The 111,304-nt window shown below is 71.6% G+C and carries 105 protein-coding genes and 3 pseudogenes (1 of these 108 cut by a window edge); 59 read left to right on the top strand and 49 right to left on the bottom strand.

From position 1 onward, the window contains the following. Positions 1–236: 236 nt before the first annotated feature. The 3 genes from ACFYX0_RS17895 to ACFYX0_RS17905 form a co-directional block, all read right to left on the bottom strand. Positions 237–1,166 (bottom strand): LysR family transcriptional regulator, encoded by a 930-nt coding sequence (locus tag ACFYX0_RS17895; RefSeq protein ID WP_388971230.1) that lies wholly within the window; start codon positions 1,164–1,166, stop codon positions 237–239. 35 nt (positions 1,167–1,201) lie between these two features. Further along, the gene (locus tag ACFYX0_RS17900) at positions 1,202–2,929 is read right to left on the bottom strand and encodes an FUSC family protein (protein ID WP_388971232.1); all 1,728 of its coding nucleotides are present in this window, start codon (positions 2,927–2,929) and stop codon (positions 1,202–1,204) included. A 73-nt stretch (positions 2,930–3,002) separates the two neighbouring features. Further along, the gene (locus ACFYX0_RS17905) at positions 3,003–4,706 is read right to left on the bottom strand and encodes an NAD-dependent malic enzyme (RefSeq protein ID WP_388971235.1); all 1,704 of its coding nucleotides are present in this window, start codon (positions 4,704–4,706) and stop codon (positions 3,003–3,005) included. Positions 4,707–5,007: 301 nt separating this feature from the next. Here ACFYX0_RS17905 and ACFYX0_RS17910 point away from each other — a divergent pair, with 301 nt between their 5' ends. After that, on the top strand, positions 5,008–6,405 hold the full coding sequence (locus ACFYX0_RS17910) for a class II fumarate hydratase (protein ID WP_388971237.1): 1,398 nt from the start codon (positions 5,008–5,010) through the stop codon (positions 6,403–6,405). A gap of 72 nt (positions 6,406–6,477) precedes the next feature. On the opposite strand, the gene ACFYX0_RS17915 is transcribed toward ACFYX0_RS17910, so the two are convergent. Together ACFYX0_RS17915 and ACFYX0_RS17920 are read right to left on the bottom strand one after the other, a co-directional pair. Then, positions 6,478–7,266, bottom strand: a complete 789-nt coding sequence (locus tag ACFYX0_RS17915; RefSeq protein ID WP_388971239.1) for a YoaK family protein — start codon at positions 7,264–7,266, stop codon at positions 6,478–6,480. Positions 7,267–7,572: 306 nt separating this feature from the next. Beyond that, positions 7,573–8,550 carry a zinc-binding alcohol dehydrogenase family protein gene (locus ACFYX0_RS17920; RefSeq protein ID WP_388971241.1) on the bottom strand — a complete coding sequence of 326 codons (978 nt, stop codon included), beginning with the start codon at positions 8,548–8,550 and terminating at the stop codon, positions 7,573–7,575. 146 nt (positions 8,551–8,696) lie between these two features. Between ACFYX0_RS17920 and ACFYX0_RS17925 the strand changes: the two genes are divergently transcribed. The 3 genes from ACFYX0_RS17925 to ACFYX0_RS17935 all read left to right on the top strand — a co-directional run bounded on the left by ACFYX0_RS17925 (position 8,697) and on the right by ACFYX0_RS17935 (position 11,127). After that, positions 8,697–9,041, top strand: coding sequence for an ArsR/SmtB family transcription factor (locus ACFYX0_RS17925; protein WP_388971243.1), 345 nt, complete (start codon positions 8,697–8,699; stop codon positions 9,039–9,041). A 127-nt stretch (positions 9,042–9,168) separates the two neighbouring features. Then, positions 9,169–10,635 carry an AlkA N-terminal domain-containing protein gene (locus ACFYX0_RS17930; protein ID WP_388971439.1) on the top strand — a complete coding sequence of 489 codons (1,467 nt, stop codon included), beginning with the start codon at positions 9,169–9,171 and terminating at the stop codon, positions 10,633–10,635. Positions 10,636–10,644: 9 nt separating this feature from the next. After that, entirely contained in the window at positions 10,645–11,127 is a 483-nt protein-coding gene (locus tag ACFYX0_RS17935; protein WP_355923889.1) for a methylated-DNA--[protein]-cysteine S-methyltransferase, read from the top strand. 43 nt (positions 11,128–11,170) lie between these two features. Here the strand turns inward: ACFYX0_RS17935 and ACFYX0_RS17940 are convergent, their stop codons facing one another. From ACFYX0_RS17940 to ACFYX0_RS17960, 5 genes are all read right to left on the bottom strand, one after another. Continuing rightward, a complete protein-coding gene (locus ACFYX0_RS17940) occupies positions 11,171–12,244 on the bottom strand; it encodes a hypothetical protein (RefSeq protein ID WP_388971245.1) in 1,074 nt (357 codons plus the stop codon). A 60-nt stretch (positions 12,245–12,304) separates the two neighbouring features. Next, positions 12,305–12,985: a hypothetical protein gene (locus tag ACFYX0_RS17945; protein WP_388971246.1), complete on the bottom strand. Its 681-nt coding sequence runs from the start codon at positions 12,983–12,985 to the stop codon at positions 12,305–12,307. A 95-nt stretch (positions 12,986–13,080) separates the two neighbouring features. Continuing rightward, on the bottom strand, positions 13,081–17,736 hold the full coding sequence (locus ACFYX0_RS17950) for a ricin-type beta-trefoil lectin domain protein (RefSeq protein WP_388971248.1): 4,656 nt from the start codon (positions 17,734–17,736) through the stop codon (positions 13,081–13,083). 416 nt (positions 17,737–18,152) lie between these two features. Then, positions 18,153–18,302 (bottom strand): hypothetical protein, encoded by a 150-nt coding sequence (locus ACFYX0_RS17955; RefSeq protein WP_388971250.1) that lies wholly within the window; start codon positions 18,300–18,302, stop codon positions 18,153–18,155. An 84-nt stretch (positions 18,303–18,386) separates the two neighbouring features. Next, on the bottom strand, positions 18,387–18,641 hold the full coding sequence (locus tag ACFYX0_RS17960) for a hypothetical protein (protein WP_388971252.1): 255 nt from the start codon (positions 18,639–18,641) through the stop codon (positions 18,387–18,389). A gap of 329 nt (positions 18,642–18,970) precedes the next feature. Here ACFYX0_RS17960 and ACFYX0_RS17965 point away from each other — a divergent pair, with 329 nt between their 5' ends. Further along, entirely contained in the window at positions 18,971–19,249 is a 279-nt protein-coding gene (locus ACFYX0_RS17965) for a hypothetical protein (RefSeq protein ID WP_388971254.1), read from the top strand. A 30-nt stretch (positions 19,250–19,279) separates the two neighbouring features. Here the strand turns inward: ACFYX0_RS17965 and ACFYX0_RS17970 are convergent, their stop codons facing one another. The 3 genes from ACFYX0_RS17970 to ACFYX0_RS17980 form a co-directional block, all read right to left on the bottom strand. Then, positions 19,280–20,014: an NAD-dependent deacetylase gene (locus tag ACFYX0_RS17970; RefSeq protein WP_388971256.1), complete on the bottom strand. Its 735-nt coding sequence runs from the start codon at positions 20,012–20,014 to the stop codon at positions 19,280–19,282. Positions 20,015–20,075: 61 nt separating this feature from the next. Beyond that, entirely contained in the window at positions 20,076–20,567 is a 492-nt protein-coding gene (locus ACFYX0_RS17975) for an NUDIX domain-containing protein (RefSeq protein WP_388971258.1), read from the bottom strand. A 39-nt stretch (positions 20,568–20,606) separates the two neighbouring features. Then, positions 20,607–21,677: an ADP-ribosylglycohydrolase family protein gene (locus ACFYX0_RS17980; protein WP_388971260.1), complete on the bottom strand. Its 1,071-nt coding sequence runs from the start codon at positions 21,675–21,677 to the stop codon at positions 20,607–20,609. A gap of 193 nt (positions 21,678–21,870) precedes the next feature. On the opposite strand from ACFYX0_RS17980, the gene ACFYX0_RS17985 reads away from it, so the two are divergent. Continuing rightward, positions 21,871–22,989, top strand: a complete 1,119-nt coding sequence (locus ACFYX0_RS17985) for a glycerate kinase (protein WP_388971441.1) — start codon at positions 21,871–21,873, stop codon at positions 22,987–22,989. Positions 22,990–23,082: 93 nt separating this feature from the next. Here ACFYX0_RS17985 and pssA read toward each other — a convergent pair whose 3' ends face one another. From pssA to ACFYX0_RS18030, 9 genes are all read right to left on the bottom strand, one after another. Further along, positions 23,083–23,904 (bottom strand): CDP-diacylglycerol--serine O-phosphatidyltransferase, encoded by an 822-nt coding sequence (gene pssA / locus ACFYX0_RS17990; RefSeq protein WP_388971443.1) that lies wholly within the window; start codon positions 23,902–23,904, stop codon positions 23,083–23,085. A 22-nt stretch (positions 23,905–23,926) separates the two neighbouring features. Next, the gene (locus ACFYX0_RS17995) at positions 23,927–24,583 is read right to left on the bottom strand and encodes a phosphatidylserine decarboxylase (protein WP_311693587.1); all 657 of its coding nucleotides are present in this window, start codon (positions 24,581–24,583) and stop codon (positions 23,927–23,929) included. 170 nt (positions 24,584–24,753) lie between these two features. Beyond that, positions 24,754–25,959, bottom strand: coding sequence for an acyl-CoA dehydrogenase family protein (locus ACFYX0_RS18000; RefSeq protein ID WP_388971262.1), 1,206 nt, complete (start codon positions 25,957–25,959; stop codon positions 24,754–24,756). 2 nt (positions 25,960–25,961) lie between these two features. Beyond that, the gene (locus tag ACFYX0_RS18005) at positions 25,962–26,474 is read right to left on the bottom strand and encodes a MaoC family dehydratase (protein WP_311693438.1); all 513 of its coding nucleotides are present in this window, start codon (positions 26,472–26,474) and stop codon (positions 25,962–25,964) included. A gap of 5 nt (positions 26,475–26,479) precedes the next feature. Beyond that, positions 26,480–27,445, bottom strand: a complete 966-nt coding sequence (locus ACFYX0_RS18010) for a CoA ester lyase (RefSeq protein ID WP_355922323.1) — start codon at positions 27,443–27,445, stop codon at positions 26,480–26,482. Then, positions 27,442–29,490: a protein meaA gene (locus ACFYX0_RS18015; RefSeq protein WP_388971264.1), complete on the bottom strand. Its 2,049-nt coding sequence runs from the start codon at positions 29,488–29,490 to the stop codon at positions 27,442–27,444. The genes ACFYX0_RS18010 and ACFYX0_RS18015 overlap by 4 nt, the downstream gene beginning before the upstream one ends. Before the next feature lie 18 nt (positions 29,491–29,508). Next, positions 29,509–30,846 carry a crotonyl-CoA carboxylase/reductase gene (gene ccrA / locus ACFYX0_RS18020; protein WP_388971266.1) on the bottom strand — a complete coding sequence of 446 codons (1,338 nt, stop codon included), beginning with the start codon at positions 30,844–30,846 and terminating at the stop codon, positions 29,509–29,511. A 440-nt stretch (positions 30,847–31,286) separates the two neighbouring features. After that, complete coding sequence (locus tag ACFYX0_RS18025; protein ID WP_311693446.1) at positions 31,287–32,099, bottom strand: TetR family transcriptional regulator; 813 nt, start codon at positions 32,097–32,099, stop codon at positions 31,287–31,289. A gap of 136 nt (positions 32,100–32,235) precedes the next feature. Continuing rightward, positions 32,236–34,041 (bottom strand): 3-hydroxyacyl-CoA dehydrogenase family protein, encoded by a 1,806-nt coding sequence (locus ACFYX0_RS18030; RefSeq protein WP_388971269.1) that lies wholly within the window; start codon positions 34,039–34,041, stop codon positions 32,236–32,238. A 388-nt stretch (positions 34,042–34,429) separates the two neighbouring features. Between ACFYX0_RS18030 and ACFYX0_RS18035 the strand changes: the two genes are divergently transcribed. After that, a complete protein-coding gene (locus tag ACFYX0_RS18035) occupies positions 34,430–35,005 on the top strand; it encodes an adenylosuccinate lyase (protein WP_355922308.1) in 576 nt (191 codons plus the stop codon). A gap of 3 nt (positions 35,006–35,008) precedes the next feature. Here the strand turns inward: ACFYX0_RS18035 and ACFYX0_RS18040 are convergent, their stop codons facing one another. The 4 genes from ACFYX0_RS18040 to ACFYX0_RS18055 all read right to left on the bottom strand — a co-directional run bounded on the left by ACFYX0_RS18040 (position 35,009) and on the right by ACFYX0_RS18055 (position 38,872). Further along, entirely contained in the window at positions 35,009–35,515 is a 507-nt protein-coding gene (locus ACFYX0_RS18040) for a GNAT family N-acetyltransferase (RefSeq protein WP_388971445.1), read from the bottom strand. A 108-nt stretch (positions 35,516–35,623) separates the two neighbouring features. Beyond that, positions 35,624–36,022 (bottom strand): RidA family protein, encoded by a 399-nt coding sequence (locus ACFYX0_RS18045; RefSeq protein ID WP_355922302.1) that lies wholly within the window; start codon positions 36,020–36,022, stop codon positions 35,624–35,626. 53 nt (positions 36,023–36,075) lie between these two features. Next, positions 36,076–37,656: an alpha/beta hydrolase gene (locus ACFYX0_RS18050; protein ID WP_388971271.1), complete on the bottom strand. Its 1,581-nt coding sequence runs from the start codon at positions 37,654–37,656 to the stop codon at positions 36,076–36,078. 145 nt (positions 37,657–37,801) lie between these two features. Then, the gene (locus ACFYX0_RS18055; protein WP_388971273.1) at positions 37,802–38,872 is read right to left on the bottom strand and encodes an Rv2578c family radical SAM protein; all 1,071 of its coding nucleotides are present in this window, start codon (positions 38,870–38,872) and stop codon (positions 37,802–37,804) included. A 472-nt stretch (positions 38,873–39,344) separates the two neighbouring features. Between ACFYX0_RS18055 and ACFYX0_RS18060 the strand changes: the two genes are divergently transcribed. Continuing rightward, positions 39,345–39,467, top strand: coding sequence for a tectonin domain-containing protein (locus ACFYX0_RS18060; RefSeq protein WP_388971275.1), 123 nt, complete (start codon positions 39,345–39,347; stop codon positions 39,465–39,467). A 95-nt stretch (positions 39,468–39,562) separates the two neighbouring features. On the opposite strand, the gene ACFYX0_RS18065 is transcribed toward ACFYX0_RS18060, so the two are convergent. Next, positions 39,563–39,949 carry a VOC family protein gene (locus ACFYX0_RS18065; RefSeq protein WP_311693463.1) on the bottom strand — a complete coding sequence of 129 codons (387 nt, stop codon included), beginning with the start codon at positions 39,947–39,949 and terminating at the stop codon, positions 39,563–39,565. 252 nt (positions 39,950–40,201) lie between these two features. Between ACFYX0_RS18065 and ACFYX0_RS18070 the strand changes: the two genes are divergently transcribed. Together ACFYX0_RS18070 and ACFYX0_RS18075 are read left to right on the top strand one after the other, a co-directional pair. Beyond that, positions 40,202–41,212, top strand: coding sequence for an NAD(P)H-dependent glycerol-3-phosphate dehydrogenase (locus tag ACFYX0_RS18070; RefSeq protein WP_388971277.1), 1,011 nt, complete (start codon positions 40,202–40,204; stop codon positions 41,210–41,212). A 128-nt stretch (positions 41,213–41,340) separates the two neighbouring features. Further along, positions 41,341–42,195, top strand: coding sequence for a hypothetical protein (locus ACFYX0_RS18075; RefSeq protein WP_388971449.1), 855 nt, complete (start codon positions 41,341–41,343; stop codon positions 42,193–42,195). On the opposite strand, the gene ACFYX0_RS18080 is transcribed toward ACFYX0_RS18075, so the two are convergent. Beyond that, positions 42,174–42,668 (bottom strand): hypothetical protein, encoded by a 495-nt coding sequence (locus ACFYX0_RS18080; protein ID WP_388971279.1) that lies wholly within the window; start codon positions 42,666–42,668, stop codon positions 42,174–42,176. The two genes, ACFYX0_RS18075 and ACFYX0_RS18080, sit on opposite strands and share 22 nt — an antisense overlap. Before the next feature lie 173 nt (positions 42,669–42,841). On the opposite strand from ACFYX0_RS18080, the gene ACFYX0_RS18085 reads away from it, so the two are divergent. The 6 genes from ACFYX0_RS18085 (at position 42,842) to ACFYX0_RS18110 (ending at position 50,975) form a co-directional block, all read left to right on the top strand. Further along, complete coding sequence (locus ACFYX0_RS18085; RefSeq protein WP_388971281.1) at positions 42,842–43,060, top strand: IclR family transcriptional regulator C-terminal domain-containing protein; 219 nt, start codon at positions 42,842–42,844, stop codon at positions 43,058–43,060. 195 nt (positions 43,061–43,255) lie between these two features. Then, the gene (locus tag ACFYX0_RS18090) at positions 43,256–44,200 is read left to right on the top strand and encodes an alpha/beta hydrolase (RefSeq protein ID WP_388971284.1); all 945 of its coding nucleotides are present in this window, start codon (positions 43,256–43,258) and stop codon (positions 44,198–44,200) included. A 44-nt stretch (positions 44,201–44,244) separates the two neighbouring features. Continuing rightward, entirely contained in the window at positions 44,245–44,688 is a 444-nt protein-coding gene (locus tag ACFYX0_RS18095; protein WP_355911699.1) for an SRPBCC family protein, read from the top strand. A 379-nt stretch (positions 44,689–45,067) separates the two neighbouring features. Continuing rightward, positions 45,068–47,467: an MFS transporter gene (locus tag ACFYX0_RS18100; protein WP_388971286.1), complete on the top strand. Its 2,400-nt coding sequence runs from the start codon at positions 45,068–45,070 to the stop codon at positions 47,465–47,467. 169 nt (positions 47,468–47,636) lie between these two features. Further along, on the top strand, positions 47,637–50,123 hold the full coding sequence (locus ACFYX0_RS18105) for a SpoIIE family protein phosphatase (RefSeq protein WP_388971288.1): 2,487 nt from the start codon (positions 47,637–47,639) through the stop codon (positions 50,121–50,123). A 126-nt stretch (positions 50,124–50,249) separates the two neighbouring features. Further along, complete coding sequence (locus ACFYX0_RS18110) at positions 50,250–50,975, top strand: class I SAM-dependent methyltransferase (protein ID WP_388971290.1); 726 nt, start codon at positions 50,250–50,252, stop codon at positions 50,973–50,975. Positions 50,976–51,003: 28 nt separating this feature from the next. Here ACFYX0_RS18110 and ACFYX0_RS18115 read toward each other — a convergent pair whose 3' ends face one another. After that, positions 51,004–52,017 carry a LacI family DNA-binding transcriptional regulator gene (locus ACFYX0_RS18115; RefSeq protein ID WP_388971292.1) on the bottom strand — a complete coding sequence of 338 codons (1,014 nt, stop codon included), beginning with the start codon at positions 52,015–52,017 and terminating at the stop codon, positions 51,004–51,006. A 109-nt stretch (positions 52,018–52,126) separates the two neighbouring features. Here ACFYX0_RS18115 and ACFYX0_RS18120 point away from each other — a divergent pair, with 109 nt between their 5' ends. Continuing rightward, positions 52,127–53,281 (top strand): Gfo/Idh/MocA family protein, encoded by a 1,155-nt coding sequence (locus ACFYX0_RS18120; RefSeq protein WP_388971294.1) that lies wholly within the window; start codon positions 52,127–52,129, stop codon positions 53,279–53,281. 31 nt (positions 53,282–53,312) lie between these two features. On the opposite strand, the pseudogene ACFYX0_RS18125 reads toward ACFYX0_RS18120, so the two are convergent. The 4 genes and pseudogenes from ACFYX0_RS18125 to iolC all read right to left on the bottom strand — a co-directional run bounded on the left by ACFYX0_RS18125 (position 53,313) and on the right by iolC (position 58,054). Continuing rightward, a pseudogene (locus tag ACFYX0_RS18125) lies at positions 53,313–53,997 on the bottom strand (GntR family transcriptional regulator). Positions 53,998–54,142: 145 nt separating this feature from the next. Further along, positions 54,143–56,032: a 3D-(3,5/4)-trihydroxycyclohexane-1,2-dione acylhydrolase (decyclizing) gene (iolD, locus tag ACFYX0_RS18130; protein WP_388971296.1), complete on the bottom strand. Its 1,890-nt coding sequence runs from the start codon at positions 56,030–56,032 to the stop codon at positions 54,143–54,145. An 85-nt stretch (positions 56,033–56,117) separates the two neighbouring features. Then, positions 56,118–57,005 (bottom strand): deoxyribose-phosphate aldolase, encoded by an 888-nt coding sequence (locus tag ACFYX0_RS18135; RefSeq protein ID WP_388971298.1) that lies wholly within the window; start codon positions 57,003–57,005, stop codon positions 56,118–56,120. 92 nt (positions 57,006–57,097) lie between these two features. Next, positions 57,098–58,054, bottom strand: coding sequence for a 5-dehydro-2-deoxygluconokinase (iolC, locus tag ACFYX0_RS18140; protein WP_388971300.1), 957 nt, complete (start codon positions 58,052–58,054; stop codon positions 57,098–57,100). A gap of 323 nt (positions 58,055–58,377) precedes the next feature. Between iolC and ACFYX0_RS18145 the strand changes: the two genes are divergently transcribed. The 11 genes from ACFYX0_RS18145 to ACFYX0_RS18195 all read left to right on the top strand — a co-directional run bounded on the left by ACFYX0_RS18145 (position 58,378) and on the right by ACFYX0_RS18195 (position 71,385). Further along, positions 58,378–59,400 carry a sugar ABC transporter substrate-binding protein gene (locus ACFYX0_RS18145; RefSeq protein ID WP_388971302.1) on the top strand — a complete coding sequence of 341 codons (1,023 nt, stop codon included), beginning with the start codon at positions 58,378–58,380 and terminating at the stop codon, positions 59,398–59,400. After that, the gene (locus tag ACFYX0_RS18150; RefSeq protein ID WP_388971304.1) at positions 59,400–60,476 is read left to right on the top strand and encodes an ABC transporter permease; all 1,077 of its coding nucleotides are present in this window, start codon (positions 59,400–59,402) and stop codon (positions 60,474–60,476) included. Before ACFYX0_RS18145 ends, ACFYX0_RS18150 begins: the two co-directional genes overlap by 1 nt. 5 nt (positions 60,477–60,481) lie before the next feature. Beyond that, on the top strand, positions 60,482–61,375 hold the full coding sequence (locus ACFYX0_RS18155) for an ATP-binding cassette domain-containing protein (RefSeq protein WP_388971306.1): 894 nt from the start codon (positions 60,482–60,484) through the stop codon (positions 61,373–61,375). A 1-nt stretch (position 61,376) separates the two neighbouring features. Then, on the top strand, positions 61,377–62,279 hold the full coding sequence (locus ACFYX0_RS18160; protein WP_388971309.1) for a sugar phosphate isomerase/epimerase family protein: 903 nt from the start codon (positions 61,377–61,379) through the stop codon (positions 62,277–62,279). A gap of 24 nt (positions 62,280–62,303) precedes the next feature. Next, positions 62,304–63,323, top strand: coding sequence for a Gfo/Idh/MocA family protein (locus ACFYX0_RS18165; RefSeq protein ID WP_388971311.1), 1,020 nt, complete (start codon positions 62,304–62,306; stop codon positions 63,321–63,323). A 117-nt stretch (positions 63,324–63,440) separates the two neighbouring features. Continuing rightward, on the top strand, positions 63,441–64,274 hold the full coding sequence (locus ACFYX0_RS18170) for a M55 family metallopeptidase (protein ID WP_388971313.1): 834 nt from the start codon (positions 63,441–63,443) through the stop codon (positions 64,272–64,274). Beyond that, on the top strand, positions 64,267–65,589 hold the full coding sequence (locus ACFYX0_RS18175; RefSeq protein ID WP_388971315.1) for a M20/M25/M40 family metallo-hydrolase: 1,323 nt from the start codon (positions 64,267–64,269) through the stop codon (positions 65,587–65,589). Before ACFYX0_RS18170 ends, ACFYX0_RS18175 begins: the two co-directional genes overlap by 8 nt. 33 nt (positions 65,590–65,622) lie before the next feature. Next, positions 65,623–67,605: an LpqB family beta-propeller domain-containing protein gene (locus ACFYX0_RS18180; protein WP_388971317.1), complete on the top strand. Its 1,983-nt coding sequence runs from the start codon at positions 65,623–65,625 to the stop codon at positions 67,603–67,605. Beyond that, the gene (locus tag ACFYX0_RS18185) at positions 67,602–68,528 is read left to right on the top strand and encodes an LD-carboxypeptidase (protein WP_388971319.1); all 927 of its coding nucleotides are present in this window, start codon (positions 67,602–67,604) and stop codon (positions 68,526–68,528) included. The genes ACFYX0_RS18180 and ACFYX0_RS18185 overlap by 4 nt, the downstream gene beginning before the upstream one ends. Before the next feature lie 62 nt (positions 68,529–68,590). Beyond that, positions 68,591–69,136: a GNAT family N-acetyltransferase gene (locus ACFYX0_RS18190; protein WP_388971321.1), complete on the top strand. Its 546-nt coding sequence runs from the start codon at positions 68,591–68,593 to the stop codon at positions 69,134–69,136. Between the two features lie 290 nt (positions 69,137–69,426). Further along, positions 69,427–71,385 (top strand): DUF5107 domain-containing protein, encoded by a 1,959-nt coding sequence (locus tag ACFYX0_RS18195; RefSeq protein ID WP_388971323.1) that lies wholly within the window; start codon positions 69,427–69,429, stop codon positions 71,383–71,385. Positions 71,386–71,389: 4 nt separating this feature from the next. On the opposite strand, the gene ACFYX0_RS18200 is transcribed toward ACFYX0_RS18195, so the two are convergent. After that, entirely contained in the window at positions 71,390–71,743 is a 354-nt protein-coding gene (locus ACFYX0_RS18200; protein ID WP_311693522.1) for a VOC family protein, read from the bottom strand. 135 nt (positions 71,744–71,878) lie between these two features. Here ACFYX0_RS18200 and ACFYX0_RS18205 point away from each other — a divergent pair, with 135 nt between their 5' ends. From ACFYX0_RS18205 to ACFYX0_RS18270, 14 genes and pseudogenes are all read left to right on the top strand, one after another. Next, positions 71,879–72,382, top strand: a complete 504-nt coding sequence (locus tag ACFYX0_RS18205) for a phage holin family protein (protein WP_388971325.1) — start codon at positions 71,879–71,881, stop codon at positions 72,380–72,382. A gap of 3 nt (positions 72,383–72,385) precedes the next feature. Next, the gene (locus tag ACFYX0_RS18210; RefSeq protein ID WP_388971327.1) at positions 72,386–73,471 is read left to right on the top strand and encodes an SDR family oxidoreductase; all 1,086 of its coding nucleotides are present in this window, start codon (positions 72,386–72,388) and stop codon (positions 73,469–73,471) included. Positions 73,472–73,819: 348 nt separating this feature from the next. Next, positions 73,820–75,157: an NAD(P)/FAD-dependent oxidoreductase gene (locus ACFYX0_RS18215; protein ID WP_388971329.1), complete on the top strand. Its 1,338-nt coding sequence runs from the start codon at positions 73,820–73,822 to the stop codon at positions 75,155–75,157. Further along, positions 75,154–77,025, top strand: coding sequence for a transketolase (locus ACFYX0_RS18220; protein ID WP_388971331.1), 1,872 nt, complete (start codon positions 75,154–75,156; stop codon positions 77,023–77,025). The genes ACFYX0_RS18215 and ACFYX0_RS18220 overlap by 4 nt, the downstream gene beginning before the upstream one ends. Positions 77,026–77,038: 13 nt before the next feature. Then, positions 77,039–77,959: pseudogene (gene ligD, locus ACFYX0_RS18225) on the top strand (non-homologous end-joining DNA ligase). 58 nt (positions 77,960–78,017) lie between these two features. Then, positions 78,018–78,356: a gas vesicle protein gene (locus ACFYX0_RS18230; RefSeq protein ID WP_311693530.1), complete on the top strand. Its 339-nt coding sequence runs from the start codon at positions 78,018–78,020 to the stop codon at positions 78,354–78,356. A 120-nt stretch (positions 78,357–78,476) separates the two neighbouring features. Then, positions 78,477–78,896 carry a gas vesicle structural protein GvpA gene (locus ACFYX0_RS18235; protein ID WP_355911774.1) on the top strand — a complete coding sequence of 140 codons (420 nt, stop codon included), beginning with the start codon at positions 78,477–78,479 and terminating at the stop codon, positions 78,894–78,896. Continuing rightward, positions 78,893–79,648: a GvpL/GvpF family gas vesicle protein gene (locus ACFYX0_RS18240; RefSeq protein ID WP_388971333.1), complete on the top strand. Its 756-nt coding sequence runs from the start codon at positions 78,893–78,895 to the stop codon at positions 79,646–79,648. The genes ACFYX0_RS18235 and ACFYX0_RS18240 overlap by 4 nt, the downstream gene beginning before the upstream one ends. Before the next feature lie 3 nt (positions 79,649–79,651). Continuing rightward, on the top strand, positions 79,652–79,918 hold the full coding sequence (locus ACFYX0_RS18245) for a gas vesicle protein GvpG (protein ID WP_355911780.1): 267 nt from the start codon (positions 79,652–79,654) through the stop codon (positions 79,916–79,918). Next, positions 79,915–80,547, top strand: coding sequence for a hypothetical protein (locus ACFYX0_RS18250; protein ID WP_388971335.1), 633 nt, complete (start codon positions 79,915–79,917; stop codon positions 80,545–80,547). The genes ACFYX0_RS18245 and ACFYX0_RS18250 overlap by 4 nt, the downstream gene beginning before the upstream one ends. Then, positions 80,544–80,873 carry a gas vesicle protein gene (locus tag ACFYX0_RS18255; protein WP_355911786.1) on the top strand — a complete coding sequence of 110 codons (330 nt, stop codon included), beginning with the start codon at positions 80,544–80,546 and terminating at the stop codon, positions 80,871–80,873. Before ACFYX0_RS18250 ends, ACFYX0_RS18255 begins: the two co-directional genes overlap by 4 nt. After that, positions 80,870–81,655: a GvpL/GvpF family gas vesicle protein gene (locus ACFYX0_RS18260; protein ID WP_388971337.1), complete on the top strand. Its 786-nt coding sequence runs from the start codon at positions 80,870–80,872 to the stop codon at positions 81,653–81,655. The genes ACFYX0_RS18255 and ACFYX0_RS18260 overlap by 4 nt, the downstream gene beginning before the upstream one ends. Beyond that, a complete protein-coding gene (locus ACFYX0_RS18265) occupies positions 81,652–81,840 on the top strand; it encodes a gas vesicle protein (RefSeq protein WP_355911791.1) in 189 nt (62 codons plus the stop codon). The genes ACFYX0_RS18260 and ACFYX0_RS18265 overlap by 4 nt, the downstream gene beginning before the upstream one ends. Continuing rightward, complete coding sequence (locus tag ACFYX0_RS18270; RefSeq protein ID WP_311693546.1) at positions 81,837–82,121, top strand: gas vesicle protein K; 285 nt, start codon at positions 81,837–81,839, stop codon at positions 82,119–82,121. Before ACFYX0_RS18265 ends, ACFYX0_RS18270 begins: the two co-directional genes overlap by 4 nt. A 55-nt stretch (positions 82,122–82,176) precedes the next feature. Here the strand turns inward: ACFYX0_RS18270 and ACFYX0_RS18275 are convergent, their stop codons facing one another. From ACFYX0_RS18275 to ACFYX0_RS18285, 3 genes are all read right to left on the bottom strand, one after another. Further along, positions 82,177–82,347, bottom strand: a complete 171-nt coding sequence (locus ACFYX0_RS18275) for a hydrophobic protein (RefSeq protein ID WP_355911797.1) — start codon at positions 82,345–82,347, stop codon at positions 82,177–82,179. Positions 82,348–82,388: 41 nt separating this feature from the next. Then, complete coding sequence (locus ACFYX0_RS18280; RefSeq protein ID WP_355911800.1) at positions 82,389–83,204, bottom strand: class I SAM-dependent methyltransferase; 816 nt, start codon at positions 83,202–83,204, stop codon at positions 82,389–82,391. A gap of 158 nt (positions 83,205–83,362) precedes the next feature. Next, positions 83,363–84,853: a bifunctional phosphatase PAP2/diacylglycerol kinase family protein gene (locus ACFYX0_RS18285; RefSeq protein WP_388971339.1), complete on the bottom strand. Its 1,491-nt coding sequence runs from the start codon at positions 84,851–84,853 to the stop codon at positions 83,363–83,365. Positions 84,854–84,999: 146 nt separating this feature from the next. On the opposite strand from ACFYX0_RS18285, the gene ACFYX0_RS18290 reads away from it, so the two are divergent. Beyond that, positions 85,000–86,619 carry an ABC-F family ATP-binding cassette domain-containing protein gene (locus tag ACFYX0_RS18290; protein WP_388971341.1) on the top strand — a complete coding sequence of 540 codons (1,620 nt, stop codon included), beginning with the start codon at positions 85,000–85,002 and terminating at the stop codon, positions 86,617–86,619. Between the two features lie 64 nt (positions 86,620–86,683). Here the strand turns inward: ACFYX0_RS18290 and ACFYX0_RS18295 are convergent, their stop codons facing one another. Next, complete coding sequence (locus tag ACFYX0_RS18295; protein WP_388971343.1) at positions 86,684–87,790, bottom strand: Vms1/Ankzf1 family peptidyl-tRNA hydrolase; 1,107 nt, start codon at positions 87,788–87,790, stop codon at positions 86,684–86,686. 86 nt (positions 87,791–87,876) lie between these two features. Between ACFYX0_RS18295 and ACFYX0_RS18300 the strand changes: the two genes are divergently transcribed. Continuing rightward, on the top strand, positions 87,877–88,140 hold the full coding sequence (locus ACFYX0_RS18300; RefSeq protein WP_311693557.1) for a DUF6158 family protein: 264 nt from the start codon (positions 87,877–87,879) through the stop codon (positions 88,138–88,140). Between the two features lie 98 nt (positions 88,141–88,238). Here ACFYX0_RS18300 and ACFYX0_RS18305 read toward each other — a convergent pair whose 3' ends face one another. Next, entirely contained in the window at positions 88,239–88,769 is a 531-nt protein-coding gene (locus ACFYX0_RS18305) for a type 1 glutamine amidotransferase domain-containing protein (RefSeq protein WP_355911812.1), read from the bottom strand. Positions 88,770–88,926: 157 nt separating this feature from the next. Continuing rightward, positions 88,927–89,298 carry a DUF2795 domain-containing protein gene (locus ACFYX0_RS18310; RefSeq protein ID WP_311696553.1) on the bottom strand — a complete coding sequence of 124 codons (372 nt, stop codon included), beginning with the start codon at positions 89,296–89,298 and terminating at the stop codon, positions 88,927–88,929. A 284-nt stretch (positions 89,299–89,582) separates the two neighbouring features. Here ACFYX0_RS18310 and ACFYX0_RS18315 point away from each other — a divergent pair, with 284 nt between their 5' ends. From ACFYX0_RS18315 to ACFYX0_RS18330, 4 genes are all read left to right on the top strand, one after another. Further along, positions 89,583–90,377: an RNA polymerase sigma factor SigF gene (locus ACFYX0_RS18315; RefSeq protein WP_355911818.1), complete on the top strand. Its 795-nt coding sequence runs from the start codon at positions 89,583–89,585 to the stop codon at positions 90,375–90,377. 261 nt (positions 90,378–90,638) lie between these two features. Then, positions 90,639–92,237: a hypothetical protein gene (locus ACFYX0_RS18320; RefSeq protein WP_388971345.1), complete on the top strand. Its 1,599-nt coding sequence runs from the start codon at positions 90,639–90,641 to the stop codon at positions 92,235–92,237. A 192-nt stretch (positions 92,238–92,429) separates the two neighbouring features. Next, positions 92,430–93,677 (top strand): aminotransferase class I/II-fold pyridoxal phosphate-dependent enzyme, encoded by a 1,248-nt coding sequence (locus tag ACFYX0_RS18325; RefSeq protein ID WP_388971347.1) that lies wholly within the window; start codon positions 92,430–92,432, stop codon positions 93,675–93,677. After that, positions 93,674–94,753 carry an MBL fold metallo-hydrolase gene (locus tag ACFYX0_RS18330; protein WP_355911827.1) on the top strand — a complete coding sequence of 360 codons (1,080 nt, stop codon included), beginning with the start codon at positions 93,674–93,676 and terminating at the stop codon, positions 94,751–94,753. Before ACFYX0_RS18325 ends, ACFYX0_RS18330 begins: the two co-directional genes overlap by 4 nt. A 10-nt stretch (positions 94,754–94,763) precedes the next feature. On the opposite strand, the gene ACFYX0_RS18335 is transcribed toward ACFYX0_RS18330, so the two are convergent. Together ACFYX0_RS18335 and ACFYX0_RS18340 are read right to left on the bottom strand one after the other, a co-directional pair. Further along, positions 94,764–95,390 carry a DedA family protein gene (locus ACFYX0_RS18335; RefSeq protein ID WP_388971349.1) on the bottom strand — a complete coding sequence of 209 codons (627 nt, stop codon included), beginning with the start codon at positions 95,388–95,390 and terminating at the stop codon, positions 94,764–94,766. Further along, positions 95,387–96,160 (bottom strand): MBL fold metallo-hydrolase, encoded by a 774-nt coding sequence (locus ACFYX0_RS18340; RefSeq protein ID WP_388971351.1) that lies wholly within the window; start codon positions 96,158–96,160, stop codon positions 95,387–95,389. The genes ACFYX0_RS18335 and ACFYX0_RS18340 overlap by 4 nt, the downstream gene beginning before the upstream one ends. Before the next feature lie 85 nt (positions 96,161–96,245). Here ACFYX0_RS18340 and ACFYX0_RS18345 point away from each other — a divergent pair, with 85 nt between their 5' ends. From ACFYX0_RS18345 to dnaK, 4 genes and pseudogenes are all read left to right on the top strand, one after another. Further along, positions 96,246–96,698 carry a hypothetical protein gene (locus ACFYX0_RS18345; RefSeq protein ID WP_311696560.1) on the top strand — a complete coding sequence of 151 codons (453 nt, stop codon included), beginning with the start codon at positions 96,246–96,248 and terminating at the stop codon, positions 96,696–96,698. A 46-nt stretch (positions 96,699–96,744) separates the two neighbouring features. After that, positions 96,745–98,097: pseudogene (locus ACFYX0_RS18350) on the top strand (alkaline phosphatase family protein); the annotation flags it as partial. A gap of 145 nt (positions 98,098–98,242) precedes the next feature. Then, entirely contained in the window at positions 98,243–98,668 is a 426-nt protein-coding gene (locus tag ACFYX0_RS18355) for an OsmC family protein (RefSeq protein WP_355911841.1), read from the top strand. A 172-nt stretch (positions 98,669–98,840) separates the two neighbouring features. Continuing rightward, positions 98,841–100,712 carry a molecular chaperone DnaK gene (dnaK, locus tag ACFYX0_RS18360; protein ID WP_388971353.1) on the top strand — a complete coding sequence of 624 codons (1,872 nt, stop codon included), beginning with the start codon at positions 98,841–98,843 and terminating at the stop codon, positions 100,710–100,712. A 15-nt stretch (positions 100,713–100,727) separates the two neighbouring features. Here the strand turns inward: dnaK and ACFYX0_RS18365 are convergent, their stop codons facing one another. Then, positions 100,728–101,531, bottom strand: a complete 804-nt coding sequence (locus tag ACFYX0_RS18365; RefSeq protein WP_388971355.1) for an SAM-dependent methyltransferase — start codon at positions 101,529–101,531, stop codon at positions 100,728–100,730. Positions 101,532–101,592: 61 nt separating this feature from the next. Continuing rightward, positions 101,593–102,456, bottom strand: coding sequence for a helix-turn-helix transcriptional regulator (locus ACFYX0_RS18370; protein WP_355911849.1), 864 nt, complete (start codon positions 102,454–102,456; stop codon positions 101,593–101,595). 229 nt (positions 102,457–102,685) lie between these two features. Here ACFYX0_RS18370 and ACFYX0_RS18375 point away from each other — a divergent pair, with 229 nt between their 5' ends. Beyond that, positions 102,686–103,441: a hypothetical protein gene (locus ACFYX0_RS18375; RefSeq protein ID WP_388971357.1), complete on the top strand. Its 756-nt coding sequence runs from the start codon at positions 102,686–102,688 to the stop codon at positions 103,439–103,441. Here the strand turns inward: ACFYX0_RS18375 and ACFYX0_RS18380 are convergent. Continuing rightward, positions 103,427–104,266 (bottom strand): helix-turn-helix domain-containing protein, encoded by an 840-nt coding sequence (locus ACFYX0_RS18380; RefSeq protein WP_388971359.1) that lies wholly within the window; start codon positions 104,264–104,266, stop codon positions 103,427–103,429. The two genes, ACFYX0_RS18375 and ACFYX0_RS18380, sit on opposite strands and share 15 nt — an antisense overlap. 28 nt (positions 104,267–104,294) lie before the next feature. Between ACFYX0_RS18380 and ACFYX0_RS18385 the strand changes: the two genes are divergently transcribed. From ACFYX0_RS18385 to ACFYX0_RS18395, 3 genes are all read left to right on the top strand, one after another. Beyond that, complete coding sequence (locus ACFYX0_RS18385) at positions 104,295–105,359, top strand: ADP-ribosylglycohydrolase family protein (protein WP_388971362.1); 1,065 nt, start codon at positions 104,295–104,297, stop codon at positions 105,357–105,359. 91 nt (positions 105,360–105,450) lie between these two features. Beyond that, a complete protein-coding gene (locus ACFYX0_RS18390) occupies positions 105,451–105,756 on the top strand; it encodes a 4a-hydroxytetrahydrobiopterin dehydratase (protein WP_388971364.1) in 306 nt (101 codons plus the stop codon). A gap of 13 nt (positions 105,757–105,769) precedes the next feature. Next, on the top strand, positions 105,770–106,516 hold the full coding sequence (locus tag ACFYX0_RS18395; protein WP_388971366.1) for a class I SAM-dependent methyltransferase: 747 nt from the start codon (positions 105,770–105,772) through the stop codon (positions 106,514–106,516). 3 nt (positions 106,517–106,519) lie between these two features. Here ACFYX0_RS18395 and ACFYX0_RS18400 read toward each other — a convergent pair whose 3' ends face one another. Next, positions 106,520–106,867 carry a hypothetical protein gene (locus ACFYX0_RS18400; protein WP_388971368.1) on the bottom strand — a complete coding sequence of 116 codons (348 nt, stop codon included), beginning with the start codon at positions 106,865–106,867 and terminating at the stop codon, positions 106,520–106,522. A 96-nt stretch (positions 106,868–106,963) separates the two neighbouring features. Then, positions 106,964–107,734, bottom strand: coding sequence for a phytanoyl-CoA dioxygenase family protein (locus ACFYX0_RS18405; protein WP_388971370.1), 771 nt, complete (start codon positions 107,732–107,734; stop codon positions 106,964–106,966). Positions 107,735–107,903: 169 nt separating this feature from the next. Here ACFYX0_RS18405 and ACFYX0_RS18410 point away from each other — a divergent pair, with 169 nt between their 5' ends. Then, a complete protein-coding gene (locus tag ACFYX0_RS18410; RefSeq protein ID WP_388971372.1) occupies positions 107,904–108,842 on the top strand; it encodes a class I SAM-dependent methyltransferase in 939 nt (312 codons plus the stop codon). A 111-nt stretch (positions 108,843–108,953) separates the two neighbouring features. Here the strand turns inward: ACFYX0_RS18410 and ACFYX0_RS18415 are convergent, their stop codons facing one another. Together ACFYX0_RS18415 and ACFYX0_RS18420 are read right to left on the bottom strand one after the other, a co-directional pair. Further along, positions 108,954–109,649: a glycoside hydrolase family 75 protein gene (locus ACFYX0_RS18415; RefSeq protein ID WP_388971374.1), complete on the bottom strand. Its 696-nt coding sequence runs from the start codon at positions 109,647–109,649 to the stop codon at positions 108,954–108,956. 276 nt (positions 109,650–109,925) lie between these two features. Next, positions 109,926–110,762: an aldo/keto reductase gene (locus tag ACFYX0_RS18420; RefSeq protein WP_388971377.1), complete on the bottom strand. Its 837-nt coding sequence runs from the start codon at positions 110,760–110,762 to the stop codon at positions 109,926–109,928. 292 nt (positions 110,763–111,054) lie between these two features. Here ACFYX0_RS18420 and pqqA point away from each other — a divergent pair, with 292 nt between their 5' ends. After that, positions 111,055–111,195 (top strand): pyrroloquinoline quinone precursor peptide PqqA, encoded by a 141-nt coding sequence (pqqA, locus tag ACFYX0_RS18425; protein ID WP_355911880.1) that lies wholly within the window; start codon positions 111,055–111,057, stop codon positions 111,193–111,195. 18 nt (positions 111,196–111,213) lie between these two features. Beyond that, a protein-coding gene (pqqC, locus tag ACFYX0_RS18430) for a pyrroloquinoline-quinone synthase PqqC (protein WP_388971379.1) crosses the window boundary here: on the top strand, positions 111,214–111,304 show its 5' portion. The gene runs 662 nt beyond the window's last position; the window shows 91 of its 753 coding nt (coding positions 1–91); it begins with the start codon at positions 111,214–111,216; its stop codon lies off the right edge, out of view.

The raw sequence follows: 111,304 nt of genomic DNA on the forward strand, positions 1-111,304 counted from the left end.
GCCCGCTCCACAGGCAGGGAGCGCAACCCGCGTGAGCACACGTCCCGGCGCACGCCCTCACAGTGATCGGCTGCACCAACCAGCGGGACACCATCAAACCTTGATGCGGCCGCCGACGTGGGCCGCGCGGACGGCGGCCGAGGAGGTGCGGTTCTTCCGCTTCGACGGCCGGGCGTACGAGGCGTAGGCGGCTGCGTCCGTCAGCCCTCCCCTTCAGCCGGTTGCCGTCGCGTACGTCAGGTCCGTCCCGCGGATGTCTCGTACATCCGGGCCGTCACGCTCATCGCATGGTCGATGAACCGCTGCGGGGCCGGCGGCAGGGTGCGGGAGCCCAGCCAGGCGACGCCGATGTCGCGAACGGCCTGCACATCGGTGACTTTCAGATAGCGGATCGGGAGGTCCGCGCTGGGCTGTGGGAGGGCGGTGGCGGTGTCGGGCGACGCCGGGACGAGGGAGACCCCGAGCCCCGCCGTCACGAGGCCGCGCAGGGTCTCCACCTCCTCGCCCTCGAAGCCGACGAGCGGGGTGAAGCCCGCCTGGCGGCACAGCGTCTCGGTGACGCCGCGCAGCCCGTGACCGGGCTTGAGGACGATGAACGGCTCGTCCGCCACCTCGGCGAGGCGCACCCGGCGGCGCTCCGCGAGGCGGTGGCCGGCGGGGACGGCGAGCCACAGGGGCTCGACCATCAGCCGCCGCCAGGCGATCAAGGGGTGGCCGGGGTCCTTGCTGGTGATGATGAGGTCCGCGGTGGCGTCGAGAAGGTGCTGGGCCAGTCCGATCTCGACGTCCTGGCTCAGCTCGAACCGGACGCCCGGGAACGTCTGACGGAAACCGGTGACCAGCCTGGGCACGAGCCATGTTCCCAGGGTGTGCAGGAAGGCCATCGACACCAGGCCCGCGTCCGGGTCGACGACCTCGGCCACGGCCCGCCGGCCCCGGTCGTAACTGTCCAGCACGGCGTCGACGTACTCCTTGAACACCCTGCCCGCCGGGGTGAGTTGCAGGACGCGTCCGACACGCTGGAGGAGTTCCGCACCGACCTCGTCCTCGAGCCGGTTGAGCGCCCGCGACAGGGCGGGCTGGGTGATGTGGGCCTCCGCCGCCGCGTCGGTCACCGTGGTGCCCTCGGCCACGGCCCGGAAGGATCGCAGTACCTGGAGGTCCATGCTCTCATTCTCTCACTGCATCGGTTGTTGTTCATTCAGGTGCCCTGGGCATGACTGCCCGCGAGAGACCGCGCGGTGACGGCGTCGCAGAGCTGCTCGGCCGTGGTGACGGCCTGCTCCCAGTCGGGCAGCGGGTGCCCGGGGCGGGACGGCTCGCGGCGGGCGTGGGCGGCGGCCCGGCGGGCCTCGGCCAGCTCCCGGTAGGCGGCCCGGCGCAGGCCCTGCCGCTCCGCCGGGCCGACGTACGGCGCGAGGTCCCGGTAGCGGCGGGCGGCGGCCAGGGCGGCTTCGGTCTGCTCGTCGGCGCGGTCGGCCGCGGGCTCGGGCCATGCGGCGAAGTGCGCGACGAGTACGACGGCGGCGGCCAGCGCGGTGTCGACGATCCGGGGCCCGTACAGCGCGCGGTGGTCGCCGAGCAGATCGAGAAGGACGAAGACGACCGCGGTCAGGGCCGTGGTGGCGACGGCGTAGTGGTGGCGCACGCCGACAGCCATGAGTGCCCCGAACGCCGCCACCACGCCGATGAACGCGTATGTGCTGTCCGTCAGCAAGGACACCGCACCGATCGCGGCCACACCGGTCACCGTGCCGACGCAGCGGTGCAGCGCCCGGCCGAGCACCGGGCCGAAGTCCGGCTTGTAGATGAACGCCACCGTCATCGGCAGCCAGTAACCGCGGGGGCTGTCCAGTGCCAGGGCGCAGAGCTGCGTGACGAGCACGCAGAGCGCCAGCAGCAGGGCGTACCGCAGATGCGCCGGCCGGCCTGTCCGCGCACGGGCCGGCAACCGCGGGGCCGGCTCGTCGACCCGGTCGTGCCCGGCCGCCGCGTACACGGTGGCCAGCGCGCGCAGCCCCGGCGAGTCGGGCTCGAAGTCCGGCGCTGCCGCTCCGGCGGCCGTGTCCCCGCGTTCCGGCAGCAGACGTCGTGCCATCAGCAGCGGCACGTTCGTCACGGTCGGCGCGAGCGGGCGTGCCTGCCACAACAGGGTCGTCACCGCCTCGCCCAGCCGGACCGCGAGGTGCGACGCCCGAACGAGCTGAACGAGCTCTGCCTGACCAGGTCGCCGGGGGCCGGGCCCGAGATGACGGGCCATCACGTCATGGGCGTGGTCGAGCGCGTCGGTCAGCCGCCGACGGGCACCCTCGGCGGCAGGCGTACCGGCCGCCGCCAGCGCCTCGGCGGCCGCCCCGTACACGGCCAGCACGGCGGCCCGTTCGATACGGTACCGCCGCCACAGCCACGGAGCCGTGGACAGGACGAGGACCAGGGCGACGCCGGTCAGCAGCGCGAGGGGTGCGTGCCACCAGGGCCCCGGCACCGGAATGCCGCTGCCGATCACGGCGCCGAGCAGCAGGTGCATACCGGCGACGGACGCGACCCGTCCGCGCAGGCCGATCAGACCGGCGGCGAAGGCGGCCACGACGAGACAGACGGTGACCACCGTCGACTGCCCGCTGCGCAGCGCGAGCTCCCCGGCGATCAGACCCAGTGCGGCGGCCAGGCCCATCCATGCCAGCCGCCGCACGCGCGACCAGTAGGGGTCGGCGCCGTCCTGGCCCACGCCCCACAGGGCGCCGACGGCAGCGATCACGGAGAGGACGGTCCATCCTGTCCCCACGCCGACGAAGAGCGGCAGGGCGAGCGCGACGGCGCCTCGCGCCGCTGCCGCGCGGGGCAGCGCCGTCAGCGGGACGAGGCCCGCGCGGCGCAGCCAGGACAGCGGGAGCGGGCGGTGCGGGCGGGCGCGTACGGCACGAGTCATGAAGCTTGCGTTCTTTCGGGGGACGGTGACCCAGAGTCCGGCATACGGCACTGCCACGGGGGAGGAGGCCCCGTCAGACGGCCTTGATGTGCGGGTAGACCGGCTGCCACATGGCGGTGCGGACGCGCTGCTCGATCGTGTCGTCGACGGTTTCGCGGGCGACGCCGTCGTCGGCGGCGGCCCGGGCCACGGCGACCGCCACCGCGGCGGAGGTCTCGCGCAGCCGGTTGATGGGCGGGAGGATCGGCGCGCCCGGGGCGGTCGTGTCGGTCTGCCGGGCGACGGCATGGGCGGACGCGACCAGCATACGGTCGGTGACGCGGTCCGCGCCGACGACGAGGGCGCCCAGGCCCAGCCCGGGGAAGACGAGCGCGTTGTTGGCCTGTCCGATCCGGTAGGTCACGCCCTCGTACTCGACCGGGGCGAAGGGGCTGCCGGTGGCGATCAGCGCGCGGCCGTCCGTCCAGGCGAGGAGGTCGGCGGGGACGGCCTCGGCCAGCCGGGTCGGGTTGGACATGGGCAGGATGATCGGCCGGCGGGCGTGCGCGGCCATCGTACGGACGATCTCCTCGGTGAAGGCCCCGCCCTGGCCGGAGGTGCCGATGAGGACGGTCGGGCGCACGCGCTCGACGACCTCGGCCAGCGGAATGCCGTCGATCTGGTCGTCGCGCCGCCAGCCCGCCACCTCGCCTGCGCGGCGGGCGTAGCGCAACTGGAAGTCGCGCATGCCTCGCTGGCCCTGGGTGAGCAGACCGTGGCGGTCGACGGCCCAGATCCGGGCGGTCGCCTGCTGCGGTGAGAGACCCCCGGCGATGAGGGCGTCGCGGAGCTGGTCGGCGACACCGACGCCCGCCGTGCCGGCTCCGAAGACGACGATGCGGTGGTCCCGCAGCGGTACGCGGCTGGCCTCGACACCGGAGAGGACGGCGGCCAGGTTGACGGCACCGGTGCCCTGGATGTCGTCGTTGAAGGTGAACGTCTTCTCGCGGTAACGGTCCAGGATGCGGCGGGCGTTGGCCGGACCGAAGTCCTCCCAGTGCAGCATCGCCTTCGGGAACAGCGTGCCGGCCGAGGTCACGTACGCGTCGATGAAGGAGTCGTACGTCGCCCGGTCGACGCGCTCGTGCCGGGTGCCGAGGTAGAGCGGGTCGTCCAGCAGCTCCGTGCGGTTGGTCCCGACGTCCAGCATCACCGCGAGCGTGCGGCGCGGGTCGATGCCCGCGGCGGCCGTATAGACGGAGAGCTTGCCGACCGCGATGTCGATGCCGCCCACGCCCCAGTCACCGATGCCGAGGATCGCCTCGCCGTCGGTGGCCACGATCAGGTCCACGTCGTCCGGGCCCAGACCGGTGGCCCGCAGGGAGCGCCCGATGTCCTCGGGGGCGTCCACCGACAGGTACACGCCGCCGGGGCGGCGGTACTCGTAGCTGTAGCGTTCGATCGCGGTGCCGACGGTCGGGGTGTAGACGATCGGCAGCATCTCGGCGAGGTGATCGCGGATCAGCCGGTGGAAGAGGACCTCGTTGCGGTCGTGCAGCGCCGTCAGGTAGACGTTCTTGGCCAGGTCGGTCGGCTGCGCCGCGTATTGCTGATACGCCCGCGCCGCCTGCTGGTCGAGGGTGAGGACCTGCGACGGCACCAGGCCCACCAGGTCCAGCTCACGGCGTTCCTCCTGGGTGAAGGCGGTGCCGCGGTTCAGCCGCGGATTGGTCAGCACCGCACGTCCACGGGCGGTCGTCTCGATGACGTCGTCCGGTGCCTTCGGCTGCTTGGTCATGATCGGCTTCCTGTCGGTGTCCGTGGAATCGGGATGACCGCAAGTCTCGTTCGCGCAGATATATGCGTCCAATGCCTGAAGTTCAAACAACCCATGAATGGAGAGCATAGAACCGGCCTGATCTGCGGGCATGGAGACACGCAGGGAAACCGGTCGGACGGTGAATGTGACGCGCGCCGCACACGGCCCGCCCTCTCATTACCTACGTGCATATATCACTGGCGAATCGGCCATTGGACACATGCTTTTTCCGTCTGTAAGGCTCCGGACATCACCAGGACAAAGATGTGAGGTGTGGACAATGGCAGCTGATATCAGTGAATTCCGGGTCGAGCACGACTCGATGGGAGAGGTGCGCGTTCCGGCGCACGCGAAGTGGCGGGCCCAGACCCAGCGGGCGGTGGAGAACTTCCCCATATCCGGCCAGCGGCTGGAGCGGGCGCACATCGAGGCACTCGCCCGGATCAAGGCGGCAGCCGCGAAGGTGAACGCCGAACTCGGCGTCCTGGACAGGGACATGGCCGAGGCGATCGCCGGGGCCGCCGAGGAGGTCGCGGCGGGCCGCTTCGACGAGCACTTCCCGGTCGACGTCTTCCAGACGGGCTCCGGCACGTCGTCGAACATGAACACCAACGAGGTCATCGCGACCCTCGCCACCGAGCGCCTGGGCCGGCCGGTGCATCCCAACGACCACGTCAACGCCAGCCAGTCGTCCAACGACGTCTTCCCGTCCTCCATCCACATCGCCGCGACCTCGGCGGTGGTGCGCGAGCTGATCCCTGCGCTGGACCGGCTCGCAGCGGCGCTCCAGGGCAAGGCGGAGGAGTTCGCGCTGACGGTCAAGTCCGGCCGTACGCATCTGATGGACGCCACACCGGTCACCCTGGGGCAGGAGTTCGGCGGCTACGCGGCACAGGTCCGCTACGGCGTCGAGCGCCTGGAGGCGGTCCTGCCGCGGGTGGCGGAACTGCCGCTGGGCGGCACGGCCGTGGGCACCGGCATCAACACGCCGGCCGGCTTCTCCGCCGCCGTGATCGAGGAGGTGGCACGGGCCACCGGGCTGCCCCTGACGGAGGCGCGCGACCACTTCGAGGCCCAGGGCGCCCGCGACGGACTGGTCGAGCTCAGCGGGCAGTTGCGCACGATCGCCGTGAGCTTCACCAAGATCTCCAACGATCTGCGCTGGATGGGTTCCGGCCCGCGCACGGGTCTGGCCGAGATCAATCTGCCGGATCTGCAACCCGGTTCGTCCATCATGCCGGGCAAGGTCAACCCGGTCCTGCCGGAAGCCACGCTGATGGTCGCCGCGCAGGTCGTCGGCAACGACGCGACCGTGGCGTGGGCCGGAGCGGCCGGCAACTTCGAGCTCAACGTGATGCTGCCGGTCATCGCCCGCAACGTACTGGAGTCCGTCCGGCTCCTGTCCAACGTCGCCGTGGTCCTCGCCGACCGCACCGTCGACGGCATCACCGCCAACATCGAACGGCTGCGCGAGTACGCCGAGTCCTCACCCTCCGTCGTCACCCCGCTCAACCGCCACATCGGCTATGAGGAGGCTGCCAAGGTGGCCAAGCAGGCGCTGGCCGAGCGCAGGACCATCCGCCAGGTGGTCGTCGAGCGCGGCTACCTGGAGCGCGGTGAACTGACCGAGGAGCAGCTCGACCAGGCTCTGGACGTGCTGCGGATGACCCGACCGTGAGGAACGCGGCCCCGGAGCCCGCAGTTCACGGTGACCGGGGCCGCCGAAGCGGGCAGCACGGCCGGGGGCGCCTCAGGCGGTTGAACCGGCCCGCCCCTGCCGTTCGTCCCGGAGGTTCCGCAGCAGGCACACGGCGACCAGTGCGGCGGCGATCCAGATGGCACGGGTGCCGAGGAGTGCCGTCAGCCAGGCGCCCGCGAGTGCACCGGTCAGAAAGACCCCGATGACGACGAGGAAGTGGCGGGCGCGGCGGGCGGCCTCGCGGTCGTGATCGACGAGCGCCAGGTAGACGTTCTGCGCGGCGGTGCGCACGTTCGCCGTGGTCATGGTCGTGCTCGCCGCGGTGTCCACGAGGGTGCGGAACGCGCTGAACTGCACCGAACTGGTGAACACGATCAGGGCGGTGACCAGCAGATCCGGCGTGCCGCCGGGCAGCAGCCCGACGCCGGCGAGCATCACGACCTCAAGCAGCAGAGCGGCACGCTGGGGGTGCCTGAACAGTGCGGCGAGGCGGGGGCGCTTCAGTGCCTCCACCGTCAGCACGCCCCCGACGAAGGCCAGGATGGGCGGAGCGTAGCGCAGCGCGTGCTGCCACCGGCCTCGGGCGGCGGAGATGGTCAGCAGAACGAAGTTGCCGGTCTGCGCGTTGGTGAAGACCCCGTATCTGATGAAGCCGTAGGCATCCAGCGCGCCACCCGTCAGCGCGAGCAGAGCGCCCAGGTGCAGGGTGTGCGCCATGGCGCCCTGATGCTCGCGCGGCCTCTCCCGCACCAGGGTACCCACGTGGCCATCGGTGAGCCGCTGCTCGGGCTCACCCGCGTCTGTCTTGCGTGCCGATGCCCCGGCGTCGTGGGGCTGCATGACCCGATCTCCCTCTCCATGAGAAGCGACTGTGTTGTCCGGCGTCGCGGCGACACATCAGTCGTAGCGACACATCCACGGTGCGGACCTGCACATCCATGTGTCCAATGCCTGCTGATGAGAAAACCCATGACACCTCTGCATGGGCTCGGCCGACCTGCGCCGACGGGGCGCTGCGCGGGCGAGCCGGAGCCCGGGATGTGACCGACGCCGCAGGCCGGTTTCTGCCGCTTCACGGTCGAGCGGGTCTACGGGGTGGGCCGCTGCCTGAACAATGTCCGCTCAGGATGGGCGAACGGTGTCCGCTCAGTCGGCCGTCCGCAGCAGCAGCTTGCCCGTCGACGTACGCCCGCCCATCAGCCGGTGGGCCTCGGCCGCGTCCGACAGCGCGAACTCGGCCGTCACCGGCAGGTTCACGGTGCCGTCGGTGACCTTGCGGAAGCTGCGCTCGGCGAGCGACCGCAGCGCCTCGGGCGCCGACTGCGCCAGCGCCAGGATGGAGAAGCCCGCGACGGAACGGCCCTGTGGGTAGAGCTCCGGTTGCCCGACGCGCCAGGGCTCCGCCGTGCTCGCGTTGCCGAAGGACACCAGGCGCCCGAAGACGGCCAGCGCGTCGAGACCGCGGCGCAGGGTGTCGCCGCCCACCGGGTCGAGCACCAGGTCGACGCCCCTGCCCCCGGTGGCACGACGGACGTCCTCGGAGAAGGAGTCGGCGGTGAACACCTCGTCGTAACCGTGCTTGAGGGCGTGCTCGGCCTTGCCCAGCGAGGAGACCACCCCGTACACCGCACCGGCACCCGCCGCCCGTGCCAGCTGTCCGGCCACGGTGCCGACGCCTCCGGCCGCGCCGTGCACCAGCACGCTCTCCCCGGTGCGCAGTCGTCCGACCTCGTGGAGCAGGGCGTGCGCCGTCGGCAGCACGGTGGGCAGCACGGCCGCGGTCCGCAGATCCAGGCCCTCGGGGAGCGGGAAGACGGTGGCGGCCTCGGTGACCACGACCTCCGCGTACGCGCCGCCGTTGACGAGCGCGACGACCTCCTGCCCCGGTCGCAGGCCCTCGACCCCGTGGCCGACGGCCCGGATCCGTCCGGAGACCTCCAGACCGGGGCGGAAGGGCAGCGACCCCACCCGGTACCCCTCGGAGCGTGCCTTGAGGTCCGCGAAGTTCACGCCGACATAGGCGGTGTCGATGGTCACCTGGTCCGCCCCCGGCTCGGGGGTGTCGGCCTGTACGACCTTCAGCACCTCGGGACCGCCGTACTCCTGGAACTCGACTGCGCGCATGAGCGCAACCCGCCCTTCTGCGAAGTGTTCAATAGGAAGCGAACACTGGAACGGTAAGATATTCATCGAACACTCGACAAGAAGGCAGGACGCTCGGACGCGCCCCGGGTGTCACGCCGAGAATGCGCAGGACGAAGGAGAGGGGCATGGCGAAGCAGGCTGCGGGCGTCAGTCACCGTGCGGCGCCGGTGCACACGGACCCCGAGGACGTCGCCGTCCTCACCGCGCTGTCCGCGGTCGCCGACCCTGTGCGGCTCCAGCTGATCCGCGAGCTGGCGGGCTCGGCCGACTGGACGCGCAGCTGCGGCAGCTTCGACGTGCCCGTCGGCAAGGCCGCGCTCAGCCACCACTTCTCGGTCCTGCGCGGCGCCGGCCTGGTCGAACAGCGCGACGAGGGTCCCAGAAGGGTCAACCGGCTGCGCCGCGAGGAGTTCGACGCACGCTTCCCGGGACTGCTTCATCTTCTGCTGCGGGCCGACGGCGTGGACTGATCCACCGTCCGGCTTGGTGCGTCGCATGCCGGGCGAACGGGGGAGTGGCAGGTCGGCCCACCCTCATGTCGGAATCTCGCCAGCCCTGTGCCCGTCGATGGCGGATGCTGGAGACATGCGGAACGGAATGCACACCGACAAGGAGCGCTGCGTGCGCGCCGTCCAGTCCAAGGACGCGCGCTTCGACGGCTGGTTCTTCACCGCTGTCCTGACCACTCGGATCTACTGCCGTCCCAGCTGCCCGGTCGTGCCGCCGAAGCCGGAGAACATGACGTTCTACCCGAGCGCGGCCGCCTGCCAGCAGGCCGGATTCCGGGCGTGCAAGCGCTGCCGCCCCGACACCAGCCCCGGCTCGCCCGCCTGGAACGAGCGCGCCGACCTGGTCGCCCGCGCCATGCGGCTGATCGGCGACGGTGTCGTCGACCGCGAGGGCGTCCCCGGACTCGCCCGCCGCCTCGGCTACAGCACCCGCCAGATCGAGCGCCAGCTCCTCGCCGAGCTGGGCGCGGGCCCCCTGGCGCTCGCCCGGGCGCAGCGTGCCCAGACCGCCCGGCTGCTCATCGAGACGACCCCCCTGCCGATGGCGGAGATCGCGTTCGCGGCCGGCTTCTCCTCGATCCGCACCTTCAACGACACCGTCCGCGAGGTGTTCGCGGTCTCCCCGAGCGACCTGCGCGGCCGTCTCCCCAGGAACACGGTGATCGCTCCCGGTGTCCTGAGTCTGCGCCTGCCGTTCCGGGCCCCGCTCAACCCCGACAACCTCTTCGGCCACCTCGCCGCGACCGCCGTGCCCGGCGTGGAGGAGTGGCGCGACGGTGCCTACCGCCGCACGCTCCGGCTGCCGTACGGGCACGGAATCGCGGCGCTGACCCCGCGCCCCGACCACATCGCGTGCCGCCTCACCCTCAGTGACATGCGCGACCTGCCCGTCGCCATCAGCCGCTGCCGCCGGATGCTCGACCTGGACGCCGACCCGGTCGCGATCGACGACCTGCTGCGTACGGATCCACTGCTAGCGCCGCTGGTCGACAAGGCGCCCGGCCGCCGGGTGCCGCGCACCGTCGACGAGGCCGAGTTCGCCGTACGGGCCGTACTGGGCCAGCAGGTCTCCACGGCCGCCGCCCGCACCCACGCCGGCCGCCTGGTCACCGCGCACGGCGAGCCGGTCGAGGACCCCGAGGGCGGCCTCACTCATCTCTTCCCGGCGCCCGAGGCGCTGGCCGCGCTGGATCCCGAGTCGCTCGCGATGCCGCGCACCCGCCGCACCACGTTCACCACGCTCGTCCGCCAACTCGCCGACGGCACCCTTCACCTGGGAATCGAGAGCGACTGGGAGGAGAGCCGGGCCCGGCTGCTCTCGCTGCCCGGCTTCGGTCCCTGGACGGTCGATGTGATCGCGATGCGGGCCCTCGGCGACCCCGACGCCTTCCTGCCCACCGATCTCGGCATCCGGCGTGCCGCACAGGAGCTGGGCCTGCCGTCCACTCCGGCGGCGCTCACGGCCCGCGCGGCGGCCTGGCGGCCGTGGCGCGCGTACGCGGTCCAGTACCTGTGGGCGACCGACAGCCATCCGATCAACTTCCTCCCGGTGTAAGGAACTTCCATGAAGCAGCACACCCTCATCGACAGCCCCTACGGCCCGCTCACCCTCGTCGCCGACGACGGTGTCCTGTGCGGCCTGTACATGGTCGGCCAACGCCACCGCCCACCCGAGGAGACCTTCGGAGACCGGGACGCGGCGCCCTTCGGCGCGGCAGCCGAGCAGCTGGCGGCCTACTTCGCGGGCGAGTTGAAGGAGTTCACACTCGAACTGCGCATGGCCGGCACCTCGTTCCAGCGCAGCGTCTGGCAGCAACTGAAGGAGATCCCCTACGGCGAGACCCGCTCGTACGGTGAACTGGCCGACGCCCTCGGCAGTCCGGGCGCCTCACGCGCGGTGGGGCTCGCCAACGGCAAGAACCCCATCGGCATCATCGTGCCTTGCCATCGCGTCGTCGGCGCCAACGGCAGCCTGACCGGCTACGGCGGCGGCCTGGACCGCAAGAAGCGCCTGCTGGACTTCGAGAGCGGTACGTCTCTCTTCTAGTGCCACATCAGGCATCTGAGGTCAGGGTGCGGCCGCGAGTGGGTCACCGCACCCAGGCCTCCTTGTAGGCGGTCCAGTCGCCCTCCGTCGCCGCGAAGTCCACGTACAGCGCCACGCCGAAGCCCGCGCGGCCGGCGTCCGTGCGGGACAGGCCGAGGCGTACGCCCCGGACGGCGGCGGGGACCGTCTCGGCACGCGCCCAGTGGCCGAACCGGTTCTCGTGGTAGAAGGGCAGGCCCATCAGGAGGTCGGTGGAGGGCGGGGTGACCTCCAGTGCGAGGCTGGTCTGCTGGGCGACATAGCCGCCGTACAGGCTCTCCGACGGCTGCATGGTGTCGTACGACATGACGGCGATCTGGTCGACGCGGCGGGCCACCTGCCCGAAGTACGCCTGGGACCACCACTTGGGGTGTCCGGTGGTCGTTCCCCAGAAGGAGTGGAAGGCGGGCAGCGGGTCGATCTGCGCCGCGGCGACCGAGAGCAGAGCGTGCCGGGCGCGGGTTTCGCGACGCAGGTCGTCCAAGAGGCTCAGGTAGTCGCGGTCGCCGGAGTGGAGGGGCTCCAGGTCGAAGTGGGCGCCCTCGAAGCCGACGGCGAGGATCTCACGGGTGGAGCGGACGACGGCGGCCCGGGTGCCGGCGCGGTCGAGGCGGAGGCCGTCCGGGGACTCGGTGGCCAGCCGGTCGCCGAGCCACGCCTGGACGCGCACGCCGGGCATCCGCCGGTGCACGGCGTCGATCAGCCACCGCGCCTTCGGGTAGTCCGAGGCGGGGAGCGTGCCGTCGTGCTCCAGGGGGCCCGAATGGACGTACAGGTCACGGATGCCGGTGCCACCCAGCCGCCGTGCGAGGGCGTCGACGTCGGCGTCGCTCTTGCGGCCGTCGATCCAGGCGTGGCCCAGCCAGATCGCGTCCCGGTTCCTGGTGTGCGTGCCGTCCGCCAGGTCGCCCAGGTAGTTCACGCGCAGCGCGGTCTCGGCGGCAAGGAGCGGCAGCAACACGGCGAGGACCAGGGCGAGGGCCGTGCGTCTCGTCCGGACGAGCCATGTGCGTCGCCGGGGTGCCGGGGCGGTCTCCCGCGTCTCCTCGTCCTCGGCGGCCATGTCTGCCGTATCCATTCCGTCCCTCGTATCCCTGGGTCCCTTGCCGGCGCCCGGCGCCCGGCACCCGGCGTCGGCTCAGTGCCAGCCGTCGCCGCCCTCCAGGACCACCGAGACGTGCTGCCCGCTCACCACCAGGTCGACGCCGGCCGTACGGCGGTCGAGCAGCCAGCCGACCCGCTGGATGCCGGACCCGGCGGCGTCCAGGTGCCAGCCGTGGTGGCTGGTCAGCCAGTCCCGCAGCGCGGTCCTGGTCGCCGCGACCGGCTGCCCGGGCGGCCCGGTGACGGTCAGCTGACGGGAGCAGACCTCGCTGCCGCAGGGGTCGGCGCCGTTGCCGGGGACGGTGGCCGTGTAACCGGGCGGCAGGGGAAGCACCAGGTCGGTGGACGGCATCAGGGATTCGCGCAGCCCGAAGAACACGTAGTAGGGGGTGAACAGCAGCATCACCACCCCCGCATACCAACTGAGCGCCACGGTGGCGGAACGGGCCCGCTCGCTGCGCTGCCGGCGCCCGCGCAGCCGGCGTTCGACGAGCACGCCGACCGATATCACCGCAACGGTCACCGGCGCGTAGCCGACCACCGCCTCGGCCCGCGGGCGCTGCGGAAGCAGGCCGGCGAGCTCCGCGCCGAACAGCGCGGCCACGGCCAGCAGCACCACGCCCACCACGATCCCGACGGCGCGAGTCCGGTGGAGGGCGGCCCAGCACAGCAGCGGGATGCCGATCAGGGCGAGCTCGGCAACGGTCTGGACCACCTGACAGCCTTTCAAGCTTGATGGGCGGAGCACCTCGGGCAGGCCGCGGCTGCGGCCTGCCCGAGGGCGGCGACGGCTGTGCGGCCGTCAGCCGGTCAGTGCCACGAGCAGGCGAGGACCCCGCTGCCGCAGATCATGTCATTCGACTGGTTCCAGTACTGCTCCCAGGTGTCGATGTTGGCGGTCACCTGGTTACCGAAATGCCCGGTCGACGAGTAGACCTGGTACGACGCGCTGCCGCTGCCGATACCGCCGTTGTACAAGCCGTAGATGATCTCCTGCGGGGTGTACTTGCCATGGGCGGCCTGGCTCACCTTGGGGATCTCGGTGCTTTCCAGGTACTTCACGTAGTACGCCGTGGCGTCCATGTCCAGATCGGTGTGATCGGCCAGGTTCTGCCACTGATATCCGGAGAACACCTGTGAGTAGGTGCTCTGCAGCAGGGAGTAGGTGTCCGGGCGGATGTTGGTGACGCCCAGGGAGGCCACCCCGCCGTCGCTCGGCCAGCTGTGGTCGAGCGACAGACCCGCCGCCTCGCCCTCATAGGCCAGGTAGGCCGCCACACCGGTGCTGTCCCAGGTGCCGTTGAGGCTGGCGAGATTGATGATGCGTTGCTCCTTGCGGCTCTCCATCAGCGCGATCGACAGCACCAGCCGCGGGTCCACCCCGGCCTTGGCCGCGGCGATCACCGCCGACTGCATGAACATCGCGGCCTGGCAGTCCAGGTCGCCGAATTGCGCGTGCAGGCAGTCCCCGAACTTGGCCGTGAAGGCGGCCTGCCAGTTGCCGTTCAGCGAGGCCGCCATGTCGCAGCCGTACTGCGCCCAGCCGGCCGTGCAGTCGCTCGAGCCGGGCGTGCCGGTGTGGGTGGAGGCGGCGCAGACGTTGCTGGACCCGGGCGCGCACCAGCCGTTGTCGGACGAGGACTCGAAACCCGCCCGGTTGGCCGCGGCCAGCGCGTCCGCCGCGTCCTGCTGGGCCTTGGCCGCCGCCTGATCGGCCTGGTCGGCCGAGGCGTCGGCGGCGTTCGAGGCCTGCTGGGCCGAGTCGGCCGCCGACTGGGCGGTGTTCGCGGCCTGGTGGGCACCGGCGGCGTCGGTCTCGGCGGAGGTGGCCGCGGCGTTGGCCGCGCTCGCGTCCGAGGCCGCCGCGGTGGCCGAGTCGTTGGCCGCCGCGTCGTCCACCTGGGCCTGCTGGTCGAGCTGGTCGCTGTGCGCGGCCGCCTTGACCGCCGTGGCCGAGTCGGCCGCCGCAGAGGCCGCCGACTTCATCGCGGCGGCCGCGGACTGGGCCGCCGCCGCAGCGGACTTGGCCGCGTCGGCCGCCGCCTGCGCGGCCAGCTTGGCGTCACCGGTGGCCTTGTCGGCCGCCGCCTGGGCATCGGTCGCGGCCTTCGCGGCCTGCGCCGCCTGGGCCTGTGCCACGTCCGCCTGCTGCTGCGCGACCGTCTTGGCGGCCTCCGAGGCCAGGGTGGACAGCCCGGCGGCCGAGTCGCTGGCCGCGTACGGTGCCGCCAGGTCGATCGACTGGTTCGCCGGACCCGCCACGGTGCCGGCCGCTGCCGCTGCCTGCTCGGCAGCCGCCGCGGTCGCCGACGCCTGACCGGCCGCGACCGCGGCATCGGCGATCGCAGCGGTGGCCTGGGTCTGCGCCGCGTCCGCCTTGCTGCGGGCGTCCTTGGCGGTGGCCTTGGCCTGGTCGGCCGACTGCTGCGCGCCGGCCGCGGCGGAGGCCGACTTGTTGGCGTCGGAGATGGCGTCGGCCGCGGCCGCGTGCGCCTGCAGCGCCGCCGCGTGCGTGGCCGCCGCGTCGGAGTCGGCCTTGGCGGCCGCCTTCTTCGCCCGGGCCGCCGCCTCGTCGGCCGCGTTCGCGGCCGCGCGGGCATTGTGGGCCGCCACCGTGGCCGAGTCCGCGTCCGCGCTCGCCTTGTCCGCGGCCGACCGGGCGCCCTGCGCCGCGGCGTCCGCCTGATCCGCGGCTGCCCGGGCGGCCCCGGCGTCCGCGGTGCCGACCGCGGCCGCTGCCGCGGCGTCGGCCGCGTCGGCCTTGGCGGCCAGGGCGTCGCGGTTCTGCTCCGCGGTCCATGCGTTGTCCCGCGCGGTGCTTGCGGTGGACTCGGCCGCCTGGGCGGCGGCGTCCCGGTCGGCCGCGGTGGACGCGGCGGCCTGGGCGGTGGCGTCCATGGACTGGGCGGTGGCCGACTGCTGCTGGGCGTCCGCCTCGTCCTGCTGGGCCTTGGCCCGCTGGGCATCGGCGGTGGCCCGGTCGGCGGCGGCCTGCTGGCGGGCCTGCGCGGCGTCGACGGCGTCCTGGTGGGCCGCAGCCGCGGAGGTCTCGGCCTGGCTCTGGGCCGCCAGGGCGTTGTCCTTGGCGGTGGCCGCGGCCTGCGCGTAGTTGGCCGCGGAGGTCGCCTGGGTCTGGGCCGAGGCGGCCAGCGTGGCGGCCAGTTTGGCGTCGCCCTGTGCCGACTCGCGCAGGAACTGGGCCTGGGCCGCGTGCGCCTCAGCGCTCGCGGTGGCGAACAGCGTGTTGCTGTCGGACAGCGTGGCGTTGGTCGCCGCCACCGCGGTGTGCAGCGCGTTGGCGTCGGCCTGGGCTGCGGCCGCAGCGGCCTTGGTGACCTGTGCCGACTGCAGGGCGTAGGTCAGACCTCGGCCCTCGGGGTAGCCGTTGGCCTCGGCCGTCTGGATCGCGGAGTCCTCGGCGGCCTGCGCCTGGTTCGCCGCGTCCTGCGCCTGTCCGGCGGCCATGTCGGCGGCCGAGGCGAGCCCGGCCACCTTGGCCTTGATCATGCCGAGGTAGTGCGGGATCTGCGCGGTCGGGGCGCCCGGCCAGTTCGTCGGGTCGCGGTACTGCTGAGCCCACAGCAGCTGCCCGGCGTACCAGGCGTAGCTGAGGCCGTCGTTCATCGTCTCCACGCTGGTGCGCAGCGACTCCAGACCGCGCCGCTCCGCGGTGGTGATGTCGGCGCGCTGCTGCGCCTGCGAGTTGAGCTCCTGCTGGTATTCGGTCCAGGCGGTCTCTTCGACGTCGAGCATCACGTAGTCGGGGTCGAGCGGGTTGGTGTAGTCGCCGCTGGCCCAGCGGGTCTTGAGCGCCTCCACCTCGATCCGGAACTCCGGGGTGTCCTTGGCCGGCTCGACGGTGGGGATGCCGTTGAACTCGATGAAGCGGCGCGCGTCGTCCGCCGAGCCGTCGAGCGTGTCCTGGGCGTAGATGGGCCACAGCCAGGCGGTGTCCGGGTCACCGGAGGCCGCGTTGGCCTGGGCGATCGCGTTCACCCTGTCCCTGGCGGCCTGGTCGGCCTTCGGCAGCGGCAGCGCGAAGGCCGTCGAGTTCACCTCCTGCCAGAAGGTGGAGTCCGAGGACATGTAGTTGACCGCGTCGCCGATCGGGTCCGGCTCGGTCGGGTACATCGAGAACCCGTCGAGCAGGTGGTGGCGGCCCTCGTCGCGCTGGGCCCGGTTCTGATCGGCGATCTTGGTGGCCGCCCGGTCCTTGGAGATGGCGCTGCTGGGGTCGTCGGTGAACGCGTCGGAGCGCCAGGTCTGCCAGGTCCGCAGCAGATTGTCGGTCGATCCGGCCAGAGCCGCGTCCGCGTCGGTCTTCATCTGCAGGCCGCCGGCGTGCATGGCCTCGGCCATCCGGGTCTGCGCCTCGCGGATGTTCTGCGCCTGCTGCATCGCGTCCAGCCGGGCGCCGCGGTCGTCACCGGTTGCCGGCGGCGTCACCGACGGCGGTGCGACGGTCGGCCCGACGATGGACGCGTGCGGGTACTGCGGCGCGTTCCAGACCTGGGCGCCGGTGTTGTTGCAGTCCCAGATCTGCAGCACGGTGCCGTCCTTGGTGGAGGACGACGGGATGTCCAGACAGCGGCCGGAGTTGGGGTTGACCAGGGTGGTGCGGTCGCTGGTGTCCAGGCCGACGATCCACTGCTGGTCCAGCCCGCCGTTGCACGCGGCCAGGTCCACCTGGGTACCCCTGGCGGTGGCGGTCTCGCCGCCGACGACGTCCAGGCACTGCAACCCGTGACTGAGCGAACCGTCCTGGTTCAGCGTCCACAGCTGGCTTGCGTCACCGCCCACGCAGGCCGAGCTCTGCAGGAGGGTGCCGGCCGTGAGGTTGTTCGCCGGATCGGTGAGGCACTTCCCCAGGGTCGGGTTGCTGACCGTCCCGGTCGGCGGCAGCGACGCGTTCGGCGGGGTGAACCACTGCGCCGCGGTGCCGTTGCAGGTGTAGAGCTGGAGTTGGACGCCGTCCTTGGTGGAGCCACCGGGGGTGTCCAGACAGACGGAGCCGGTCGGCTCCTCGACCCGGGTGCTGCCGTTCGACGCGAACTGGATCAGCCACTGCTGGTTCTTGGCGTCGGCCTTGCACGGGTCGAGCTCGACCAAGGAGCCCTTGACCACCCCGGAGCCGTCGCCCTTGGGGTCGGGAACGGACAGGCACATGCTCGGCGCGTTGTTGAGCTTGAGGGTGCCGGTCTGCCCGAGGTCGCTGTAGCCGTACTCCTCGTTCGGGGTGTACGTCCAGTTCTGGTTGGTGGCGCCGTTGCACGTGTAGGAGGCCACGGGGGATCCGGCGGCGGTCTTGTACGCGTAGTCGTCCACGCACTTGCCGGTGCCGAGGTTGTGCATCACACCGCTGGCGGCCGCGTTGAGGTTGTAGATGTTCGCCGGGCCGGTGTTGCCCAGGTTCCACGCCGGTACGGCGGCCATCGCGGACCCGGCGAAGGCGAACGTGATCACCATGGCGAGGAGGGCGGCGATTCTGCTGCGTCTACGAAGCGTTGAACGCGAACGCTGCCGCGCGAATATGGACATGACTTCTCTGACCTGCCCCCGTGTTGTGGGGTCTCAGCCCCAGCCGTGTTGACGTGCTGTCCAAAACCCGGGGGATCGTAGATCGACGCGGTTCTGAGCAACAAGACCACTTCAGCGGTCAACTTCACAAAAAATCCGTCAACTCACCTGAGTTAGCACACCCATTGACGCCCTCTGATACGTTTCGGTCTCTCGGTGAACCGGTCGGGGCGGCGGTGTTTCACGCCGGACCGGTTGCCGAGAGGGGCGAGCGGTGCCCCGAACTCAGCGAGCGACATGCCGAGTTGATGGCGCTGTCGACAAGAGAGTGAAGGGCGGCGGATCGGGCCCATCGTGCTTGCCGGTCAAGCCCGGCGCAGCGCCTTCACCATCACACGTTCCCTGGTGATCCCATCGGTCAACAGGTCTCCGAGCTCTTCTGTGGCGATGAACCCGTTGCGCCGGTAGCGAGCGATGGCGGGCTCATTGCCCGGAAGTACCGTGAGCTTCAGCACCGCTCCGCCGGATTCCAGAGTTCAGGTCTCAACCGCCGAGATCAACCGGTTCCCGACTCCGCGGCCCCGCGCCTCAGAACTGACCTATACGGACCTGAGCTCCCTGATAGCGCCGTCGCCGGGACGACCACTGCCCATGCCGACGGCGCAGCCGTCCAGCAACGCGGCGACGTGATGGGCACCAGGTGCCTCCAGGCGGGCCTGCCAGCGTTGTTCCTCGCCTCTGCACCAGTCGGCGAGCCGGGACTTGAACGCGTGGGGTGCGTCGGCCAACGCCGTAAGGCGGAGCGTCCGCCACAGCGGCCAGTCGTCTGTAGCGAGGACCCGCAGAGTCACCATGCCGACGAGTCTGCGCTGTGCGACTGCGGCATTCCACGCTCATCGTGCATGGGGCTGGAACCAACAAAGTCGGGCAGGAACAACCGGCGGCCGACTCGGGGTTGGCCGCGGGGTGCCGACCGGTCGATGCGACACGCGCCACCTGCCCGGTGTACTCGATCTGCGGGGGTACGGGGAAAATGAACCATGAGGTTCCTGAAGCGGTCGAGCTCCCGAGCGAGGGACGCCGAGTACATTCCCGTCGACGACGATGAGGACGACGCGGCGGCTATCTGATCAGGGCCAAGGCGGACGCCCCCGTCCTGATCCTTGCGGAGCCGATCCGGACCATGCGAGCGGAGGAGTTGTCGGTCTCCGTCTCTCCGCAAGCGCTGAAGCCGGGCACGTACTGCCTCCTCGGCGGCCCTGGGCAGTCGACCTGCGAGGTGATTCAGGTCTCGGTGGGCGAACCGCTGCCGGGCGATCCCAGGCACATCCGGCGAGGCATGTTCAGGACCATCGCCTCTCCTCACCCAGCGGGCACCGTGGTCACCTTCGTGACCGCTGAACGGATCGACGACTGGGCGCTGTGGAGCCGAGAGGATGCCGCACAGCAGGCCGACTCATGAGACCGGGGGGAGGTGAAGTCCCCGCTGTGATCAGCCGCTCTCCGCGCTGAGCGAGCGCAGCAGTTGGGGCAGTGCGGTGCCGATCGGTTCGCGTACGACTTCGTCGGCGAGGTCGTCGTACGGTGTCGGTTCGGCGTTGACGATGACGAGGCGGGCGCCGTGGTCGGCGGCGAGGCCCGCGAGTCCGGCGGCGGGCTGGACCTGGAGGCTGGTGCCGACGGCGATGAAGATCTGGCAGGCCCTGGTGATGGCGACGGCCTCGCCGAGGACGACCGGGTCGAGGCGCTCGCCGAACATCACGGTCGCCGACTTCAGGATGCCGCCGCACTCCAGGCACGGCGGGTCGTCCTCGCCGGCCTCGACCCGGGCGAGGGCGTCCTCCATCGGGCCGCGTGCGTGGCACTTCGTGCAGACGACACTGCGTGCGGTCCCGTGCAGCTCCAGAACCTTGCGGTCGGGCATTCCGGCGAGCTGGTGCAGGCCGTCCACGTTCTGTGTGATCACCCGGACCGGCACGCCGGACTTCTCCAGTTCGGCCACGGCCTGGTGCGCGGCGTTGGGCTCGGCGTTCAGTGTCCGGTTGCCGCGTCGCATCTGCCAGGAGCGCCGCCGGATCTCCGGATCGCCCATGTAGTACTCGTACGTCACGAGCTTCTCGGCCTCGGGATCCCGCCGCCACAGCCCGTTGGGCCCTCGGTAGTCGGGAATCCCCGAGTCGGTGGAGATACCGGCGCCGCTGAGAAGCGCGACGAGGGGCTTGGTCATGGCACCGAGGGTAGGGCGGGCCGTTGCGTCGCGGCCAACGGATATCGGTGCCGTGCCCAGGTCAGCCGACGCGGTGGCCGTTCTCCAGTTCCGCCGTGCTCGTGCCCTCGGCGAGGACGTCGAGGGCGGTCAGGACGCGGTGGCCCAGGGCGCCCGGCAGATGGGCGATGATCTCCTCGCGCGCGACGAGGCGCCAGGACAGCAGCTCCTCCTCCTGGAGCCGGATCGCCTTGAGGTCGTCCTCGCCGAGGACCCCGCCGTCGTAGAGGTACGCCACGAGCGGCGGCCGTGGCGTCCCGTGCACCCAGTCCACCGCGAGCAGCCGGCCTGGCTCCACGTCGAGGCCGATCTCCTCCAGCGTCTCGCGTCGCGCACCCTGGCGCGGGGTCTCGCCGTCGTCCGACTCGATCGTGCCGCCCGGCAGCGCCCAGCCGTCGCGGTAGTTGGGCTCGACGAGCAGGATCCGCCCGGCGGTGTCGCGGAACAGGACGGCGGCCCCGGCGATGACGCGGGGCAGGCCCGCGATGTACGTGGCGAAGTCTGGAGTGGTCATTCTGGAAGGGTAGCCAGCCGCCACCGGTGCTTCCGCGGCTCACCGGGCTTCGGTCTCCGCCAGCCGTAGCGTCCGGTCCGCCAGTTCGCTGATGCGGATGCCGTCGAAACCGAAGACGGCGCTGCGGACCGTGTCCTCCAGCGGGTCCTTCCACTGTGCCGGGATGGCCTGCGCACCGCTGAGGACGCCCGCGACCGAGCCCGCGGTGGCGCCGTTGGAGTCGGTGTCCAGCCCGCCGCGGACGGTCAGTGCGATGGTCCGGGTGAAGTCGCCGTCGCCGTAGAGGAGTCCGGCGGTGAGGACCGCCGCGTTCGGGACGGTGTGGATCCAGCCGAGCCCGGCCGTCTCCGCGACCACCGTGTCGAGCGTCTCCTCCCAGCTCAGCCGGGTCTCGTGCAGGGAGATCACCCGGCGTACGGTCCGGGCCAGGCGGCTGCTCGCGGGGATCAGCGCCAGCGCTGTGTCCAGGGCCTGCCGGACCGTGGGCGCGGTGAACGCCGCCGCGATCAGCGCGGCCGCGAACATCGCACCGTAGACCCCGTTGCCGCTGTGCGACAGGACCGCGTCCCGGCGGGCCAGCGCGGCGGCCCGCCGGGGGGCACCCGGGCTGGTCCAGCCATGGATGTCGGCGCGGATCAGCGCGCCGATCCACTCCTGGTAGGGGTTGTCGTACGTGGCCGTGAGCGGTGGCCTGAGACCGTTCGCGAGATTGCGGTACGCGGCCCGCTCGGCGGTGAACGTCTGCAGATACGGCAGTCGCAGCAGCCACAGGTCGCCCACCTGCTCGGTGCTGAAGCCGAAGCCGTGCGTCTCCAGCAGGTCGAGGCCGAGGATCGCGTAGTCGACGTCGTCGTCGCGGCAACTGCCGTGGATGCGGCCGCGTACGCACTGACGCCACTCGGGGCGCAGCTCGCGGCGGTCGGTCTCGGTGGCGGGCTCGGGGAGGTAGTCGGTGAGCGGCAGGGCGGCGGCCTGCCGCAGATAGCGGCCGATGCGCTCGCGTGTCCACAAGTCGCCGCGCTCGACCGGCTTGCCGAGCATGTTGCCCGAGATCCGGCCCAGCCAGCCCCCGAGGATCCGGTCGGGGAGTTCGGTGCCCGCATGGCTCATGGCTCCGGTCTACCCGATTACGCGGCGTTTGTGCCGTGTTCGGGAGCCGGACGGGCGTGGCGGTGGCGGTGGGCCCCGGCTAGGGTCGCAGCGGCGCGGCTGCCTTGACATGCGCAAGGCCTGGAGAGCAAGGGGAGTGCAGGTGGCGGATGCTGCAGTGAACGACACCCGGCGGACACGGCAGGCCCGGCGGGTGCTCATCGCCGCGGACAAGTTCAAGGGGTCGCTGACGGCCGTGCAGGTCGCGGCACGGGTCACCGCGGGGCTGCGCAGAGTCGTGCCGGATCTCGACGTCGAGGCGCTGCCCGTGGCCGACGGCGGCGACGGGACCGTGGACGCGGCCGTGGCGGCCGGGTTCCAGCGGCGCGAGGTGCGGGTCGCGGGGCCGCTCGGCCAGGAGGTGACGGCGGCCTTCGCGCTGCGCGGCGACACCGCCGTCGTGGAGATGGCGGAGGCGAGCGGACTGCAGCGGCTGCCCGCCGGGGTCTTCGCACCGCTGACCGCGTCCACGTACGGCTCCGGGGAGCTGTTGCGGGCCGCGCTGGACGCCGGGGCGCGGACGATCGTGTTCGGGGTCGGCGGGAGCGCGACCACGGACGGGGGCGCGGGGATGCTGTCCGCGCTCGGGGCGCGGTTCCTGGACGAGGAGGGTGAGCCGCCGGCGCCGGGCGGCGGGGGACTGGCCCGGCTGGCCCGCGCCGACCTCTCGGGCCTCGATCCCCGGCTGTCCTCCGTGTACCTGGTGCTCGCCAGCGACGTCGACAACCCGCTGACCGGCCCGAAGGGGGCACCCGTGGTCTACGGCCCGCAGAAGGGGGCCTCACCGGACGACGTGGAGACCCTGGACGCGGCGCTGGCGCACTACGCCCAGGTGCTTCAGGGGGCGATCGGTCCCCGGGCGGTGGAGTACGCGGTGGCGCCGGGCGCGGGCGCCGCGGGCGGCCTCGGGTACGGTGCGCTGGTCCTCGGGGCGCGTTTCCGGCCCGGCATCGAGGTCATGCTGGACGTCCTGGGCTTCGCGCCGGCGCTGGCGCGGGCCTCGCTGGTGATCACGGGCGAGGGCTCGCTGGACGAGCAGACGCTGCACGGGAAGGCCCCGGCGGGGGTCGCCGCGGCGGCGCGCGCGGCCGGCAAGGAGGTCGTCGCGGTGTGCGGGCGGCTGGCCCTGCCGCCGGAGGCACTGGGGCGCGCCGGGATCCGCCGGGCGTATCCGCTGACGGAGACGGAGCCGGACCTCGCGACGTGCCTGTCGGACGCGGGGCCGATCCTGGAGCGGGTGGCGGAACGGATCGCCCGGGACTTCCTGGTCTGAACGTGCGCACCGGGGCGCCGCCCCGTACGCCGTCGCTGATACGTGAAGGGCCCCGAACCGGATGGTTCGGGGCCCTTCGAGGTCGTGCGGCCGTTACGGCAGCTGCGCGGTACGCGCCTCGCGGCGGTTGTCGCGGAAGTTGTTCACCCGGCGGGCCGTGGCGAACAGCGGGATCACCGCGCCCATGACCAGTTGCAGCGCGCAGCCCGTCTGGAGGAGCAGCTGGCCGCCCGGGGCGTCGAACGCCCAGGCCGCCAGGAGACCCATCGACAGGACGATCCAGGACAGCATCGCCCCCGCGAGACGGCCCCGCGGCTTCGGGTACTCCACCCGGCTCACCATCAGCCACGCGGTGCCGAGGATCGCCAGCAGGGTGGCGAAGAACGGCAGCTCCAGGAGGACGATCGAGACCACCGTCAGCGCGCCGAAGGGGGAGGGCATGCCCTGGAACATGCCGTCCTTCATCGTCACGCAGGAGAACCTCGCGAGTCTGAGCACCACCGCGAGCAGCACCACGATCGCTCCGACCGCGGCCACCCGCTGGTGCGCGTCGTCCGCCACCATGCCGTAGACCAGGACGAAGTACGCCGGGGCCAGACCGAAGCTGATCAGGTCCGAGAGGTTGTCCAGCTCGGCGCCCATGGGCGACGAGCGCAGCTTACGGGCGACCAGGCCGTCGAACAGGTCGAAGACCGCGGCGCAGAGCATCAGGATGACCGCCGTGGCGGCACTGTGCCGGGCCATGCCCGTCGACTCGTCGTTGCCCGTCAGGTGCGGGATCAGGATCCCGGTGGTGGTGAAGTACACCGCCATGAAGCCGCACGTCGCGTTGCCGAGCGTGAGGGTGTCCGCTATCGAGAGGCGGAGCGAGAGGGGCATCTCCTCCTCGTCGTCCACCTCGTCGGCCTCCGGCACCCAGCCGGCCTTGGTATCGGGATCAATCACGGTCAAGACGAGTCACCCCAGCCACGGTCTTCTGGCCGACCTCGACCGCGACCTCCACGCCCTCGGGCAGATAGAGGTCGACACGCGAGCCGAAGCGGATCAGACCGATACGGTCGCCCTGCTCCACCTTCGTGCCCTGCGGGATGTAGGGCACGATGCGACGGGCCACCGCGCCGGCGATCTGGATCATCTCGATGTCGCCGAGTTCGGTGTCGAAATGCCAGACTACGCGCTCGTTGTTCTCGCTCTCTTTGTTGAAAGCAGGAACAAAGCCACCGGGGATGTGTTCGACCGACGTGACCGTGCCGGAGAGCGGCGCACGGTTCACGTGGACGTTGAGCGGGCTCATGAAGATCGCGACGCGGGTGCGTCCGTCCTTCCACGGCATGATGCTCTGCACCACACCGTCGGCGGGCGAGATGACGCGGCCCTGGGCGATCTCGCGCTCCGGGTCGCGGAAGAACCACAGCATGCCGGCCGCGAGGGCCGTGGCGGGTACGGCCACGGCCTTGGCGGCGCCGGAGCGGCGCGCCCGGGCCAGGCTGAGGGCTGCGGTGGCAACGGTCGGGAGAAGCCACGGCGATGCTCCGCGCGCGAGGCGTACGCCGGCCAGGCTGTCGCGTGGTGCAGAGGTTTGGCTGTGGGGCATGGATGACCTTCGTAGCGGATGATGCCGCGCTTCGACGGGGGACGGCGGCTTTCCGGCGATCGTACCGGGCGCGGACCGCAACTCGGCAAGCCAGGAAGCTGAGTCGGCGGCCGAACTGTGTTGACGGGGTGTGATCTTCTTCGCGAAGAAAACACCCCGTAAACGGACAACTAGCCCTGGAGTCGATACTCTTCGAGCAAGCGGCGGCCGATGATCATTTTCTGGATTTCGGCGGTACCTTCACCGATCAGCAGCATCGGAGCCTCACGATACAGGCGCTCGATCTCGTACTCCTTGGAGAAGCCGTAGCCGCCGTGGATCCGGAATGCATCTTCTACGACTTCCTTGCAGTATTCGGACGCGAGGTACTTCGCCATGCCCGCTTCGAGGTCGTTTCGCTGGCCGGAGTCCTTTTTGCGTGCCGCGTTCACCATCATGGCGTGTGCGGCCTCGACCTTGGTGGCCATTTCCGCCAGCTTGAACTGAATCGCCTGGTGCTGGGCGATCGGCTTGCCGAAGGTGTGCCGCTGCTGCGCGTACGACACGCCCAGCTCGAAGGCACGCTGAGCGACACCGCAGCCACGGGCCGCGACATTCACCCGGCCGACCTCGACTCCGTCCATCATTTGGTAAAACCCTCGGCCGGTGACCCCGCCGAGCACCCGATCGGCCGGAATGCGCAGACCGTCCATGATGAGTTCCGTGGTGTCGACACCCTTGTAACCCATCTTGTCGATCTTCCCGGGGATGGTGAGGCCCGGGCGGACCTCGCCGAAGCCGGGCTCCTTCTCCACCAGGAAGGTCGTCATCGACTTGTGCGGCGCGGTGCCCTCGGGGTGGCCTTCGTCACTCCGGACGAGCACCGCGACGAGCGAGGACGTGCCGCCGTTCGTCAGCCACATCTTCTGGCCGGTCAGCACGTACTCGTCGCCGTCCTTGACCGCCTTGGACGTGATCGCCGACACGTCCGAGCCGAGCGCGGGCTCGGACATCGAGAAGGCGCCACGGATCTCGCCGAGGGCCATCTTCGGCAGGAAGTGGTCCTTCTGCTCCTGCGTGCCGTGCTGCTTGAGCATGTACGCCACGATGAAGTGCGTGTTGATGATGCCGGAGACCGACATCCAGCCGCGGGCGATCTCCTCCACGCACAGCGCGTACGTCAGGAGCGACTCGCCCAGGCCCCCGTACTCCTCCGGGATCATCAGACCGAACAGGCCGAGTTCCTTCAGGCCGTCGACGATCTGCTGCGGGTACTCGTCGCGGTGCTCCAGCTCGGTCGCGACCGGGATGATCTCCTTGTCCACGAAGTCGCGGACGGTGGAGAGAATCTCCTGCTGGACGTCGGTCAGACCGGCGGTCTGGGCGAGACGGGCCATGGCTACTTCTCCTGCTGCTTCAGCTCGGGGCGGCCCGGCTGCTCGCCGCCGCGCTCCTTGATGTACGTCTCGGTGGGGACCATCACCTTGCGGCGGAACACGCACACTAGCGTGCCGTCCTGCTTGTAGCCCTTGGTCTCGACATGCACGATGCCGCGGTCGTTCTTCGACTTCGACGGCCACTTGTCGAGCACGGTCGTCTCGCCGTAGATCGTGTCGCCGTGGAAGGTCGGCGCCACGTGCTTGAGCGACTCGATCTCGAGGTTGGCGATCGCCTTGCCGGACACATCCGGCACGGACATGCCGAGCAGCAGCGAGTAGATGTAGTTGCCCACGACGACGTTCTTCCCGAAGTCCGTCGTCTTCTCCGCATAGTTCGTGTCCATGTGGAGCGGGTGGTGGTTCATGGTGAGGAGGCAGAACAGGTGGTCGTCGTACTCCGTGACCGTCTTGCCGGGCCAGTGCTTGTACGTGGCCCCGACCTCGAACTCCTCGTAGGTGCGTCCGAACTGCATCGCGCTCAGGCCTCCGGGATCTCGAACGTGCTGGTGCGCTGCATGCCGGCGGCGCGGCCCTTGCCGGAGATGACGAGGGCCATCTTGCGGCTGGCCTCGTCGATCATCTCGTCGCCGAGCATCGCGGAGCCCTTCTTGCCGCCCGCCTCGGACGTGTAGTAGTCGTACGCGTCCAGGATCAGCTCGGCGTGGTCGTAGTCCTCCTGGGACGGCGAGAAGATCTCGTTGGACGCCTCGACCTGGCCCGGGTGCAGCACCCACTTGCCGTCGAAGCCGAGCGCGGCGGCGCGCTGCGCGACCTCGCGGTAGCCGTCGACGTTGCGGATCTGGAGGTAGGGGCCGTCGATCGCCTGGAGGTTGTTGGCGCGGGCCGCCATCAGGATCTTCATCAGGATGTAGTGGTAGGCGTCCGCCGGGTAGCCGGGCGGCTGCTCGCCCACGACCAGCGACTTCATGTTGATGGACGCCATGAAGTCGGCAGGGCCGAAGATGATCGTCTCGACGCGCGGGGAGGCCTGCGCGATCGCGTTGACGTTGTTGAGGCCCTGCGCGTTCTCGATCTGCGCCTCGATGCCGATCTTGCCGACCTCGAAGCCCATCGTCTTCTCGATCTGGGTCAGCAGGAGGTCCAGGGCGACGACCTGCTCGGCGTTCTGCACCTTCGGCAGCATGATGCAGTCGAGGTTCGGGCCCGCGCCCTCGACCACCGTCACGACGTCGCGGTACGTCCACTCGGTCGTCCAGTCGTTGACGCGCACCACTCGCGTCTTGCCCGTCCAGTCGCCCTCATTGAGGAACTTGACGATGGTGTGCCGCGCCTCGGGCTTGGCCAGTGGCGCGCACGCGTCCTCCAGGTCCAGGAAGACCTGGTCGGCGGGGAGGCCCTGCGCCTTCTCCAGGAAGCGGGGGTTGCTTCCGGGGACCGCGAGGCAGGAGCGCCGCGGACGCAGACGGTTGACGGGCGTGGTCATGCGGGGACCTCCAGGGGGTCGAGCTTGTTCGCTTTCCGGATCTCGTCGACGATACGGCCGATGATCCCGGTGATGTCGAAGTCCTTCGGGGTGAACACCGCTGCCACTCCAGCGGCTCTGAGCTGCTCGGCGTCGGCGTTGGGGATGATCCCGCCGGCGATGACGGGTATGTCGGCCGCACCGGCATCCCGGAGCCGGTCGAGCACGTCGGGCACCAGCTGCGCGTGCGAGCCGGAGAGGATCGACAGGCCCACCGCGTGCACGTCCTCCGCGAGGGCCGCGTCCACGATCTGTTCCGGCGTCAGCCGGATGCCCTGGTAGACCACCTCGAACCCGGCGTCACGGGCCCGCACGGCGATCTGCTCGGCGCCGTTGGAGTGCCCGTCCAGGCCCGGCTTGCCGACCAGGAAGCGGAGCTTGCCGACTCCGAGGTCCTGGGCCGTCAGGTCCACCTTGCGGCGCACCTTGGCCATCGCCGTGCCCTCCTCGGCGGTCACCGCGACCGGCGCGGAGGACACGCCCGTGGGGGCGCGGAACTCGCCGAACACCTCGCGCAGGGCCCCGGCCCACTCGCCGGTCGTGACGCCGGCGCGGGCGCACTCCAGGGTGGCGTCCATGAGGTTCTCGGTGCCCTTGGCCGCCTCCTTCAGCCGCTCCAGCGCCTTGCAGGGGCGCGGGTGGTTGAACGGCGGCTGGTAGCGGGTGTCCCGCCACGCCTGCAGCGAGGCGATGACGCGGGCCTCGACCGCCGGGTCGACCGTCTGGATCGCGGTGTCCAGATCGGCCGTGAGCGGGTTCGGCTCGGTCGTCTCGAAGATGTTGACGCCGATGATCTTCTCATCGCCGGACTCGATCCGGGCCCGGCGCTCGGCGTGCGACGCCACGAGCTGCGACTTGAGGTAGCCCGACTCGACTGCGGCCATGGCGCCGCCCATCTCCTGGATCCGGTCGATCTCGGCGAGCGACTCCTCGACCAGCCCGCTCACCTTGGTCTCGATGACCGTGGAGCCCTCGAAGATGTCGTCGTACTCCAGCAGATCGCTCTCGTGCGCGAGCACCTGCTGGATGCGCAGCGACCACTGCTGGTCCCAGGGCCGGGGCAGGCCCAGCGCCTCGTTCCAGGCGGGGAGCTGCACGGCGCGGGCGCGGGCGTCCTTGGAGAGGGTCACGGCCAGCATCTCCAGCACGATCCGCTGGACGTTGTTCTCCGGCTGCGCCTCGGTCAGCCCCAGGGAGTTGACCTGGACGCCGTAGCGGAAGCGACGGTGCTTGGGGTTCTCGATGCCGTACCGCTCACGCGTGATCTTGTCCCAGATCCGGCCGAACGCCCGCATCTTGCACATCTCCTCGACGAAGCGGACGCCCGCGTTCACGAAGAAGGAGATACGGCCGACGACATCGCCCATGCGCTCCTGCGGCACCTGGCCGCCGTCGCGCACCGCGTCGAGTACGGCGATCGCCGTGGACATCGCGTACGCGATCTCCTGAACCGGCGTGGCGCCCGCCTCCTGCAGGTGGTAGCTGCAGATGTTGATCGGGTTCCACTTGGGGATGTGGGAGACCGTGTACGCGATCATGTCCGTCGTCAGCCGGAGCGAGGGCCCCGGCGGGAAGACGTGCGTACCGCGCGAGAGGTACTCCTTGACGATGTCGTTCTGGGTCGTGCCCTGGAGCTGGGTGATGTCCGCGCCCTGCTCCTCCGCGACGACCTGGTAGAGCGCCAGCAGCCACATGGCCGTGGCGTTGATGGTCATCGAGGTGTTCATCTGCTCCAGGGGTATGTCCTGGAACAGCCGTCGCATGTCACCGAGGTGCGCGACCGGGACCCCGACCCGGCCGACCTCGCCGCGGGCGAGGACGTGGTCGGAGTCGTAGCCGGTCTGCGTCGGCAGGTCGAACGCGACCGACAGGCCGGTCTGGCCCTTGGCGAGGTTGCGCCGGTACAGCTCGTTGGACGCCTCGGCCGTGGAGTGACCGGCGTACGTGCGCATGAGCCACGGCCGGTCCTTCTGCCTCCGGGACTCGGAGGACTGACGCTCTGTCATCTGTTGCCTCCGCTGCCCTCAGATGTTCCGGAAGCGGTTGATCGCGTCGACGTGCTGCGCGCGCATCTCCGGGTTGCGCACGCCGAGCCCCTCCTCCGGGGCGAGGCACAGGACGCCGACCTTGCCCTGGTGGAGGTTGCGGTGCACGTCGTAGGCGGCCTGGCCGGTCTCCTCCAGGGAGTACACCTTCGACAGCGTCGGGTGGATCCTGCCCTTGGCGATGAGGCGGTTGGCCTCCCAGGCCTCGCGGTAGTTGGCGAAGTGGGAGCCGATGATGCGCTTCAGGGACATCCACAGGTAGCGGTTGTCGTACTCGTGGTTGTAGCCCGAGGTGGAGGCGCAGGTGACGATGGTGCCGCCCTTGCGGGTCACGTAGACCGAGGCGCCGAAGGTCTCGCGGCCGGGGTGCTCGAAGACGATGTCGACGTCCTCACCGCCGGTCAGCTCGCGGATGCGCTTGCCGAAGCGCTTCCACTCCTTGGGGTCCTGGTTGTGCTCGTCCTTCCAGAACTTGTAGTCCTCGGCGGTGCGGTCGATGATCGCCTCGGCGCCCATCGAGCGGCAGATCTCCGCCTTGGCCGGCGAGGAGACGACACAGATGGGGTTGGCGCCGCCCGCGAGCGCGAACTGGGTCGCGTACGAGCCGAGGCCGCCGCTCGCGCCCCAGATCAGCACGTTGTCGCCCTGCTTCATCTGGGCGCCGTTGCGGGAGACCAGCTGGCGGTAGGCGGTGGAGTTGACCAGACCGGGCGCCGCGGCCTCCTCCCAGCTGAGGTGGCCGGGCTTCGGCATCAGCTGGTTGGACTTGACGAGCGCGATCTCGGCGAGGCCGCCGAAGTTGGTCTCGAAGCCCCAGATCCGCTGCTCGGGGTCGAGCATCGTGTCGTTGTGGCCGTCGGAGGACTCCAGTTCGACCGAGAGGCAGTGCGCGACGACCTCGTCGCCCGGCTTCCAGGAGTTGACGCCCGGGCCGGTGCGCAGGACCACGCCCGCGAGGTCGGAGCCGATGATGTGGTACGGCAGGTCGTGGCGCTTGGTGAGCTCGCTCAGGCGGCCGTAGCGCTCCAGGAAGCCGAACGTCGACAGCGGCTCGAAGATCGAGGTCCACACCGAGTTGTAGTTGACCGAGGAGGCCATCACGGCCACGAGGGCCTCGCCCGGGCCCAGCTCGGGCAGCGGGACCTCGTCGACGTGCAGAGACTTACGGGGGTCCTTGTCACGGGTGGTGAGCCCGGCGAACATCTCCGTCTCGTCCTTGTGCACGGTGACCGCGCGGTACGACTCGGGGAGGGGAAGAGCGGCGTAGTCGGCGGACGTGGCCGTCCCCGACTGGATCGCGTCCAGGATGTCCTTCACGGTGTTGCCTCCGGCGAAAGAGCGTCTTGAGGGGAGACGCTGAGGGTTACGTCGGTGTGCTGCTGCTGCTGAAGAGAGAGGTGCCGTCGGTTCGGCCTGGTGGTGCTGTGGCAGCGCTTTGTGGCGCGAGAGGGTGCCTGTGACGCAGGCGTCCGGGCGCGCTCGCCTGGGAGGCTTGCGGGGACAGCCGGCGTACGAAAGGTCTCTGCACGCCGGCCGCCCGGACAACACCAACGTATGGCACGGCGTGTCACCCCGCAAGGCACTGCGTGCCAGATATCTGTCTCAGATGAAATCTTTACGTAACAAATGAGCGATGATCGATCAAAGTTACTGACGAGTATGGGCAGGGTGGGCAAAAGGAACGGACCGGTGGCGGCATCAGGTGCCGCCACCGGTCCGTGGTGGGTCCGGAAGGCCTGTCGGGGGCTGGGATACGGCTAGGAACGCTCCTTGAGGGCCTGCTCGATGGTCCGCATGACCTCGTCGAGCGGCGCGTCGGTCCTGGCCACCGCCACCAGTACCTCGCCCTGCGCGGTCACGGCGGCCGGAGCGGTCCGGGGGGCGGACCCGCGGCCGGCCCCGATCCCGGTGCCGAACGTCCTGCGCACGATCGCGAAGGCATGGTCGAGCTGGGTCTCGACGTCCCCCTGGCCGCCGGCCCGCAGCCAGCGCCGCAGGACATGGTTGTGGGCGGTGACGACCGCCGACGCGGCGACCTCCGCCAGCAGTGGATCGTCGTTCGCGTCGTCGTCGTGCGCGTGCTCGTCGAAGTGGCCCAGCAGATAGCGGGTGAACAGTCGCTCGTAGCGGGCCACCGAGGCGATCTCCGCCTCCCGCAGGGTCGGCACCTCGCGGGTCAGCTTGTAGCGCTGCACGGAGATCTCCGGCCGTGCCGCGTACATCTTCATGACTTCCTTGATGCCGCGGCACACGGTGTCCAGCGGGTGCTCGTGCGCGGGCGCAGCGTTGAGCACCGCCTCGGCACGGACCAGGGTGTCGTCGTGGTCGGGGAAGATGGCCTCTTCCTTGGAGCGGAAGTGGCGGAAGAACGTGCGCCGGGCGACCCCGGCTGCCGCCGCGATCTCGTCGACGGTGGTCGCTTCGTACCCTTTGGTGGCGAACAGCTCCATAGCCGCGGCCGCCAGTTCTCGGCGCATCTTGAGCCGCTGGGCGGCGGCGCGGCTGCCTGCGGCACTCTCCGGCGCGTCGGGCGTAGCTGGTGTACGTGAGGACTTGGCGGGCTGGGACATGACCCGAACGTACTGCATGTGCGCAGGATGGCGCGCATGTCCCGGGTTCCCCCCGCCCTGCGCGGGCGGGGGGTCACCTTGGGGATCGAGCAGTCCGCCCCAGTCAGCACCGCCTCGGAACCGGTCGCCGGGCCGGTCAGCGCTTGGCATATTCGCGGAAGCCGCGGCCGGTCTTGCGGCCGAGGCAGCCCGCGGCCACCAGGTGTTCCAGCAGCGGCGCGGGCGCGAGGCCCGGGTCGCGGAACTCGCGGTGCAGGACCTTCTCGATGGCGAGCGAGACGTCCAGACCGACCACGTCGAGCAGTTCGAACGGTCCCATCGGGTAGCCGCCGCCCAGCTTCATCGCCGCGTCGATGTCGTCGAGGGACGCGTAGTGCTCCTGCACCATCTTCACCGCGTTGTTGAGGTACGGGAACAGCAGCGCGTTCACGATGAATCCGGCGCGGTCGCCGCACTCCACCGGGTGCTTCCTGATCGACGCGCACAGCTCGCGGACCGTCGCGTGCACATCGTCCGCGGTCAGCACCGTACGGACCACCTCGACCAGCTTCATGGCCGGCGCGGGGTTGAAGAAGTGCATGCCGATCACGTCCTGCGGACGCGAGGTGGCGCGGGCGCAGGCGACGACGGGCAGCGAGGACGTGGTGGTCGCGAGGATCGCGCCGGGCTTGCAGACCTTGTCGAACGTGGCGAACAACTGCTGCTTGATCTCCAGGTCCTCGGCGACGGCCTCCAGGGCCAGGTCGACGTCGGCGAAGTCGTCGTAGCTGCCCGTCGGCCGGATCCGGTCGAGCGTCTGCGCGGCCGCCTCGGCCGTCATCCGGCCCTTGTCGACCGAGCGCGCCAGCGACTTGCCGATCCGGGCCTTCGCGGCCTGCGCCTTCTCCTCGGTGCGGGCGGCGATGACCACCTCGTGACCGGCCTTGGCGAAGACCTCGGCGATCCCGGACGCCATGGTGCCGGAGCCGGCGACACCGACCGAGCGGACCTGGCGGCCCGGGGTCTGGGCGGCGTCCGTGAGGGGCGTCAGCGCGTCCCGCACGACGGTCGGGCTGCCGGGCGCCTCGTAGGTGTAGAAGCCGCGTCCCGACTTGCGGCCGGTCAGACCCGCCTCGCTGAGCTGCTTGAGGATCGGCGCGGGCGCGTGCAGCCGGTCGTGGGAGGCCGCGTACATGGCCTCCAGCACGGTGCGCGCGGTGTCGACGCCGATCAGGTCGAGCAGGGCGAGCGGGCCCATGGGCAGGCCGCAGCCCAGTCGCATCGCGGCGTCGATGTCCTCGCGGGAGGCGTACCTCGCCTCGTACATCGCGGCGGCCTGGTTGAGGTAGCCGAACAGCAGTCCGTCGGCGACGAATCCGGGCCGGTCGCCGACCGCGACGGGCTCCTTGCCCAGGTCGAGGGCGAGGTTGGTGACCGCGGTGACGGCGCCGGGCGCGGTCAGCACGGAGGAGACGACCTCGACCAGCTTCATGGCCGGCGCCGGGTTGAAGAAGTGCAGTCCGAGGACCCGCTCGGGGTGGGCCGAGTCGGCCGCGAGCCGGGTGACGGAGAGGGCGTTGGTGCCGGTGGCGAGGATGGCGTCCGGGCGCACGATGCCGTCGAGGGCGCTGAGGACCTGCTGCTTGATCTCGTACGACTCCGGGACCACCTCGATGACCAGGTCGGCCTCCGCGGCCGCCCGCAGGTCGGTGAAGGTGCGGAAGCGGGCGAGGGCGTCCTCGCGCTCCTGCTCGGTCAGGCGGCCCCGGCTCACGGCGCGGGCGGTGGCGGCGTCCAGCGCGGTGACGGCCTTGGTGGCCGCGGCCTCGCTGATGTCGATGCCGACGACCTCGCGGCCGGCCCGGGCCAGCACCTCGGCGATGCCGGTGCCCATCGTGCCGAGACCGATCACGGCAATGGTCTTGAGCGGGGACAGAGGGGTGTCGGACAGGGGAGTGGCCATCGCGGGACTCCAGGAATGAGGTGACGACTGAGGGACGCGGCTGGATACGCCGAGAGGCGCACACAGTGCGGAGAACGCGGGTGTCTGCCGGGCTGACGAGCGCACACGCCCGGTGAGTCCACGGACGTGCACACGTCCGGGAGCGGTGATCCGACCGGCCCTGTCCCGGAGCCGGGTCGTGCTGAGGTACGCGATGTACCGAACCGACCGCCCTCCCCTGCCTGACGGCGTGGGAGGTGCTTCCTGCGACGGCTGCGTCACCAAACCACCACAGGCCGCGAGTGGGTAACTCGCTCGATTGAGCTTAACCCGTGGGTAACGAGCGCGCCACCCCTCGACTTTGTGATGTAGGTCCCGAGGTTCGGTCGGCGCCCCTACTCTCGGGTCCATGGACGAAGCGTTGCGATCGCTCACGGAGCGTTTACAGGCGGAGGCCGGCTCCTCGCCCGGGTACGGACGGCTCGTCGCCACGGACGGGCTCGACGAGCTGGCCGCGGTGCTGACCGAGCCCGGACAGCCGCTGTGGGCCCGGGAGCTGGCGGCCTTCCGGCTGGGTGTCGCGGGGGACCGCAGGGCTTTCGAGACGCTGGTTCTTCTGCTCAACCACCGTGATCCCCAGCGCTGTGCGTCGGCCGCCCACGCTCTCGCCCGGCTCGGCGATCCGCGCACCGCCCGCGCGGCGGCCGCCCTCGCCACCAACGAACTCCGCGTCGCCTACGCCCTCCACCCCGTACGCCTGCTCGTCGCACTGCGCGCCCCCGAGTCCGTGCCCGCGCTGATCACCACCCTCCAGCGCAGACTGCGACCGCACGATCCGTACCGGAAGGTGGCGCTGGCGTGTGTGGAGGGGCTCGGCGAACTGGGCGACGCCCGCGCCAGACCCGTGCTGAACGAGGCGCTCGCCCATCCGGCGCTCGCCCAGGCCGCAGTGCACGCGCTCGCCCGCATCCCCGCGCAGCGCTGAGCCTCAACTCCGGAGCGGCAGCGCGGCCGTGTACCGGACCTCGTGCACGGCCACCCCGTGCACCTCGAACGACTCCTCGGCAGCGTCGGCCCGGAATCCGGCCCGCTCGTAGAAGTGCCGTGCGGGGGCGTTGTCCTTGAGCACCCACAGATGCATCCGGGGGTGCCCGGCCGCCGTGCATCTGTCGGCCGCCTTCGTGAGCAGGGCCCGTCCGATGCCGCGGCCGAGCAGGCCGGGGGCCACATAGAGCGCGTACAACTCGGCGTCTCCGGTGCGGACCTCGCCCTCCCGGTACGGTCCGTGTGCGGCCCATCCGACCGTCTCGCCGCCCCGCTCGGCCACCAGGTCCACCGCCCGGCCGTCCCCCCGCGCGAGACGGGCGCGGCGCTCTTCGGCGTCGGCGTCCACGTCGAGTGCGTCCAGATACGACTGGGGGACCAGCCCCCGGTAGGCGCTCCGCCAGCCGTCGACACGGATCTCGCTCACGTGTCGGCAGTCGGCGAACGTCATGTCGCGGATGCGTAGCCTGCTGCCCACGACGGCACCGTAGACGGGCACGGCCGTGCCGGGCCACGGGATATCCCGGCAGGGGCACGGCTGCCCCGGCAGAGCCACGGGCTATTCGGGCAGCACCGCGAACGCCTCGATCTCCATCAGGAACTCGGGGCCCACCAGCGCCGCCACCTGCACCGCGGAGGAGGCGGGCAGACGGTCCCCGGGTATGTGCGCGGCGCGGGCCGCGCGGATCGCCGGCAGATACGCCATGTCCGTGACGAAGTAGGTCAGTTTGGCCACGTCGTCGAACGTGGCCCCGGCGGCGGCCAGACAGCGGCGCAGATTCTCGAAGACCTGCCGGGCCTGTGCCGCCGGATCCCCCTCGCCGACGAGCTTTCCGTCCTCGTCCAGCGCGAGCTGGCCGGAGATCGCGACAAAGCGTCCGGTGCCCATGACGACATGCGTGTACGCGGCGGCGGGGGCGACCCCGTCGGGGGCGGGGATTCGGGTCAGCTCACTCATGGGTCCATGGTGGACCACGGGTCTGACAACGCCCCCGACGGGCGGCGGTCCGGTCAGCCGCGGTAGCCCAGCAGGCCGTGCAGCGTCGAACCGCGCTCGGAGGCACCGGTCGCCTTGGTGGTCTTCGGCTCGGGGTCGGGCAACTTCGGGCACACCGCGTCGATCCCGCCGTCGGCCGCGCGCGGCACGGTGCCGGCGGTGAGATACGTCGCGAGGTACTTGTCGAGGCAGGCGTTCCCGCTCAGCGAGATGCCGTGGTTGCCGCCGCCCTCCTCCACCACCAGGCTGGAGCCGCGCAACAGGTGATGCATCGTCACACCGCCGTGGTACGGGGTGGCGGCGTCGTTGGTCGCCTGGAACAGCAGCGTCGGCGGCAGCGCGTCGTTGGCCACGTTCACCGGCCGTAGCGCGGTCGTCGGCCAGAAGGCGCACGGTGCGTTGTACCAGGTGTTGTTCCAGGTCATGAACGGTGCCTTCTCGTACACCGCCCAGCTGTCCTTGCGCCACTGCGCCCAGTCGCGCGGCCAGTAGGTGTCACGGCACTGCACCGCGGCGTAGATGCTGTAGCCGTTGTCGCCCGAGGCGGTGACCGCGCCCAGGCTGTGGTAGGCGCCGACCAGCGGCCCGGAGTTCCCGTCGTTCACATAGGCCGCGAACGCGGTGGCCAGGCGCGGCCAGTAGCCGTTGTAGTAGCCGCCCGGCATATAGGTGTCCTCCAGCTCGGAGGCGCCCACCGTGTTCTGTGCGGGGCTCTTGGCCAGCGCCGCCCGCATCGCGTACCACTTGGCCTCGACCACGGCCGGGTCGGTGCCGAGCCGGTAGGTGGTGTCGTGCCGGGCGACCCAGGCCAGGAAGGCCAGATGACGGTCGTTGAACGCGTAGTCCTGCTGGATGTTGTCGTCGTACCACACGCCCGTGGGGTCGACGATGGAGTCGAGCACCAGGCGGCGCACCCGGTGCGGGAACAGCCTCGCGTAGACCGCGCCCAGGTAGGTGCCGTAGGAGTAGCCGAAGTAGCTCACCTTTTCGGCCCCGAGCGCCTGCCGGATCGTGTCCAGGTCCCGGGCGGCGCTGATCGTGTTGATGTAGGGCAGCACGCCCGTGTACTTCAGGGCGCAGTCCCGGGCGAAGCCCGTGGCCCGGTCGAGATTGGCCTGCTCCAGCGCGGGCGTGCCGGGCACCGAGTCGGGGCGCACCGGGTTGAAGTGGCCGGGACGGCAGTTCAGGGCCGGCTCGCTCTTGCCCACGCCCCGCGGGTCGAAGCCGATGACGTCGTACTGCGCCGCCACCGCCTTGGGCAGCGCGGACGCGACGAATCCGGCGAGCTTCAGACCGCTGCCGCCGGGCCCGCCCGGATTGACCAGCAGCGGCCCCAGAGATGTCTTCGCGGTGTGCGGGACGCGCGACAGCGCCACCGTGATCTGCCGTCCGCGCGGATTGGCGTAGTCGAGCGGCACCGTCACGGACCCGCACTGGAGCGTCGGATGCGAGGCGGTGGCGCAGTTCTTCCAGGAGAGTTCGGCCGCTTGCACGGTGTCCGCGGGGCGCGGCGGGGTCGCGTCGGCCGGGACCGCTGTGAGCATCCCGGCGACCATGACGGCGGCACCGCACAGCACGGCTGCGCCTTTTCTCATTTCAGTCCTCCCAGGACGGAGGGGGTGGACCACGGCTGTCAGGTCCTCGCCGCATGGTCCCGGAAAGGGCTGCCCGAAAGGGCGTGTTCTGATGGCACTTGACCCAATCGGGTAGCCGGAAGCCCTCGGATGCCCTGCGTCGCGGTCACAGGAGGGAAAGCTGGGTGGGCCCGGTGACGGCCGGCTCGGTCGGTGTGGGGCCGGTGACGGCAGGGGCGGAGGCGGCGGGCTCGGGCCGCCGGATCCGGCGCGGCATCCCCGGGGGCGTGGGTCCGATGCCGTACTCCCGTGCCAGTTCGTGCACCTGACGGGTGATCCGGCGCTGATACCACTTCGGGGCGTAGGCGCCCTCCGCGTACAGCCGCTCGTAACGGCGTACGAGCCAGGGGTGCCGCTGCTGGAGCCAGGCCATGAACCACTCGCGGGCACCCGGGCGCAGATGCAGCACCAGCGGGGTCACCGAGGTGGCTCCGGCAGCGGCGATCGCCCTTACGGTGGCGCGCAGTTGGGCCGGGTGGTCGCCGAGGAACGGGATCACCGGGGCCATCAGCACACCGCAGCCGATGCCGTGGTCGCTGAGGGTGCGCACCACGTCCAGACGGCGCTCCGGGGCCGGGGTGCCCGGTTCGACGGTGCGCCACAGCTCCTGGTCCACGAAGCCGACGGAGACGGAGATGCCGACGTCGGTGACCTCCGACGCCTGCTTGAGCAGGTCGAGGTCGCGCAGGATCAGGGTGCCCTTGGTGAGTATGGAGAACGGGTTCGCATGGTCGCGCAGGGCCGAGATGATGCCCGGCATCAGCCGGTAGCGGCCCTCGGCGCGCTGGTAGCAGTCGACGTTGGTGCCCATCGCGATGTGCTCGCCGCGCCAGCGGCGCGAGCCGAGATGAGTGCGCAGCAACTCCGGGGCGTTGACCTTCACCACGATCTGGGAGTCGAAGCCGAGTCCCGTGTCTAGGTCCAGATAGCTGTGCGTCTTGCGTGCGAAGCAGTACACGCACGCGTGCGTGCACCCTCGATAGGGGTTGACCGTCCACTCGAACGGCATACGTGAGGCGCCCGGCACCCGGTTCACGATCGAGCGGGCCCGGACCTCGTGGAAGGTGATACCGCGGAACTCCGGGGTGTCGAAGGTGCGAGTCGTCACCGTGTCCGCGTCGAACAGCGCGGCGTCACGGGGCGTGGCGGGGTTCTCGGCCAGATGGTCCCAGCGCATGGGCACCTCCTAGGTAGCACTGGCCACAGAATAGAACACGCGTTCCTATGATCGCGAGGCGGATTCGATTATAGGTTCGATTCTCTGGTCCGTCGGCTCTGACCTGCTGTTTTTGTCCGGGCACCCCGGACCGGGTGACCGTGCGATGGCTGGGTCGGCGCGTCCATCGTCCCCCGTGGCGCGATCTGCGGCATGGCGGAGGGATGGAGGGGGCGGGCGGAGTGGCCGAATCCGTGCACAGCGTGGCAGCGTCAACAGGTTCGCCGCACATGACCCACAGGGGTGACTTCAGTTCGCGTCACCTTGAAGGGGGCGGCGGGTGGTGCCGGTCCTGTCGTAGCTGACTATGCATCTCGCAAACGCGGCTTATCAGACAAAAATTATGATCATGCTGTAAATACGCTTACAAGGCGAATCGTTCCGCTGGGAGGGCATCTCCGTGCAGCGTTCCCAAGCGGAAGGAGTCGGCGGAATGGCCGACTGGAAGCAGATCAGCGGGGCGTTGGTGCGGATCTCGGCGGGATCCAGGACCAATGTGTGGGGTGTGAATTCGGCAGGCAACATCTACCGCTACACCGGCGACCTGCCGGGCTGACCCGCCCCCGCCTCACGGATCGGTGCGCCGCCCGAACGCTTCACGCGGCACGGCGGCGCACTGTCTCAGGAAGATCCCGGCGCCGCTCCGTCGTGTCAGTCCTCTCCGCTGCCGTACGGCCTGGTCAGGATTTCCAGGTTGTGTCCGTTCGGGTCGTCGAAGTACGCACCGCGGCCGCCGTCGTTGTGGTTGATCTCGCCGGGGTGGTGGTGGTGCGGGTCGGCCCAGTAGGTCAGGCCCGCCTGGCGGACACGGGTGAATATCGTGTCGAAGTCGTCCTCGGAGACGAGGAACGCATAGTGCTGCGGGGTGATCGACTCGTCCGTGTCCATGTAGTCCAGAGTCACCCCGTTCGGCATCTGCACCGGGACGAACGGACCGTACTCCGGTGCCACCTCCAGACCCAGCAGATCCGCGAGGAACCGTGCGGACGCCTGCTTGTCGTGCGCGGCGACGATCGTGTGGTTGAGTTCGACTGCCATCGGTCGGCCTCCATCCCCCTGTGTGGCAGAACCACTGTCCACGCTAGCAACCGCCCGGCCCGACGCCATCGGTCTCTGGTCCCGTTCCGCTCCGGCAGCGACCGAGGGCGTGGCCGATACCGGGGCCGACATACCCGGACGGAGGACCAAGGGCGCCTCTCGGCCTACCCGCCCCGCCCGGTCGCGGCCCATAGGATGGCCGTCCCCTGCCCGCCCCGGCGCGCGGCCCGCGTTCGTGGAGAGGTTCCTGACGTGCCCCACCGTTCCGCCCGCGCGGCGGTCCTCTCCGCCGGGTCCTGGGGCACCGCCGTCGCCAAGATCCTCGCCGACGCCGGCACCGACGTCGTCGTGCACGCCCGCCGGGCCGAGATCGCCGACGGCATCAACACCGAGCACCGCAACCCCGGTTACTTCCCGGAGGTCGAGCTGCCCTCCACTGTCACCGCGACGACCGACCCGGCCGCCGCCATGGCGGGCGCGGACATCCTCGTGCTGTCCATCCCCGCGCAGTCCCTGCGAGTCGGCCTCGGTGTGTGGACCCCGTACATCGAGCCTCACACCGTGATCGTGACGCTGATGAAAGGCATCGAGCGGGGTACGTGGCTGCGGGCGAGCCAGATCATCACCGAGGTCACCGGTGTAGGTGCGGAGCGGGTCGCGGTGCTCTCGGGCCCGAACCTGGCGCGCGAGATCATGGCCGGGCAGCCCGCTGCCGCCACCGTCGCATGCCCCGACGAGGACGCCGCCCGCCGTGTCCAGCAGGCCTGCCACACGTCGTACTTCCGGCCCTGCACCAGCACCGACGTCACCGGCTGCGAGCTGGGCGGCGCGGTGAAGAACGTCATCGCGCTCGCGGTCGGCGTCGCCTCGGGCATGGGACTGGGCGACAACGCGATCGCGATGCTGATCACCCGCGGGCTGGCGGAGACCACCCGGCTGGCTGTCGCCATGGGCGCCCGCCCGGGCACCCTCGCCGGACTGTCCGGCCTGGGAGACCTGGTCACCACCTGCTCCTCACCGCTCTCCCGCAACCGCACCTTCGGGGCCCACCTCGGCCGGGGGCTGAGCGTCGAGGAGGCCACGGCCGCCATCCTGCAGACCACCGAGGGCGTCACCTCCGCCGAGGGTCTCCTTGCCCTGGCCGACGCCCACGAAGTCGAGACGCCGATCACCGCAGTCGTCTGGGCCCTGCTGCACGAGAAGATCACCCTTGCCCAGGCCGCGGCCGCCCTGATGCAGCGGCCCCCCAGGCCGGAGCGCTGACCCCGCCGCCCGTCCGGGACCCCGTTGCAGCGGGACGGTATGGCTGTCCGGGCCACCGCTGGTTACTGTTGCCGCGGGCTCGGACACGGGAACGGAACGCTGGAATTTCGGGGCTGCCGGGGGGAGCCATGGATCCGTTGACGGCGGTGACCGCGGGCAAGGCTGCCGCGGGCAGACGGTTCGCCTTCTACGTCGCCGTGCAGCTGACCTCGGTCGTGGTGCCCGGCCTCGTCGCCGTGACCTGTCTGACGGTGCTCATACTGCACGCCCAGAATCCGGGAAGCATCGGCCGAACCCTCAAGGGCGCCGCGCAGACTCTTCACGGGCCGGCCGTGATCATGGTTGATGTCTCCTGGTTGGCCTCCGCGTATGTGGTGGGGTACGTCGGCCGGGAGCTGGCGTTCCGCCTGCTCGGCCTGGCGGAGCGACTGAGCCCGCGGCACCGGGCGACGCTCGGCGCCCTGCACGGTGAACTGGAAGTCGCCTACGGGCGTGCGGCCCTGCGCCGCTGCCTTCGGACCCACCCCCTGCTGAAGTACCTCCTGAGCCCGGCCGACGGCACCTCACCCCACTCCCGGATCCTGCGGCAGCCGGGCGGTGCGCTGCGCACCGGGAACGCCTACGAGGCCTTCAACTACGCCAAGTTATGGCTGCGTGAACACAACCCCGAGCTCGCGCCCGACGCGACCGAGGCGGAGATCAACATCCTCGTCTCGACACTGCTGCCGCTCGCCCTCGGCACCTGGTCCCTGATCGCCCTCACGCCACTGAGCATCGCGGCATCCGCGGTGGCCGTGGTCATCGCGGCAGCCGTGTCAGCCCTCACCTTCGTCCAGGTGCTGCGCCTGCGCCGGGTCGAGTGCTGGGAGGCGCTCCGCAACCTTCTGGAAGACCACGAGATGCGCCTCGCCGCCGCACGGCTGCCGGGATCGCCCTTCCCGGCCGAGCCCGGCGAGGACACTCAGGACAGCGGAGCGGCGTAGTGCCGCAAGTCGGGCAGGATGCTCTCGCAGGCCGGCCCGGACAGCGAACACAACGTCAGATGCATGTCCACGGACGCCTGATGGGCCGCCACGGCACGGTGGTTTCCGTCGAGCAGGACATAGCGTTCCTCGTCCACCCGGTATGCCGGGAGCGTGAGCCGCAGGGGACCGGGGCCTTCGGTGAAGGCTCGTGCCAAGGCGGTGACCGTGTCTCTTCGCCTCTCAGACCAGCTGAGGAGCGTCCGCTCCGCCGCCGCGACCCGCAGCGGTCGGCTGCCCGGAGCGTTCCAAGTGCTGTCGGTTCCCGCGGGGGCGACGTACCAGACCGTGAACAGGTCCGCCAGGCGCCGCTGGGCCTCGCCCTGGGTGAGGGACTCCACGCGGACAGGCGCAGAGAACGTGGCCAGACGTTCCCAGTCGAGCTTCGCTCTGATGTCCGGGCGGAATCGAGCGGCGAAGTCATTTAGTTCCATGTGCAGGCGTACCTCCCCTTGGTTCAGCTGGTTTTGCAACGAGCTTTCCCCAAGGAGGCGGTGAACAACGACCGTCCAGGTCTGGGCGACCTGGACGGTTCTCGAACGGTCTGGTCATCGGTCGGCTACGCCGCCGGGGTGTACGGAGTGACACCGTCGCCGCCGTACGCCGGGTGATCGCCCAGGTGCATGAGCGTGGCTACTTCTTCGACAAGGACACCGTGATGCGGGGCGTGTCGGGAATGGCCGCGCCGATCCCTTCGAGGACCGCGGACCCGTACATGGCCATCACCATCTCGGCGATCAACGACCGGCTTCCCCCTTCGCGTGTCGACGAGCTGGCCCCCTTGCTGCTGGAGGCGGCCCGGGAGATCACCGCGTTCATCGGGTGAGTGAGTGAGTGGGCGGGCGGGTGGCGGGTGGGTGGTGGATTCGATCAGGTGGGATTCGGTCGCGTGTTTGATTTCTGGGTGCATCGTCTCTGACCTGCGGTTCTTCCTCGGCGGCCGCCTAGAGGGGTGAGTGCGCTGGGGCGAGGTCGGCGCGTCCACCGTCGTCCCTGCCGGGATCTGCGTCATAACGGACGGGTGGAGACGTCGAAACCGTCGCAGCCCCGGTCCGCGGGCGTGCGCCCCCTCACCCTGGACGCCGCGGGCGTCACCCTGTCCTGTCTGCTCGCCGAGCCGCCGGACGGACAGCCGCGGGCCACCGTGGTCGCCGTGCACGGCGGCGGCATGACGGCCGGCTACTACGACGGACAGGCACACCCCGACCTGTCCCTGCTGACACTCGGCGCCCGGCTCGGCTTCACCGTGCTCGCCCTCGACCGGCCCGGCTACGGGCGGTCCGCCGAACAACTCCCCGCCGGGCAGACGCTGGCCGAGCAGGTCGAGGTGCTGGACGCGGTCATGGACGGGTTCGCGCAGCGGCACGCCACGGGCGCGGGGTACTTTCTGCTGGCCCACTCCTACGGCGGAAAACTCGCCCTCCTTACCGCCGCGCAGACCCACCGGCCGCTCGCCCTGGACGTGTCGGGCTGCGGCTACCGCTACGACATCGAACCGGCCGAGCTGCCCCGGGTCCTCAGCCGATCCTCCTGGGGGCGCAACTGGGGGCCGCTGCGGCTGTATCCGCCGGACACCTTCCGCTCGCTCGGCGCGCTGGTGGCACCCATGCCGGTGCGTGAGGCGGACGAAGTCGCCCGCTGGCCGGGCATCTTCGACGACATCGCGGCCCGCGTCCGGGCCCCGGTGCGCATGACCTTCGCCGAGCACGAGGCATGGTGGCTGCACGGGGAGCGGGACGTCGCGGAGATCACCGCCCGGCTGACCGAGGCCCCCGTGCTCCGGATCGAGCACCAGCCGGACGCTGGCCACAACATCAGCCTGGGCTGGGCGGCACGCTCGTACCATCTGCGTGCCCTGGGTTTCTTCGAGGAGCGTCTCGCGGCGCTCCGGGGCCAGCGACGCCGTCCGGGCTCGACCGACCGTCCGGTACCGACGGTCCCGTCCGCCACCGTGCCCGGGGTGTGATGGGATGGCGGACACCCCATCAGACGTACAGGAAGAGGATGGTCATGGCGCAGGTCGAGGCCACGACGGAGCGGATCATCGCGGCGGACGCGGAGACGGTGTTCGACACCCTCGCCGACTACAGCGGCGCCCGCGCGCGACTGCTGCCCGAGCAGTTCAGCGAGTACGAGGTGCGCGAGGGCGGCGACGGTGAGGGCACCCTGGTGCACTGGAAGCTCCAGGCCACCAGCAAGCGAGTCCGTGACTGCCTGCTCGAGGTCAGCGAGCCGACCGACGGGGAACTGGTCGAGAAGGACCGCAACTCCTCCATGGTGACCACCTGGAGGGTCACCCCGGCCGGCGAGGGCAGGTCCCGGGTCGTCGTGACCACCACCTGGAAGGGCGCCGGCGGCATCGGCGGCTTCTTCGAGAAGACCTTCGCACCCAAGGGCCTCGCCCGGATCTACGACGCGGAACTCGCGAAGCTCGCCGCCGAGGTGGAGAAGTGACCCAGGCGGCAGCCTGACGCGGGGCGGCCCCGTGATGCCGGTGGCGCGTGACGCCCGTGACGCCGGTGGCCCCGCGACCCCGGCGTGAAGCAGCGTCGTACGCGACCGGCGTAAGCCGTCTGCTTCGTCGTGACCCCTTGTGCGCTCCGGGGCGCCAAACCCCGATTCCAAGCCCCCGGAGCGCACTCCGTCAGTCGTCCGGCTGAATCTCACGCTCACCGTTTCGAGTGGTTTCCCGCATGGGGTCGTTGTACGCCGTAGGGCTCCGACCGGCGGATACCCCCGGACCGCTCCGTTCCGCGGCAACTCGCCGCGCTTGAACCAGTTGTCGCGCAATGCGAGAAATGGGCGGCGCAGCGGCGACGAGGGGAGCGGATACGTGGGCGGGACGACGGTGATGGACGTGGACAGCGAGCGGGCCCTGCCGCCCGAGCTCCTGGACGCGCTTCAGGAACCCGCCGCTGCGGAACGCCCCATGGGGCTCGGACCCCGCCGGGTGCGCCTCGTCTTCGTCGGGCTCATGCTCGCGCTGCTGCTCGCGGCCCTCGACCAGATGATCGTGGCCACCGCGCTCCCGAAGATCGTCGGCGAACTGCACGGCCTGGACCGGATGTCCTGGGCCATCACGGCCTATCTGCTGACCTCCACCGTGGGACTGCCGGTCTACGGCAAGGGCGGGGACCTGTTCGGCCGCAAGGGCGTGTTCCAGTTCGCGATCGCCGTGTTCGTCCTCGGATCCGCGCTCGCGGGCCGGGCCGGGACCATGGACCAGCTGATCGCCTTCCGCGCCGTGCAGGGTGTCGGGGCCGGCGGGCTGATGATCGGTGTGCAGGCGATCATCGCCGATATCGTCCCGCCCCGGGAACGCGGCCGGTTCATGGGCCTGATCGGCGCCGTCTTCGGCCTCGCCTCTGTCGCCGGACCGCTGCTGGGCGGCTACTTCACCGACCATCTCTCCTGGCGCTGGTGCTTCTACATCAACGTGCCCTTCGGCCTGGTCACCCTGGCCGTGGTCACCGTGGTGCTGAAACTGCCGAAGCCCGCTGCGAAGGGCCGCCGGCTCGACGTGCCCGGCACCCTGCTGCTGGCCGCCGCCTCCACCTGCCTGGTGCTGCTGACCAGTTGGGGCGGCACCGAGTACGCGTGGGGTTCGCACGTCATCCTGGGACTCGGTGCGGGAGCGGTCGTCGCGATCGCCCTCTTCCTGGTCGCAGAGCGCTTCGCCGGCGAACCCCTCATCCCGCTGCGGCTCTTCCGCGACTCCATCTTCAGCATCAGCGCCCTGGTGGGCCTGGTGGTCGGGGTGGCGCTGTTCGGCGCCGCCAGCTATCTGCCCACCTTCCTGCAGATGGTCGACGGGGCGAGCGCCACGGAGTCCGGGCTGCTGATGCTGCCGATGATGGCCGGGATCGTCGGCGCCTCCGTCATCGGCGGGCAACTCGTCAGCCACACCGGCCGGTACAAGGTGTTTCCGGTGCTCGGCACCGCCGTGGCGGCCGTCGGCATGTGGCTGCTGTCCCGGCTCGACGTGGACACGCCCCGGCTGCAGTACAGCGTCTGGATGGCGGTCCTCGGGGCGGGCATCGGCATGGTGATGCCGGTGCTGGTGCTCGCCGTGCAGAACTCGGTGCGCCCCGCCGACCTCGGCACCGCGACCAGCGCCAACAACTACTTCCGGCAGATCGGCGGAAGCGTGGGGGCGGCCGTCTTCGGCACCCTGTTCGCGAACCGTCTCACCGACGCGCTGGAAAAACGCCTGCCGCCGAACCTCGGCACCCGTCTGCCCGACCCCGAGTCCATCACCCCGCAGCTCGTCCACGCGCTGCCGCCCGCACTGCGGGACACGTACATCGAGGCCTACGCCGACGCGATGCCGAGGGTCTTCCTCTATTTCGTGCCGGTGCTCGTCCTCGGCCTGCTCATCGCCTTCTTCCTCAAGGAGAAACCGCTGGTGTCCCACAACGCCCCCGTCGACTCCCCGCCCGCCACCCAGGTCCCGTCGGCCCGTACGCCGTACGCCGCGGGAGTGCCCGTCTGCGGCACGGTCCAGCACCCCGACGGCACCGTCGTGCCGCGTGCGGCGCTCACCCTCATCGATGTCGCGGGACAGCAGATCGGGCGCGGTGCGAGCGGCGAGGACGGGCGGTACGCGCTGTCCACGCCGGGATCCGGGTCCTACGTCCTGATCGCCGCGGCCGGCGGCCACCAGCCGCAGGCGGTCTCGGTGACCGTGGGCGAGCGCCCGGTGGAACTGGACGTCGTGCTCGGCGGCGCGGGACGGCTGGCGGGCTGTGTGCTGACGGCCGACGGCACGCCGGTGCGCGACGCCAACGTCACGCTCACCAATGTCCACGGCGAGGTGGTCGCGAGCACCCGCAGCGGGCGTGAAGGCGGCTATGTCATCACGGAGCTGGTGGCGGGCGAGTACACCCTGGCCGCCAGTGCGCCCGCGTTCCGCCCGGCCGCGCTGCCCGTCTCCGTGCAGGCCTCGCGGGAGACCCGGCAGGACGTCGAACTCGCGGGCGGCGCGGTGCTGCGCGGCACCGTGCGCGCGGGCGGCGGGCGGCCGGTCGAGGACGCCCGGGTCACACTTCTCGACGCGGCGGGCAATGTCGTCGACACCCTGACGACGGGGACCGACGGAACGTTCCGGTTCGTCGATCTGTCGTCCGGGGAGTACACCGTGATCGCCGCGGGATACCCGCCGGTGGCCACCGTGCTGCAGGTCGCCGGGGGCGGCCGGACGGAACGTGACCTTCAGCTCGGCCACGAGGACTGAGGGGACCCCGCACCCCCGGCCCGGCCACGTCAACTCCCCGCCCTGTGCGCCCCCTTGAGCGCCGGAGGCGCCCCGGGGTCAATTCGCGTAATACCCCACACGGTACCCGGGAGCGCCGTACCGTGGTGGTGCGCACAGATCTTGGACGCGGGGAGAGAGGGCCTGGGTCATGGACCATGGCACCGAGACGCGCACGCTTCCCGGCCACCCGGCCGGGGACGGCGTGGTCGGCCGTATCCCCCTGGCCGTGGTCGTGGTCGACCGCGACGGGCTGGTCTCACACTGGAGCCGGGGCGCCCGGATACTGTTCGGCACCTCCCGCGACGACGCGATCGGCAGGTCCGCCGTCGATCTGCTGCCGGTCTCCGGCGCCCTCCCCGAGGACGACGAGACCGCGCCCTACGGGGCGTACGCGATGGACGACGGACTCGGTCCCGGGCTGGAGTCCTCGCTCGACGGGCGGCTGTCCTACCCGGCCGCGGGACGCGCCCGCCTCACCGCGCCGGACCCCGAGCGGGGCAGGGCACAGCTCCCCTCGGCCGAACGGCGGGGAAGAGTCGATGTGCTGTGGTGGGCCTACCCCCTGGTGGGCCCCGGCCCCGAAAGGCTGCTGGTGCTGGCGGCCGACGCCGACGCCCTGCGCCACGAGGACGACGGCGCGGTGGTCGAGCGGATCGCGCCCAACTTCGCGTTGCACACCGACTTCCCCGGCGCCGAGGAACTCGCCCGGCGACTGCCCGAGATCCTCCCTAGCATGAGCGTCGGCGAGAGCGCCCGGATCGTCGCGCAGGTCCTCGAACTGGGCTATCCTGTCCTGGAGTTCAGCCAGAACGACCGGGTGCCGGTCACCCCCGACTGGGGTGTGGCCCGGCGTGCGGAGCGCAAAGCGCGCCGGGAGCGTGCGGCGCGGGCCGCCGCGGCCGGTGAGCCGCTGCCGGACGCGCTCCGGGACGAGGGCGAGGACCTGGAGTACGTCGCGGTGCGCGAGCGCCTGGAGTTCCTCAACGAGGTCAGCGGCAGGATCGGCACCTCGCTCGACCTGGCCCGGACGATCAACGAGGTCAGCAAGGCCGTCGTGCCCCGCTTCACGGACGTGGCAGGCACATATCTGCGCGAACAGGTCGTCGCCGGCGAGGGGTTCCCCGACGGTGTGCCCGACACCACCACCATGTGGCACCGTGTCGCCGTCGAGCACACCGACGAGCCGGGCCGCTGGGACGATGTCGTGCCGGTCGGCGAGGCCATGCCGTTCCCCGCGCACACACCGTTCTTCCAGTGCATGACCAGCGGCGAGCCCGTCCTCGTACCGCGTATCAGCGAGGAGATGGGGCACGCGATCGCCGCGCAGTTCGACAAGCGCGACATCCGGCCCCTGATCAACCACCGGTCCATGCTGGTCGTGCCCCTGAAGGCGCGCAACGTGGTGCTGGGCTTCATGATCCTGCTGCGCCACCCGGAGCGAGTCGAGTTCAACGACATGGACCGGGTCACCGGCGCCGAACTCGCCGCCCGGGCCGCGCTCGTGCTCGACAACGCCCGCATGTACACGTACCAGGAGAACGTCGCGGAGACGCTCCAGGACAGCATGCTCCCGCACATAGCGCCCCGCATGGCGGGCTGCGACATCGCCACCCGCTATCTGCCGGGCACCCTGCGCGGACGGATCGGCGGCGACTGGTTCGACTCCGTGAAACTGCCCGGCGCGCGCACCGCCCTGGTCGTCGGTGACGTCATGGGCCATGGACTCAACTCCGCCGCGATGATGGGTCAGTTGCGCACCGCCGTGCAGACCATGGCCGCTCTCGACCTGCCGCCCGCCCAACTGCTGCGCAACCTGGACGACCTCGCGCAGCGACTCGGCGACACCTATCTGGCGACCTGTCTGTACGCCGTCTACGACCCGATCGCGGGCGAGCTGCACCTCGCCAACGCCGGCCACATCCCCCCGGTGATCGTGCGCGCCGACGACGGGCGAAGCGAACTGCTCGACCTGCCCACCGGCGCCCCCATCGGCGTCGGAGGGGTGCCGTTCGAGTCCGTACGGGTGCCGGTGGCGCCCGGCGACCGCCTGGTGATGTGCACCGACGGCCTGGTCGAGATGCGCGGCGAGGACATCGGTGTCGGCCTCGCGACGCTGTGCGAGTCCGCCGCGCACCCGGCGGCCTCGATGGACGACGCCTGCGACACGATCATCCGCTCCCTCAACACCCGCGGCGGCCGCAAGGACGATGTGGCGCTGCTGATGGCCCGGTTGAACGGCATCGAGCCCGAGGACGTCGCGGTGTGGCGGCTCGCGTCCGAGCCGGTCGAGGCCGGCCGGGCCCGGTCGGTGGTCCGGGAACAGCTCCATGAGTGGGGGCTCGGCACGCTCGCGGACAACGCGGAACTGATGGTCAGCGAGCTGGTCACCAACGCCGTACGACATGCGCACGGCCGTCGGGTGGAACTGCGCCTGGTGCGTGGCGACACCCTGTTGTGCGAGGTGGACGACGACGACCACACCCTGCCCACGCTGCTGCACGCGGGCCCCGGCGACGAGTTCGGGCGCGGGCTGCGTGTGGTCAGCACCGTGGCCCGCGAGTGGGGAACCAGCCGTACGAGCGGGGGCAAGACGGCATGGTTCGAACTGACGCTGCCGCGCGTGCCGCGTCGCTGAACGCACTTGGCATTCATGTGACTTACACAGGAACGTGCCGGGCGCTTGTCGCCCCGCGCCGGGCGCGATAGACCGATCTCGCCCGTCACCTCCGGCCGGCTGCGGTCGCATCCTGGGGAGTTGGGAATGAGCGTGACGAGTCGGTACCGACGGGCCTGGGAGGGCTTCTGGAGCGAGGCCCCCGATGACGCGGAGGCCGTCCTCTGGGACGCGGACCCGGCGCTGACCGCGGCCGTCCATCTCCCCCTGTTCGCACCGCTGCTGGCCGACCCGGGGCTGCCCCTTCTGGACCTGGGCTGTGGGAACGGCACCCAGACCCGCTTCCTGGCCGGCCGCTTCCCGCATGTCGTCGGCGTGGACCTGGCGGCCTCGGCCCTCGACCACGCCCGCCGAGCCGATCCCGCGGGGACGGCCGGATACCGAGTGCTGGACGCGGCCGAGAAGAGCGAGACCGCGACGCTGCACGCCGAACTCGGCGACGTCAACGTCTATATGCGGGGCGTGCTCCACCAGAGCGAACCCGACGACCGGCAGCCGCTCGTCGACGGCATCGCGACACTGGTGGGGGAGCGCGGCCGGGTCTTCCTCGTCGAACTCGCCGAGGCCGCCGGAATCGCACTGAGAGCCCTGGCGCAGGGGCCCGAGGGGCCGCCCGCCAAGCTGGCCCCCGTCTTCCGGCACGGCATCGCGCCCGGTGAGGTGGCCGATGCCGCGGTGCCGGAGTATCTGCGCGTCGCGGGTCTGACGGTGCTGGCGAGCGGCGAACTGCCCCTGATCACCACCGAGCACACGGCGGACGGCTCCCGTATCGAGGTGCCGTCGAAGTGGATCGTGGCGGGCCGGACCGCCTGACGGGCCGTCTTCCCCCCAGCGGGGCGATTCAGGGCCGCACCGCTCGCTGCGGTGCGGCCGTGGTCCCCCGATCCTCCAACGAGGGTGTGGTGAGCACCAGTTCGGCGGGGCGGGCGGGCTCGGCGAGACGGTCGAGCAGGCATTGGGCGGCGCGGCGGCCCACGTCGTGGCTGCCGTTGTCCACCGTGGTGAGCCACAGATGCCGTAGACGGGAGACATAGGTGTTGTCGTAGCCGACGACGGACAGGTCACGCGGCACCCGGAGGCCCAGCTGCTCGGCCGCCGAGAGGGCGCCGACACACGCCATGTCGTTGAACGCGAAGACGGCGGTGGGGCGTTCGCGGGCCGCCAGCACGCGGACCGCGGCCCGGTAGCCGCCCTCCTCCGTGAGGTCCCCCTGCTCCACCACCGCGGTGTCCGCCAGGCCGTGCTCGCGCATGACCGTCTCGAAGCCGCGCCGGCGCAGCTCCCCGACCACCCCCTGCCCGGCGATGTGGGCGATGCGGCGGTGGCCGAGGCCGACGAGGTGCTCGGTGGCGAGCCGGGCGCCGTGCTCGTCGTCGCCCGCGACGATGTCCACCGCGGGCAGCTCGGGCTCGCGGGCCCCCGCGACCACGGTGGGAATCCGCGCCGCCGCCGTCCTCAGCGCCTCGGACGGGGGCAGGGTGCCCACGGCGATCAGGCCGTCCACCCCGAGGTCCGTGAACGTACCGGGGAGGTCCTCGCCGAGGCGCCGGCCGAGCCGTCCGTCCGCCATCAGCATGCGCAGCCCGGCGTCGTGCAGCCGGGAGTTGAGACCGTCGAGCAGCTCCACGAACCAGGGGTTGCGCATGTCGTTCAGCAGTACCCCCACCGTGCGGGTGCGCCGCTCGCTGAGGCTGCGCGCGGCGGCGTTGGGCCGGTATCCCAGCTCCTCCACGGCCGCCAGCACGGCCTGACGCTTCTCGGGGCGGACTTGGTCGGAGCCGCGCAGCACCAGGGAGACCAGCGATTTCGACACTCCGGCCCGTTCGGCCACATCGCGGATCGTCGGCGGTCTCATATCTGGACCGTTCCATACGGCCCAGACCCTTGTCAAAGGATTGACAACTGCCGGAACGAGCCGCAGTGTGGGCCGGGCAGGCTCTGGACCGGTCCAAAGAGGGGCAGTCATGGTGAGTACGCTCGGCGTCGCCGTCGTGGGGTTCGGCTGGATGGGACGGGTGCACACCCAGGCGTACATCCGTCTGCCGCACCACTTCCCGCAACTGTCCCTGTGGCCCGCACTGATCGCCGTGGCCGACGAGGTGCCGGGCCGCGCCGAGGAGGCCGCCGATCGGTACGGCTTCGCCGCCGCGGTGCGCGACTGGCGGCGGATCGCCGCCGACCCCCGCGTCCAGGCGGTGAGCATCGCCGCGCCGAACTTCCTGCACCGGGAGATCGGCGTCGCCATGGCCGAGGCGGGCAAGCACATCTGGATCGAGAAGCCGGTCGGGCTGGGCGTCGAGGACGCCCGCGCGGTCGCGGACGCCGTCGCCAAGGCCGGCGTCCAGGGCACGGTCGGCTTCAACTACCGCAACGCACCGGCCGTCGAGGCCGCCCGCGAGCTGATCGCCTCCGGTGGCATCGGCACCGTCACCCATGTCCGCGTCCGCCTCTTCAGCGACTACGCCGCCCACCCCGAGTCCGCGCTGACCTGGCGATACGAGCGTGCGCGGGGCGGCAGCGGAGTCCTCGGCGATCTCGCCTCGCACGGTGTGGACCTGGCCCGCTTCCTGCTGGGCGACATCGCGTCGCTCGCCGCCGACACCGCCGTCTTCATCCCCGAACGGGCCCGCCCCGCCGGCGCCACCGCGGGCCACACGCGTGCGGCGGGCGGCGCGCCGGGTCCGGTGGAGAACGAGGACTACGTCAACTGCCTGCTGCGCTTCGCCTCCGGCGCCCGTGGCGTCCTGGAGGCGAGCCGGGTCGCCGTCGGCGAGCAGAACAGCTACGGCTTCGAGGTGCACGGCACCGAGGGCGCGGTCTTCTGGGACTTCCGGCGCATGGGCGAACTCGGCGTCAGCCGCGGCACGGCCTACCAGGACCAGCCCGTGAGCACCCGCTATGTCGGCCCGGGCCACGGGGAGTACGCCGCCTTCCAGCCGGGAGCCGCCAACGCCATGGGCTACGACGACCTGAAGGTCATCGAGGCGTACCACTTCCTGCGCTCGGTCGCCGAGGGCACGGCGTACGGCCCCACCCTCGACGACGCCGTGCGCAGCGCCGCCGCCCTGGACGCCATGAGCCGCTCCGCGCGCCAGGGGGCCTGGGTGGAGTTGGGCTGACCCGAGGGGCGGTGCGCCGAGCGCGGACGGCTCAGGGGCGGACGAGCAACTGGAAGTCGAAGGCGTAGCGCGAGGCGCGATAGATGTGGGTGCCGTACTCGACCGCGCGGCCCGTGTCGTCGTAGGCCGTGCGCCGCATGGTCAGCAGGGCGGCCCCCTCCGGCTCGCCCAGCAGTTCCGCCTCCCCGGCGGTGGCGCAGCGGGCGCCGACGGACTGCCCGGGCGCTGTGCAGGATGATGCCGGCGCCGCGCATCATCCGGTACAGGCCCGTCGCCTCCAGCCGGTCGGTGTCGAGGTCCATCATGTCTGTCGGTACGTAGTTGGACAGGAACGCCATCGGCTGGCCATGGGCGAGCCGGAGCCGCTGAAGATGGTGCACATCGGCGCCTTCCGCGATGTTGAGGGCGGCCGCGACCTCGGCGGACGCCTGTTCCACCGCCAAGCGCACCACCCGCGTCGCGGGCTTCTGACCGGCCGCCTCCAGATCGTCGTAGAGGCTGCTCAGCTCCAGGGGCCGCTTGACCTGGCTGTGCACCACCTGGGTGCCCACGCCCCGGCGGCGGACCATCAGCCCCTTGTCGACCAGGGACTGGATGGCCTGACGGACCGTCGGACGGGACAGGCCGAGCCGCGCGGCGAGGTCGACCTCGTTGCCCAGCAGACTGCCCGGACCCAGCGTGCCGTGCTCGATCGCCGCCTCCAACTGCTGGGCCAGCTGGTAGTAGAGCGGAACCGGGCTGCTGCGGTTGAGGGTGAAGTCGAGGGCCGCCGGGCGAGGCGGGGGCCGCGCCCGGAGGGGGCGCGGCCGACTGCTTGACGGAATCCTGTGTCATGGCCTGTCCTGACGCGTGGCGGGGGAGTCAGAGGTGGTGGCGGCGGCCGGCGGCCTGCCGGTCGTATCGCTCACGGGCGGCCCGGGCGGCCTCGCGCGAGGCGACCTCGGCGACCGGCACGTCCCACCACGCCTCGGCGGGCGGGGCGGCCGGTGCCGGATCGGTCTCGACATAGACGCAGGTGGGCCGGTCGGACGCGCGTGCCGTGGCCAGGGCGTCGCGCAGCTCCCGTACGGTCTTGGCGCGCAGGACGTCCATGCCGAGGCTGGCGGCGTTGCCGGCCAGGTCCACGGGAAGCGGGGCCCCGGTGAAGGTCCCGTCGGCGGACCGGTAGCGGTAGGCGGTGCCGAAGCGCTCGCCGCCGGTCTCCTCGGAGAGGCCGCCGATGGAGGCGTAGCCGTGGTTCTGGATGAGGACCAGATTGACGGGCAGGCCCTCCTGGACCGCGGTGACGATCTCGGTGGGCATCATCAGATAGGTGCCGTCACCGACCAGCGACCACACCGGGGCGCCGGGCGCGGCCTGCTGGACGCCGATGCCGGCCGGGATCTCGTAGCCCATGCAGGAGTAGCCGTACTCCAGGTGGTACTGATGCGGCGAGCGGGCCCGCCACAGCTTGTGCAGATCGCCGGGGAGCGAGCCGGCCGCGTTGATCACCACGTCGTCGTCGCCGACCACGGAGTCCAGCGCGCCGAGGACCTGGATCTGCGTCGGCACGGCGTTCTCGTCCTCCGCCCGGTAGGCGGCCTCGACCACCCGCTCCCAGCGCTCCTTGCCCGCCCGGTACTCGGCCTCGTAGACCTCGCTCACCCGATGGCCCGACAGGCCCTCCGCAAGCGCTTCCAGGCCGGTGCGCGCATCGGCCACCAGGGTGCGGGCCGCCAGCTTGTGGGCGTCGAAGGCGGTGATGTTGAGATTGACGAACCGCACGCCGGGGCGCTGGAACAGCGTGTGGGAGGCGGTGGTGAAGTCGCTGTAGCGGGTGCCGACACCGATGACCAGGTCGGCGGTGCGGGCGACGGCGTCGCAGACGGCGGTGCCGGTGTGGCCGATGCCGCCGAGGTCCGCGGGGTGGTCGTGGCGCAGCGAGCCCTTGCCCGCCTGGGTGGACGCGACCGGGATGCCCGTGGCGTCGGCGAGCGCCTTGAGCGCCCCCTCGGCCTCGCTGTGACGGACGCCGCCGCCCGCCACGATCAGCGGCCGCTCGGCGGCGCGCACCGCGCGTACGGCCTCGGCGAGTTCGACCGGATCGGGCACGGGACGGCGTACGCGCCACACGCGTTCGGCGAAGAACTCCTCCGGCCAGTCGTGGGCCTCCGCCTGGACGTCCTGCGGCAGGGCGAGGGTGACCGCGCCGGTCTCGGCCGGGTCGCTCAGCACCCGTATGGCGTTGAGGGCGGACGGGATCAGCATCTCCGGACGCGTGATCCGGTCGAAGTAGCGGGAGACCGGGCGCAGGGTGTCGTTGACGGACACGTCCGCCTCGACCGGGTGCTCCAGCTGTTGCAGCAGCGGGTCGGCGGGGTGGGCGGCGAAGTAGTCGCCGGGCAGCAGCAGCACCGGCAGGCGGTTGATCGTCGCCAGCGCGGCGCCGGTGACGAGGTTCGTGGCTCCAGGTCCGATGGAGGTGGTGACCGCCTGCGTGGACAGCCGGTTGCGCCGGCGGGCGTAGCCGACGGCCGCGTGCACCATGGCCTGTTCGTTGCGGCCCTGGTGGAAGGGCATCGTGTCCTCGCCGGCCTCCAGCAGCGCCTGGCCGAGGCCGGCGACATTGCCGTGCCCGAAGATGCCCCAGGTGCCGGCGATCAGCCGGTGCCGGGCGCCGTCGCGCTCGGTGTACTGCGCGGACAGGAACTGCACCAGCGCCTGGGCGACGGTCAGGCGGCGCACGGACTGCGTGGGATTGCTGCGGCTCAACGGGACCTCACTGGGACGGGGTTTCTCTCGCGGGGGCTTCACGGGGCGGGTGCGGTGCGGCAGGCGCCGGGGCCGTACGGCGGTGTCACAGCAGGCCGACCGCGGTGTCCACCGCGTTCTCCACGTCGCCTTCGGCGGGATACAGCAGGGACCGCCCGACGACCAGGCCCTGGACGGTGGGCAGTCGCAGGGCCTTGCGCCATCTCTCGTACGCCGCCACCTGGTCCCTGCCGTCCCTGCCGACCTCGCCGCCGAGCAGCACGGCGGGCAGCGTGGACGCCTCCAGGGCCTGGGCCATGTCGTCGGCGTCGGCGGTGACGGGGAGCTTGAGCCAGGTGTAGGCGGAGGTGCCGCCGAGGCCCGAGGCTATGGCGATGGACCGGGTGACGGCCTCGGTGCTCAGGTCGTTGCGCACCCGGCCGTCGACCCGGCGCGCCATGAACGGCTCGATGAACAGCGGCAGTCGGCGCGCGGCCATGGCGTCGACGGCCCGGGCGGCGGACTCCAGGGTCGCGAGGGAGCCCCGGTCGTCGTAGTCGATGCGCAGCAGCAGCTTTCCGGCGTCGAAGCGGAGGCGTTCGATGTCCTCGGGGCGGTGGCCGGTGAAGCGGTCGTCCATCTCGAAGGACGCTCCCGCGAGGCCGCCGCGGTTCATGGAGCCCATGACCACCTTGCCGTCGAGGACGCCGAGGAGCAGCAGGTCCTCCAGGATGTCCGCGGTGGCCAGCACCCCGTCCACACCGGGCCGGGACAGCGCGATGCACAGGCGTTCCAGCAGATCCGCGCGGTCCGCCATGGCGAGGGGGCGGTCGCCGACGCCGAGCGCGCCACGGGCCGGGTGGTCGGCGGCCACGATCATCAGGCGGCCGTTGGCGCCGATCAGGGGGCGGCGGGTGCGGCGGGCGGCGGCTTCGGCGATGGCCTCGGGATGCCGGGCGCGCACCGTGGCCAGGTCGGTGATGCTGATGGTCAAGACAGGCTCCGTTCAGGGGGTGGCCACGGTCGGCCGGGGCGGGCGGCCCGGGCGCGGCGGCCGGCCGTGGGGAGAGGCCCTGGGCAGGGCGGTCAGCCGCCCGCGAGGAGGCCGGCGATCTCCGGCTCGGTGGGCATCGCGGAGGAGCAGGCGAGCCGGGAGGCGACGAGCGCCCCGGCCGCGTTGGCGTGGCGGATGGTCTGCTCCAACGGCCGGCCGGAGAGCAGCCCGTGGCAGAGCGAGCCGCCGAAGGCGTCCCCGGCACCGAGCCCGTTGACGACCTCGACGGGTACGGGCGGCACCTGAGCCGTCGTACCGTCCCGGTGCACGGCGAGCACCCCCTTGGGTCCCTGCTTGACGACCGCGAGTTCCACCCCGGCGTCCAGCAGCGCCTGGGCGCAGGCCCGCGGTTCGCGCACTCCGGTGGCGATCTCGCACTCGTCGAGGTTGCCGACGGCGACGGTGGCGTGTCGCAGGGCCTCGGCGTAGTACGGACGGGCGGCCGCAGAGTCGGCCCAGAACATGGGGCGCCAGTCGAGGTCGAAGACGGTGGTGCCGGCCTTGTCGCGGGCCTTGAGGGCGGCGAGGGTGGCCGAGCGGCTGGGTTCCTCGCTCAGACCCGTGCCGGTGATCCAGAAGATACGGGCCGAGCGGATGGCCGCGAGGTCCAGCTCGTCGGCGTGGATCTCCAGATCGGGGGCCTTGGGCCGGCGGTAGAAGTAGAGGGGGAAGTCGTCCGGCGGGAAGATCTCGCAGAAGGTGACCGGGGTCGGACAGGCGTCCACGGACGTGACGAACCGGTCGTCGACGCCGAACTCCTTCAGCTGCTGGTGCAGATAGGTGCCGAAGGGATCGTCGCCGGTTCGGGTGATCACCGCGGTGCTGCGTCCGAGGCGGGCTGCCGCCACCGCGACATTGGCCGCCGAGCCGCCGAGAAACTTTCCGAACGACTCGACCTCGGGAAGCGGCACACCGGTCTGCAGTGGGTAGAGATCGACCCCGATGCGTCCCATGGTGATCAGATCGAAACAGTCGGCGGACTCGGGCATGCGCGTCGCTCCTCGTGCGGGGGGTGCGGGCCGTCGAGCTCCGGAAGGTGGAGCTCCCGGGCCCGGACGCCTCTCAGGTGTAGGCCGCGGGCCAAGCCGCTGTCAAGGCTTTGTACTTACATTCGGACCTGCTTCTGAAATGATGTCTTAACAAAGTATTGACAGGGGGGTACGACAAGGGTTTGTATCCCGTCCCAGCGAAACCGCCGGTTCACCGGCCCCCGGCCCGGACACCTGTCCGGGCCCGCGTGGGGCCCTGGCCCGGCGCCGTCCCTCTCCTTCTCCGTTCCCCGTCCCCGGCCGCACAGTGAGGTGCAGGACAGATGGACCGCACGTTCCACCCCCGCCGCTCCCGCAGAATCGCCCCCCTCGTCGCGCTGGCCGCGGCGTCCGTGCTGCTCGTCGCCGGCTGCTCCAGCAGCTCGGGCGGCAAGAAGGCGGAGGAGCAGAGTTCCGGAGCCGCCGCGGGCAAGGCCACCACTCCCCGGATGACGGTCGCGCTCGTCACCCACCAGGCGCCGGGCGACACCTTCTGGGACATCGTCCGCAAGGGAGCCGAGGCGGCAGCGGCCAAGGACAACATCAAACTCGTCTACTCCAGCGACCCGAACGCGGGCAACCAGGCCAACCTGGTCCAGAACGCCATCGACCAGAAGGTCGACGGCATCGCGATCACCCTCGCCAAGCCGGACGCCATGAAGGACGTCGTGGGCAAGGCGACCCAGGCGGGCATACCGGTGGTCGGCCTCAACTCCGGGGTGAGCGACTGGAAGAAGCTGGGACTGCTGGAGTTCTTCGGGCAGGACGAGGGCGTGGCGGGAGAGGCGTTCGGCAAGAAGCTGAACGAGGTCGGCGCGAAGAACGCCGTCTGTGTGATCCAGGAGCAGGGCAACGTCGGGCTCACCCAGCGCTGCGACGGGGTCAAGAGGACCTTCAGCGGCAAGACGCAGATCCTCTACGTCAACGGCACCGACATGCCGTCCGTGAAGTCGACGATCACCGCCAAGCTCAAGCAGGACAGCTCCATCGACTACGTGGTCACGCTCGGCGCGCCGTACGCCCTGACCGCGGTGCAGTCGGTGGGCGACGCGGGCAGCAAGGCGAAGGTCGCCACCTTCGACCTCAACAAGGACCTCACCAACGCCGTCCAGAAGGGCGACATCCAGTTCGCCGTCGACCAGCAGCCCTACCTCCAGGGCTATCTGGCGGTCGACTCCCTGTGGCTCGAGAAGAACAACGGCAACTACAGCGGTGGCGGCGAGCAGCCCGTGCTGACCGGGCCGGCCTTCGTCGACAAGTCCAACGTCGGCACCGTCGCGGCGTTCGCCGCGAAGGGCACGAGGTGATGACCATGAGTCAGCAGGCTGCGCCGGCGGTGTCCTCACCGCCGGCCTCCGGCCCCAAGGAGCGTGACGGCCGGACCGTACAGCGATCCCTCGTGCTCCGGCTGCTTGCCCGGCCCGAGGTGGGCGTCTTCCTCGGCGCCGTCGCGGTGTTCGTGTTCTTCTTCGCCGCGGCACCGACGTTCCGCACGGGCAGCGCGATGGCCACGGTGCTCTACCAGTCGTCGACCATCGGGATCATGGCACTGCCGGTGGCACTGCTGATGATCGGCGGCGAGTTCGACCTGTCGTCCGGCGTGGCGGTGATCAGCTCCGCGCTGACCGCGAGCATGGTGAGCTTCCAACTGACCATGAACGTGTGGGTGGGCGTCATCGTCGCCCTCGTGGTCTCGCTCGCGATCGGGGCGTTCAACGGCTGGATGGTGATGCGCACCGGGCTGCCGAGCTTCCTGATCACCCTCGGCACCTTCCTCGGTCTGCAGGGCATCAACCTCGCGGTCACCAAGCTGGTCACCGGCAACGTGGCCACCGACGACATCAGCGACATGGACGGCTTCCAGCAGGCCAAGTCGGTCTTCGCCTCCTCCTTCACCGTCGGCGGGGTCCAGTTCAAAATCACCGTCCTGTGGTGGCTCGTCTTCGCGGCCCTGGCGACCTGGGTCCTGCTGCGCACCAAATACGGCAACTGGATCTTCGCGGTGGGCGGCAACCAGGACAGCGCTCGGGCCGTCGGCGTGCCCGTGAAGTTCACCAAGATCACCCTGTTCATGCTGGTCGGCTTCGGTTCCTGGTTCGTGGGCATGCACCAGCTGTTCGCGTTCAACACCGTGCAGTCCGGCGAGGGCGTCGGCCAGGAACTGATCTACATCGCCGCGGCCGTCATCGGCGGCTGTCTGCTCACCGGCGGCTACGGCTCCGCGATCGGCCCGGTCTTCGGCGCGCTCATGTTCGGCATGGTCAGCCAGGGCATCGTCTACGCCGGCTGGAACCCCGACTGGTTCAAGGCGTTCCTCGGCGTGATGCTCCTCGGCGCCACCCTCATCAATCTGTGGGTCCGCCAGTCGGCGACCCGGAGGTGATCCCCATGACCCAAGCCGAACTCGGCAACCAGCCCGACACGCCGGCCGCGGCCCCCCTCGTCGAACTGCGCCGGGCGGGTAAGTCGTACGGCAACATCCGCGCCCTGCACGGCGTCGACCTCGCCGTCCACCCCGGCACCGTCACCTGCGTCCTCGGCGACAACGGCGCCGGCAAGTCCACCCTCATCAAAATCGTCTCCGGCCTCCACCAGCACACCGAGGGCGACTTCCTCGTCGACGGCGAACCGGTGCGCTTCACCACCCCGCGCGAGGCCCTGGACCGCGGCATCGCCACGGTCTACCAGGACCTGGCGACCGTCCCTCTGATGCCCGTATGGCGGAACTTCTTCCTGGGCTCCGAGATGACCAAGGGGCCCTGGCCGATCCGCCGCCTGGACATCGCACGGATGAAGAAGACCGCCGACGACGAACTGCGCAACATGGGCATCGTCCTGGACGACCTGGAACAGCCCATCGGCACCCTCTCCGGCGGCCAGCGCCAGTGCGTGGCCATCGCCCGCGCCGTCTACTTCGGCGCCCGTGTCCTCATCCTGGACGAGCCCACCGCCGCGCTCGGCGTCAAGCAGTCGGGCGTCGTGCTGAAGTACATCGCCGCCGCCCGCGAACGCGGCCTGGGCGTCATCTTCATCACCCACAACCCCCACCACGCCTATATGGTCGGCGACCACTTCAGTGTGCTGCGCCTCGGCACCATGGAACTGTCCGCCGACCGCAGCGAGGTCACCCTCGAAGAGCTGACCAACCACATGGCCGGCGGCGCCGAACTCGCCGCCCTCAAGCACGAGCTGGCACAGGCCGGCGGCGTCGACGTCGAGGGGCTCCCCGAGGCGGCGGACCTCCAGGCCCCCGTGCCGGCAACTCCCGAAGGGAACTCCTGACATGACCCCTGCCCTGGACCGCATCAGGGTCGGCTCGGCGCCGGACTCCTGGGGCGTCTGGTTCCCCGACGACCCGCAGCAGGTGCCCTGGGAACGCTTTCTCGACGAGGTCGCCGAGGCCGGCTACTCCTGGATCGAGCTCGGCCCCCACGGCTATCTGCCGACCGACCCGGCGCGGCTCACCGACGAGGTGGACAAGCGGAACCTGAAAGTGTCGGCGGGCACCGTCTTCACCGCGCTGCACCGCGGTCCGAGCGTCTGGGAGTCCACCTGGGAGCACGTCGGGCAGGTCGCCGCGCTCACCCAGGCGATGGGCGCCCGGCATCTGGTCGTCATCCCCTCCTTCTGGCGGGACGACAAGACCGCCGAGATCATCGAACCGTCCGAGTTGACCGCCGAGCAGTGGACCCACCTCACCCAGGGCATGGAGCGGCTCGGCCGCGAGGTCAGGGAGACCTACGGCCTCGACATCGTCGTCCACCCGCACGCGGACACCCACATCGACACCGACGTGCACGTCGAGCGCTTCCTCGACTCGACCGACCGGGACCTCGTCAACCTCTGCCTGGACACCGGGCACTACGCCTACTGCGGGGGCGACAGCGTCAAGCTCATCGAGACCTACGGCGAACGCATCGGCTATCTGCACCTCAAGCAGGTCGACCCCGAGATCCTCGCCGACGTCGTGCAGGGCGGGGTGCCCTTCGGGCCCGCCGTGCAGCGCGGGGTGATGTGCGAACCCCCGACCGGTGTGCCCGCGCTGGAGCCGGTGCTCGCCGTCGCCCAGGGCCTCGGCGTCGACCTCTTCGCCATCGTCGAGCAGGACATGTACCCCTGCCCGCCGGACAAGCCGCTGCCCATCGCCGTCCGCACCCGTGCGTTCCTCCGCTCCTGCGGTGCCTGACCCCGGAAGGGACGACCAACCACCATGACCCAGCGTGGAACGCTCGGTGTCGCCGTCATCGGCACCGGGCGGATGGGGGCCGACCATGTGCGCCGCCTCAGCGCGGTGACGAGCGGGGCGCGGGTGAGCGCCGTCGTGGACGTCGACGCGGAGCGCGCCAAGTCCGTCGCGGCCGGTGTCGAGGGCTGCACCGCCTACACCGACCCGGCCGCCGCCCTGGCCGCGGACGACGTCGACGCGGTACTGATCGCCTCCCCGGGGCCCGCCCACGAGGCCGCACTTCTGACGGCGTTCGAGCGCGACCTGCCGGTGCTGTGCGAGAAGCCCCTCACCCCGGACGCGGCCTCCGCGCTCCGGATCCTGGAAGCCGAGCGGAAGCTGGGCCACCGGCGCGTCCAGGTCGGCTTCATGCGGCGCTACGACACCGAGTACCTCAAGCTCAAGGCACTGCTGGACAGCGGCAGGCTGGGCCGGCCGCTGATGCTGCACAACCGGCACCGCAACGCGGCCAGCCCGCCCGGATTCACCGACGCGATGCTCGTCTGCGACTCGGTCGTGCACGAGATGGATGTGACGCGCTGGCTGCTCGGCCAGGAGATCACGGCCGTGACGGCGCTGCGCCCCACCCCGTCCCGCAACGCCCCGGAAGGCCTCGCGGACCCCCAGTTCCTCGTCTTCGAGACGGACGGCGGCGCGCTCGTCGACGTCGAGATCTTCGTCAACTGCGACTTCGGCTACCAGGTGCAGGCCGAGGCGGTCTGCGAGCGCGGCACCGCCCGGATCGGCGAGGAGCACGCCATGGTCCTCAACGAGTCGGGCCGCTGGGGCGGCAGCATCGCCCAGGACTTCGTGGAACGTTTCGCGCAGGCGTACGACCACGAGGTGCAGACCTGGGTCGACGCCACCCGGCGCGGCGAGGTCACCGGCCCGAGCGCCTGGGACGGCTACGCCGCGGCGGCGGTCTGCGAGGCCGGCGTCCGCGCCCAGAGGGAGGCCGGCCGCGCCGAGGTCGAACTGGTCGAACGCCCGGCGTTCTACCGCTGAACCGCCCGGGCCCCCGGCCCTGACCCGGGCCGGGGGCCGCAGTGCGGGCAGCCGTGCCGCGGACACTTGTCCACAGGGCTGGTCACGCATCGTCACGAGCGCGTACGGTTTCCTGCCATGAAGATCCTCATCAGCGCCGACATGGAGGGCGCCACCGGTGTGACCTGGCCGGCCGACGTGCTGCCCGGGACGCCGCAATGGGAGCGGTGCCGGGCGATGTTCACCTCGGACGTGAACGCCGCGGTGCTCGGCTTCCTGGACGGCGGCGCCGACGAGGTGCTGATCAACGAGGCGCACTGGACCATGCGCAATCTGCTCCTGGAGCGGCTCGACGACCGGGCGCAGATGCTCACAGGCCGTCACAAGTCCCTGTCCATGGTGGAGGGCGTGCAGCACGGCGACGTGGACGGCATCGCGTTCGTCGGCTATCACGCGGGCGCCGGGATGGAAGGCGTGCTCGCGCACACCTACCTCGCCAACTCCATCACCGGGGTCTGGCTGAACGACGTCCGCGCCAGCGAGGGCCTGCTGAACGCGCATGTCGTCGCCGAGTACGGCGTGCCCGTGATCCTGGTCACCGGCGACGACGTGGCCTGCGAGGACGCGCTCGGATACGCACCCGAGGCGCTCAAGGTCGCCGTCAAGGACCATGTCTCGCGGTACGCGGCCGTGTGCCGCACCCCCGCCAGAACCGCCGCCGACATCCGCGCCGCCGCCAAGGAGGCGGCAGCTCTTGCGGTGCGCCAGGAGCCGGTGCACGGCGGCCCGTTCACGGTGGCGGTGGAATTCGACGCCGAGCACCTCGCGACGGCCGCCACCGTCGTACCGGGCGTGGACCGTATCGGTGAGCGAAAGGTGGCCTACACCAGCGCCACCATGTACGAGGGCATCCGTACCTTCAAGGCGGTCACCACGATCGTCTCGGCCGCGGTGGAGGAGCAGTATGGCTGACCGGCAGGCACTCGACGAGGTCGTGCGCTTCACCTCGGACCTCATCCGTATCGACACCACCAACCGCGGCGGCGGCGACTGCCGGGAGCGGCCCGCCGCCGAGTACGCGGCGGCGCGGCTGGCCGAAGCGGGCCTGGAGCCCACGCTCCTGGAGCGCACCGAGGGCCGGACGAACGTCGTCGCCCGGATCGAGGGCACCGAGCCGTCCGCGGACGCGCTGCTCGTCCACGGTCACCTCGACGTGGTGCCCGCCGAGGCCGCCGACTGGAGTGTCCACCCGTTCTCCGGTGAGGTGCGCGACGGTGTCGTCTGGGGCCGCGGCGCGGTCGACATGAAGAACATGGACGCGATGATCCTCGCGGTCGTGGGGGCCTGGGCGCGCGCGGGCGTGCGGCCCCGCCGCGACCTCGTCATCGCGTTCACCGCCGACGAGGAGGCGAGCGCCCAGGACGGCTCCGGGTTCCTGGCGGACCACCACGGGCACCTCTTCGAGGGGTGCACCGAGGGAATCAGCGAGTCCGGGGCGTTCACCTTCCACGACGGCAGCGGCCGGCGGATCTACCCTGTCGCGGCGGGAGAGCGCGGCACCGCCTGGCTCAAGCTCACCGCCCGCGGTCGCGCGGGCCACGGCTCCAAGCCCAACCGCAGCAACGCCGTCACCCGGCTCGCCGCCGCCGTGGCCCGGATCGGCGCCCATGAGTGGCCGCTGCGGCTCACCCCGACCGTGCGTGCCGCGCTCACTGAACTCGCGGCCCTGTACGGCCTCGAAACGGACCTCGACGGCCTTGACGACCCCGCCGCCGTGGACGGTCTCCTGGAGAAGCTCGGCCCGGCCGCCGAGCTGGTCCGGCCGACCGTGCGCAACAGCGCCAACCCGACCATGCTGAACGCCGGTTACAAGGTCAATGTGATCCCGGGCGAGGCCGTCGCCCATGTCGACGGACGCTATCTGCCCGGCGGCGAGGACGAGTTCCGCACCACCCTCGACGAACTGACCGGACCGGATGTGGACTGGGAGTTCGTCCATCGTGAGGTGGCCCTCCAGGCGCCGGTGGACTCGCCGACGTTCGCCCGGATGCGTGCCGCGGTGGAGGAGTTCGCGCCCGAGGGGCACGTGGTGCCGTACTGCATGTCGGGCGGCACGGACGCCAAGCAGTTCTCCCGTCTCGGCATCACCGGATACGGCTTCGCGCCGCTGAAGCTGCCGGAGGGCTTCGACTACCAGGCCCTCTTCCACGGGGTCGACGAACGCGTCCCCGTCGAGGCCCTGCACTTCGGCGTCCGCGTCCTCGACCGCTTTCTGCGGACGGCCTGAGAAGGGATGAGGGGAATGAGGGGAGTGAAGGGTATGAGCGGAGTGGGGGAGATGGAGCAGACCGTGCCCTACGGGGAATGGCCCTCGCCCATCGACGCGGGGCTCGCCGCCGCGCACGACGGGCAGCCGGAGTCGGTGGACTTCGTGGGCGACGAGGCGTGGTGGACCGAGCCGCGCCCCCTGGAAGGGGGCCGCCGCACCCTGGTACGGCGCACCGCGGACGGCACGGAGGAATCGGTGCTGCCCCCGCCGTGGAACGTGCGCAGCCGGGCCATGGAGTACGGCGGACACCCCTGGGCCGGTGTCATGCGCCCCGAGGGCCCGCTGCTGGTCTTCGTCAACTTCGCGGACCAGCGGCTGTACGTGTACGAGCCGGCGGCACCCGGCGACGGGCCGCACCCGCTCACCCCCCTGTCACCGGTGGGCGGCGGACTGCGCTGGATCGACCCGCAGCTGCACATCGAGCGCGGCGAGGTCTGGTGCGTGCTGGAGGAGTTCACCGGTGGGGGGCCCAGCGATGTGCGCCGGGTGGCGGTCGCCGTACCTCTGGACGGCTCCGCGGCGCAGGACCGGAAGGCCGTGCGCGAGCTCACCGAGGCACGGCACCGCTTTGTCACCGGCCCCCGTCTCTCCCCGGACGGGCGGCGCGCGGCATGGATCGCCTGGGACCATCCGCGGATGCCGTGGGACGGCACCGAGCTGATCGTCGCCGAGGTGAGCGGCGACGGGACGCTCCGGGAACCGCGCACGGTCGCCGGCGGCCCCGAGGAGTCGGTCCCGCAGGCCGAGTGGGCGGCCGACGGCTCCCTGCTGTACGCATGCGACCGCAGCGGCTGGTGGAACCTGTACCGGGACGGCGTGCCGCTGTGCCCCCGCGAGGAGGAGTTCGCCGGGCCGCTGTGGAAGGTCGGCATGCGGTGGTTCGCGCCGCTGGAGAGCGGGCTGATCGCGGTTCTGCACGGCCGGGGCGCGAGTCGGCTGGGGATCCTCGACCCGGACCGAGATGAGGTCGTCGACGCGGCCGGACCGTGGACCGAGTTCGCCGCCACGCTCGCCACGCACGGCAGCCGGATCATCGCCGTCGGCGCGAGCCCTCGCACCGCCCATGAGGTGGTCGAACTGGACGCCCGCACCGGCCGTGCCCGGGTCATCGGCGCCGCCCACGAGGACGCGGTGGACCCCGCCCACTACCCCGAGCCGCAGATCCGCACCTTCACCGGGCCGGACGGCCGAGAGATCCACGCCCACCTGTATCCGCCGCACCACCCCGGCCACACCGCGCCCGACGGGGAGCGGCCACCGTATGTGGTGTGGGTCCATGGTGGACCCACCAGCCGCGTGCCCCTCGTCCTCGACCTGGAGATCGCGTACTTCACCTCGCGTGGCATCGGCGTCGTCGAGGTGAACTACGGCGGCTCGACCGGCTACGGACGCGAGTACCGCAACCGGCTGCGCGGACAGTGGGGCGTGGTCGACGTCGAGGACTGCGCGGCCGTCGCCACCGCCCTCGCCGACGAGGGCACCGCCGACCCCGGGCGGCTCGCCGTGCGGGGCGGCAGCGCGGGCGGCTGGACCTCCGCGGTGTCCCTGACCTCGACGGACGTCTACGCCTGCGGCACGATCACCTACCCCGTCCTCGATCTGAAGAGCTTCGGCTCGGGGGAGACCCACGACTTCGAGTCGCGGTATCTGGACTCCCTGGTGGGGCCCTACTCCGAGGTGCCCGGCCGGTACGCCGAGCGCTCGCCCGTCGAGCACGCCGACCGCATCACGGCCCCCTTCCTGCTGCTCCAGGGGCTCGACGACCCCATCTGCTTGCCCGCCCAGTGCGAGCGATTCCTCGCGCGGCTGGCGGGGCGGCGCATCCCGCACGCCTACCTCACCTTCGAGGGCGAGGGCCACGGCTTTCGGCGGGCTGAGACCATGGTGCGTGCCCTGGAGGCCGAGCTGTCGCTGTATGCGCAGGTCTTCGGGCTGAACCCGCCCGGCATACCCACCCTGGAGCTCAGCGAATGATGCCTCTCGCACGGCCGTCCCGACTCGCCCCCGGTGCCCGTGTGGCCGTTGTCGCGCCCAGCGGGCCCGTGGTCGAGGAACGGCTCGCCGCGGGGCTCGACCTGCTGCGCGGCTGGGGGCTGGACCCGGTCGTGGGCCCGCACGTCCTCGACCGGCACCCCGACTTCCCCTACCTCGCGGGCACGGACGCCGACCGGGCCGCCGACTTCCAGGCCGCGTGGTGCGACCCGGACATCGCTGCGGTCCTGTGCGCCCGCGGCGGGTACGGGGCACAGCGCATGGTGGACCTGCTCGACTGGGACGCGCTGCGGGCCGCCGGGCCCAAGGTGCTGGTCGGCTTCAGCGACATCACCGCGCTGCACGAGGCCTTCGCGGTCCGCCTCGGCCTCGCGACACTGCACGGGCCGATGGTGTCGGCTCTGGACTTCCTGAAGAACGAGCGGGCGCAGGAGCATCTGCGGGCCACGCTCTTCGAGCCGGAGTCCGTGACGACGATCCGCGCGAGCGGCGGGACGGCGCTCGTGCCCGGGCGCGCCCGGGGGGTCACCCTCGGGGGCTGTCTGAGCCTGCTCGCGGCCGAACTGGGCACCCCGCACGCCCGGTCCGGCGCCCGGGGCGGCCTGCTGATGATCGAGGACATCGGCGAGGAGGCGTACCGAGTCGACCGGACGCTCACCCAGCTGCTGCGCTCCGGCGGGCTCGAAGGGGTGGCCGGGATCGCGCTCGGGTCCTGGAAGGAGTGCGGCTCCTATGAACTGCTGCGGCGGGTCCTCGCCGACCGGCTCGGGGGACTGGGGGTACCGGTGGTCGAGGAGTTCGGCTTCGGGCACTGCGACGGCGCGCTGACGATCCCGTTCGGCGTCGCGGCCGAGCTCGACGCGGAAGCGGGGACGCTGACGCTGGCCGAGCCGGCGCTGGCGTAGGTCCCGGGTCTGGAGTTCTCGGTCCTCGGCGCGATGGCCTACGGGTCACATAGGCTGGTGGTGTGTCTGTGACCCGTGCCTATCTCGCCGAGGGCCCCCGTGTGGGCATCCGCCCCTTCACCCTCGAGGACGAGGCCGAATTCACCGCCAGGGCGCGGGAGAGCAAGGATCTGCACCATCCGTGGCTCTTCCCGCCGGACGCCGAACGGGCCTACGCGGCCTACGCGGGCCGGCTGATCGACGACCCGACGAAGGCCGGGTTCCTGGTGTGCGAGAAGGACAGCGGGGCCATCGCCGGGTTCATCAACATCAACAACATCGTCGAGGGCGGCTTCCTGTGCGGAGCACTCGGCTACGGCGCCTTCGCGCACGCGGCCGGCCGGGGACTGATGGCGGAGGCCCTCGGCCTGGTGGTGCGGCACGCGTTCGGGCCGATGGGACTGCACCGGCTGGAGATCAACGCGCAGCCCGGCAACACCGCCTCGATCGCCCTCGCCCGGCGCTGCGGCTTCCGCCTGGAGGGCTTCTCACCGGACATGATCTACATCGACGGGGCCTGGCGCGACCACGAACGCTGGGCGATCACCGCCGAGATGGTCCGCGACTAGGACGCGTTGCGAAAGTCCCGCCTGCCTCGCGACGCCATGCACGCTCCCCCACTCTCGGCTTCGCTCGAGCGGGAGGAGCCCCCACGCCGCCGCAAGGCCCGCCCTTCGGGCGAACGACGGGACTTTCGCAACGCGCCCTAGAAGAGTCATGAGCAGAGCGCCCGCCTCGCGAGGAGGGCGACCGGCGCGGTGTCAGCGCCGCTTCTGCCGGAGTCGGACCGTGGGCGAGGTCGCTTTTGCGGAATCCTGACCGGCAGAGCCCCTGGTCAGCTCCTCGGCTGCCGGGTTCCATGGCGGTCGTGACGACGATCCGACGTGACGCAGTGACACTGCCCGCCGCGGAGCTGGGGCCGGACAACCCGCTTCCCCCGCTGCGACCGCTCGACGAGATGCACCGTATCGAGGACCGGGACAAGGACGACCTGCCGCGCGACATGGCCCGCCAGATCGGCTACGAGCCGCTGCGCAGCCTGCTGCCCGCCCGGGTCCGGGACGGCTACGGCAGAGAGCGCGCACCGCGGGAGCTCGACGCCCTCGTGATCGAGAACGACCGGCTGCGCGCCACCGTCCTGCCAGGCCTCGGCGGACGCGTCGCCTCGCTGTTCCACAAGCCGACCGGCCGTGAACTCCTCTACCGCAACCCGGTGTTCCAGCCCGCCTGCTTCGCGCTCAACGGCGCCTGGTTCTCCGGCGGCATCGAGTGGAACATCGGCGCCACCGGCCACACCACCCTGTCCTGCTCGCCCCTGCACGCGGCCCGCGTCACCGCGCCCGACGGCGGCCAGATGCTGCGGCTGTGGGAGTGGGAGCGCCTGCGCGACCTGCCCTTCCAGGTCGACCTGTGGCTGCCGGAAGGCTCCGACTTCCTGTACGTCGGCGTCCGGATCCGCAATCCGCACGACCGGCCGGTGCCGCTGTACTGGTGGTCCAACATCGCCGTACCCGAGGAGTGCCGGGTGCTCGCGCCCGCCGAGGAGGCCTACCACTTCGGCTACGAGCGCAGGCTGCGCCGGGTACCGGTGCCGTCGTACGACGGGGTCGACCGCACCTACCCCGCGCACAGCGTCCATCCCGCCGACTACTTCTACGAGGTGCCCGACGGCCGACGCCGCTGGATCGCCGCGCTCGGCGAGGACGGCGAAGGACTGGTGCAGACGTCGACGGATGTGCTGCGCGGCCGGAAGCTGTTCGTCTGGGGCACGGGCACCGGCGGGCGCCGCTGGCAGCGTTGGCTCACGGAACCGGGCACCGGTGGCTACTGCGAGATCCAGGCCGGGCTCGCCCGCACCCAGCTGGAACACGTGCGCCTGGAGGCGGAGAGCGACGTGGCCTGGCTGGAGGCGCACGGGCCGCTGAGTGCCGAGCGCGAGGGGGAGTGGCCCGGCGTCGTACGCGCGGCCGAGGAGCGCCTGGAAGCCTGTCTGCCGCGCGAGCGCGTCGAGGCCGCCTACGCCGCGTGGCGGCCCTGCGCCGACACCGAACCCGATGAGGTGCTCGCCGTCGGCTCGGGCTGGGGCGCGCTCGAAGTGCTGCGCACGGGTGACAAGTTGCCGGGCACCCCCTTCGAGGAGGCGACGCTCGGCGACGCGCAGGCGCCCTGGCTGGAGCTGCTGCGGTCGGGATCCTTCCCCGAGCCGCGGCGGGTCGGGCCGCCGGGCGAGACGCTGGTGGCGCCGCACTGGCGGGACATGCTGGAGACCGCGCCCGCACGGCCGCTGACGGAGTATCACCTCGGGGTCGCCCAGTGGCATGCGGGCGACCGCGCGCAGGCGGTGCGCAGTTGGGAGCGCGCACTGTCGCTCGCCCCGTCCCAGTGGCCGTTGCTGCGCTGTCTCGCGGTGGCCGATCAGGAGGCCGGCCATCATGAGCGCGCCGCCGACCGGTACGCCGAGGCCTTCGACGACCTGTGCCGGGAGCGGCGCGACGACGGCGAGACCTGGACGTCCGTCACCTCGGCGCTCGGCCGGGAGGCCCTCGACGCACTGCTGGCCGTGGGCCGCACCGAGGACGCACGGTCCGTGTGGTACCGCCTCCACCCCGTGACGCGGGAGCGTGGCCGCTTCCGGCTGACCGAGGCCCGGCTGCTGCTCGCCGAGGGCGACCGTGAGGCGGCGCGGGCCGTCTTCGACGACGGATTCGAGGTCGCGGACCTGCGGGAGGGCGCCGGGGCGATCGACGAGCTGTGGGCCCGGATCACCGACGAGCCGCTGCCGGCGCACTACGACTTCCGGATGCGGCCCGCGACGTGAGCCGCTACGCGGGCGGTCGGCGGTCCACGTACTCGTAGACCGCCCCGTCCGGATGCGCCGCGATCAGATTGCGGCCCACCGGGGTCGGGATCGGGCCGGCGACGACCCGGGCGCCGAGTTCGGTCAGCACCCGGTGGGCCTCGTCGACGTCCTCGACGGCGATCGTCGCGGCCACCTTGCGCAACAGTTCCAGTTCGGTCGCGGGGCCGCTCATCAGCAGGAAGCAGCCGACCGCGGCCACCTGCACACCGCCGCGTTCGAAACGGAGGGCTCTGGTGCTCGTCAGACGTTCGTAGAAATGGACCGCGCTCTCCAGATCGTCGACGCAGATACGCAGCGAGGCTCCCAGAATCTCCATGCGCACGAGCGTAGTTGGGGCAGCCCGGGCCAGGAGATCGTTTCCGCCGGATACCGGCCCCTCCTCCCCGGAGCAGGGGGCGTGCGCGCCCGGCGCGGGGCGTTACGCACGCCCGGGCCCGGGTACCCGGCCGACATGAAGCCCTTGGATCATCTGGAACATCTGGACAAACAGCTGGTCGACGAACTGGCGCAGGTGGCCCGTGAGGCCGTGCGCGATGAGCTGCGCGAGCAGACGCGCAAGCAGCGGCGTACGGCCGCGCTGTACGCCGCGTCCGGCGCCGTCGGCCTGTACGCGGGTGCCGCGCTGGCGCTCGCCGCGGGCCTGGCCCTGGCTCTCGGCCTGCCCGGCTGGGCCGCCGCGCTGATCATGGCGGCGGCGCTGGGCGTGGCCGCCTACCTGCTGCGCGGCGCCGGACGCTCCGGCAGCGGTCACCACGCAGCCGGTGCCCACGGCGCCCAGGGCCGGCTCCTCAGCGACGCCCCGCCCGCCGGGCCGCCGGGCGGGCTCGGTATGCCGTACCCGCCGATGCCGCCCCCCGCACCCGGGGCGCCGGGCATGGGTACGCAGCCGCCGGGCATCCCGGATCCGGCCGTGCCGGAGGAGGACCCCGACGCGTCCCACCGCCGGATCCGGTGAGTGATGAGCAGGCCATGGCCAGAGGCCTTGACCAGGCATCGCAGGGCCGTCGTGGTCACCGGGGCGAGCGGCGGCGTGGGCCGGGCCACGGCCTTGGCCTTCGCCGCCCGGGGCGACCGGGTCGCCCTGCTCGCCCGGGGCCGCGCGGGCCTCGCCGCGACCGCGGACGAGGTGCGGCGAGTCGGCGGTGAGGCGCTCGTCGTGCCCGTCGACGTCGCGGACGCGAGAGCCGTCGAGGACGCCGCGCAACAGGTCGCCGACGAGTTCGGCCGCATCGACGTCTGGGTCAACAACGCGTTCGCCGGCGTCTTCGCCCGGTTCACGGACGTCGCGCCGGAAGAGTTCCGCCGGGTCACCGAAGTGACGTACCTCGGTTGTGTGTTCGGCACCCGGGCCGCCCTGCGGCACATGCTGCCCGTGAACCACGGGACGATCGTCCAGGTCGGCTCGGCGCTGGCGTACCGGGGGATTCCCCTGCAGTCGGCCTACTGCGGCGCCAAGCACGCCATCCAGGGGTTCAACGAGTCCCTGCGATGCGAGCTGCTGCACGGGCGGTCGCGGGTCCGGACCACGATGGTGCAACTGCCGGCCATGAACACCCCGCAGTTCGACTGGGTGCTGAGCCGGATGCCGCGGCGGGCCAGGCCGGTGGCGCCGGTCTACCAGCCGGAGGTGGCGGCACGCGCTATCGTGCACGCGGCCGGGCACCCCAGGCGCCGGGAGTACTGGGTCGGCGGATCGACGGTGGCCACACTGCTCGCCAACGCGGTGGCTCCCGGGCTGCTGGACCGCTACCTCGCACGTACCGGGTTCGACGCACAGCAGGACGAGCCCCAGGGCGCTCAGCAGGACACACGGCAGGACGAGCGCCGGCCCAGGGCGGAGCACGACGGGGCGGGAAACCTGTGGGCTCCCGCGGACGGCCCGCACGGCCACGACTTCGGGGCGCACGGGCGCTTCGACGCGGAGTCCCTGCCCGCCAGCGGCGAGGAGTGGCTCTCCCGCAACCGGGCGAGGATCGGCGCCGGCCTGCTGGTCGGCAGCCTGGGCGCGGCCGTGACGGCCGGGGCACTGCGCCGCCGCGCCTGACCCGCTCGCCGTATCGACCCGGACCGGGACTTCGGCCCCGATCGGGCTTTTGACCCCGGCCCGCCTTTTCGACTCCGCCCGCCTCTTCCACTCCGCTCGGGTTCTCGACCCCGCTCGGGTTCTCGACCCCGACCGGATTCTCGACCCCGACCGGGTTTTCGCCCGCTCGGGCTGTAGCCGCCCCCGGAAACGAGGCGTGCCGCGCCGGTTTCCGCGCGGACTGGGGCGAAACGCCCGGGACTGCCGGGTTTGGGGGCCCCGGCCCGGGAAACGCGGAAGGTCTCCACGGGTGGCATTCGTGCGCCCGGTAGGCAGACGACGTACGCGCGACCTCGCCGGAGGCGAAACGTGAGTCGACCTCGCATCCTCATCGTCGGTGCCGGATTCGCCGGCTACCGGACGGCCCGAACCCTCACCCGGCTGACCCGCAACCGGGCCCAGATCACCCTGCTGAACCCGACCGACTACTTTCTGTATCTGCCCCTGCTGCCCCAGGTCGCCGCGGGCATCCTGGAGCCGCGCCATGTCGCCGTCTCCCTCTCCGGCACCCTGCGCCACGTCCGCCTGGTGCTCGGCGAGGCCGACGGCATCGATCTCGACGCGCGCACCGTGCACTACACCGATCCCGAGGGACAGGGCGGCACCCTCGGCTACGACCGGCTGGTGCTCGCCGTCGGCAGTGTCAACAAACTGCTGCCCATCCCCGGTGTCGCGGAGAACGCCCACGGCTTCCGGGGGCTGCCCGAGGCCCTCTATCTGCGCGACCACGTGACCCGCCAGATGGAGCTGGCCACGGCGGCGGACGACCCCAAGCACTGCGCCTCCCGCTGCACCTTCGTGGTGGTCGGCGCCGGCTACACCGGGACGGAGGTCGCCGCGCAGGGCAAGATGTTTACCGACGCGATGGTGCGCAGGCAGCCGCTGCGCGCGGGCATGCGGCCACGCTGGCTGCTGCTGGACATCGCGCCCCGTGTGCTGCCCGAGATGGACGAGCGGCTCTCCCGCACCGCCGACCGAAGCCTGCGCCGACGCGGCGTCGATGTGCGGATGGGTGTCTCCGTGAAGGAGGCGACGCACGACGGAGTCCTGCTCACGGACGGGGAGTTCGTCGACACCCGATCCCTGGTCTGGTGCGTCGGCGTACGACCCGATCCGCTCGTCGAGAGCCTCGAACGGCCCCTGGAGCGCGGCCGGCTGCTGGTCGACCCCTATCTGCGGGTGCCGGGCCACCCCGACGTGTTCGCCTGCGGGGACGCGGCCGCCGTGCCCGATCTCGCCAACCCCGGCCAGTACACGCCGATGACGGCGCAGCACGCCTGGCGGCAGGGAAAGGTCGCCGCCGTCAACGTCGCCGCCTCGCTGGGCCTCGGCGGCCCGCGCCCCTACCACCACCGCGACCTGGGGTTCGTCGTGGACCTCGGCGGAGCCCAGGCCGCCGCCAACCCGCTCGGCGTCCCCCTGTCCGGGCCGCTCGCCGGCGCCGTCACCCGGGGCTACCACCTGGCGGCGATGCCCGGCAACCGCCTCCGGGTCGCCGCCGACTGGCTCATGGACACCGTACTGCCGCGTCAGGAAGTCCAGTTGGGGCTCGTCCGCTCCTGGAACGTGCCGCTCGACACCGCGTCGCCCGAACTGGCCCGAGTGTCGGCAGGTCCCGAAAAGCCCGGTACGGAGGATGACTCATGAACACCCGCCAGCTGACCGAACTGAGCACCCGTCAGCTCACCGAACTCGCCCAGCAACTGCGCGTCGACAGTGTCCGCGCCGCCGCGGCGGCGAACTCCGGACACCCGACCTCCTCGATGTCCGCCGCCGACCTCATGGCGGTTCTGCTGGCCAAGCACTTCCGCTACGACTTCGAACGCCCCGCCCATCCCGGCAACGACCGGTTCGTCCTCTCCAAGGGGCACGCCTCGCCCCTGCTGTACGCCGCGTACCGGGCCGCCGGGGCCATCAACGAGACCGAACTGCTGACCTTCCGCAAGCTCGGCAGCCGACTCGAAGGGCACCCCACGCCCCGCCGGCTGCCCTGGGTCGAGACGGCCACCGGCTCCCTCGGCCAGGGGCTGCCCGTCGGCGTCGGTATCGCCCTGGCCGGGAAGCGGCTCGACCACACCGGATACCGGGTCTGGGTGCTGTGCGGGGACAGCGAACTTGCCGAGGGATCCGTGTGGGAGGCCGCCGAGCACGCCGGCTACGAGCATCTCGACAACCTGATCGCGATCATCGACGTCAACCGGCTGGGCCAGCGCGGACCCACCCGCCACGGACACGATCTCGACGCCTACGCACGCCGCTTCAAGGCCTTCGACTGGCACACCATCGAGGTCGACGGGCACGATGTCGAGGCCATCGACCGCGCCTACGCCGAGGCCGAGTCCACCGCGGGACAGCCCACCGCGATCATTGCCCGCACCCTCAAGGGCAAGGGCGTCGCCGCCGTCGAGAACCGCGAGGGCCTGCACGGCAAGCCGCTGCCGGACGCGGAGGAGGCGACCGAGGAACTCGGCGGCGTACGGAACCTGCTCATCGAGGTCCAACCGCCGCCCGCCGCCCGGATGCTGCACGCCGTCCAGGGCGGCCATCTGGATCTGCCGCGCTACGACATCGGCGACGAGGTGCCCACCCGGGACGCCTACGGCCAGGCGCTCGCCGCGCTCGGCGGCGCACGAGGCGACGTGGTCGCCCTGGACGGCGAGGTCGGCGACTCCACGCGCACCGAGTACTTCGCCAAGGAACACCCCGACCGCTACTTCGAGTGCTACATCGCCGAACAGCAGATGGTCGCCGCCGCCGTCGGCATGGCCGCGCGTGACTGGATGCCGTACGCAGCGACCTTCGCCGCGTTCCTCACCCGTGCCCACGACTTCATCCGGATGGCCTCCATCAGCGGCTCCGACATCAACCTCGTGGGCTCGCACGCCGGTTGCGCCATCGGTGAGGACGGGCCCTCGCAGATGGGCCTGGAGGACCTCGCGATGTTCCGCTCGGTGTACGACTCGACCGTCCTGTACCCGTGCGACGCCAACCAGACGGCCAAGCTGGTCGCCGCCATGGCCGGCTGCGAGGGCATCCGCTATCTGCGCACCTCCCGGGGGAAGACCCCCGTCATCTACGGCCCCACCGAGGAGTTCCCGGTCGGCGGCAGCAAGGTGCTGCGCGCGAGCGCCGAGGACCGGCTCACCGTGGTGGCCGCGGGAGTCACCGTCCACGAGGCGCTCAAGGCCGCCGACGCCCTCGCCGAGCAGGGCGTCCGGGTACGGGTCGTCGATCTGTACTCCGTGAAGCCCGTGGACCGCGCCACCCTGCGCGAGGCCGCCGAACGGACCGGATGCCTGCTGACCGTCGAGGACCACCGGGAGGAGGGCGGCCTCGGCGACGCGGTCCTGGACGCCTTCGCCGACGGGCGGCCCGTACCGCGTCTGGTGCGCCTCGCGGTCCGCACGATGCCCGGCTCGGCGACGCCCGCCGAACAGCTGCACGCCGCGGGCATCGACGCGGAGTCGATCGCCGCCGCGGCCCGGCTGCTGGTGGAACACACGGTGGTGCCGTGACCGAAGGAGGGCGATGACCGCCACGCGCACCGTGCGGGCGGGCCGCCGCACCCTGGAGATCCACCGTCCGGACAAGGTGCTGTTCCCCGGCGACGGGGGCGGCGAGGAGTACACGAAGGCCCACCTCGTCGACTACTACCGCTCCGTCGCCCCCCGGATGCTGCCCCATCTGCGCGGGCGGCCCCTGATGCTGGAACGGCACCCGGACGGTGTCGGTGGTCCTCGCTTCATGCAGAAGAACACCCCCGACCACTACCCGGACTGGGTCCACCGGGTCGAGCTGCCCAAGGAGGGCGGCACGGTCTGCCACACCGTCTGCGACGACACCGCGACCCTCACCTACCTCGCCGACCAGGCCTGTCTGACCCTGCACCGCTGGCTCTCCCGCGCCGACCGGCCCGAGCGGCCCGACCGGCTGGTCCTCGACCTCGATCCGGCGGACCACGACTTCGGTCCCGTACGGGAGGCCGCACGGCAGACGGGGGAGCTGCTCGACGAGCTGAGGCTGCCCTCGGGCCTGATGACCACCGGTTCGCGCGGGCTGCACATCGTCGTGCCGCTCGACGGCTCCCACGACTTCGACGAGGTACGCGAGTTCGCCAAGGACCTGGCCGGGGCCCTCGCCGCCGCGCACCCCGACCGTCTCACCACCGCCGCCCGCAAGAAGGACCGCGGCGACCGCCTCTACCTCGACGTGCAGCGCAACGCGTACGCGTAGACCGCGGTCGCCCCCTTCACGGTCCGCGCCCTGCCCGGCGCCCCGGTCGCCACGCCCCTGACCTGGGAGCAGTTGGACGACCCGGACGTCCATGCGCGCCGCTGGACCATCGCCGACGCGGCGGACCAGGCCCGCACCGATCCCTGGGCGGACCTGCCGCGCCGAGGGCGCTCCCTCGGTCCTGCCCGCAGGCGGCTCCGGGCCCTGCGCGGCTGAACCGGGGACCCACAGGTTTGGCCAACGCCGTTGCGGCCACACGGGGGGAGAGGTGGCCATGACGAACACATCACGTACACCGAAGAACCACGACTCCGACGACGACAACGCCCGGGCGGGCGGGCGGCCCAGCACCATGGAGGTGCTGCGCGAGGCGCGCGCCCAGTTCACTGAACTCACGGGCCTGGCCGCCGAGTCCGTGTCGTCCTTCGAACGCACCGAGGACGGCTGGACCCTGCAGATCGAGGTCCTGGAACTCGCCAGGGTTCCCGACACCATGAGCCTGCTCGCGAGCTATGAGGTGGACCTCGCCACGGACGGCGAGCTGACCGGCTATCGGCGCGTGCGCCGCTACGAACGCGGGAGGGCCGACGCCCGGACGGGCGGCCGTGCCTGACGGTCCGTCGCCCCGCGGCTCCCAGCCGTACGCGTAGCCCGTACGCGCAGCACTCGTACGACTCGTACCAACCGTTCTTTCCTGTTCCTGAACCCGAGACCGTAAGGAGGTCCGTTCGCCATGACCGTTGTCCCGGCACAGCAGACCGGAGGAGGCGGCAGCAGCGGCCTGTACGACGTCCTGGAACTCGTGCTCGACCGAGGGCTCGTCATCGACGCGTTCGTCCGTGTCTCCCTCGTCGGCATCGAGATCCTGAAGATCGACGTACGGGTCGTCGTCGCCAGCGTCGACACCTATCTGCGCTTCGCCGAGGCGTGCAACCGGCTCGACCTGGAGTCCGGCCCGCACAAGAGTCCCGGACTGCCCGACCTGGTCGGCGACATCACCGAGTCCGGTGCGCGCGGCAAGTCCAAGGGGGCGCTCTCCGGCGCCGCGGAGACCATATCCGACGCCTTCCGCCAGGCCCGCGAAGAGGGACAGCCGCGCGCGCGGACCCGTAAGTCCACCGCCGCGCGGGAGAAGAAGGAGGAGCAGGAGTGAGCACCTATGTCTACGGCATCGCCGCGGCCTCTCACCCGTCGCTCCCCGACGGCATGGGCGGGGTCGGCGAACCGGCCTGTCCCGTGCGCATTCTGAACCGGGGCGAGCTGGCGGCGATCGTCAGCGACGCGCCCGAGGGACTGCGCCCCAAGCGCCGTGATCTGCTCGCCCACCAGAGCGTGCTGAACGAGGCGGCGGCGGGCGGATCCGTGCTGCCCATGCGGTTCGGCAGTGTCGCGGCGGACGACAACGCCGTCACCGACGTCCTCGAGCAGCGCGTCGAGCACTACCTGGAGCGGCTGGACACACTGGCCGGAAAGGTCGAGTACAACGTCAAGGCCAGCCATGACCAGGAGGCCGTGCTGCACCGGGTGATGTCCGAGAACCAGGACATCCGCACCCTCGCCGAGGCCAACCGCAAGTCGGGAGGCGGGAGTTACGAGGACAGGTTGCGGCTGGGCGAGATGGTGGCGGCCGCGGTGCAGGGCCGTGAGGGCGAGGACGCCGCTCAGGTGCAGGGCGCCCTGGAGCCCGCCGCCGAGGCCGTGAGTGTGGGTCCCGAGTCCACGGGATGGCTGGCCAATGTGTCGTTCCTGGTGGACCGCGACACCTCCGCCGCGTTCCTGAACGCCGTAGAGGAGGTCCGCAAGGCCCACCCGCACCTCGATGTGCGGGTCAACGGCCCGCTGCCGCCGTACAGCTTCGTGGAGCCAGGGCCGGCCGAGCCCGCCGTCGCGACGGACGCGGAGTGAGCCATGGGGCTGATCGGAGAGGTGCTGCTGCTGCCGTTCGCACCTGTGCGCGGTAGCTTCTGGGCGGTGAGACAGGTGCTCACGGAGGCCGAGCGCCAGTACTACGACCCGGCCGCCGTACGAGCCGAACTGGCCCGCTTGGAGGAGCGACTGGAGTCGGGCGAGATCGACGCCCAGGAGTTCGACCGGTTGGAGGACCAGCTCCTGGACCGGCTGCAGATCGCCATGGAGCGCGGTGACCCCGGCACAGCGGGCGGTACGGCGCCATGAACCGACTGGAACTCGGCCTTGCCCTGGGCATCGCCTACGCCCTCGGGCGCAGAAGCGGCAGGTCGAGGCAGCTCGTGGCGGCCCGCACCCCGGCGACCACCACCGACCCGGCCGTTCAGCGGCTCAAGGCGGAGGCGTGGGCGTATGCCGTGGTGCGGGCCCGGCCCCTGTTCGCCGCCGTGGGCCGCAGGCTCGGCGGACTCAGTCTGAGACTCCAGGGCGTCGCCGACGGCAACAGCCCCGGCTTCGCCCGGCTCGCCCTGGCCGTCGGCCGCCATGTCGTGCGGAGCGGCGCTCGCGCGCACTCCGTGGACGAGTACGTGGACGACGTGGCGGACGTGGAGGAACCGGAGGGCGGGGAGGACTTCGAGGACGTGGAGGCGTATCTGCTGGAGCGTCTGGAGAACGTCGTGGACGCGGAGTTCGTGGATGAGGATCCGGAGGACGTCGTGGACGCGGAGTTCGTGGATGAGGATCCGGAGGACGTCGTGGACGCGGAGTTCGCGGACGAGGGCCCGGAGGACTCGGAGGACTCAGAAGAGCTGGAGGACCCGGAAGACCCTGAGGACCCAGAAGAGCTGGAGGACCCGGAAGGCCCTGAGGACCCGCGGGAAGGAGGCCGCTCATGACCACCCCCGGACGACTGCCCGATCCCTACGCGTCGCGCGACGGCGGCGCCAACCTGGCCGACATCCTCGAACGCGTCCTCGACAAGGGCGTCGTGATCGCGGGTGACATCCGGATCAACCTGCTGGACATCGAGCTGCTCACCATCAAGCTCCGCCTGGTCGTCGCCTCCGTAGACCGGGCCAAGGAGATGGGCATCGACTGGTGGGAGAACGACCCGGCGCTCTCCTCCGGCGCACGGCACAAGGAACTCGCCCGGGAGAACGCCGAGTTGCGCTCCCGGCTGGCCGCACTGGAGGAGGCGCGCACCGAGGAGGAGAGATCATGACCGGACTGCGGTATGTGTACGCCGTCTGCCGCCCCTTCGAAGCGTCGGCCGAGGACGTACCGGCGGGCGTCGCGGGGGTGCCGCCCCGGCAGCTGCCCCACGGCGGACTGATCGCCATCGTCGGCACGGTCCCCGAGGACGACTTCGCCGAGGGACCGCTCAGGGCCCATCTGGAGGACCTGGACTGGCTCACCGCCACCGCCCGCGCGCACCAGGGCGTCATCGACGCGCTCACCTCCGTCACGACCCCCCTGCCGCTGCGGCTCGCCACCGTGTTCCGGGACGACAGCGGCGTACGCGCGATGCTGGAGGAACGCGAGGACGACTTCCACCGTGCGCTGGACCGGCTCGACGGGCGGGTGGAATGGGGCGTCAAGGTGTACGCGGAGGCGGAACGGAGGGAACCGCCGGAAGGCCCGCAGGAGACTTCGGAGCCCCGGAAAGCCGCTTCGGGCCGTGATTACCTGCGCCGGCGGCGTGTGCAGCACCACGCTCAGGACGAAATGCGGGAAGACACCGAGCGGTTTGCGCGCGGGCTGCACGAACTCCTTTCCGGGTGCGCCGAGGACTCCCTGCTCCATTCCCCGCAGAATCCCGCGCTGTCCGGAGCGTCCGGCCGTAACGTGCTCAACGCGGCTTATCTGGTGCCGCGTTCGGCCTCGGAGGCGTTCGTGGAAAGAGTGCAGCGCGAAGAGAGCGGAATTCCCGGTGTCCGCGTGGAGCTGACGGGGCCCTGGGCCGCGTACTCCTTCAGCGGCGTCGACGGGGGGAGCGGGTCGTGACCGCTCTCGAACACCGTCAGGTCGCCCTGGTCGACCTCCTGGACCGGCTGCTGGCCGGCGGGGTGGTCGTCACGGGCGACCTCACTCTGCGTATCGCGGACGTCGACCTCGTCCGCATCGATCTGAACGCGCTGATCAGCTCGGTCGGCGAACAGGTGTCCGTGCCATGGGTGGAGGAACCGTGACCCAGCGACAGAACCGACTCGACCTCGATCCCGACACGGTGGAGCGCGACCTGGTGAAACTCGTGCTGACGGTCGTCGAACTGCTTCGCCAGCTCATGGAGCGGCAGGCGGTGCGCCGGTTCGACACCGGGGAGCTGAGCGAGGAGCAGGAGGAGCGCATCGGGCTCACCTTGATGCTCCTGGAGGACCGGATGACCGAGCTCCGAGAGCGGTACGGGCTGCGGCCCGAGGACCTCAATCTGGACCTCGGGCCGCTGGGGACACTGCTTCCCCGGGATTGATCACCGGAATGTCACCCGGCGATCCGGTGCCGGACGGATCTTCTGTTCCGACCGGTCACCATCGGTACCATCGACTCCTGCCTCCGGCCGCGGTGGTGCCGCGCATCAGGAATCCCAGAAGCCAGATCACGAGCACCGCAAGCGCGATCCACCACAGGACTTTGACTGCGAATCCGGCGCCGAAGAGAATCAGTGCCAGCAGAAGAACCAGTAGAACGGGAACCATAGTGTGACCTCCTGCTCACCGGGTTTCCCGAAATCCGGGAATCAGACGTCCTTTCGGCACAGAATTTCCCCGTGCAGTACCGCGAACCAGCCGTCCTCGTGCCGACCCCATTCCCGCCAGGCCTCGGAGACGCCCGTCAGTTGCTCGCCGGTCGCGTGACCACCCTCGGTGACGCGGTCGGCGTAGGCGGAGGCGAGGGTGCGGTCCGCCCACAGCCCGCTCCACCAGGACCGCTCCTGCGGTGTGGCGAAGGTCCAGGTGCCGGAGGTCGCCGTGATGTCCCTGAGGCCGGCCTGCAACGCCCATGAGCGCAGCCGCCGCCCGGCGTCGGGCTCGCCCCCGTTGGCGCGGGCGACCCGCCGGTACAGGTCCAGCCAGTCGTTCAGGCCCTCGGATGCCGGGTACCAGGTCATCGCCGCGTAGTCGGCGTCGCGTACGGCGATGAAACCGCCCGGACGGGTGACCCGGTGCATCTCGCGCAGCGCCTGCACCGGGTCGCCCACGTGCTGGAGCACCTGGTGTGCGTGGACCACGCAGAAGGTGTCGTCCGGGTAGTCAAGGGCGTGCACGTCCGCGACCGCGAAGTCGACGTTGGTGAGGCCTCGGGCGGCGGCCGTGGCCCGGGCCTGCTCCAGGATCCCCGGGGCGTGGTCGACACCGGTGACACGGCCGTCGGGTACCAGCTCCGCCAGGTCCGCGGTGATGGTGCCCGGGCCGCAGCCGATGTCCAGGATCCGCATGTGCGGCTTGAGCGAGTCGAGCAGGTACGCCGCGGAGTTGGCGGCGGTCCGCCAGGTGTGCGAGCGCAGCACGGACTCGTGGTGGCCGTGCGTGTAGACGGCCGTCTCCTTCGGCATGCCTGTCCTCTTCTCCTCGTGGTCCCCTGGTGCCGATGGCCCACCGCGCCACGGTCGTCGCCGCGGAGCGATGGGCCACCGGCACGCATCACGGTAGGCGCTCATGCCGAATAATGAGACCGGCGTCTTGCCATCTGGACGGGTGGCGGGCCGGCCGGTCAGCGGAGGGGGAGCGGGCGGTAGACGGTCAGTGCCTCGGGAAGCTTCTCGAGCGTCACCGCCCCCGCGGCCTCGGCGACTTCACCGTCGTAGGCGAGCAGGGTGCCCGGGGCGACGCCGTCCAGGCGCAGACGCCGCACCCGGACCGCCGAGTGTGCGGGGGAGCGGGACAGCGGGCCCGCGAACGCGGCCGTCAGCAGCCGGGTGGCGGGACGGCGCCCGCCGTGCACCACCCGCACGTCCAGCCTCCCGTCGGCCAGGTCGTGACGGCGGCCGGGGGCGAGACCCCTGCGGTGGTAGGTGCCGTTGCCCGCGAACAGCAGCCACAACGGGTGGGTCCGGCCGCCGAGTTCGACGCGCAGGGGGCGGTGGTCGCCGTGCAGTACCCGAAGCGCCGCGAGGACGCCGGCCGGCCAGCCGCCGATCCGCGGCGACCAGCGCTCCCGCTGACGCACCAGTTCCGGGTAGACCCCCAGGCTGAAGGTGTTGAGGAAACAGCCCCGGGTCGCACCGGAGGAGAACCGCCCCACGTCCACGCGGACCGCGTCGCCCTGCCGGAGCGCCCGCACCACGTCAGGGACCTCCTCGATACCGAGGTCGAGCGCGAAGTGGTTGAGTGTGCCGCCGGGCAGGACCGCGAGCGGGAGGCCGTGGCGCAGGGCGACCTCGGCGGCCGCGTTCACCGTGCCGTCGCCGCCGCACACCCCGAGGACACGGGCCCGGGCGGCCGCTTTCTCCAGCCCGGCGCGCACATCGGCCGGCTCGCACTCCACCGTCTCCGCGGCCGGAAGGGCGTCCTTCAGGGCATGGACGCGGTCCGGAGTTCCCGAACCCTTGTTCACGACGACCACCAGCCCCGCCCCGTCCGGCAACGCGGGCGCGTTCACGCTCGGGCGGCCGGGCGGCACCGGAACGCGGGTCGGCACGAGGCCCCGTAGGGCGTAGGCGGCGGTCATGCCCAGCGCCGCACCCGCGAGGACGTCGCTCGGGAAGTGGACGCCGGTGTAGACACGGGAGAGGGCGACAGCGCCGGCGAGCGGCGCGACCGCGGCGCCCCAGCCGCGCGACTCCAGGGCGACACCCGCGGCGAAGGCGGCGGCCGAGGCGGCGTGGCCCGACGGGAAGGACGTGGTGATCGGCTGGCGCTTGAGCCGGCGGACTGCCGGTACCGGGTCCAGTACGGGCCGGGGGCGACGGACCGAGCGCTTGCCGACGGTGTTGATGGTGGCCGAGGCGAGCGCGAGCGAGGCGACACCGCGGGCGGCCGCCCGGCGGGCGCGGGGGCTCCGGGTGGCGGCGAGGGCCGCGGCCGTGGCGAACCACAGAACACCGTGGTTGGCGGCGCGGCTCAGCCGGGGGAGCAGGGGGTCGGCCCCGGGCCAGTGCCGGGCGGCGACGGACTCGAACAGCCGGCAGTCCAGGGCGAGGAACCGGTCACGGAACGGATGCGGGCCCGGCGGGCGGGTGGTGAGGTCGACATCTGGGGTCATGGGGCGCGGATACCCCCGGAGGGCCGAACCGTGCGGGGAGAAGGGAGAGGCGGGGACCAGGGCGATGGGGAAGGCGCGGACCAGGGCAGGGGAGCGGGCCGATATCCGCTTGCCCCGTCCCGGCGTGGCCGCCCAGAATGCGCCGCATGGGTCATCTGGAAGCCGCACACCTCGAGTACTACCTTCCGGACGGGAGGGCACTGCTCGGCGATGTGTCCTTCCGGGTCGGCGAGGGCGCCGTCGTCGCGCTCGTCGGGCCCAACGGGGCCGGCAAGACCACCTTGCTGCGGCTGCTCTCCGGTGAGCTGAAGCCGCACGGCGGGACCGTCACCACCAGCGGCGGGCTCGGTGTGATGCGCCAGTTCGTGGGGTCCGTACGGGACGAGACGACCGTACGGGACCTGCTGGTCTCGGTCGCTCCGCCGCGTATCCGCGAGGCCGCCCGCGCGGTGGACGCCGCCGAGCACGCCGTGATGACCGTCGACGACGAGGCCGCCCAGCTCCGGTACGCGCAGGCCCTCGCCGACTGGGCCGAGGTGCGCGGGTACGAGTCGGAGACGCTGTGGGACATGTGCACCATGGCCGCGCTCGGCATCCCGTACGAGAAGGCCCAGTGGCGCCAGGTCCGCACCCTGTCCGGCGGCGAGCAGAAGCGGCTCGTGCTGGAGGCGCTGCTGCGCGGCACCGACGAGGTCCTGCTCCTCGACGAGCCCGACAACTACCTCGACGTACCCGGGAAGCGATGGCTGGAGGAGCGGCTCGCGGAGACCCGCAAGACCGTCCTGTTCGTCTCGCACGACCGGGAACTGCTGGCCCGCGCCGCACAGCGGCTCGTGTCGCTGGAGCCGGGTCCCGCCGGCGCCGACGCCTGGCTGCACGGCGGCGGCTTCGCCACGTACGACGAGGCCCGGCGTGAACGCTTCGCCCGCTTCGAGGAGTTGCGCAGACGCTGGGACGAGAAGCACGCACAGCTCAAGAAGCTGGTCCTGAACCTGCGCCAGGCCGCGACCGTCAGCCATGAGCTGGCGTCTCGCTACCAGGCCGCCCAGACCCGGCTGCGGAAGTTCGAGGAGGCCGGGCCGCCGCCCGAGCCGCCGCGCGAGCAGGACATCAGAATGCGGCTGAAGGGCGGCCGGACCGGCGTCCGTGCCGTCACCTGCGAGGGCCTCGAACTGACGGGCCTCATGAAGCCCTTCGACCTGGAGGTCTTCTACGGCGAACGGGTCGCGGTCCTCGGCTCCAACGGCTCCGGGAAGTCGCACTTCCTGCGTCTTCTCGCGGGCGGCGACGTGGCCCATGCGGGGCAGTGGCGGCTCGGGGCACGCGTCGTGCCCGGGCACTTCGCCCAGACGCACGCGCACCCCGAACTGGAGGGCCGTACGCTCCTGGACATCCTGTGGCGGGAGCACTCCCAGGACCGGGGAGCGGCGATGTCCCGGCTGCGCCGCTACGAGCTGACCTCGCAGGCCGAGCAGACCTTCGACCGGCTCTCGGGCGGTCAGCAGGCCCGTTTCCAGATCCTGCTGCTGGAACTTCAGGGGGTGACCGCCCTGCTGCTCGACGAGCCGACGGACAACCTGGACCTGGAGTCAGCCGAGGCGCTCCAGAAGGGCCTGGACGGATTCGAGGGCACGGTTCTCGCGGTGACCCACGACCGTTGGTTCGCGCGCTCGTTCGACCGCTATCTGGTCTTCGGCAGCGACGGCCGGCTCCGCGAGACCCCGGAGCCGGTGTGGGACGAACGGCGGGTGGAGCGGGCGCGGTAGGGCCTGCGCGCGGGGGAGCGGGCGTGGGCGAGTACGTGTGGGGGGAGTTCGCGGCGGTAGGGGCCTACACCCAGCGCAGCAGCGCCCCCACGCCGCCCGTCGGCACCTCGTCCGCGGTCGCCGCCGTCACCGAGACGGCCTCGGCCCGCGTCTCCACCACGGAGCGCACCAGGGCGTCGTCCGCCCGGGCCGGCCAGGCGTGCCGCTCACCCAGCGACCGTAGATCCTTGCGGCGCATCGCGAGCTGATCCGGGTCCTCGCCGACCCACACCTCACGACGGGTCTCCGGGCCGCCCGGCCGGATCAACAGTTCGTCGATCCGGTGTTCGCGTGCCGCCTCGACGACCGCGGGCACCCCCTCGACCGCCCGCGTCTGTCCCTCCTCGTCCGGTGCCAGGGCCGCCAGGAACCGCTCCAGCTCCTCGTCCGCCCGCCGGCGGACATGCTCGCTGCGGATCCGCTCCACGTCCTCGTCGAGCAGTCGGCTGCCCACGCCGTGCGAGGCCTCGGCCACCCGGGTCGTGAGCCGTCGCGGCAGCCGCTCCCGCACGGCATGGCGCTCGCGCTGCTCCCCGACGAGGATCACCAGGTCGGCACGGGTCTCCTCCTCGCAGACGGCGAGCGCGTCCGCGATCTCGGCCGCGTTGTGCTCCCAGGTGTTCTCGACCCGCAGCTGGAAGTGGCGCACCGACCAGTCCGCGGTGCCTCCGCGGTGCAGGGGCCACTGCTGCCCGGTCACGTGTCCGGCCTCCCGGCTGCCCAGCGCCCCGCGCAGCTCGAATTCGGCGCCCTTGCGGTCGATGTACGCCACCACGCACACCGGGTCCTCCCCGGCCAGCTCCAGCAGCGGCGCGGTGTGGGGCAGCGGCGTCCAGTGGGCCGAGGAGCCCGGCGGTACGGCGAGCAGGGGCGGATCCAGGACCACTTCCCCCGCCCGGGCGAACATCGCCCTTCCGTACGGTTCGGGCGAGTGACGCAGGTCCTCGACCGCCTCCCGCACGGCCCGGCACGTGGGCTCGTCAGCGCCCTGTCCGGCCAGCCACCGGGCGAGGGCCTGAGCGCTCAGCGAGAGCTCATGGGCGGTGGACTCGGTGTGCCGGGAGGTGTCGACGTATACGGAGGCCCAGGGGCCGGGATGTTCGTACAGTGGATGGAGGAATGCGAGATCCATGGCTCCCTCCCGGATACTGCTCGGGGTAGTGCCTTCCGGGCGGGTACCCGGACCGCACCGAGGAACACGACGAGCGGGGTACCACGATGACCGGAGTCGACCCGGACCGGCTGACCGACCAGCAGCTCATGAAGGAGCTGCAGACGATCCACCGCACCCGTCATGACACGCTGCTGCACGGCTCGAACGATGCGCTGCGGGCGCACAACGACCGCATGGCTCAGCTGGAGGGAGAGTATCTGCGCCGTCATCCCCGTCGCCCGGTCGTGGCGAGCCGGACCCGCAACGGGGCACGGGAGCGGGGAGCGGCCGACCTCGGGCCGTGCACGGGAGCCGAACCGGCCCGGTGAGCCCGCCCCAGGCCCGCTCAATGCGTCACGCCCCCCGGGTCATGCGCCCTTGCAGGCCCGGCCCCGGGTACCGGCCGGGCCCCGAGTCCTGACCGCTCCTAGTCGCCGAACTCCGTCAGGATCGCCTCGCAGAACGCCTTGAGGTCGTCCGGCTTGCGGCTGGTGATCAGCTTGTTCTGGCCCTGATCCAGCCGTACCTGCTCGTCCACCCAGGTGCCCCCCGCGTTGGTGATGTCCGTCCGCAGGCTCGGCCACGACGTCAACGTCCGGCCCCGTACGGCATCCGCCTCGACCAGGATCCAGGGCGCGTGGCAGATGGCCGCGACCGGACGGCCCTGCCGGAAGAAGGACCGGACGAACGAGACGGCCCGTTCGTCCATCCGCAGGAAGTCCGGATTGGCCACGCCGCCCGGCAGCACGAGCCCGTCGAAGGACTCGGCCTCCACCTGGCCGACGACCGCGTCCACCGGGAAGGTGTCCGCCTTGTCGAGGTGATTGAACGCCTGGATGTGGCCCGGCTTCGTGGAGACCAGGACCGGCTGGTGTCCGGCCTCGGACACCGACGTCCAGGGATCGGTGAGTTCGACCTGCTCCACACCCTCGGGCGCGGTCAGGAACGCGATACGCATGATGTTCACTGTCCTTTCTCCGCCTCCGCGTGCCTCACGGCCTCGTGTACCGCGGCCCCGGCCAACTGCACGCACGGCGGAAGCGGGTTGACCTCGAGGCGCCCGTCCGGCGCCGGTCGTCCGTCCGGCCGGGGACCCATGCCTGCACCGCGCTGCCTCATGCCTCCACGACGGCTTCGGCGAGCTGCTGGGCGTTGGCGTAGCGCGCCGAGCGCGGTAGGCGCGTCACGGTCTCGACGAGCGTGTCCGGGGCGTGCCTGCGGCGCAGGGCCTCGATCAGGTCGTCCCGGCGCGCCGGGAAGGCCGTACGGCCCAGGATCCGGGCGAACTCGTAGCGCACGTCGGCCACCGAGCGCCCGCCGCCCGGGACCACCGGACCGGCCCAGATCGCCGGATCGTCGTCGGCGCTCGGCTCGGGGTCGTGCCACTCCTCGGTCCGCGTCGGGTGACCGGACCGCAGCAGTCCCTGCAGTTCGTGCTTCATCTCGTCGTCGCGATGGACGTTCAGCCGGTCGCTGCCTCGCTGCATGACTCCCTCCAGATGTTCGGGGGTGGCAGTCGCGTACCCGGTGGGCCGCGATCGACACGGAATCCCGGCAGGCGGTCGGCAGCCGCCGGTCCGGGGCCGTCCGGGTGACCGGGGCGCCGGGGTGTTTGCCGCGGAGGCGGCAGGGCAGGCGCTGTCTCAGTGCTTCGGACCGGAGGCACGTCCGTGGGAGCGGTGGATACCCGCCACGGGTGTGCCCGTCCGACGGGGTGCCCTCCCACGCTGACCGTCCACCCAAGGCACCAGCTAGGGAGTTGCGATCCACCATGCCCAACCGAGTGAGCGTGAAGCACCACCCGCACGACGACGCCCCCGACACCACGGAGGCCTTCCGCAGGCTCGCCACGCTCCCCGCAGGCCCTGAGCGCGACACGCTCCGCGACGAGATCGTCGAGGCCTGGCTGCCCATGGCCGATCGGCTGGCAGTACGGTTCCGCAGCCGCGGCGAGAGCCTGGAGGATCTGCGCCAGGTCGCCGCGCTCGGCCTCGTCAAGGCCGTCGACCGGTATGACCCGGAACGCGGTCACGCCTTCGAGAGCTATGCCGTCCCCACCGTCACCGGAGAGATCAAGCGGCACTTCCGTGACCACATGTGGACCCTGCATGTGCCGCGCCGCGTCCAGGACCTGCGCAACCGGGTCCGGTTCGCCTGCCAGGACCTGTCCGGGACCATCTCGGGCCGCAGGCCCACCATCCCCGAGATCGCCGAGCACGCGGGGATGAGCGAGGAGGACGTCCGGGAGGGCCTGGAGGCCCTGGAGAGCTTCACCGCGCTGTCGCTGGACGCCGAGGTGCCGGGCAGCGAGGACGGGTACTCGCTCGGCGACTCCCTCGGCGCGCCCGACGGGGCGCTCGACACCGTCGTCGACCGTGAGGCCGTCAAGCCCCGGCTGCAGGCCCTGCCCGAGCGGGAGCGCGCCATCCTCTACATGCGGTTCTTCGACGACATGACGCAGAGCAGCATCGCCGAACGGCTCGGCATCTCCCAGATGCACGTCTCCCGGCTGATCAGCCGCTGCTGCAACCGGCTCAGGGACCAGGTCATGAAGGACGCCGCATAGAGGTCACGGCGACACAGCGACACGCCGATTCGGCGACACAGGCGCACAGGGACGTGGCGGCACAGCGGACGCGGCACAGCGGCACCGGCGGGGAGCGGGTCCCGCCGGTGCCGCTGACCCGTCGGTGCGCGGGCGTCACCCGCGCGGTGGTTCCGGTCGCGCGAATGGGGCAGGGCCGCGCGCGGGCCGGGGCCGGGCGGGCTGTCATGGGCTTGCGGGCATGGCGACCGTGCCCGCGACACCCCCGCCGAAGGAGTTCGTATGCGTCGTAGTGCCCGCGTCCTGTCCGTCACCGCTCTGGCCGGCGCCGCCCTGGGGGCGGTCGGTCCGCCCGCCGTCGCCCTGGGCGCGATAACCCCGGCCGCCTCCGCCGGCTCCTCCGGCGGCCTCACCGCACGCTCCATAGGTACCGGCCGCACGCTCACGGCCCCGGTCACCTGCGACCCGGCCGACCGACCTGACGACTACGGCGGCTACGGCGCCTACGACGGCGACGACGGAGACGACGGCCCGGACAGTGCCGACGAACCCGACGGCTCGGACGGCTCGGACGGCCCCGACAGCTACGACGTGTCCGACCGCGCCGGCGAGACGGCCGACCAGGACGGGGTCGGCACCGACGTACGCCACGGCGGTACGGCACGGATCGCGGCCGTCGGTACCGCCTACACCAGCGGCAGCCTCCCCGAGGTCCGTGCCGGGCGGCGGTCCGCGACCGGACGGTGCCCGCAGTCCTCCGGCGAAGAGAGGCCCTGGAGCACCGCGTCGCCGGAGACCGGTGACGGCACCCGCCCGGCCGACGGCCGGGAACAGCCGCTGGGCCGGCAGCAGCCGGGAACCCAGCTCGGGCGGCAGGGCCTGACCCGGCCGAGCCCGCAAGGGGAGTACCCGGACGGACTGTCGCAGCAGGGCCGACGGCCCGGGAGGCAGTACGGGGTGGGGAGGCGACCGGGGGACGGCGCGGCACAGCAGTACGGTCAGCAGCCGGGGGAGGGCGAGGCGCAGCAGCAGTACGGGCAGCAGCCGGGCGGGGAGCTGGACGACGGGCCGGGATGGCAGACGGACGAGGGCCGGCACGACGGGTCGGGTCAGCTGCAGGGGGCGGGGCTGGGCAGGCGGCCGGTGGGCGGCGAGTCGCAACTGTTCGGGCGGCAGCCGGGCGGGGGCCGGATGCAGCAGTACGGGCAGCGATCGGGCGGGGAGCTGGACGACGGGCCGGGATGGCAGGCGAACGAGGGCCGGTACGACGGGTCGGGTCAGCTGCAAGGGTCGGGGCTGGTCAGGCGGCCGGGGGTGGGCCAGATGCAGCAGTACGGGCAGCAGTCGGACGAGGGCGAGGCGCAGCAGTACGCGCAGCAGTCGGACGAGGGTCAGGCGCAGCAGTACGGGCAGCAGTCGGGCGAGGGTCACGCGCAGCAGTACGGGCAGCAGTCGGGCGAGGAGCTGGACGACGAGACGGACGGGGAGGGGCAGCAGCAAGGACAGCAACAGGTCCGGCACGAGGGACAGGGGTTTCGACAGGGCCAGGGCCAGGCCTTCAGCACCGGTCGAGGGCGTCAACAGGGCAGGGGAGAGGCCCAGGGCAACGATCAGGGGCACCGGCAGCAGTCGGGTCGGGGCCGAGAGCAGGGCGAGGCCCGGAAGAACGGGTCGGGGCAGCAGCAAGGGCAGCGCGGGCAGGGGAAGAACAACGGGCGGACGGGTGTCGGTGCGCAGCACGGGGTGAACGCGGGCCTGGGAGGTTCCTACGCCGCGTCCGTCCCCGCGCTCGTCATCGGAGGCCTCCTGATCGCGGGCGCGTTCGCCGCCGCCCTGCACCGGATCTGGCCGCGCCGCGGCCGCGCACGGCTGAACCCGTGATCCGGTGAACCCCCGCCGGACACCCATGATCGGCCGGAACCCTGGGTACTCAGATCCCTGGGGCACCACCAGCACCGTAGGGGAACAACCGGCACGGTAGCGAACAGGCGTACGAGGATGGTCGGCCGGGCGGCGGATGCCCGTGGCGAGCCGGGGACGGGGACCGGCATCAGGGACTGCGCGGAGGCACGCATGCGGCGGACGGATCCGGAAGGGCACGGCCCCGTCCGCTACGGCCCGCCCCTGCCCGGCGACGGACTGCCCCTGCTGCCCGTGCTGTCCACCGCGCTCGCCCGGGCCGCCGGCCATGACGGCGCCCGGCCCACCGGCGGTGTGACCGGGCTGTCCGAGGCCGCCTGCGGTTACTTCGCACGACGGGGGCTGCCCGCCCGTCCCGAGGAGGTGGCCGCCGCACCCGGCGCCGCCTCCCTGCTTCTCGCCGTCACCGCCGCGCTCGGCGGTGACGTGCTCGTCCCACGGCCCTGTGCCGCCTGGTGGGTGCCCCAGGTCAGGGCACTCGGACGGGCCGTGTTTCCGGTGCCGACACCCGCCGAGTGCGGCGGCGTCCCCGACCCGTACGCCCTGTTGGAGACCGTGCGCAGGATCCGCGCGGAGGGCGGCGACCCCCGGCTGCTGGTGCTGGCCGTCGCCGACGACCCGACCGCCACCGTGGCGCCGCCCGAGCTGGTGCACGAGACCGTGGAGGCCGCCGCCGGGGAGGGGCTCCACCTGGTGAGCGACGAGACCTGGCGCGACACCGTGCACCGGCCGCACGAGACCGTCCTGCTCAGCCCGGCCGAGATGCTGCCCGAACGGGTCACCGTGGTCACCGACCTCGCCGGACCCTTTCTGCCGACGGGCTGGCCCGCGGCCGTCGCCCGCTTCCCGGCCACCGCCGACGGCGCCGGGCTGCGGGCCCGCGCCCTGGACGTGCTCACCGCGCTCGGCGCCCATGTCGCCGACCCGGTCGCCGCCGCGGCCGCGTACGCGCTGGCGGAGCCCCCCGAGATCACCCGACGTCTCGCCGCCGCTGTCGCGCTGCACACGCGCGTGGCCGACGCCGTGCACCGGCGCGTGGTCTCCGCGGGTGCCGTCGCCAGACCTCCGCAGGCCGGGCGCCACCTCTACGCCGACCTCGACCCGCTGCGTCCCGCGCTCGGCGCGCACGACGTCGGAGACGCTCAGGAACTGGAGGACTTCCTCACCGCCCGGCTCGGTATGCCCGTGCCGGGCGGCCATCGCTTCGGGGACGATCTGGCGGCGCTCCGCGTCCGTCTGTCCACCGGTCCCCTCCTCGGCACCACCGCCGAGGAACGCGAGCAGTGCCTCCAGTTCCCCGCGCCCTTGGAACTGCCGCATCTGCAACGCGCGTTGAACCTCCTTGGATCGGTCTTCGACGATCTCCGCGACGACGCTCAGCGATGGGAGCCTCCTCGATGACGCAGCAGTCCGAGCCGCCCGCGACCCCCACCCCGGCGTACCAGAGCGTGGGTGAGCCGGAGCCCGCGTCCCTGCTGAGCCCGGTCCCCGGAGGACCGGCCCCGCTCCCGCCGCTGGCCGAGCCCCGTCCGCTGGGCGAGCACCGTATCTGGCCCCGCTCCTTCGTCGACCGGCTCACCGCGCCCCTGCCCGGCATCAAGGCCCTGGCCCGCTTCGCCCGCGAGGGCGCCGTACGGCCCGGGCCCGAGGGGCTCAGGGACGTCCCGCTGCTGCCGTACGAGCCGCAGCCGCTGCCCCGAACCGACACCCGCACGATCGCCGTCTCCTGGGCGGGGCACGCCAGTTGGGTGGTGCGCATCGGCGGGCTGACCGTCCTCACCGACCCGGTGTGGTCCCGGCGCATCCTCGGCACACCGGCCCGGATCACCCCCGTCGGCATCGGCTGGCACGCCCTGCCGCGCATCGACGCCGTGGTGATCAGCCACAACCACTACGACCATCTGGACGCCCCGACCCTGCGTCGGCTCCCGGCCACGACACCCCTGTTCGTACCGGCCGGGCTCGCCCCGTGGTTCCGGCGGCGCAGATTCACCTGCGTCACCGAGCTGGACTGGTGGGAGGGCGCCGAACTCGACGGTGTCCGCTTCGACTTCGTCCCCGCCCACCACTGGTCCAAGCGCACGCTGACCGACACCTGCCGCTCCCTGTGGGGCGGCTGGATACTGACGGCGTCCGACGGACGACGCGTGTACTTCGCGGGGGACACGGGGTACGGCCGCTGGTTCGAGCGGATCGGCCTCCGCTATCCGGGGATCGATCTGGCGCTCATGCCGATCGGCGCCTACGACCCGCGCTGGTGGCTCCGCGACGTCCACTGCGACCCGGAGGAGGCGGTGCGGGCGACGGCCGACCTCGGCGCGCGCCGCATGGCACCCATGCACTGGGGCACGTTCGTGCTGTCCGCGGAGCCGGTCCTCGAACCGCTGACGCGGGTCCGGGAGGCCTGGGAGAAGGCGGGACTGGCCCGAGAACACCTGTGGGACCTGCCGGTCGGCGCGTCCCGGGTGCTGGAGTGAGCCGTCCGATTCAGGAGGCGACGGAGCGGCGCACCCGGCGCCAGACGCCGGGCGCCGCGCTGACCACGAGAGTCAGCGCGACCGCCGCCACCACACCCTCCCAGGGCCTCGGGAACAGGGAGCCGCCCAGGATGCCGATCAGCTGGTACGTCACCGCCCAGGCGAGACAGGCCGGGGCGTCGCCGCGGGCGAAGTCCCTGAGCGGCATCCCGGCCAGCAGACAGGCGAGCATCACCGGGATACGGCCGGCCGGGACGAGCCGGGAGAGGGTGAGCACCGCGATGCCGTGGTCGTCCAGCTTCTGCTGCGCCTGGGCGAGCCGTTCCTCCGGGGCGCGGTCGCGGATCGTCCGGAGCCAGCGGGAGCCGTTCTTCGACCGCATGCCGCGCCGCCCCAGCCAGTAGAGCGCGACGTCCCCGAGGGAGGCGGCGAGCGAGGACACGACGAAGACCAGCGCCAGCGAGAACGGCGCGGTCTGATGGAAGGCCACCACCGCGGCCGAGCTGACGAGGGCCCCGGTGGGCACGACCGGCACCAGCGCACCGACCAGCACCAGCAGGAACAGCGTCGGATAACCCACGGCCTGCTGAGTGGACTCCGTGGGCACGGTGCCACCCGTGACGGCGAAGAACATCATCGGGCGGTCTCCAGCCGTATGCTCTCGCCGTGCGCGAGGAGGTGCACCGCGACCTCCGGCGCACGTTCCGCGGCCAGGCGCACGAACTCCTGGCCCGGCGCGTGGAATTCATGGGGGCGCACGGTGTCCATCCCGATCGGCCAGTACGTGCCGTAGTGCACCGGCACCGCGCTGCGCGGCATCAGCCCGGCGAGCGCCGGCGCGGCGCGCCCCGCATCCAGATGCCCTTCCCTGAGAAAGGGTCCCCAGCCGCCGACCGGCAGCAGCGCCACGTCGACCGGCCCGACCTCCTCGGCCATCGACGGGAACAGGCCCGTGTCCCCGGCGAAGTACGTCCGGGCCTCGCCCTCGACGACGAACCCCAGGGCGGGGGAGTGGTGCGGTCCCATCGGCAGCCGGCGTCCGTCGTGCCGCGCGGAGACGACCCGTACCACCAGGTCACCGACCTGTACCCGGTCGCCCGGCACGACCTCGGTGACCCGCAGCCCGCCCAGCCGCCGCAGCCCCGGCACCTGCCCGGGGGCTCCGCGCGGCACCAGCAGACGGGTGCCAGGGGTCACTCGAGCCAGCGACGGTACATGCAGATGGTCGGCGTGCAGATGCGACACCAGCGCCAGGTCCGCGACCGCGGCCTCGGGCGGCGGCGGGGCACCGCGGCGCCGCCGCAGATGTGCCAGACGCCGTGCGAACAGGGGATCGGTCAGGACCCGTACACCGGAGTCCTCGACCGTGCAGGTGGCGTGTCCCCACCACGTGATCTCCACCGGCACCCCGATGCCTCCTTCGTGCGACTCCCCCCGAGCCTACGGGCAGGGGTAGGGTCGGCGGCGAAACCCTGAGGTGAGGGGGGACCCCATGGGAGATGCGCACGGCACCTCCGGCACACGCGACGCCTGCGGCGGTCCGGACACGGTCCGGGTCACGGCGATCGCCAGCCTGACGCCGCTGGAGGAGCTGGACGCGGACCCCTTCCTCGTCGACTCCCGCAGCCAGCACGCGATGTGCGCCCGCTGGGCGGCGGAGCGCGGCTATGTGGTGAAGCGGGAACTGCTCGTCCGGGGGCTGCGCCCCGACCACAGTGCGCTGTGGTCGGACGTGGACGCGGGCCTGGTCGATCTGTTCGTCGCCCCGAGCCGCCGGGTGCTGGAGCGCGCCCTGTCCTCCGTGGAGGAGTTCACCGCCGAGTGCGCTCGGCGGGGCGTGCGCATCGAGACGGTCGGTCACGCGGAACCCTCCTACGACGCCCAGATGAAGGCCCGCGTCCACCGCCGCCTCTCGATGCCGACCGCCGGCTACGACGGCCGCTGACCCGGCCCCGCCCCCTCCGCGCTCCCCGGGCCCCGCCACCAGCGGCGAGGTCATGGTCTGCAACCGGCCGACGAGCGCCGCGGAACTCCAGCGCCGCGCCATCGCGCGGACCGGTGACGGCGGGCTCCTCACCGTCGACGGCGCGAGCCGCGGCAATCTGTTCAGCGGCGGCGCCGACCAGCTCGCCCTGGTGCTGTCCGTCGCCGCGCGGCGCGGCCGGGAGAACCGCTCCCGGGCCGGATACTTCGCCTACTTCAGCGATCCGGCGGGCGCCGTGCGCACGGCCATGTCGTTCGTCGCCGACGTGGGCCGCGAGATAGGGCAGTCCACCCGGGCCCGGCTCGCCGAGCAGCGGCCGCGGGTCGGCCGCGGCGGCCTCTACCCGTTCGTCCGCGCCTTCGCCACGGTCGTCGAGCGGGATGTCGTCGTGGCCGCCGTCATCGGCGACATGCTCGCCGGACGCGACGCCGTCTACGCGGACCTGGTGGCGTACGACGAAGTGGCCCACCACTCCGGCCCGCACAGCCGGGACGCCGAGCAGGTCCTGCGGAGACTGGACCGTTCGCTGGCGCTGCTGGCCCAGGTCGCCGAGCACGCCCCGCGCCCGTACCGCATCGTGGTGCTGTCCGACCACGGCCAGAGCCCCGGCGAGACCTTCCGGACCCGTTACGGACTGAGCCTCGGCCATCTGGTGCGGGCCGGCTGCGCACTGCCTGTGCCGCGTCGCGTCGAACGGACCCACAGCGGAGCCGAGGCCCGCGCGGCGGTACGGGCCGCACTGCGCCGTCCGTTCGAGGAGGACGACGGGGGCCACCCGGCGACGCGCCGCCGCTCCGAGCCCGTCGTGCTCGCCTCCGGCAATCTCGGACTCGTCTCCTTCCCGGACGTGCCGCACCGGATGAGCAAGGAGGAGATCGACCGCCGTCATCCCGCGCTGCTGTCGACGCTCGCCGAGCACCCCGGCGTCGGCTTCGTCCTCGTCCGCAGCGAGGAGCACGGCGGGGTGGTGCTGGGGGCGCACGGCGCGGAGATCCCGGTCGATCGGCTCGCCGACGGGACCGGTCCGCTGGCCGACTTCGGTCCCGGCGCCGCCGACGCCGTACGCCGCACCCACTCCTTCCCGCACACCGCCGACATCATGGTCAACTCCTGGTACGACCCGGACACCGGCGAAGTCCTCGCCTTCGAGGAGCAGATCGGCTCGCACGGCGGACTCGGCGGCGCCCAGGGCCGCCCCTTCCTGCTCTGGCCGGTCACCCTGTCCGCACCGGCCGGGGACGGCGCCGAACTCGTCGGCGCCGAGCGGCTCCACCAGCTCTTCCGCCGCTGGCTGCGCGAGTGCGACGGCCCCCAAGTGCCCCTGACCGGGCGTGAGGACGAGACCGAGCGCGCCGCCTGACCCTCGCTCGTGGGACGGAACGGAAGCCATGCCGCGACCGTGACGTCCTGCGCGCCCCGTGCGCCGGAATGTGATCGGATAGGCGCGGCACCCGGCAACGGGACCGCCCTGACGAGAATTCGCACGGCATGCGAAAGGACTCATCGTGGCAACCACGCGCACCGCACACACCGTCTGGGAAGGCAATCTGCTCGAGGGCAACGGAGTCGTCACCTTCGACTCCTCCGGCATCGGACAGCAGCCGGTGACGTGGGCCTCGCGCTCCCAGGAGGCGAATGGCAAGACCAGCCCCGAGGAGCTGATCGCCGCCGCCCACTCCAGCTGCTTCTCCATGGCGCTGTCGCACGCCCTGGCCGGCGCCGGCACCCCGCCCACCAAGCTCGACACGAAGGCCGATGTCACCTTCCAGCCGGGTGAGGGCATCACGGGCATCCACCTCACTGTCGAGGGCACGGTCCCCGGCATGGACAACGACGCGTTCGTCGCCGCCGCCGAGGGCGCCAAGAAGAACTGCCCGGTCAGCCAGGCCCTGGCCGGTACGACGATCACCCTGGACGCCAAGCTCTCCTGACGCGCCCCCGTCCACCGGTGCCGCGCCCCTCGCGAGGGGGCGCGGCATCGCCGTTTTCCGGGTATCCGAAGACGGGGCGGACGGTGGCCGGTGCCCAGTCGGCGTCATGGACAACGGGCCGCTCGCGTCCTGTGATGGAGTGCGACAGGCGCCCTGGCGGAAGGGGACAGCGATGGCACGTGCGGTCGGGATCGATCTCGGTACGACGAACTCGGTGGTGGCCGTTCTGGAGGGCGGTGAACCCACCGTCGTCGCCAACGCGGAGGGTGCGCGGACTACCCCGTCGGTCGTGGCCTTCGCCAAGAACGGCGACGTACTCGTCGGCGAGGTCGCCAAACGGCAGGCGGTGACGAACGTCGAGCGCACCGCGCGCTCGGTCAAGCGGCACATGGGCGACCCGGACTGGCGCTTCCCGGAGCACGGGTCCGTCGACGGCACCCGCTTCCGCGCCCAGGAGCTGTCGGCCCGTGTGCTGCAGAAACTGAAGCGGGACGCCGAGGCGTATCTCGGCGAGGACGTCACCGACGCGGTGATCACCGTGCCCGCCTACTTCGACGACTCCCAGCGTCAGGCCACCAAGGAGGCGGGGGAGATCGCGGGACTGAAGGTCCTCAGGATCGTCAACGAGCCGACGGCCGCGGCCCTCGCGTACGGCCTCGACCGCGCCGAGGAGCAGACCGTGCTCGTCTTCGACCTCGGCGGCGGCACGTTCGACGTCTCCCTGCTGGAGATCGGCGACGGTGTCATCGAGGTCAAGGCCACCAACGGGGACACCCGTCTCGGCGGCGACGACTGGGACCAGCGGATCGTGGACCATCTCGCCCAGCGGTTCCAGGGGCAGCACGGCATCGACCTGAAGGCCGACAAGATGGCGCTGCAACGGCTGCGGGAGGCCGCCGAGAAGGCGAAGATCGAGCTGTCCAGCTCCACCGAGACCACCGTCAACCTGCCCTACATCACGGCCTCCGCCCAGGGCCCGCTGCATCTGGAGGAGCAGCTGACGCGGGCCCGGTTCCAGGAACTCACCGCCGATCTGCTCGACCGCTGCCGGACGCCGTTCGACCGGGCGGTCAAGGACGCGGGTGTGCAGCTCTCCGCGATCGACCATGTCATCCTCGTCGGCGGCTCGACCCGGATGCCCGCCGTCACCGAACTGGTCAGGGACCTCACCGGCAAGGACCCGCACAAGGGCGTGAACCCGGACGAGGTCGTCGCCGTCGGGGCCGCCCTCCAGGCCGGTGTCATCCGCGGCGACGTCAAGGACGTCCTGCTGCTCGACGTCACCCCGCTGTCCCTCGGCATCGAGACCAAGGGCGGCATCATGACCCGGCTGATCGAGCGCAACACCACCATTCCCACCCGGCGTTCGGAGATCTTCACGACCGCCGAGGACAACCAGCCGTCCGTCGGGATCCAGGTTTACCAGGGCGAGCGTGAGATCGCCGCGTACAACAAGAAGCTCGGTGTCTTCGATCTGACCGGGCTGCCGCCCGCTCCGCGCGGCGTGCCGCAGATCGAGGTGGCCTTCGACATCGACGCCAACGGGATCATGCATGTCTCCGCCAAGGACCTGGCGACCGGCCGGGAACAGAAGATGACGGTCACGGGCGGCTCCGCGCTCCCCAAGGACCAGATCGACCGGATGATGCGGGACGCGGAGCAGTACGCCGAGGAGGACCGCAAGCGCCGCGAGGCCGCCGAGACACGCAACCAGGCCGAGCAACTCGTCTACCGGACCGAGAAGTTCCTGCGGGAGAACCCGGAGAGCGAGGCGCGCGTCCCCGCGGACGCGAGGAGCGAGGTGACGGCCGCCCTCGCCGAGCTGAGGAGCCTGCTGGAGGGCGAGGCCGACACGACGGCGCTGCGGGCCGGCATCGAGAAGCTCGCCTCCGTCAGCCAGCGGATGGGACAGGCGATGTACGCCCAGGCCCAGCAGGCATCCGCCCAGGGCACCGAGCAGCACACCGCACCCCAGGACGAGGAGGGCGTGGTGGACGCCGAGATCGTCGACGACGACAGGGAAACACGGGGAGGGGCGGCCTGAGCCGGGGCGGCTGGTTCAGGGCTTGCGCGCGACCCCGGCGTACACCGGCACGATGCCCTCCGCCTGGGCCGCGACATCCTCCGGGTCCGGCCGCCATCCGCTGACGGGGATCACCCCGGGCCCCAGCAGCTCCAGACCCTCGAAGAAGCGGGAGAACTCGGCGAGCGGGCGCGGATGGAAGGCCGTGCCGCCCTGCCGGAACAGGCCGGCCGCCTGCTCCACGGCCGCACGGTTCAGATCCGGTGTGACCTGCGAGACGACCAGATGGCTGCCGGGCGCGAGAGCCTCCAGGTACCGCCGCAGCAGCTCGTGGACGTCGTCGTCGAGGTAGTGCGTGAGCGCGACCAGTGACAGCGCGACCGGCTGCCCGAAGTCCAGCGATCGCCCGGCCAGGGCGAGGATGGCGTCCGGATCGCGCACGTCCGCGTGGACGTAGTCCGTGCTGCCCTCGGCGGTGCCGTGCAGCAGCGCCTCCGCGTGCCGCAGCACGATCGGGTCGTTGTCGGCGTACACCACCCGCGCCTCGGGAGCCACCCCCTGGGCGATCTGGTGGAGGTTCGGCTCGGTGGGGATGCCCGTGCCGATGTCGAGGAACTGGCGCACCCCCGCCTGAGCCAGCGTCCGGGTCGCGCGGTGCATGAACCGGCGGTTGGCGCGCGCCCCGCGTCGCACGGTCGGGTCCGCGGCGAGGATCTTTTGGCCCAGCTCCTCGTCCACGGGGTAGTTGTCCTTGCCGCCCAGCCACCAGTCGTACACCCGGGCGGGATGGGGTTTGCCGGTGTCGATGCGGGTGGGCGCGGCCTCGGGTCCGGTCGTCATGCGCAGGCTCCTGGTGGGGGGTGGAGTGTGTGCTCGGTGCGGGGTCCCGGTGTCGGCCGGGTCAGAAGGCGTCGCGGTACTCGCGCAGCATCGCCCTCGTGCGCTGGACGGATGCCGCCTTCGCGGACATGTGGTCCAGGACCTCCAGGTGCATGGCCACCTCGACCCGCGAGTCCAGATAGAGGGCGCCGGTCAGATACTCGCTGTAGACCATGTCGGGCAGCTCCGCCTCCTGGAAGCGGAACAGCACGAACGGGGTGTAGGTGCCCGGATGCGGCCCGGCGGCGAACTCGGCCACCTGCAAGGTGATCCCGGGTTCCTCACTGGCCTCCAGGAGCCGGTCGAGCTGGTCGCGCATCACCTCGGCACGGATGCTCACCGGTCTTCGCAGCACCGTCTCGTCCATGATCACCCACAGGCGGGGCGCGTCCGGGCGGGTCAGCAGCTCCTGGCGGGCCAGACGCAGCGCCACATGCCGCTCGATGTCCTGGGGGCGGACCTGTCCGACGGTCCCGGCCTCCAGCACGGCGCGGGCGTAGTCCTCGGTCTGCAGCAGCCCGGGCACGAAGTGCGGTTCGTAGGACCGGATGATGCGGGCCGCGCCCTCCAGGCTGACATGCAGACTGAACCAGTCGGGCAGCACATCGTGGTAACGCTGCCACCAGCCCGGCTCGTTGGCCTCCTCGGCGAGCCGGACGAAGGCGGCGATCTCCTCGTCGGGCACGCCGTACCGGGTGAGCAGCACCTGCACGTAGGGGATCTTCAACGCGACATCGGCGGTCTCCATCCGCCGCACGGTCGCCGGGGCGACCCGCAGCACCTGCGCCGCCTCCTCGCGCTTCAGCCCGGCGGCCTCGCGCAACTCCTGCAGCCGCCGTCCGAGCACCACCTGACCCACGGTGGGCGCAGCTCGCCGCTCACTCACGCCACGCCTCCCCTACGCGCCGAAGTACGTGAGCAGTGTGGCATGTTCGGCCCCATGTCTCACGGGTGTCGTGGGGAGCGGATGATTCCCATGACCGGAGTCGGCCTGTTGCAGAGGTGCGGGGACACGGGATGCTTGCAGCGGGAGGGGAAGCATGACGGGCGGGACATTCAGACGGGACAGGACGGCGCGCTTACGGTCGGCGCGCTCACGGCCATCGTCGTCGAGCGTGATCCTGGCGCCTGCCGGACGTGCGGCGCTGACGTTCGTGCTCGTCTCCGCGGCCCTGTTGTTTCTCACGGTCGCCTGCGGTGTGGACGACGAATCCCGCGGCAGCGGCGAGCCACAGTCGCAGCGTGCCTATGTAACGGCGCTCGACAAGGCGCGCAAGTCCCTGTTCCAGGGGGACGTGGAGTACGACGACCTGCACGCCCGGCGTCTGCGGGTGGGGGAGCAGATCCCTTTCCTCGTCACCGTCTCCGGCAGCTGGAAGGGGCCGCCCAACGGGAAACCGCACGCCCCGGTGCTCACCGGGGCGGAGATGGGTGTGAAGTTCGACTGTCACGGCGACGCGGAGTGCACCACCGACCCGCAGTGGCGGCAGCCCGTCCTGAACAGGACGGACCACGCCTCCTGGACCTGCTGGATCACACCGCACGCGCCCGGCCCTCTGACCGTCGGCGTCAGGATCACCGCGTATCGCACCGACACCTCCACCGTCCTCGCCACGAAGGAGATCTTCGCGCGGACGTACGCCGAGGCGCCGCCCCGGAGCTTCTTCGTGACCCTCTGGGACCGGCTGCGCACCGGCTGGGGTGTCTTCGTCGCCTTCACGACCGGAGTGGGAGCGGTGTGGGGCACCTGGTCGCTGGTCGTCGGTGCCGTACGGCGGCTGCGCCGGTCCCGGGCCACGGGCGAGGACCCGTCCGCGCCGACGCCCGAGGACGCCGCGCCGACGGCCGACGAGCCCTCAGGATCCCAGTGACCGGAGGTACTTGACGGTCGCCGCGTCGGCGGGCAGGAACGTCTCGATGGCCAGTTCCGCCACGGTCACGTCCATCGGGGTGTTGAAAGTGGAGATGGACGAGATGAAGGACAGCACCCGGCCGTCGTGCTCGATCAGCATCGGCAGCGCGAAGTACGGTACGGGCTCGTCGGGTTCGCAACCGGCCCCGGGCTCACCCCGGTCCGGGACCGGATACGCCGCCACCTCCTCGTACAGGGACCGCAGGGCCGACGACCGCTGCAGCGCGATCTGGCGCTCCATCTGCGCCAGCAAGTGCCCCCGCCACTCACGGAGATTGCGGATGCGCGGCGCCAGACCCTCGGGATGCAGCGTCAGGCGCATCGCGTTCAGGGGCGGGGCCAGCAGCCGCTCCGGGACCCCCTCCAGCAGCAGCGCGATGCCGCGGTTCGCCGCCACCACGTCGTACCGCGCGTCCACCACCAGCGCCGGATACGGCTCATAGCCCTGGATCAGCCGCTCCACACCCGCGCGCAGCGCGTCCATCGACGGGTCGTCCAGCGGTGTCTCCGGGTAGTGCGGGGCGTAACCGGCCGCCAGCAGCAGCGCGTTGCGCTCGCGCACCGGGACGTCCAGATGCTCGGCGAGCCGCAGCACCATCTCCTCGCTCGGCCGTGACCGCCCCGTCTCGATGAAGCTGATGTGCCGTGCCGAGGAGCCCGCCCGCAGCGCCAACTCTAGCTGGCTGACCCGTCTGCGCTCCCGCCAGCCCCGCAGCAGCGGGCCGATGGCCGGGTCGGAAGGGGCCGGTGGGGAGGCGGCGGCGCCGGTCGCGACAATGGTCATACGGACGACCGTAGTCGAGGAGTGGTGCATGTACGACCGACTGAACCCGTCCTGGGAGGCCACGGCGATCTACCGGGCCCGGGTGCGGGGATCCCTGCTCGGCGGTGCCGTGGGCGACGCCCTCGGATATCCCGTCGAGTTCGTCTCCCTGGACCGTATCCGGGCCCTGCACGGCGAGCAGGGCGTCACCGGTCTGATGCCGGACGGGGCGGCAGTCGTCGGCCGGATCACCGATGACACCCAGATGACCCTGTTCACCGTGGAGGGGCTGCGGCAGGCGCGCGTCCGCGAACGACACCGGGGGACCGACGACGACTGGTCCCGGCTGGTGCGGGACGCCTACGGCCGCTGGTTCGACACCCAGCGCCTGTCCGGGCCGCCGGAGGGCGCCGAGGGCCTCGCGGCCCAGCCCTGGCTGTATGCGCGCCGCGCGCCCGGCAACGCCTGTCTGTCCGGCCTCGCCCAGGACTTCGTTCCCGACCCGGAGGCCGCACTCGGCCGCCCCGGCCGGGTGAACTCCGAGTCCAAGGGCTGCGGCGCGGTCATGCGCTCGGCGCCCTTCGGGCTGACCCGTGTGCCGGCCCACATCGCGTTCGGCAGGGCGGCTCGCAGCGCCCAGACCACCCACGGGCACCCCACCGGGTACTACTCAGCGGGTGCCTTCGCCGCGATCGTCGCGCATCTGGTCGAGGGGGAGTCCCTGGAGGGCGCGGTGCTGCGCGCGCTGCGTCTGCTGGCCCGCCACCCGGGGCACGAGGAGACCACGTCCGCGCTGCTGGGCGCTCTCGACCTGGCTGCGGAGGGCGCGCCCACCGCGGAGAAGGTGCAGACGCTCGGCGCGGGCTGGGTCGGCGAACAGGCCCTCGCCATCGCCGTGTACTGCGCCCTGGTGGAGCCCGATGTCCGGCGCGCGCTGCTGCTGTCCGTCAACCACTCCGGCGACAGCGACTCCACCGGCGCCCTCTGCGGCAACCTCCTCGGCGCCCGCCACGGCGACCACGGGCTGCCGCGGGACTGGCTGGAACAGATCGAGGGCCGGGCCGAGATCACCGCCGTGGCGGACGACCTCGCGGCGGAGTGCGCACAAAGCTGACGGCCCACGGGCCCGGCCGTGCGTACGGCATCCCACCGAGGGGATGTGACAGGGTGGGACGCACCCCACGTCGTACGGAAGGAGCCAGGTCATGCCCGTCGAACCGCTGTCGCAGAAGGAGATCGAGGACCGGTTGGCGGAGTTGCCCGGCTGGTCGCTGGACGGCGACCGGATCGCCCGCTCCTACCGGCTCCCCTCGCACTTCGCGGCGACCGCCATGGTCGTCCACATCGCCCAGGTGCAGGAGGAGCTGGACCACCACTCCGACTGCACCCTGGGCTACAACACCGTCTCCCTCACGGTGAACACGCACAGCGTGGGCGGCGCCGTCACCGAACTGGACTTCAATCTCGCCCACCGCATCGAGGGACTGGCACCCGGACACGGGGCGCACTGAACGGGGACAGGCCATGCTGGACTACGACAAGGAAGCCGAGGGCTACGACTCCTCGCGCGGCGGTGAGCCACGCGCCGCTGCGGCAGCCGACGCCGTGCTCGGCCTGATACCCGAGGACGCGCACCGGCTGCTGGACGTGGGCTGCGGCACGGGGATCGTGACCCGGCGGCTCGCGGCCGGGCGGCCCGGACTGCGGGTCACCGGCGCGGACCTGGCGTACGGGATGGTGCGCCGCGCCGCCGACCGGCTGCCCGGCGCCGTGGTCCTCGCCGACAGCCGCCGACTGCCGTTCCCGGACGGGACGTTCGACGCGGTCACGAGCATATGGCTGCTGCATCTCGTCGAGGGGCCCGCGGAGGTGCGGGCCGTGCTCGCCGAGTGCGCCCGGGTACTGCGGCCGGGCGGTGTGTACGTCACCACCGTCGACAAGGCCGCCGCCCATGACGTCGGCAGCGACATCGACACCGCGCTCGCCCGGCGCCCGCGCCGGCCCGCGACCGACGCCGCGGAGACGGTCGCGGAACACGTCGCCGAGTACGGTCTCGTACCGGCCGGAGGGGCCCGCTTCCGCGGCGTCGGCCAGGGCCGCAGCCCCCGCGGCACGGCGGCGGACCTGCGCCGTGGCTGGTTCACCACGCTCAGGCCCGGTGATCCGCTCGGGGAACGGATCATCGCCCGGCTGGCCGCCCTGCCGGACCAGGACCGGCTGCGCCCCGACCCGGAGTTCACTCTCCGGGCCTTTCGCAAGCCCGAGTCCTGACGCTCAGTCGGCAGGGCAAGCGGGCCGCGGCGCGGCAGGTTCCGGTCGCGAACGCAGCGGCCGGAAGGAGTGGGCGAGCGCCCAGACCCCGATGCGACTGCCGGCGCGGCACCCGGCGAGGTCCGCCGAGCGGAAGTGGATCCCGGCCCAGACACGGGCGTCGATCATGTCCTCGTTGAGGCGGGCGGCGTCGTCGTAGTGCCGGGTCGTGCCGGTGGCCTCGGAGGAGAAATTGAGGTCGAGGCGCGTGGTACCGAGGATCCCGCTCAGCGTCTGGGTCACGGCGCCGGTGACGGCGGCGTGACCGGGCGGTGGTGGTGGCGACGGCTGGTCCGCCCGGACGAGAAGCACGCATGACCGGCGTAACCGCCGGACGCCTGGGAGGTCACGCCGATGTGGTCCACCCGTGGCCGGCGGCAGGGGCTACGACCGGGCTGATCCGCCGGTTCAGCCCTGCCTGGCCAGCCCCCGGCGGATCGCGAACTCCACCGCCGAGTAGTCGCCGTCCGCCCGCTCCAGCTCGCAGGGCACCGCCGGATACAGGGGCGGTTGCGCCATGAACCGGGGCCGGGTGCCGTGATGCGGCTGGGCGGCGTGGACCAGGAACGGATGACAGAGATAGACGTCTCCGGGGCGACCGGTGGCGTAAGCGAGCGGGCGGTGCGCGGAGGCCGCGTCCACCTGCGGGCCCAGCTCCAGGAAGGCGGCGCCCTCCTCGCCGTAGGGCTCGAGGACCGGTGGCACGTCGAGATGCGAGCCGGCGCGGATGCGGGTCGGGGCGTCGTCCTCGGTGACCTCGGTGAACAGGAAGAGCATCAGCAGAGCACGCTCCCGGGAGCGGAGATTGGTGTGCCACAGCTCGGCGCCCTCGGGGAGGTAGCTCCCCTCGATGTGCCAGCCCGTGTCGCCCGGCTCCTCCTGGTGCGGGAAACGCAGTGGAAAGGTGCCGAGCGAGTAGCGGGGCTCCCAGCGGCGCTCGCCCACCAGGAGGTCGAAGGCCTCGTGCAGCGCGGGGGAGTTGGCCGCGGCGGCGAACGGGCCCTGCGCCATGCCGCTCACCCGGTACACCGGGTCCTTCCAGGTGGCGGGGTCCTCCGGATCACAGTCCGTCTCCCGCCACAGCAGCCGGGCGCAGTCCTCGGCGACGCGTGGCGGAAAGGCGCCCTCGATCTTCACGAACCCGTCCTCGAGGAAACGCTCCACCAGTACGTCGTCCATGGGCCCATGGTCCCGACCGGCGGCCCGCGCCGCACCTGGTTTTCGCCGCACCGGCCGGCCGTGCGGCACCACGGATCGTGCACCACGGACTTTGCTGCTCCGGCAAGAGAACTTGCCTTCGTACGGCGGCTCGGCGCAGGCTGACGGCACCGAGAAGAGAGGCTGACCAATGGCGCACGAGCACCACGGCGAGCACGGGGAACACGGCGGACACGACGGCCAGGGCCGCCATGGGCAGCACGCTCACCATGGCCACCAGGGTGAGACCGACATCGACTGGGCCGTGATGGCGCCGATGCTGGAGTCGCAGGCGGAGCTGTTCGCCCCCCTGTTCCGGACGGTCATGGCCTGGCTTGCGCAGGAGACGCCGCGACCGGGCCAGATCGTCGACACGGGCAGCGGTCCCGGCGTCGTCTCCGCCCTCTTCGCCGAGTCGTTCCCCGGTGCGCGGGTCGTCGCGGTGGACGGTTCCGGTCCGCTGCTGGAACGCGCCCGCGCCCGGGCCGCCCGGCTCGGCCTCACCGACCGGTTCGGCACCCTCACCGGTGAACTCCCCGACGTGCTGGCGGAGTTGGACTACCCGGCCGATCTCCTCTGGGCCAGCAACAGCCTGCACCACCTGGGCGACCAGCGGGCCGCCCTCGCCGCGTTCGCCGAGCATCTCGCGCCGGGCGGCACCCTGGCGCTGCTGGAGGGCGGTCTGCCCGCCCGGTTCCTGCCGAGGGACATCGGCATCGGCCGGCCGGGCCTGCAGGCCCGGCTCGACGCGGTCGAGTCGGAGTGGTTCGCGCGGATGCGGGCCGAACTGCCCGGCACCGTCGCCGAGGCCGAGGACTGGCCGGCCCTGCTGACCGCCGCCGGCCTGAAGCACTCCGGCACGCGCAGCTTCCTGCTGGACCTGCCCGCCCCGGTCGACGACCGGGCCCGGACGTATGTCGCCGCCGTTCTGACCCGGCTGCGCGAGGCTCTGGACGACGGCCTCGACGCCGAGGACCGCGCCACCCTCGACCGCCTCCTCGACCCGGAGGACGAGGCGAGTGTGCACCGCCGGACGGATGTGTTCGTGCTGAAGGCGTACACGGTCTACACGGCGGTGCGACCCGCCTGACGCGCGTCCGCCCGCCCGGTACCGCGTGCCCCGCGGTACCGGGCGGGCGTGCCCCCTCCCCGCACGAGTGGACGTGTCCGGCCGGAGCCCTCTCGCGCCCGGCCGGCCGTATCAGTTGCTGTTGATGAACTGCTGGGCCAGCGACTGGCCGAGCGAGACCGCCGCGCTGTGGCTCTCGATCGGCGACACCTGGGAGTTCTTGAACAGGATGTACGTCACGCCCGAGTCCGCGCCGCCGGTCGCCGGGTCGGGGTCGATGCCGAGGGCCTTGGCGGTGGCGTACGAGGCCTCGCCGATGATCTTCGTGGGACCGGTGTCGCCGACGACCGCGTACTCGACCTTGTTGTTGTAGATGACGGCGACCACGCCGCCGCCCTTGATGCCGGAGCTGGAGTACTTCCAGATGCTGCTGGCGCTCGGCACGACGACGTAGGGGAGCGACTCGGCGCGCAGCGGCTTGCCGTCGGACTGGTGGAAGGCGGTGTCGTCCTGGAACCAGGGGTCGGCGTCGCCGTTGCACTTGCCGGTGACCTGGCCGTCGCAGTCGATGTCCATGTCGGCCTTCCAGAACACCGCGCCGTTCTTCCCGCACACGGGGACGGTGGCCGAGGTCTCGTCGTCGGTCTTGTACTTGCCGTTCGAGATCTGCGAACAGGACGTCACCTTGGCGAGGAGGGCGGCCGCGCTGACCGAGCCCTCCTGGACGGACTTGGGGGTGGTCGCGCCCGAGGCGTCGGCGGGGAGCACCGCGGTGGCGAGGAGCGCGGCGCCGGCGGTGGCGGCGAGGGTCAGTGTTCGAGTGCGCACTGTGGGGAGACCCTTCTGTTAGGAAAGTTTCCTTACCAGGTGCCGTACAAGGTGGACCCCTCGGCATGGCCGCGTCAACCCCCAATGCCCGTGCGGCTGAAGTGAGTTGAGTGCCGCGGAGGAAATCCGCAGTTCGGGTTCGCCCCTCCGGCCTCCCCCGGCCGCCGGCCCGCACCGCTCCGAACGCGCCCGGTCCTCACCACCCCGCACACACGACGGCGCGCCCCGAAGCCGCCGTGGAAGCGGTCCGGGGCGCGCCGTGCAGGGGCGGTCGGGTCAGACCATGTCGAACGTCGCCGGGTCCGGGCCGATGCGACGGTCCTCGTTGAGCGCGCTGATCGCCGCCATGTCCTCGGTGTCCAGCGTGAAGTCGAAGACGTCGATGTTCTCCCTGATGCGGGACGGCGTCACCGACTTGGGGATCACGATGTTGCCGAGCTGGAGGTGCCAGCGCAGCACGACCTGGGCCGGGGTCCGGTTGTGCTTCTGCGCGATGGCCACGATCGCGGGGACCTCCAGCAGGCCCTTGCCCTGGCCGAGCGGGGACCAGGCCTCGGTGGCGATGCCCTGCTCCGCGTGGTACTCGCGCGCCGCGTGCTGCTGCAGATGCGGATGCAACTCGATCTGGTCGACCGCCGGAATGACGGACGTCTCCTCGATGAGCGTCCGCAGGTGCTCCGGAAGGAAGTTGGACACGCCGATCGCCTTGGCGCGGCCGTCCGCGTAGATCGCCTCGAGGGCCTTGTACGTGTCCACGAACGTGCCCCGGGACGGCAGCGGCCAGTGGATGAGGTACAGGTCGACGTACTCCAGGCCGAGCTTCGCCAGCGAGGTGTCGAAGGCGCGCAGCGTGGAGTCGTACCCGTGGTCGCTGTTCCAGAGCTTGGTGGTGATGAAGAGGTCCTGGCGCGGGATGCCGGAGGTGGCGAGCGCCTTGCCGACGCCCTCCTCGTTGCCGTAGATCGCCGCTGTGTCGATGCTGCGGTACCCGGCCTCCAGGGCGGTGGCGACGGCGCTCTCGGCCTCGTCGTCGGGCACCTGCCAGACGCCGAAGCCCAGCTGGGGCATCTCGACGCCGTTGTTGAGGATGATCGGGGGGACCTTGCTGCTCACGAGCTCTCGATCCTTCAAGTCGACGGGTGGTACTCCCATGGTCAACGATCACGGCCGCATGCGCATTCCTGACCGGGGTTTTCCGCCCGGAATCTTGGCTGCACCCACAGATTGGCCAGAAATGGATCCGACCTCCTCGGTCCGGACCATTGACCGAGTCCGCTCATCCCGCAACTCTGTAACGCGGCACCAGACGAGTCACTGAACCAGGTTCATGCATGTGAACACTGGCTGCCTGGCTCTCTGTCGTGCTAACCAACCCCCCACCCCGTAGGAAAGCAGGTCTGCGCACATGAACGAGAAGGCGCCCGAGCCCCCTCAGTCGGAGCAGATCATTCGGGAAACATCGGAGGACAGGGCCTGGGAGGCCCCTGCCTATCTGGTCGTCGAGACCGCCCTCGAAGTCACCGCCTACGCGCTCGCCGACCGCTAGCCGGACGGTGCGCGCACCATGACCGGGACACCCGTGCGCGACGACGGCGTCGCGGCCCCGTGGGGGACCGCCGAGTTCGCCGAGCGGCTGCGCGCCGTCGCCGCGGAGC

The sequence above is a fragment of the Streptomyces sp. NPDC002573 genome (assembly GCF_042889625.1).
GTDB lineage: Bacteria > Actinomycetota > Actinomycetes > Streptomycetales > Streptomycetaceae > Streptomyces > Streptomyces gibsoniae.

Coding starts and splice junctions, on each gene's coding strand:
- ACFYX0_RS18235 (WP_355911774.1), top strand. CDS start 78,477: ATGACCGTTGTCCCGGCACAGCAGACCGGAGGAGGCGGCAGCAGCGGC.
- ACFYX0_RS18395 (WP_388971366.1), top strand. CDS start 105,770: ATGCTGGACTACGACAAGGAAGCCGAGGGCTACGACTCCTCGCGCGGC.
- ACFYX0_RS18050 (WP_388971271.1), bottom strand. CDS start 37,656: ATGAGAAAAGGCGCAGCCGTGCTGTGCGGTGCCGCCGTCATGGTCGCC.
- iolC (WP_388971300.1), bottom strand. CDS start 58,054: ATGCCCGAGTCCGCCGACTGTTTCGATCTGATCACCATGGGACGCATC.
- ACFYX0_RS18115 (WP_388971292.1), bottom strand. CDS start 52,017: ATGAGACCGCCGACGATCCGCGATGTGGCCGAACGGGCCGGAGTGTCG.
- ACFYX0_RS17920 (WP_388971241.1), bottom strand. CDS start 8,550: ATGCGCGCAGTCGAGTTCCAGGAGTACGGCGGTCCCGAGGTGCTGAAG.
- ACFYX0_RS18345 (WP_311696560.1), top strand. CDS start 96,246: ATGGGAGATGCGCACGGCACCTCCGGCACACGCGACGCCTGCGGCGGT.
- ACFYX0_RS18260 (WP_388971337.1), top strand. CDS start 80,870: ATGACCGGACTGCGGTATGTGTACGCCGTCTGCCGCCCCTTCGAAGCG.
- ACFYX0_RS18230 (WP_311693530.1), top strand. CDS start 78,018: ATGACGAACACATCACGTACACCGAAGAACCACGACTCCGACGACGAC.
- ACFYX0_RS18315 (WP_355911818.1), top strand. CDS start 89,583: ATGCCCAACCGAGTGAGCGTGAAGCACCACCCGCACGACGACGCCCCC.
- ACFYX0_RS18255 (WP_355911786.1), top strand. CDS start 80,544: ATGACCACCCCCGGACGACTGCCCGATCCCTACGCGTCGCGCGACGGC.
- ACFYX0_RS18060 (WP_388971275.1), top strand. CDS start 39,345: ATGGCCGACTGGAAGCAGATCAGCGGGGCGTTGGTGCGGATCTCGGCG.
- ACFYX0_RS18320 (WP_388971345.1), top strand. CDS start 90,639: ATGCGTCGTAGTGCCCGCGTCCTGTCCGTCACCGCTCTGGCCGGCGCC.
- ACFYX0_RS18405 (WP_388971370.1), bottom strand. CDS start 107,734: ATGGACGACGTACTGGTGGAGCGTTTCCTCGAGGACGGGTTCGTGAAG.
- ACFYX0_RS18000 (WP_388971262.1), bottom strand. CDS start 25,959: ATGGCCCGTCTCGCCCAGACCGCCGGTCTGACCGACGTCCAGCAGGAG.
- ACFYX0_RS18030 (WP_388971269.1), bottom strand. CDS start 34,041: ATGGCCACTCCCCTGTCCGACACCCCTCTGTCCCCGCTCAAGACCATT.
- ACFYX0_RS18250 (WP_388971335.1), top strand. CDS start 79,915: ATGAACCGACTGGAACTCGGCCTTGCCCTGGGCATCGCCTACGCCCTC.
- ACFYX0_RS17970 (WP_388971256.1), bottom strand. CDS start 20,014: ATGACCAAGCCCCTCGTCGCGCTTCTCAGCGGCGCCGGTATCTCCACC.
- ACFYX0_RS18280 (WP_355911800.1), bottom strand. CDS start 83,204: ATGCCGAAGGAGACGGCCGTCTACACGCACGGCCACCACGAGTCCGTG.
- ACFYX0_RS18195 (WP_388971323.1), top strand. CDS start 69,427: ATGGCGGTCGTGACGACGATCCGACGTGACGCAGTGACACTGCCCGCC.
- ACFYX0_RS17930 (WP_388971439.1), top strand. CDS start 9,169: ATGCACACCGACAAGGAGCGCTGCGTGCGCGCCGTCCAGTCCAAGGAC.
- pqqA (WP_355911880.1), top strand. CDS start 111,055: ATGAACGAGAAGGCGCCCGAGCCCCCTCAGTCGGAGCAGATCATTCGG.
- ACFYX0_RS17935 (WP_355923889.1), top strand. CDS start 10,645: ATGAAGCAGCACACCCTCATCGACAGCCCCTACGGCCCGCTCACCCTC.
- ACFYX0_RS18365 (WP_388971355.1), bottom strand. CDS start 101,531: ATGACGACCGGACCCGAGGCCGCGCCCACCCGCATCGACACCGGCAAA.
- ACFYX0_RS18105 (WP_388971288.1), top strand. CDS start 47,637: ATGGACCATGGCACCGAGACGCGCACGCTTCCCGGCCACCCGGCCGGG.
- ACFYX0_RS18170 (WP_388971313.1), top strand. CDS start 63,441: ATGAAGATCCTCATCAGCGCCGACATGGAGGGCGCCACCGGTGTGACC.
- ACFYX0_RS17925 (WP_388971243.1), top strand. CDS start 8,697: ATGGCGAAGCAGGCTGCGGGCGTCAGTCACCGTGCGGCGCCGGTGCAC.
- ACFYX0_RS17980 (WP_388971260.1), bottom strand. CDS start 21,677: ATGAGCCATGCGGGCACCGAACTCCCCGACCGGATCCTCGGGGGCTGG.
- ACFYX0_RS18385 (WP_388971362.1), top strand. CDS start 104,295: ATGTACGACCGACTGAACCCGTCCTGGGAGGCCACGGCGATCTACCGG.
- ACFYX0_RS18325 (WP_388971347.1), top strand. CDS start 92,430: ATGCGGCGGACGGATCCGGAAGGGCACGGCCCCGTCCGCTACGGCCCG.
- ACFYX0_RS17915 (WP_388971239.1), bottom strand. CDS start 7,266: ATGCAGCCCCACGACGCCGGGGCATCGGCACGCAAGACAGACGCGGGT.
- ACFYX0_RS18390 (WP_388971364.1), top strand. CDS start 105,451: ATGCCCGTCGAACCGCTGTCGCAGAAGGAGATCGAGGACCGGTTGGCG.
- ACFYX0_RS18025 (WP_311693446.1), bottom strand. CDS start 32,099: ATGTCCCAGCCCGCCAAGTCCTCACGTACACCAGCTACGCCCGACGCG.
- dnaK (WP_388971353.1), top strand. CDS start 98,841: ATGGCACGTGCGGTCGGGATCGATCTCGGTACGACGAACTCGGTGGTG.
- ACFYX0_RS18120 (WP_388971294.1), top strand. CDS start 52,127: ATGGTGAGTACGCTCGGCGTCGCCGTCGTGGGGTTCGGCTGGATGGGA.
- ACFYX0_RS18205 (WP_388971325.1), top strand. CDS start 71,879: ATGAAGCCCTTGGATCATCTGGAACATCTGGACAAACAGCTGGTCGAC.
- ACFYX0_RS18055 (WP_388971273.1), bottom strand. CDS start 38,872: ATGCGCTGGGACCATCTGGCCGAGAACCCCGCCACGCCCCGTGACGCC.
- ACFYX0_RS18335 (WP_388971349.1), bottom strand. CDS start 95,390: ATGATGTTCTTCGCCGTCACGGGTGGCACCGTGCCCACGGAGTCCACT.
- ACFYX0_RS18175 (WP_388971315.1), top strand. CDS start 64,267: ATGGCTGACCGGCAGGCACTCGACGAGGTCGTGCGCTTCACCTCGGAC.
- ACFYX0_RS18295 (WP_388971343.1), bottom strand. CDS start 87,790: ATGGATCTCGCATTCCTCCATCCACTGTACGAACATCCCGGCCCCTGG.
- ACFYX0_RS18065 (WP_311693463.1), bottom strand. CDS start 39,949: ATGGCAGTCGAACTCAACCACACGATCGTCGCCGCGCACGACAAGCAG.
- ACFYX0_RS18010 (WP_355922323.1), bottom strand. CDS start 27,445: ATGACCACGCCCGTCAACCGTCTGCGTCCGCGGCGCTCCTGCCTCGCG.
- ACFYX0_RS18180 (WP_388971317.1), top strand. CDS start 65,623: ATGAGCGGAGTGGGGGAGATGGAGCAGACCGTGCCCTACGGGGAATGG.
- ACFYX0_RS18330 (WP_355911827.1), top strand. CDS start 93,674: ATGACGCAGCAGTCCGAGCCGCCCGCGACCCCCACCCCGGCGTACCAG.
- ACFYX0_RS17975 (WP_388971258.1), bottom strand. CDS start 20,567: ATGACCACTCCAGACTTCGCCACGTACATCGCGGGCCTGCCCCGCGTC.
- ACFYX0_RS18220 (WP_388971331.1), top strand. CDS start 75,154: ATGAACACCCGCCAGCTGACCGAACTGAGCACCCGTCAGCTCACCGAA.
- ACFYX0_RS18185 (WP_388971319.1), top strand. CDS start 67,602: ATGATGCCTCTCGCACGGCCGTCCCGACTCGCCCCCGGTGCCCGTGTG.
- ACFYX0_RS18075 (WP_388971449.1), top strand. CDS start 41,341: ATGGATCCGTTGACGGCGGTGACCGCGGGCAAGGCTGCCGCGGGCAGA.
- ACFYX0_RS18380 (WP_388971359.1), bottom strand. CDS start 104,266: ATGACCATTGTCGCGACCGGCGCCGCCGCCTCCCCACCGGCCCCTTCC.
- ACFYX0_RS18300 (WP_311693557.1), top strand. CDS start 87,877: ATGACCGGAGTCGACCCGGACCGGCTGACCGACCAGCAGCTCATGAAG.
- ACFYX0_RS18150 (WP_388971304.1), top strand. CDS start 59,400: ATGACCATGAGTCAGCAGGCTGCGCCGGCGGTGTCCTCACCGCCGGCC.
- ACFYX0_RS18210 (WP_388971327.1), top strand. CDS start 72,386: ATGAGCAGGCCATGGCCAGAGGCCTTGACCAGGCATCGCAGGGCCGTC.
- ACFYX0_RS18410 (WP_388971372.1), top strand. CDS start 107,904: ATGGCGCACGAGCACCACGGCGAGCACGGGGAACACGGCGGACACGAC.
- ACFYX0_RS18015 (WP_388971264.1), bottom strand. CDS start 29,490: ATGACAGAGCGTCAGTCCTCCGAGTCCCGGAGGCAGAAGGACCGGCCG.
- ACFYX0_RS17940 (WP_388971245.1), bottom strand. CDS start 12,244: ATGGATACGGCAGACATGGCCGCCGAGGACGAGGAGACGCGGGAGACC.
- ACFYX0_RS18040 (WP_388971445.1), bottom strand. CDS start 35,515: ATGACGTTCGCCGACTGCCGACACGTGAGCGAGATCCGTGTCGACGGC.
- ACFYX0_RS18310 (WP_311696553.1), bottom strand. CDS start 89,298: ATGCAGCGAGGCAGCGACCGGCTGAACGTCCATCGCGACGACGAGATG.
- ACFYX0_RS18305 (WP_355911812.1), bottom strand. CDS start 88,769: ATGCGTATCGCGTTCCTGACCGCGCCCGAGGGTGTGGAGCAGGTCGAA.
- ACFYX0_RS17900 (WP_388971232.1), bottom strand. CDS start 2,929: ATGACTCGTGCCGTACGCGCCCGCCCGCACCGCCCGCTCCCGCTGTCC.
- ACFYX0_RS17960 (WP_388971252.1), bottom strand. CDS start 18,641: ATGGTGACTCTGCGGGTCCTCGCTACAGACGACTGGCCGCTGTGGCGG.
- ACFYX0_RS18045 (WP_355922302.1), bottom strand. CDS start 36,022: ATGAGTGAGCTGACCCGAATCCCCGCCCCCGACGGGGTCGCCCCCGCC.
- ACFYX0_RS17965 (WP_388971254.1), top strand. CDS start 18,971: ATGCGAGCGGAGGAGTTGTCGGTCTCCGTCTCTCCGCAAGCGCTGAAG.
- ACFYX0_RS18005 (WP_311693438.1), bottom strand. CDS start 26,474: ATGCAGTTCGGACGCACCTACGAGGAGTTCGAGGTCGGGGCCACGTAC.
- ACFYX0_RS18200 (WP_311693522.1), bottom strand. CDS start 71,743: ATGGAGATTCTGGGAGCCTCGCTGCGTATCTGCGTCGACGATCTGGAG.
- ACFYX0_RS18165 (WP_388971311.1), top strand. CDS start 62,304: ATGACCCAGCGTGGAACGCTCGGTGTCGCCGTCATCGGCACCGGGCGG.
- ACFYX0_RS17995 (WP_311693587.1), bottom strand. CDS start 24,583: ATGCCCCACAGCCAAACCTCTGCACCACGCGACAGCCTGGCCGGCGTA.
- ACFYX0_RS18155 (WP_388971306.1), top strand. CDS start 60,482: ATGACCCAAGCCGAACTCGGCAACCAGCCCGACACGCCGGCCGCGGCC.
- ACFYX0_RS18080 (WP_388971279.1), bottom strand. CDS start 42,668: ATGGAACTAAATGACTTCGCCGCTCGATTCCGCCCGGACATCAGAGCG.
- ACFYX0_RS18290 (WP_388971341.1), top strand. CDS start 85,000: ATGGGTCATCTGGAAGCCGCACACCTCGAGTACTACCTTCCGGACGGG.
- ACFYX0_RS18095 (WP_355911699.1), top strand. CDS start 44,245: ATGGCGCAGGTCGAGGCCACGACGGAGCGGATCATCGCGGCGGACGCG.
- ACFYX0_RS17895 (WP_388971230.1), bottom strand. CDS start 1,166: ATGGACCTCCAGGTACTGCGATCCTTCCGGGCCGTGGCCGAGGGCACC.
- ACFYX0_RS17905 (WP_388971235.1), bottom strand. CDS start 4,706: ATGACCAAGCAGCCGAAGGCACCGGACGACGTCATCGAGACGACCGCC.
- ACFYX0_RS17950 (WP_388971248.1), bottom strand. CDS start 17,736: ATGGTGATCACGTTCGCCTTCGCCGGGTCCGCGATGGCCGCCGTACCG.
- ACFYX0_RS18285 (WP_388971339.1), bottom strand. CDS start 84,853: ATGACCCCAGATGTCGACCTCACCACCCGCCCGCCGGGCCCGCATCCG.
- ACFYX0_RS18245 (WP_355911780.1), top strand. CDS start 79,652: ATGGGGCTGATCGGAGAGGTGCTGCTGCTGCCGTTCGCACCTGTGCGC.
- ACFYX0_RS18275 (WP_355911797.1), bottom strand. CDS start 82,347: ATGGTTCCCGTTCTACTGGTTCTTCTGCTGGCACTGATTCTCTTCGGC.
- ACFYX0_RS18035 (WP_355922308.1), top strand. CDS start 34,430: ATGGACGAAGCGTTGCGATCGCTCACGGAGCGTTTACAGGCGGAGGCC.
- ACFYX0_RS18160 (WP_388971309.1), top strand. CDS start 61,377: ATGACCCCTGCCCTGGACCGCATCAGGGTCGGCTCGGCGCCGGACTCC.
- ACFYX0_RS17910 (WP_388971237.1), top strand. CDS start 5,008: ATGGCAGCTGATATCAGTGAATTCCGGGTCGAGCACGACTCGATGGGA.
- ACFYX0_RS18145 (WP_388971302.1), top strand. CDS start 58,378: ATGGACCGCACGTTCCACCCCCGCCGCTCCCGCAGAATCGCCCCCCTC.
- ACFYX0_RS18110 (WP_388971290.1), top strand. CDS start 50,250: ATGAGCGTGACGAGTCGGTACCGACGGGCCTGGGAGGGCTTCTGGAGC.